Source organism: Micromonospora sp. NBC_00389 (assembly GCF_036059255.1).
Lineage (GTDB): Bacteria > Actinomycetota > Actinomycetes > Mycobacteriales > Micromonosporaceae > Micromonospora.
On sequence record NZ_CP107947.1, the window covers coordinates 6,038,291 to 6,152,400 of the forward strand.

The window sequence follows — 114,110 nt, forward strand, 5'->3', positions numbered from 1 at the left end:
GCCGTAGGAGTGCGCGAGCGCGAAGTGCGCGCCGGTGTCGACGCCGTCCAGCAGGACGTCCAGCGAGACGCCCTGCCAGGTGGTGCCGAGCTTGGACCAGTGGGTGACGCAGTGGATGTCGACCATCGGCGTCTCCTGCGGCAGCGCCATCAGCTCCTGCCACGACCACCGGTACTCGGTGCCGTTCTCCGCGGCGATGACGAACTCCCAGGTGTCCAGCGACACCCGGGGCGTCGGGCCGGCCGACAGCACCGGGAAGTCCTCGGTCAGGTACTGCCCAGGAGGCAGGGCCGGCTCCTGTGAGCGGGGCCGGCCCTGGAAGCCCGGTGACACGATTCCCATTGCACAGTCGTACCACCCGCGTCGGCCGGGGCGGGAGCTTTCCCGCGTACCCCCTCATCGCCCCGGCGCGGCGTGGTCAGTGCCGCTCCGAAACCACCTCGCGGTCCTCGGGCTGACCACCCCGAGTGGCCCGCAGGCTGGTCATCGTGACCACCACCAACACGCCGATGATCACAACGAGCGAGGCCAGGGTAGGGATCTGCGGAACGCTGTCCCAGATTCCGTGCGCCCAGTGCAGACCCAGCTTGAGACCGATGAACGCCAGGATGATGGCCAGGCCGTAGCTGAGGTGCACCAGCCGGCTCAGCGCCGCGTGCAGGACGAAGTAGAGGGCACGCAGACCGAGCAGGGCGAACGCGTTGGTGGCGAAGACGAGGTACGGGTCCTCGGTGATGCCGTAGACCGCAGGCACCGAGTCGACGGCGAAGACCACGTCGGTGGCGAGCACCGCGACCACCACCAGGGCGAACGGGGTGAGCGCCCGCTTCGCGCCCTGCCGGACGGTCATCCGGGTGCCGTGGTACTCGTCGACCACCGGCATGAACCTGCGGAGCAGCTTCACGGCACGCATGTTGTTGATGTCGACTTCCTGCTGATGCCCGGAGAGGGCATCGCGGAGCAGCTTCACCGCGGTGGCGATGAGGATGATCGCGAAGAGCAGGAAGGCGAAGTCGAGGGTCTGTAACGCGGCCGCGCCGAGGGCGATGAAGACGGCCCGCAGCACCAGCGCACCGGCGATGCCGTAGAGGAGCACCCGCTGGGCGAGCACAGCCGGCACCGCGAACGCGGCCAGCAGCAGCATGAAGACGAAGAGGTTGTCGACGGAGAGCGACTTCTCCACCAGGTAGCCGGTCAGGTACTGCACGCCCAGCTCGGAGCTGTAGCGGGCCCAGATCCAGCCACCAAATGCCAGCGGCAGGGCTATGTAGAACGCTGACCAGCCGATTGCCTCCCGCATGGAGACCTCGTGCGGGCGGCGGGTCACCAGGAAGTCCAGCACCAGCAGCAGGAGCACGCCGGCGATGGTCACCACCCACAGAGTGGGCGTGCCGATCGTCGTCAGCTCACTCGCGGCAGACAGATACGACACTTCGGTCATGGGGCCTCCTCGAACACCGTGTCATGTTCGAGGTCTCCTTCACCCACCGACAGGTGGACAACCACCCGAGGCGCGCCGGGCGCGCCGTACTGACCGGAATGGTTCGTGGGAAGTACTCCCCTCGCACGACAAGGTTAGGCCAGGCTCAATCGCCATGCCAAACCGGACATAGGTGGTTGCCCTGGCCAACCGCTGTGCACTACCGGAGAGCCACCGTCAGCCGCGACGCAGGGTCGCGCCCGGGGCCATGGCCTGCTCGACCAGGTCCCGGTAGTCGCGCGGCAGTTGGGTCGCCACGTCGTCGAACTCCCCGCCGCTGATCGCCTCGCGCAGGGTCGTGAAGACCGCCCGGACCGCGTCGCGGGCGGCGGGCTCGTCCACACCGGCGCGCAGCGCGACCCGAGCGGCGAACTCGGCCGCCCCGAACCGGTCCGCCTGCTCGGTGCGCGGGCTCGGTTTCAGCACCAACTGCAACGGCTTGGGCAGTTGGACGGCCAGGTCCAACACCTCGCCACCGGTCAACCGCTCCGCGAGCGTCTCCAGCACGGCCCGGGTCAGCTCGACCGACCGCTCGGACGGTGCCCTGGTCCGCTGGGAAACCTGGTCGATGAAGGTGTCGTAGTTCATCCCGTACTCCCTCGGGTCGGGCTCGCGCCGGCGCCTGCGGGTACCCGCGGCGACGAGGCGGAAACGGCACCGATTCCTCCGCCGGAGCGGGCGTGACCCGGCAGCGGGCGGGTAACCGCCGCCGGTCGTGACCACATCAATGCCCCGAGGGAGCTCCTGCCATGGCGAGCTACACCGAGGTCCTGCAGTACCTGTCGAGCCTGGACTACCCGGCCAAGAAGGCCGACGTGGTCCGCGAGGCCGAGCGGGAAGGGGCCCCGCCGGACGTGCTGAAGGCGCTGCGCGCCCTGCCGCCGGTGGACTACGCCAACGGCACCGAGGTGGCCCGGTCGGCAGGCATCGAGGCGGCCCCCGAGGTCGGCCCCGCCCAGCGGGCCGCGCAGGCCCGGGACAACAAGCCCAACCGGGTCTCGCAGCACCTGCGCGGCATCTGACCCGGCGGTGGCGGCCCCAACTCTGCCGCGCGGGCGGCGCGGATGACCAACACGGGTCCGCTGTCCCGACCACCGGACGGGCACACCCCGGCCGCGTTCCAGCTCGTCCTGGTGGGGGTGGTCGGCGCCGTCGCCGGTGGTGTCTTCGCCGTGGTGGTGTCGCCACCGCTCGCCCCGCTGGTCGGCTGGGACGCGGCGGCCCTGAGCTGGCTGGGGCTGGTCTGGCGCAGGCTCTGGCCGCTGGACGCCACCCGGACCTCCCGAGTCGCCTCGTACGCGGACTCCAACCGGGCCACCCGTGACGTGGTGCTCCTGATCGCCTGCACGGCAAGCCTGCTGGCGGTGGGGCTGGTGCTGGCCAGCGCGCACTCCGCGCCGCCCGGGCCGGTCCGCGAACTGTACGGCGGGATGGGCGTGCTCAGCGTGCTGCTCTCCTGGCTGGTGGTGCACACCGTGTTCGCCGCCCGGTACGCCCGGATCTACTACACCGGCCCGGACGGCGGGGTGAACTTCAACCAGTCCGAGCCGCCCCGGTACTCCGACTTCGCGTACATGGCGTTCACCATCGGGACGACGTTCCAGGTCTCCGACACCAACCTGACCAGCAACGAGATGCGCCGCACGGCGCTACGGCACTCGCTGCTGGCGTACCTGTTCGGCGCGTTCATCATCGCCGTGACGGTGAACCTGCTGGCCGGTCTGGCCAAGTGAAAGTGAGTGCCCGCCCGACCTGACCCCGGATGCGACACGGGCGGTGGGCTGGAGCGCCGGGACAGGCGGGCGCCCCGGGGCCACGAACCGCGACCGGGGGCGCCACGCAAACCTGCCCAGGCGGTGAACCGCTCCCGAACCGGGTGCGATCACCAGGCGGTGGATGCCCGCTCGAACCGAGCGGCCAGCACTGCCGGGTCCAACCATACGACAGAACATCCTCCGTACGGTCAGATTTTGGCTAACTGTGGGCCAGCGCACGTCATGGCCGTCCGGTCACCTCCGCGTACCGGTGCTCCAGGTCGACCCGGGCAAGTGCCCCCACCAGCCAGGCCAGCCGCTCCGACTCCCCACCGCCGGCCAACCCGGCCAGGTCGTCCGCGGACCGGCCCAGCCCGAGCCGGCGGGCCGCAGCCAACGCCCGCCGATCGGCCACCGGGGCCACCTCCCGCCACAGCGCCTGCGCCTCGCGCAGGAACAGGTCAACCACCTGGCCGTCCACCCCCGGCAGCTCGGCGAGCAGCGCCCGCTCCCGTGCCGGGTCGTGGTGCGCCATCGCGCGCAACCGCCGCAGGTCGCCCCGGTACCGCTCGACGACCGTGCGAGCCAGGTCGCCCAGCACGTCGGCCAGCGCGTCCACGTCGCCGCGCTGGCCGCTGTCGCGCAGCACCCGCACCCGGTCCTGGTGCAGGGAACGGGCCAGCCGGGCGGCGCTGTCCCACCCCTCGTCGCGCAGTGCCCGCGCACCGTCCAACGCCCGACGGAAGTCGCCTCGGCGGGCCAGCAGCACCGAGAGGTAGAGCACCTGGAACAGGCTCGCCGGGTTGTTGGTGACCCGGAAGCCGTACTGCTCGGCGAAGCCCCGTCCGCTGCCGGCGAGCCGGCGGGCCAAGCGCTTCCGGTCCTCCATGGGAGTGATCAAACTGGTCGCCATGTCGGCGACTACCCGCGCCGCCGTCGGTCACACGCCGGCTGCCCGACCCACCACCTGGCCGCCCACCGGCGGCCGGCGCTTCCGGCCCGGCCGGAACGTGGCGTCAGCCGTGCAGGCCACCCGTGCGGTCGCGGGCCTTCAGCCGGGTGGTGGGCAGGGCGGGCGCCGGCAACGGCGGCGCGGGATCATCGGCGACCACGCCGAAGCGGCGCCCGGCCATCCAGTCCTCCCGGGCAGCCACGACCTCCTCGTGCGAGCGGCCGACGAAGTTCCACCACATCACCAGCGGCTCGTCGAACGGCGTCCCGCCCAGCAACAGCAACCGGGCCCCGGCCCCGCCCCGCACGGTCAACTCGCGGCGACCGGAACCCAGGTAAAGCAACGCCCCCGGTTCGAACCCGACCCCGCCCGCCTCGGCAGAGCCGTTCATCGTCAGCAGGGCGTACTCGAAGTCGGGCCGCAACGGCAGGGTGGTCGGCGCCGGCCCGCTCAGCTCCAGTTGCACACCGACCAGTGGCGTGTGCACCACCGCCGGGGACCGCTCACCGGCGAACTCGCCGACCAGCAGGGTGACGTCCAGTTCGCCCTCACGCCAGCGCGGCAGGTCGGCGTGGTGGGCGAAGTCCGCCGCGCCGGCCCGCGCCGGGTCCGGCAACGCCACCCAGAGCTGTACGCCGTGCATCACCGGCGGATGCGTGGCCGGCGACCGCTCGGAGTGGGCGATCCCGTGCCCGGAGGTCATCACGTTCAGCTGACCGGGCCGGATCGGCTGGACGTTGCCGAGGCTGTCCCGGTGCAGAATCTCGCCGTCCAGCAGCCAGGTCACCGTCTGCAGGCCGGTGTGCGGGTGCGGCGGCACTTCCATGCCGGGCCGCTCCGCCACGTCGTCCGGGCCGAAGTGGTCCACGAAGCACCACGCGCCGACCATCCGCCGCGGGCGCTGCGGCAGCAGCCGCCGGACGGTCGTGTACCGGCCCAGCGGCACGTCGTGGCCGGGAAGCAGCACGCTGCCGGGATCGACGGCGGCCACGCCGGGCGGGCGGGTCTCCGCCAGCATTGATTCAGTACGCTCCACCGCCCGACTGTACGCTCGCGCCCACCCGCGCCAACGGCGCTTCCCACCCGCGGTCGCAGCGCGGTCGGGTGCACCTCACCCACTCACCCACTCACTTCCGGCGCGCGTGGTCGCCGACCAGAGAACGCCGCTGGCCGGCACCCCGGGTTGGGGGTGCCGGCCAGCGGTTCGTTCATGCGGTGCTGGGGTCAGCTGTTCCAGTACTGGCCGACCAGGTCGGTGGCCTGCTTCTCCCACTGGGCGTAGGCGTCCGGGTAGGCCGACACCTGCACGGTCTGCGCGGCGTCGGTCAGCGGCATGTCCTGCCACCCGTCAACCTGCTTCAAACCCTTGAGGAACGCGGTGGTCGAGTACTCAGGATCGGTGATCTGCTCCGGCGTACCCCAACCCGAGCTCGGCCGCTGCTGGAACAGGCCCAGCGAGTCGTGGTCGTTCATGTCGCCGAGGTGGCCGAGGTTCTCCAGCTTCGACTCCTGCAGACTCGTCGCGATCGAGATGACCGCGGCCCGCTCCGGCAGACCAGCCTTCTTCGTCGCGGCGATGATCGCCTTCACGTTGGCGGTCTGCTCACCGTTCAGGTCGATGCGCGACTGCTCACCCTGCGGCTTGGCCGTCTGCACGGCCACGGCGGCGGGCTTGCCGTCGACGGGGGTGGCGGCGTGAGCGGCGATCGGACCGGCGAACACACCACCGGCGAAGGCCAGACCAGCAACGGACAGCACACTCTTACGCATGATCGTGTTCATGGGGGTAGCTCCTTCACGGGGGTAAACACCCAAACCGACCGGGGGATCGGCATCACGGGTGCGAGCACCTCGTCCGGCGCTAACAAACAACAAGGGGGAAAGTCTTTTCGGCGGCCTACAAGCGGGGGGCTCGTGGCGCCGGGTCTGTGTGTAACGACCGCCGGGCCGACATCATTCCGGGCTGGCCCATCCGCCAGCACCCTGTCGAGCGGGGCGCGGGGGCGGTCGTTCAGGGGATCTGCAACGACCGGCAGGCCGAGGTCATTCCGGCATTGGCACCGGGTCGAGCAGGTGCCTGGTGCGGTCGTTCGGGGATCTGAAACGACCGGGCCAGGCCTGGCATTCCAACCCCGGGGGGTCGGGGCGGCGGGCCGTGGTACTGCGATCGTCAGGGTATGTAACGACCCCGGGCCGGCCCCCATTCCACCGCACGGGTGCAGCCAGTCACACACCAGAGAGCCCCGATAACGGACATTCGGTGCCCGGAGCGCCCACCGCTCCCGGCGTCAGCCGACATTCGACGCGCTCGACAACCGCTCCCGTCACAGCCGGACATTCGACGCGCTCGGCCACCACTCCCACCGTCAGCCGGACAATCGACGTGCTCGACAACCGCTCCCGTCACAGCCGGACATTCGGCGCGGTCGGCCACCGCTCCCGGCGTCAGCCGGCCATTCGACGCGCGCTCGACCACCGTCCCGGCGCCAGCCCGGGCCGGCTGGCCATGGTCAACTCCAGATCACCGACATGGGGGCATCACCGCGGCGGGAAACCGCGACATCGCCGACACCGAGTCGATCACCCCGAAACCTCGCGACCCGGCCCGGAGTCGGCAACACCGGTGATACCTCACGGGCATATTCATGCCTCACAGGTATCACGCCAACAACAGCGACCGACCGGGAGACGACGGCTCGGGCTGGGACCGCAGCCGGCGACCAGGACACACCGGTCAGTCCGCGAGTCGGGAGCGGACCTTGGCAGCGCAGGAGTCCAGCGCCGTCCTCGCATCCAGCCCCAGGCTCTCGATCGCCACCAACGCCGTGAAGGCGACATCGGCCAACTCCGCCGCCACGTCCTCGCGGGTATGAGTGACGCCCTTGCGCGGATTCTGCCCGAGCAGACCGATCCAGGCGGCCGACGCCTCCCCCGCCTCCTCGGTCAGCTTGAGGATGCGGCAGGTCAGCTCGGTCTGCCCGGTGCCGTTCGCCGCGTCCAACCAACCCCGCGACGCCCGCGCCGCTTCCCAGATCGACTCGTCCACGGCGACCAGTCAACCCGACCGATCCGCAGGGCCGCACAGCCGGGCCGCGCAGCCGAGCCGCGCAGCCGAGCCGCCCTGACTGGCCGGTCAGCGTAGCCATTGACTCTGGTCGACGGCAGTCCTAGGTTCAGGGCGCTACCGGCCGGTAGGCATCCGTCCCGCCTGGTCGCCCCCGGGGCGACATCCGTCCGATGGGGAGCACGATGCTGTCCTCACCCTTTCGTACCCTCCGCCGCCTCCTAGCCGCCACCGCGACGCTGACCCTGACGGTCGGCCCGACTGCATCGCTGCCGGCCAGCGCCGCCGACCGCGACCCGGGGGGCAACCAGCCGCTGCCCGGCTACACCATCGAGAATCCGCCGCTGGCGCCGCTGGTCGTGGCCGGCAAACCGACGACGGTACGTCAGGGCGTACACCGCCACGCCGGGTACATCATCGAGGTCCCCGCCCGGTGGAACGGTGACCTGGTGCTGTGGGCGCACGGCTACCGTGGCCAGGGCACGGTGCTCTCGCCGGAGCCGCCCGGCTTCGGGCTGCGCCAGCGGCTGCTGGAGCAGGGGTACGCCTGGGCGTCGTCCTCGTACGACCGCAACGGCTTCGACATCCGCTCCGGCGTGCTGGGGACCAAGGAGCTGGCCGACCACTTCGGACGGACAGTCCGCCGGCCACACCACACCTACCTCGCCGGGGTGTCGATGGGCGGGTACGTCATCGGCCGCTCGCTGGAGCAGTACCCCGGCTACTACGACGGGGCACTGCCCATGTGCGGGGTGCTCGGCGACCAGACTCTGCTCGACTTCTACCTCGACTACAACCTGGTCGCGCAGACCCTCGGCGGGGTGCCCGCCTACCCCACGCCGGCCGACTACCTGACCAACGCCGTGCCCCGGATCCAGGTGGCACTCGGCCTGGCCGGGCTCACCCCCACCGGGCCGGACACCACCACCGACCGGGGCAAGCAGTTGCGGGCGATCACGGTGAACCGTTCGGGCGGGCCGAGGCCCGGCGCGGACGCCGCGTTCGCGGTCTGGAAGGACTTCCTCTTCTCGATCAGCGTGACCAGCGGTGGCGACTCCCCCGCCCAACGGCCCGGTCAACTCTCCACCAACCTGCTCACCCGCTACAGCCCGAACAGCCCGGTCAACGTCAACGCCACCGTGCCGCGGATCGCCCCGGAGAACGTTCGGCAGCGGCTCCTGCCGACACTGACCGAGGTGCCGCGGATCGCCGGCCGGCCCACCGCGCCGGTGCTCAGCCTGCACGGCCTCGGTGACCTCTTCGTACCGTTCAGCATGGAGCAGGCCTACGCCACCGACGTTGCCCGGCACGGCCGCAGCAAGCTGGTGGTGCAGCGGGCCATCCGGGCAACGCAGCACTGCGAGTTCAGCCCGGCCGAGGCGGGCGCCGCCTGGGACGACCTGATGTCCTGGGTACGCACCGGCAAACGCCCGGCCGGCGACACGGTGACCGATCCGGCGGTGGTGGCGCATCCCGACTACGGCTGCCGGTTCAGCGACCGGGCCGCGTACGCCGCCGGTGTCGGCACCCGCCGTCTGTACCCGGCGTGCTGACCATGAGGCTGGCCAAACGGAACCGCCGTCAACTGGTCGGCGAACAAGCGTCACCGGGGCAGCGCAGCGGGCACTGTCGACGGTAAACACATAGACCATGACGAACACCCTCGACCGTCGTACCCTCCTGCGCATGGCCGGCGCGTCCGCCGGCACCGCCGTCCTGGCCGGCGCCACCCTCGCCGGCAGCGGCCCCGCCCAAGCAGCCGACGGCGCCTTTCGACACGGGGTCGCCTCCGGCGATCCGCTGCCGGACGGCGTCCTGCTCTGGACCCGGCTGACCCCGACCGCCGGGGCGCAGCCCGGCTCCGGCGTCGGCCCCGAGGTCGACGTGACCTGGCAGGTCGCTGCCGACCCGGACTTCACCGCGGTGGTGGCCGCCGGGACGCAGCACACCGGTCCGAGCCGGGACCACACGGTGAAGGTGGCGGTGACGGGGTTGGCCCCGGCGACCACCTACTGGTACCGGTTCGGTCACGCCGACGGCTGGTCGCCGGCCGGGCGCACGATGACCGCGCCGCCCGTGGATGCCGAGATCGACCGGCTGCGCCTCGGCGTGGTGTCCTGCGCCAACTGGGAGGCCGGGTTCTTCGCCGCGTACCGGCACCTGGCCGAGCGCGGCGATCTCAACCTGGTGGTGCACCTGGGCGACTACCTCTACGAGTACGGCACCGGGGAGTTCGACGCGGGCGGCACCGTGGTCCGCGCGGTGCGGCCGGCGCACGAGGTGCTCACCCTCGCCGACTACCGGATCCGGCACGCGCTCTACAAGACCGACCCGGACCTGCAGGCGTTGCACGCGGCGCTGCCCTGGGTGATCACCTGGGACGACCACGAGGTGGCCAACGACCAGTGGTCCGGCGGCGCGGAGAACCACACGCCGGGCACTGAGGGGACGTACGCCGACCGGCTCGCGGCGGCCCGGCAGGCGTACCTGGAGTGGATGCCGGTGCGGGCCGGCGTGGACGGCGCGATCTACCGGCGGCTGCGGTTCGGGCGGCTCGCTGAACTGTCCATGCTGGACCTGCGCTCGTACCGCTCACAGCAGACGTCCGGCGCGGCGGTGGACGACCCGGGGCGCACCCTCACCGGGGACGCGCAGATGTCCTGGCTCAAGGCGGGGTTGGCCGCGTCGACTACCCGGTGGAAGCTGGTTGGCAACCCGGTGATGATGGCCCGGGTCGACGTCGGGGCGCTGCCCGCCTGGCTGCTCGGCCCGCTGGGCACCCTGCTTGGCATCCCGCAGAACGGGGCGGTGCTCAACGCCGACCAGTGGGACGGCTACAACGCCGACCGCAACGAGCTGGTCGACCACCTGCGGGCCAGTGGCACCACCGACGTCGTGTTCCTGACCGGTGACATCCACACCTCCTGGGCCAACGAGGTGACCACTCGCTCCACGGGCCCGTCCAACCCGGCCGCAGCCGAGTTCGTGGTGCCCTCGGTGACGAGCGACAACGTCAACGACTTCCTCGGTCTGCCGGCCGGCAACGCGCTCAGCGCGCTCGGCGCCGGGCTGCTCCGCTCGACGAACCCGCACGTGCGCTGGACGGAGTTGGACGGGCACGGCTACGGCGTGCTGGAGGTGACCCGGCAGCGGTGCCGGATGGACTGGTACCACCTGGCGGACCGGACCCGCGCGGCCAGCACCAGCCGCTGGGTTGCCGGCTGGTCGGTGGGTACCGGCTCCGCGAAGCTGCGCAAGGAGGTCGCGCCGCTGGCCTGACCCCAGGCACGACGAAGCCGGCCGGTCCCCTCTCGGGAACCGGCCGGCGTGCGTTAGCGCTGTCGTGTCACCAGAGCTGCTGGACGACGTCCGCAGCCTGCTCCTCCCACTGCGCGTACGCGTACGGGAAGGCGGAGACCTGAACGGTCTGCGCGGCGGCGGTCAGCGGCAGCTCCTGCCAGCCGCCCACGTTCTTCAGCGCGCTGAAGAACGCCGTGGCGGAGTACTCCGGGTCGGTGATCTGCTCGGGCGTGCCCCAACCGGACGACGGGCGCTGCTGGAACAGGCCCTGCGAGTCGTGGTCGTTGGACGCGCCGAGGTGGCCGAGGTTGTACAGCTTCGACTCCTGCAGCGAGGTGGCGATGCCGATCACCGCGCCACGGTCGCCGACGCCGGTCTTCTTGGCCGCGTCGACGATCGCCTTGGCGTTGTCGAGCTGCGCGTCGTCGAGCGGGATGCGCGACTGGGCACCTTCGATGCCGTGCGGGATCAGTTCGTCGCGGCTCGGCTTGCCGGCCGGCGGCTTGCCGGTGGCGGAGCCGGTGGTCAGCCCGGACTCGACGGGCTGCTCCTCCTGGCGTGCCGAGGTGGCGGCGTTGCCGGTGGCGAGGTCGATGGCGGCGACAGCGCCCTGGTGCGGCCCGGAGGTGACCGGGGCTGCCGCGGTGGTCGGTGCGAGCGCCAGGCCGCCGAGGGCGGCAACACCCACAACGCTCAGCGCGGTCTTGCGGTACGAATCCTTAGCGATGGCGGGGAGCCATCGAGTGAAGTCGACCTTCACGATGGTTGCCCTTTCGATCGTGCGGAGCGCTCCGGGGTGAACACTCCTCGGGAGATGACCGCGGAAAGGGTTTGGGCTCCGGCGGTACGGGGGACACAACCAGGTTCACGTGTCGGGCATTCCGGAAATGCCATGGCCCGGGCGAGCTGCGGCCCCGGTCACTCCGCGCACCGGACGGTCGTGACGTGGACGACCCGGACGTGGGCAGGCCGGGCGAAACCGGACGCCCGTGACCTGCGGAACAATCGCGGCGTCAGTGGGCGTGCGGTGCGCCGTACCGGACCACGACGTGCCAGAGCTGCTTGAGGTGTTGGAGGGTGACCGCAGCCGGTCCCCGGTCCGCCCAGCGGTCCGGCTCGGCGACCACCGAGGCCGCTGCCCGACCGATCAGCGCGGCCTCCACCGGTTCGCCCGGCCGGGCGAACTCGCGGTGCAGCCGAGCTGCCAGCACCGGGATGGCCGGGCCACGGAACGCCGGATCGACCCGATCGACCGGTAGTGCGAAGCCCGGGTGCCACCGCAGCGGGAAGCCGTACCGCCGGGCGATCAGCTCCAGCGTCGCGCCGACCCGGGTGCCGGCGAAGGACGGGTCCACCACCAGCGCCTCGACGTCCCGAGCGAGGTCGAGGGTGCCGTGAATCTGGGCCTCCACGTAGTCGTCCAGCGCCCGACCGGCCGAAGGCGGCGTGGTGGGCACAATCGGCCCGCCCAGCAGGATCCATACCAGTGTGCCGACGTCCATCCCGGCCCGTCCCAGGCATTCGCCGGTGGCGACGGTGCCGGCCAGGAGCGCGGCGAGCACCGGTTCGAGTACGTCGGCGGTGCCCGTTGTCCGGGGGCCGAGGTGGCTGTCGCCAAGGCAGAAGGTGGCGCGGGCCAGCACGGCCGGGCGCAGCCGCAGGTGACAGGAGCCGAAGCGGGGACAGGCGCCGTCCGGATGGTCGAGCAGGTTCAGGCCGCCGTACGTGGGTCGATGCGCCGGCGCCGCCCCGGGGCGCTGGTACGCGCCGCCGAACATCCGTCGCTCCCAGCTGTCCCGGTCACCGCCGGGAAACGCGCTGAGGCCACCGTTGGAGATCCCGGTGACGAACTGACTGCGGTAGACCCCGTCGGCGGCCAGCGCGGCGGCAACCATCCGCCCGTCGGCGCACACCCGGTCGGGGTGGAAGTTGACGGTCAGCCGGCCGTACCTGACGACCGCGGCGAACAGCTCGTCCGGCTGGTGGCCGACGTCGGCCGCGGCCAGCTCGCGAGCGACGGCCGCGAGCGCTGCGGGACGCTCGGCAAACGCCAGCGACCGCACGTACGCCAGCGCCGCCGCCTGCGCTGCAGTGAGAGCAACGGCGGGAGGCCCACCGGGCTCAGTCGTCGCTGTCACGTCCGGTGCCGAAGCCGTCCGCCCCGGTCCGCTCCTCCGGCGTACGCAGCTCCTGGAAGACGGTGATCTGGAGGTCAGCCGGGGCGTCGAGGCGGGAGTTGAGCGACTGCCAGGGCGTACGCGTGGGCGGCGCGATCTCGTTCGCCCCGGCGGCAACCAGACGGGCGGTGGTCGCGCGGGCGTCGTCCACCTCGAAGGCCACCCGGATGCGGGGCGCGACCTGTCGGCCCACCTCGACCTCGTCGATCATGCGCTTCTGCGCCGGGTTGGCGATCTCCAGGGTGGCGCGGCCGGCGTCCAGGATCACCACCCGGGCGTCACCCTCGCCGCTGAACGCCGCCTGCTCAGGCAGGCCGAGCGCGTCGCGGAAGAACGCGACGGCGGCCTCGTAGTCCGCTGCCTCCACCACAAGGCGCAGCTGACGGACGGCGGGCGCGGGCTGCTCGGTCATGCGCGCGATCCTAACGCCGCGCTCACGAGCGCGATGATCAGCCGACCGGCCTCAGTGGCCCCGCGCCAGCCACTCCTGGAGGTGTGGAGCCTCCGCGCCGATCGTGGTGTCCTCGCCGTGCCCGGTGTGCACGACCGTCTCCGTCGGCAGGGTGAGCAGGCGGGTGCGGATCGACCGGACGATGGTGTCGAAGTCGCTGTACGAGCGGCCGGTGGCGCCCGGCCCGCCGGCGAAGAGCGTGTCGCCGGTGAACACCACGCCCAGCTCCGGCGCGTAGAAGCTGCACGCGCCGGGGCTGTGCCCGGGGGTGTGCAACACCTGCAGCGTGGTGCCGGCCACCTCGATGCTCTGCCCGTCGTGCACCTCGCCGTGCGGCGGCAGGTGGGGGTGGACCATGTCCCAGAGCACCCGGTCGGCGGCGTGCAGCAGCACCGGAGCGCCGGTGGCCTGGGCCAGCTCGGGCGCCACCCGGACATGGTCGTCGTGCGCGTGGGTGGCCAGGATCGCCCGGACCTTGCGGTCACCCACCAGAGCGAGGATCGCGTCCACGTCATGCGGCGCGTCCAGGATGACGCACTCACGGTCGTCGCCGAGCACCCAGACGTTGTTGTCCACCTCGAACGTCTGCCCGTCGAGGGAGAACGTGCCGGAGGTGACCGCGTGGTCGACCCGGGCGGTCACGGGAACACCACCACCGAACGGAGTACGTCGCCGTGGTGCATCCGGTCGAACGCGTTTTCGACCTGGTCCAACGCGATCTCCTCGGTGACGAACGCGTCGAGGTCGAGCCGGCCCTGCAGGTACAGCTCGGTGAGCAGGGGGAAGTCCCGACTGGGCAGGCAGTCGCCGTACCAGCTGGACTTGAGGGCGCCGCCCCGGCCGAAGACGTCCAGCAGTGGCAGCTCGACCGTCATCTGCGGGGTCGGCACGCCCACCAGGACCACCGTGCCGGCCAGGTCCCGGGCGTAGAACGCCTGCTTCCACGTCTCCGGTCGGCCCACCGCGTCGATCACGACGTCGGCGCCGAAGCCGCCGGTGGCGGCGCGGATCGCCTCGACCGGGTCGGTCTCGGAGGCGTTCACCGTGTGCGTGGCGCCGAACCGGCGGGCCCAGTCCAGCTTGCGGCTGTCGGTGTCCACCGCGACGATCGTCGTGGCGCCGGCCAGCGCCGCCCCGGCGACCGCCGCGTCCCCGACGCCGCCGCAGCCGATCACCGCGACCGAGTCGCCGCGGGTGACGTTGCCGGTGTTCATCGCCGCGCCCAGCCCGGCCATCACCCCGCAGCCGAGCAGGCCCACCGCGGCGGGTCGGGCGGCCGGGTCCACCTTGGTGCACTGTCCGGCATGCACCAGGGTCTTCTCGGCGAACGCGCCGATGCCCAGCGCCGGGGTGAGCTCGGTGCCGTCGGTGAGGGTCATCCGCTGGCGGGCGTTGTGGGTGTTGAAGCAGTACCAGGGGCGGCCCCGGCGGCAGGCGCGGCACACCCCGCAGACCGCCCGCCAGTTCAGCACCACGAAGTCGCCGGGGGCGAGGTCGGTGACACCCTCCCCCACCTGCTCGACGATGCCCGCCGCCTCGTGGCCGAGCAGGAACGGGTAGTCGTCGTTGATGCCACCCTCGCGGTAGTGCAGGTCGGTGTGGCAGACCCCGCAGGACTGGATCCGGACGATCGCCTCGCCGGGGCCAGGATCGGGCACCACGATGGTGGTGATCTCGACCGGCGCGCCCTTGCTGCGGGAGATGACTCCCCGGACTTCCTGGCTCACTTCGCCTCCTGCTGGTGGTGTGCGGCGGGGGCCGGATGCCGGGCAGGCGGTTCGCGCCGGGCTCGACGGTGGGCCCCTGGCGAACCTACCGCGACCGCCACTGCCGGCCCAGTCGGCTGGTCGGCGGGTTATCGCGGGTCCCGGCGGGTACGCGGGCCGCAGTCGAGCCACGGCCACCGGGAGTGATCATGAAATTGGCGCATCTGCCGCTGCGGGTCAGCATCGGCGCGTTCGTCCTCAACTCGGGTCTGGGCAAACGGAACCTGGAGGGCGGTGCCGCCGAGGGCCTGCACGGGATGGCGGTCGGGGCCGTGCCGCAGCTCGCCCAGTTGGAGCCGGCGCGCTTCGCCAAGCTGCTGTCGTACGCCGAGATCTCCCTGGGGGCCGCGCTGCTCGCGCCGTTCGTCCCGGCCACCCTGGCCGGGCTCGGCCTGACCGCGCTCGGCGCGGGCCTGGTGCAGCTGTACCTGAAGACGCCGGGGTTGCGCGAGCCGGGCAGCCTACGCCCAACCCAGCAGGGCACCGGGCTGGCCAAGGACTCCTGGCTGCTCGGTGCCGGGTTGACCCTGGTGCTGGAGGGGTTGACCCACGGTCGGAAGCGCCATTGACCCGACCGTGCCGTGGGCCGGCGCGCGCAACGCCCACCCCCGAGGTCGTTATGGTGTGGGCGACCCGGCGGCCGGCCTGAGGAGTTGCGTTGACCCAACCCCGTTCCGCGCGGCCGTTCTACCAGCCCATGAGGCCCCGTCGCCGGGACGAACCGCACCGCTCCTCGACCCCGCTGGAGCTGTTCTTCGACCTGTGTTTCGTGGTGGCCGTGGCGCAGGCGGCCAGCAACCTGCACCACGACGTCTCCGAGGGCCACCTCGGCCACGCGGTGACCAGCTACCTGATGGTGTTCTTCGCGATCTGGTGGTCGTGGATGAACTTCACCTGGTTCGCCTCGGCCTACGACACCGACGACGACGTCTACCGGATCACCACACTTGTGCAGATCACCGGAGCGTTGATCCTGGCGGCCGGGGTGCCGCGCGCCTTCACCGACGGTGACTTCAGCATCATCACCTACGGGTACGTGGTGATGCGGCTGGCAGCCGTCGTGCAGTGGAGCCGGGCGGCCGCCGGCGACCCGGCGCACCGTGCGGCGGCCCGCCGCTACGCGATCGGCGTCACCGTGGTGCAGCTCGGGTGGTTGCTGCGGCTCGCCCTGCCCGAGGAGTGGGGCATCGCGTCGTTCGTGCTGCTGGCGTTGGCCGACCTGCTGGTGCCGGCGGTGGCCGAGCGCCCCGGAATGACCCCGTGGCACCCCCGGCACATCACCGAGCGGTACGGGCTGTTCACCCTGATCGTGCTCGGTGAGGCGGTGCTGGCCATCTCGGTGGCGATCCAGACCGGGATCGACGCCGGCAACCACGGCCTCTGGTCGCTCGCGGCGGCCGGCGCGGTGATCGTGTTCGCACTCTGGTGGCTCTACTTCGACCGGTCGGTCGAAGCGCCCGACCAACTGCCGTACTCCCTGATCTGGGGCTACGGCCACTACCTGATCTTCGCTGCGATCGCCGCGGTCGGCGCGGGCCTGGCCGTGGCGGTGGACCACGAGCGGCACATCGGGCACCTCTCCGGGGTGGCGGCCGGCTACGCGGTGGCCGTCCCGGTCGCCGTCTACCTGATCACCGTCTGGATGCTGCACATCCGCCGCCAGCAGCACGGCGCGGTGGTCGTGGCCTTCCCGGTTGTCGCGCTGCTGGCGCTCCTCGCACCGCTGGGTCCGGTGCCGGTGCATCTGATCGCCCTGTTGCTCTTCGCCCTGGTGACGCTCACCGTGCTGCTACGCCAGCGGGACACCCTGCCGACCCGGGCGCCGGCCGGCACCGACCCGGCCTGACCCGCCGCCACACGATCGGACCGTCACCCGCCGGCCACGTCGCCAGCCGGCGTCGGGGCGGCGGTGGTCGGCGCGGCGGCGGTCGCCGGGCGGTCGACGCCCCGGTTCAGACCGGTGACCAGCAGCCGGTTGTACGAGGCCGGCAACAGCCGGGCCAACAGGTCGGGCACCTTCGCCGACCAGCCGATCAGCACCCGCCCCCGGCGGCGCTCCACGCCGCGCAGGATCACCTCGGCGGCGCGTTCCGGCGCGATGGTGAGCAGCTTCTCGAACTGCGCCCGGCCGGCCGCGTACTCCTCCAGCAGGACGCCGCTGCCGACCCGGGCGTTCTCGGTGATCCGGGTGCGGATCCCGCCGGGGTGCACCGAGGTCACACCGATGCCGTCGTCGACCAACTCGTGTCGCAGCGCCTCGGTGAAGCCGCGCACCGCGAACTTGCTCGCCGAGTAGGCGGTCTGCCCGGCCGGGGCGATCAGCCCGAACAGGCTCGACACGTTGACCAGGTGCGCACCGGGCTCCGCCTTCAGGTTGGGCAGCAGCGCGTGGGTCAGCTGCACCACGGCCCGGAAGTTGATGTCGATCACCCAGCTGAACTCGTCGTAGGTCACCTGGTCGAACCGGCCACCCAGGCCGACCCCGGCGTTGTTGACGAGCAGCCGGACCCGTGGGTGCCGCTGGCCGATCTCCGCCGCCACCCGGGCGGTGGCCGCCGCGTCGGCGAGGTCCACCAGGTAGGTGTGCAGCTCGCGGTCCGGGTGCTCGGCGCGGATCGCGGCGGTGACCGCATCCAGCCGTTCGGCGTCGCGGTCCAGCAGGACCAGGTCGCTACCCCGATCGGCCAGCGCGTGCGCCAGCGCGGCACCGATGCCGCTGGCCGCACCGGTGACCACAGCCGTTGCGCCAACGAAGGCGAATCTCCGCACGATCGGTGCTCCTATCCTGGTTGGTCCTGGATACATGGCCGGTAGGGGACGGGGTGGCGCCGGGACGGACGGGCTCAGCCGGCCCGGGGACGGACGGGCTCGGCCGGCTCGGCGACGGGGCGGGCGTGGGAGAACCGCACGCCCTCGTCGGTGAGCCGGCCGTGCCGCATCAGCAGCACGTCGCGAGCGTAGTTCTGGTACAGCCGCCACGGCGCGGTCGCACCCTGCTTGGGCAGCGCGTCGACGCTGCGCAGCACGTAGCCCGACCGGAGGTCGATGAGCGGCACCCGCTCGTCGTCGGGCGGCGGGAGCGGGGTGACGACCTGCTGGCCGGTGCGGTCCAGGTGGCGCAGCAGCCGGCAGACGTATCCGGCGACCAGGTCGGCCTTGAGCGTCCACGAGGCGTTGGTGTAGCCGATGGTCAGCGCGAAGTTCGGTACACCGGAGAGCATCATGCCCTTGTAGGCGACGGTGCTGGCCAGGTCGACCCCGGTGCCGTCCACGCTGAGCGTCAGGCCACCGAGGGCGAGCACGTTGAGCCCGGTGGCGGTGACCACGATGTCGGCGGGCAACTCGTCGCCGGATGCGAGTCGGACGCCGCGCGTGGTGAAGGTGTCGATGGTGTCGGTGACCACCGACGCCCTGCCCTGCTGCAGGACGGTGAACAGGTCGCCGTCGGGCGCCACGCAGAGCCGCTGGTCCCACGGGTCGTAGCGGGGTGCGAAGTGCCGGTCGACGTCGTACCCGATCGGCAGCCGGCCCTTGGCGGCCCGGCGCAGCAGCCGCTTCACCAGCCCGGGCGCACGCCGGCTGAGCTGGAAGTTGGCGGTGGACAGCAGCACGTTCTTCCAGCGCACCACCGGATACGCGGCCTTCGCCGGGAGCCAGCGCCGCAGGGCGTCGGCCAGCACGTCGCGCGACGGCATTGCGATGACGTACGTGGGTGAGCGCTGGAGCATGGTCACGTGGGCGGCCCGCTCGGCCATGGCCGGCACCAGGGTGACCGCCGTGGCGCCGCTGCCAATCACCACCACCCGTTTGCCGGTGTGGTCGAGGTCGTCCGGCCAGTGCTGCGGGTGCACCAGCCGGCCGGCGTACGCCTCGACGCCAGGCAGGGGTGGGGTGTAGCCCTCGTCGTAGCGGTAGTAGCCGGCACAGGCGAAGAGGAACGAGCAGGTCAGCACGGTGGTTTCGGCGGTGTCGGTGCGCTGGGCGTGCACCGTCCAGCGGGCGGTGGCGCTGTCCCACTCGGCGCGCACCGCCCGGTGCTGGAAGCGGATGTGCCGCTGCACGTCGTACTCCCGGGCGGTCTCCCGGACGTACTCGCGGATGGCCGCGCCGTCGGCGATGGCCTTGGGATCGGTCCACGGCTTGAAGGAGTAGCCGAGCGTGAACATGTCCGAGTCGGACCGGATACCCGGGTAGCGGAACAGGTCCCAGGTGCCGCCGACGGCGTCGCGTGCCTCCAGCACCGCGTACGTCTTGTCGGGGCAGTCGCGGCGCAGGTGGCAGGCGGCGCCGATGCCGGACAGGCCGGCGCCGATGATGAGCACGTCGACGTGGTCGGAGGGCATCGCGTTCCTCCATCCGGGGCGGTGGACGGACCATATCCACCGTCATCGACAGCCGTCAACACCCTGTCGAGTGTCCTCGACAGGGTGTTGAGTACGGGTAGCATCAGCGGCCATGACGACCGCCCGTACCGGCGCCGGGAGGGCGACCCCGCGCGGTCGCCGCGCCGCCCGCTCCACCGGCGACGACCGGGAGATGGCGATCCTGGCCACCGCCGAGCAGCTGCTGGAACAGCGGGCGTTCGGTGACATCTCGATCGACGATCTGGCCCGGGGCGCGGGCATCTCCCGGCCGACGTTCTACTTCTACTTCCCGTCCAAGGACGCGGTGCTGCTGACCCTGCTGGACCGGGTCACCGAAGAGGCCGACGCGGCCGCCGGAGACGTGCTGGTCCGGCTCGCCGAGGACCCCCGGGCCCGGTGGCGCGAGCTGATCCACCGGTTCCACGAGACGTTCGGCGCGCACCGCGCGCTGGTGCTCGCCTGCGCGCAGGTCCGTGGCACGAACGCCGAGGTACGCCGGCTCTGGGCGGCGGTGCTGGAGCGCTGGGTGCAGGCGATCGAGGCGGCCATCGTGGCGGAACGACGACGTGGCGCGGCCCCGGACGGGTTGCCCGCCCGGGACCTCGCCATCGCGCTCAACTCGATGAACGAGCGCGTCTGGTACGCCACCTTCGCCGGCGACGGACCGGCGGTCGCCGAGCAGGACGTGGTGGACGTACTGCTCGACCTGTGGCTGGCCGGCATCTACCGGGACACCACTCCCCCACCGTCGACCTGATCTACTCCGCCGACTTGGCGAACGTCATGATCCAGTTGGTTTCCCAGGTGCGCTCGCCGTCGGTGGAGAACGCCTGCTCCCAGCGGGCGGTGGTCGCGGTGATCTCCGACCAGATGAACCGGCACCGGACCGGAAGCCCCTCATGCTGGTCGTCGGCGTAGAAGCGGCCGACCCCGTCGACGAAGCGGCCCACCATCGGCGGCTGCTCCAACTCGCCGCGATCGCTGTTCATCCAGTAGATCGACCATTCCTGGCGCGCCGGGTCGAAGATCCTTATCGTGGCGCCGGCCGTGCCCTTGGTCGGGAAGGTGATCTCGTCGAAGTGGCCGCCGCCGCCGAAGAAGCCGTGGGCGACCGACAACCCCGGAAACTCCTCCCACTCGTCGGAGCCGACCAGCCGCTTGCGCAGCCGTCGGTTGACCACGTTCCAGGTGCCCACAAAGAAGTCGAAGTCGCCCATCAGCGGCCCACCGGCCCTTCCGCTCGCGTGTCCTGCAGATAACCGGTCAGATCGGGGCTCTCCGGCACCAGCATGTGCCGGACCCAGGCGGCCCGCTCGTGCTCCAGCACCGCCAACTCCCAGACGCAGCCCACCGCGGGGCGGCGCAGTTCGACGAAGTGTGCCGGATCCTGGTCGGGGCAGTCCAGTGCCGGCTGCCCCGCCGCCGCGGTGCGGACCTCCACCACGTTGTCCCACACCCAGGTGTACGCCAGCAGGTACGCGCCGGTGTCCCCGCCCCGGTGCAGCACCACCCACCCGGCGGCCGGGGTGCCGTCGTCCGCCAGGTCGGCCAGCAGCGCGGGCAGCAGGTCGTACGCGGCCTTCTCCACCTCCGGCTCGATCGGCTGCTCCGGCTGGTCGATGTGGTACCGCTTGAACTGCCGACCGTTCACCATGACCGGTCCCGGCGTTCGAAGTTCCTTGTCGCGAAATGCCATGCCGGGACGGTAGAACGACTCCCCTGACAGCTAGTGTCAGTGAAGTGCGAGCCAGTCGACTTCTCTCCGTCCTGCTGCTGCTCCAGTCGCACGGCCGGCTGACCGCCGCGCAGCTCGCCGAGCGGCTGGCCGTCTCCCCGCGCACGATCTACCGGGACGTGGAGTCGCTGCACGCCGCCGGCATCCCGCTGTACGGGGAAGCCGGGCACGCCGGCGGCTACCAGCTGGTCGACGGCTGGCGGACCCGGTTGACCGGGCTGACCGCCGAGGAGGCCGACCGGCTCTTCCTGGCCGGGCTGCCCGGGCCGGCCGACGAGCTGGGCTACGGCGACGTGGTGGCCGCGCTGCAACTCAAGCTGCACGCCGCGTTGCCGGCGCCGCTGCGCGACCGGGCCACCCAGCTCCAGCAACGCTTCCACCTGGACACGCCCGGCTGGTACGCCGACGGCGACGCCTCCCCCGAGCTGGCCCGCACGGCCGAGGCGGTCTGGCGGCAGCACCGCATCGAGGTGCGCTACCGCAGCTGGAGCGGCGAGGTGACCCGGGTGTTGGAGCCGTACGGCCTGGTGCTCAAGGGCGGCCGGTGGTACGTGGTGGCCGACCGGCCCGGCCGTGGCGCACCTGCGACCTACCGGGTCAACCAGATCCTCGCGCTGACCCCGCTGGCGGAGGAGTTCGACCGGCCCGACGACTTCGACCTGCCGGCCTGGTGGCGGGCGCACGTGGTGCAGTTCCGCGCCCGGCTGCACCGCGACGAGGCCACCGTGCGGCTCTCCCCGGCCGGCCGGGCGCGACTACGCGAGATCGGCAGCGACCCGGTGGTGGCCGCGGTGGACGCCAGCGCCGGGCCGCCCGACGCGCAGGGCTGGGTGACCGCCGCGCTGCCGATCGAGTCGCTCACCCACGCCCACGGTGACCTGCTGCGCCTCGGCGCAGACGTGGAGGTGTTGACCCCGGTCGCGCTGCGCGAGCAGCTGGCCGCCACGGCGGCCGGACTGGCCGCCCTGTACGCCCCCGCCGAGCAGCCGGTCCGCTGACCGCACGCCCGACCCGGCCAATCTTCTCCACAGTGGAAGATCCGAGGGGCATCGACTCTCGGCATGGTGTGCCACCCTGGGACGGGTCACCAGCGGTCACCGGAGGTGAGGGTCACGCTACGGCTACGCGCACTGGTCGCCGTCCCCGGCACCGGGCCGGTGACTCTCGACGTCCCGGCCGGCACGACGGCCGCCCTGGTGGCGCCACCCCGGGTCGGCACGGCCGTGGCCCGGGTGCTGGCCGGGCTCGCCGCCCCGGTCACCGGGCGGATCATGGTCGGCGACAGGGACGTCACCGCCCTACCGCCGCCGCGCCGGCAGATCGGGTACGTGCCCGCCGGCGGCGCGCTGCTGCCACAGCTCACCGTGCGCCGCAACATCGAGTACGGCCAACGCAAGCGCGAACGGGTGCACGAGGTGGCCGACGACTGGACGGCCATCGTGGTGGACCGGCTCGAGTTGGCGCCGACGCTGGCCCTGCTGCCGCACCTGCTCTCCGACGCCCAACGGTTCCGGGTGGCCCTGGCCCGGGCGGCGGTCTGCCTGCCCGAGGTGCTCGTCATCGATCTCCCGGCCGATCCGGCCGGTGGCAGCCGCCTCGGTGACCTGCTGCCCCGACTGTCCCCACCGGACGCACCGGGGGTGGCCGTGCTGGTGTGCACCGCCGATGCGGCCACCCTGGCCGAGATCCCGCGCCGGCACGAGCTGGTCACCGAGCCCGAGGGGATGCTCCGGTGACGCCGGCCGGCCGTGCCACCCGGCGTACGCTGCTGCGCGCCGCCGCGGCCGGCGCCGCGGCGACCGCGGCCGGCTGCACCGGCGGCACCAGGTCGGTGCAGGTGGCGGTGGTGTGGAGCGGCAGCGAGCTGGACCGGTTCCGCCAGGTCGTCGCGGGCTACCCCGATCCGGTGCACGTGGTCAGCGCCGGCAACGACATCGACGCGTTCCTGCGCGCCCGGCACCTCGCCGGCACCAGCCCGGATGTGGCGATCCTGTCCCGTCCCGGCCTGGTCACCGAGTACGCCCTGCGGGACTGGCTGAGCCCGGTGCGCGCGTCGCCCGAGTACGCGGTGCCCACCGGGCTGAGCGACCTGCTGGTGACCGAGGAGCAGCGCTACGGCGTCTGGGTGAAGGCGGCGCACAAGTCGCTGATCTGGCACCTGCCGTCGCAGCTGCGCACGCCGCCACGCACCTGGGACGAGCTCGTCGCGCTGACCCGCCAGCTCGGCGCGATCGCCCGACGCGGGTCCGGTCCGGCGCCACTGGCGATCGGCGCGGCGGACGGTTGGGTGCTCACCGACTGGTTCGAGAACGTGCTGGCCGACCTGGCACCCAACAGCTACGACGCCCTCACCCGGCGGGACGCCGACTGGCAGGGCCGACCGGTGCGCGACGCCCTGGACCGGCTCGCCGAGCTCTGGAGCATCGATGGCGCGTTTCCCGGTGGCGGGCGCCGCGCCCTGCTCACCCAGTACGAGGAGTCGGTGATTCAGGTGGTGCGCTCCCACCGGGCGGTGATGGTCTTCGAGGCCGACTTCACCGCCGAGGTGGTCGGCACGTTCCGGCGCGGCTCGGAGGAGCCGGCGACCATCCGGTTCCCGAGCGCCCGGCCGAGCGGCACCGGCCCACTGATCGTCGGCGGGGACGTGGCGGTGGCGTTCGCCGGCGGCCAGGGCGGGGTGGAGCTGGTCGAGTGGCTCACCCGGGCCGACTCGTTCCGCCCCTGGCTACGCGCCGGCGGCTACCTGTCACCCAACACCAGGATCCCCCTGGACGACTACGCCGACCCGGTCCGCCGCAGGCTCGCCGAGGAGATGCGCGCCCCCGGCACCCTGCGCTTCGACCTCTCCGACCAACTGCCCGGCCCGTTCACCGGCTCCGACGGGGTGGGCATCTGGCGGATCATGCAGGACTTCTTCGCCGACGTCACCGACGGCGTGGCCGCCGCCGAGGCGGTCCGTCGGGCCACCGGGCAACTCGCCGCGGCGGCGCGCAGCGCGGGCGGCGGCCGATGACCCAGGTCCGGGTACTCGGCGAGTTGGCGGTGCTCGACGACGTCGGGCCGCCCCGCCGTGGCCGGGCCTACCCGGCGGCCGGGGCGACCTCAGCGCTGCTGCTGCCCGCCATGGTGCTGCTCGGCGGGCTGGTGGTGTGGCCGGTGCTGCGAACCCTGCACGCCAGCGTCACCACCAACGGTCACTGGGTCGGCGCGGCACATTTCCGCACCGCGCTCGCCGCGCCGGGTACCGGCGCGGTGGTCGGCCGTACGGTGCTCTGGGCGGTGCTGGTGCCGGCGGTCGTGACGGCGCTGGGCTACCTGCTCGCCGCCGCGTCCCGCCGCTCCCAGGAGGGCGGGCTGGTCCGCCTGATCCTGCTGGTGCCGGTGGCGCTGCCGCTGGTCGTCACCGGGGTGACCTTCCGCCTGATGTACGACCCCGACCCGACCCGGGGCCTGGCCACGCTGGTCGCGGCGCGGGTGACCGGCCGGTCCGCCGAGGACGCCCCGCAGTTGCTCGGGCCGGGCCTGGTCACGGTGGCGCTGATGTCGGCGTTCGTCTGGGCCTGGGTCGGCCTGGCCGTGCTGGTCTTCCGGGCCGCGCTGGACGCGGTGCCGCCGAGCCTGGCCGACGCGGTCCGCGCCTACGGCGGCGGTCGACGCCATGTGCTGTGGGACGCGCAGTGGCGACCGCTGCTGCTGCGTACCGTCGCGGTGGTCTTCGCGCTGGTGGCGGTGGGGACCAGCCGCACCTTCGACCTGATCCTGGTGATGACCCCCGGCTCGGTGCGCGACGAGGCCGCCGTGCTCGCACTGCGGGTCTGGCAGACCTCGGGCGGCACCACCACCGGCGAGGGCGCCGCACTCGGTGTGGTGTGGCTGGTGGCGGTCGTCGGCGGGATCCTCGTGGCGGCGCTGTTCGTCCGACAGGCGTGGCCACCGCCGCGCGCCGAGACGCCGCCGGAACCGGACCGGGCGCCCCCGCCCCGGCGGGTGTTCCGGCTGCTGGCGGCGGGTGCCGCGGTGGCCTGGCTGGTGCCGCTGGCGGTGCTGGTCGCCACCTCGATGCACGGGCGGGTGGACGCCGCGGCCCGCGGCTGGTGGGCGGCCGCGCCGGGGGTTGCCTCCTACCGTGACCTGGTCGCCAACACCGAGCTGTGGCGGACGCTGGCCTTCACGCTGCTGCTGGCCACCGTGGTGACCGCCACGGTGCTGGTGGTCGCGCTGCTGGCCGCGTACCCGCTGGCCTGGCTGACCGGGCCGGCCGCGCAGGCCACCGGGCTGCTGCTGCTGGCGGCCAGTGTCGTGCCGATCCAGGTCATCGCCGGGCCGGTCAACGAGGTGCTGGGCCTGGTGCTCTCCTCCGGCACCGCCCGCGGGCTGGCCCTGGTGCACGTGGCGCTGGGCGTGCCGTTCGCGGTGCTGGTCCTGCGCAACGCGTTCGCCGACCTGCCGTCCGAGCAGGTGCGCGGCGCCCGGCTGGGTGGGCGGCGCTGGTGGGGCACCCTGCGCCGGCTCGCCCGGCACAACCTGCCCGCGATGGTGGCGGTCTCCGTGCTGGAGTTCGTCCAGGTCTGGAACGACCTGGTGGTGGGCCTGCTGTTCAGCGGGCCGGAGGCGGCGCCGCTGGGGCTCTTCCTGGCCGGGCAGACCCGCGGCTTCGTGAGCAACAGCGGGTTGCTGGCCGCCAGCTCGGTGCTCGCCTCGGTGCTGCCGGTGATGCTGGTGGTGCTCGCCCGGCGGAAGCTCGTCGCCGGGCTGGTCTCCGGGGGCGTCCGGTGACCGGCCCCACGGGCGCCGGCCGGGGGCCGCGCTGGCCGGTGCTGATCGCGGTCGGCACGCTGGTCAGTGGGGTGCTCGGCAACCTGGCCAGCAACCTGCTCTCCGAGCTGGCGGCCAGCGTGCTCGGGCCGGCCAGCATCGTGCTGGTGGTCAGCGGCGGGGTCGGCTTCGTGGTGTTCGAGATGCGCCGGCGCCGAGCCGGTCGGGAGGTGAGCCAGGAGCCCACCGACGTCGTCGACGCACCGGCCACCGGCGCGTCGACGCTGCCCTATCCGGCCGGCTTCACCGGCCGCGCCGAGCACGTCGAGACGGTGCTCGGGCTGCTCAGCCGGGAGCACGCGGTGGCCGTGCTGGGCCGGCGGGGGGTGGGCGCCTCCGCCTGCGCCGTGCAGGCGGCGAACCTGTGCCGGGCGGACTTCCCGGACGGGCAGTACTACCTCGACCTGCGCCGCGGCGGTCGGCTCCGCTCCGCCCGGCAGGTGCTCACCGCGCTGGCCGGCGTCCTGGGCACCACACCGCCGACCTCGGGCCGGCCGGACGCCCTCACGCTCGCCGCCGACGCGCTGCGCCGCCAGCTCGACGACCGCAAGATCCTGCTCGTGCTGGACAACGTCGACCGTCCCGAGCAGGTCCGACCGCTGCTGCCGCCCACCTCGCGGACCTGCCGGCTGCTGCTCGCCGGCGGCCCGGCGCTGAGCGGGCTGGAGGGCGTGGTCGCCCACTGGATCGCCGAGCCGGGCCCGGCCGAGGCGGTGGAGCTGTTCGCCGCCGCCGGTGGGGCGGCACCGGCCGCCCGGGCCCGCCGCGCCGACCCGCGTACCGACCCGGCGGTCCGCGAGATCGTCGAGCTGTGCGGGCAGCAGCCGCGCACGGTCCGGGCGCTCGGCTACCGCACCGCGCAGCACGGCTGGCGGCACGCCGACGTGCTGGACGTGCTCCGCCGCGCGGTGCAGACGCCGCCGCACCAACGGGTCAGCATCTCGCCGGCGGCCCGGCTGGTCACCGAGCGGGACACCGCGTACCGGGCGTTGACCCGCGAGGCACGTCGCCTGTACCGGCTGATGTCGCTGGCACCCGCGCCGGTGGACCGGCCGGCCATCGCCGCGTTGGCCGGTCGGCATCCGGAGCGGGTGACCGCGCTGCTCGACCAGCTGGCCGCCGCGGCGTTCGTGGTCGGCGCTCCCGGCGACCGGTACGAGATCCGCCCGCTGCTCGCCGGCAACGCCCGGCTGCACCTGCGGGACGCCGATCCGGCCGGGGCTCGGGTCGCCGCGCAGGCCCGGCTGACCCGGCACCTGGCGCGCCGGGCCGAGCGGCACGCGGCCAACCTGGCCGTGCTGGGCTCCCCACCGGACCGGGAGTGGTCACTGCCGCTGGACGACGACCCGTACGGCTGGTTCGACCTGCATCAGGAGCTGCTGCTGGCGGTGGTCCGGGTGCCGGCCGGCGCCGCCGAGACGCTGCCCCGCCGGGTACGCCGGTGGTGGTTCCGGCTGGCCGTGGCGCTGTGCGGGTGGCTGGCGCACGTCGAGCGGCTGGACGAGTGGGAGCAGGTGTGCCGCACCGTGCTGGCCACCCCGACCGCCGACGACCGACCGGAGATCGCTGGGTGGGCGCACAACGAGCTGGGGGTGCTGCGCCGGCGCCGACACGACCCGCAGGGCGCCGCCGCGGCGCTCACCCTCGCGGTGGCCGAGCGGGGCCGGCGGGGCACCGCCCAGGCCCGGATGAACCTCGGCCTGGCGCTGCTCGACCTGGGGCAGCTCGACGACGCGGTGGAACACCTGGAACTGTCGCGCCGGCACCGCTCGGGAGCGGACCGGGCCGGGCTCGCGCTCACCGACCTGGGCCTCGGCGCGGCGCAGCTGGCCCGGGGGGACCTGGACAGCGCTCACCACCACCTCGTGCGGGCGGCGAACACCTTCCGGTCGGTGGGTGACGCTCGCGGCTACGCCGCGGCGCTGACCAACCTGGTGCTGGTGCACGCCGCCCTTGGCGAGCACCTGGACGCCGCGCAGGCGTGGCGCGCCGCGCTGCGCGAGTACGAGTCGGTCAGCGACCCGACCAGCCGGGCGGCGGCGCTGCTCAACGCCGGGGCGACGCTGCTGACCGCCGCGCCCGGGCAGGCCCGGGCGGCGTACGAGCTGCTGGCCGAGGGCCGGCGGCTACGCGAGGAGAGCCGGCCCACCCTGGGGCTGGCCCGGACCCTGCTGTACCTGGGAGACGCCGCCGCCGAGCTGGGCGACCGGGCCGAGGCGCGGCAGCACTGGGCGGACGCGGCGGCGGTGGCCGAGGAGGTCGACGACGCCGAAGGGCTGGCCGCCGCCGACAGCCGGCTGGAGGACGGCACGGACCTGTCGCCGGCTGACCCGTGACCACCTGGCCGGCGTGATGTCGATCGCTCGCGTTGGGCGGTTGAACGGGTCTGCGAGAGTGTGTGATCGTGGATACGCTCTCGGTGCGGGGACTCAGCCGCAACTTCGGCAACCTGGTCGTGCTCGACGACGTGAGTTTCACGCTCCAGGCCGGCCGGATCGCGGTGGTGCTGGGCCCCAACGGCAGCGGCAAGACCACCCTGCTGCGCTGCGTGGTCGGCGCCGACCGGCCGGACGCGGGCGAGGTGCTGGTGCAGGGTCGCCGGGCCGACGAGACCGATCCCCAGGTGCGGGCGCTGGTGGCGGCCGCCCTGGACGACATCGACTTCTTTCCCGACCTGTCCGTGGTCGAGCACCTGGAGCTGGTCGCGTACGCCCACGGGGGTAACGCCGACCCGGTCGACGAGGTCCTGGCCGAGCTGGGTTTGGAGCCGGCCCGCGACCAACTGCCGGTGACGCTGTCCAGTGGGCAGCGCCGCCGGCTGGCGCTGGCGTCCTGCTTCGTGCGGCCCCGTCGGGTGCTGATCCTCGACGAGCCGGAGCAGCGGCTGGACGTGCGCGGCCGGCAGTGGCTGGCCGACCGGTTGCGCCGGGAGCGGGAGGCGGGCACCGCCGTGCTGCTGGCCTCGCACGATCCGGAGCTGATCGACGCGGTCGTCGACGAGCGGATCGAGATCGGCCGGTGACGGCCCCGCCGGCCACGGTCGCCGACGCGCCGGCCGGGGTGCCCACCGCCCGGCAGGTGCGCTCGCACCTGCGCCGGGCCCGCCGCCGGCACCACGACCACTCCCTCGGCGACGTGCTGGGCGACGCGTACGTCATGGTCCTCTTCGTGGGCATGTACGGCTGGTTCGCGATCAGCGCCAGCCGCGACATGCTGGATTCGCCCACGGTGGGGCGGGCCGACCCGGGGGTGCGCTGGTGGCTGGCGGTCGCCGCGCTGCTGGCCGCTGCCGGGCTCGCCTGGCGCGGCCTGCGCGCGCTCGGCCCGCTGCTGGTCACCCCGGCGACGCAGAGCTGGGTGACCAGCGCGCCGGTCGACCGGCGGGCCTGGCTGGCGCCGCGCCTGGTCATCCTGCTGACGGGCGCGACGGCCGGCACCGCGCTGATCGGGGTGGCCGTGGCGGCGCTCGGCGGCGTCACCGACCTGGCCGTCCTGGGCTGGGCGGCGGCGGCCGGTGCGGGGTGGGGGGCGACAGCGCTGGCGTTCAGCGTGGTCGCCCAGGGCGGCCGACCGGGCCGGCGGTGGCCGACCCTCGCCGGGGTGGTGCCGCTGCTGGCGGCCGCCGCCGTCACGGCTCTGGTGGTCCTCGCCGGTCGTCTCGGCGACGGGCTGCCCCGGCCGACGGCGTCGCCGACCGCCGCGCTGGTCGTCGTCGGGGTGCCCCTCGCGGTCGCCGCCACCGTCCTCGCGTTACGCGCGCTGCCCCGGGTGGACCGGGCCACGCTGACCACCGGCGCGCAGTTCGCCAACGCCGCGGCGACGGCCACCATCCTGCTCGACCCGAGCATGCTCGCCGGCCTGGTGGAGAGCCGGCGCTGGCGCCAGATCGGCCGGGTCCGCAGTCGCCGATTCCTGCCCGGCCCCGGCTGGTGGGCGCTGCTCCAGGCCGACGTGCGCCGGCTCCGCCGCCACCCCAGCGCCCTGCTGATCTGGACGGCGCTGATCCTCGTCCAGTACGCCGCCGCGCTCGCCCTGCCCGGCCTGGCCGGTGCCGCGCAGGTGGTGTTCGGCTACTTCGCCGCCGACCGGCTGACCGGCGGCCTCCGATCGATCAGCCGGTCCCCCGGGTTGCGTCGGGCGCTCGGCGGCAGTGACGCCGCGCTGCGCGGGATCCACGTGATCGTGCCCGCGATCGGCACGGGGCTGTGGTGGCTGCTGACCATGCCGACGGTCGACGGTGGGCCTCCCTGGCTGGGGCCGGCGCTGGCGCTCGGGGTGGTGGCCGCCGCCTGGCGGGCCGGCACCCGACCACCGATCGACTACGGCGGGGCGACGGTGAACACGCCGTTCGGGATGATCCCGGTCGACCTGCTCCGCCAGGGCTCGCGGGGGCCGGCGCTGCTCGCCGTGCTGGTCCTGGTCCGCCTGTTCCTGGGCTGACCGGGCGGATCCGCCCGGTCAGCCCGGCGGCCCAGCCGAATGCCGACCTGGCGGATGCACCGCCGACCACACGGACCCACCTGGCGCGGCGGCTTCAGCCGTCGCGCCCGGCACCGCGATCGGGTGCGCTCATGTCCCCCGTCCCGGGCGTCCCATCGGCGAGCCCGTAGCGCAGGTACACGGTGCCCGTCGGACTGGCTACCGGCGGTTCGAGGAGTCTGACGTTCGTGGGCACCGCGCCACCGTCGAACACCTTCTTCCCGACGCCGAGCACGATCGGGTGCACCCAGAGGTCGAGACGGTCGAAGAGCTTCTCGCGCAGGAGGGTCTGCACCAGGTTCAGGCTCCCGACGACCTTCACGTGCTCGTGCCGGTCACGGATCTCGCGCACCGCGCCAGCCAGATCCGGGCCGAGCTGGGTGGACCCGGCCCACGAGAGGTCGGGCCTGCCGCGGGAGGCCACGTACTTCGGGACGCTGTTGAAGAGCGCGGCGATCTCGTTGTCCTCGCCGCCCTCCTGGTGCGGCCAGTAGGCGGCGAAGATGTCGTACGTCCGCCGGCCGAGCAGAAGGGCGTCCGTGCCCTCGTACGCGGCACCGACCTGGGCCCCGGCGACCTCGTCCAGCAGAGGCGCCTGCCAGCCGCCGTACGGGAACCCCACCGGGTCCTCCTCGGGGCCGCCGGGCGACTGCCCGACGAGGTCGAGGGTTGCGAACAGCTCGATGTGGATGAGGCCCATGCCCTACTCCCGATGCCGACGGATCTTGAAGCGCGCAGCACGGTGCCCTGCCTACGCCACCCGGCCGGGACGCCGACCGGCACTCCCCGCTCACGATAGGTCACCGGCCGCGGCGGAGGACGGAAGCGATCGTCGCGACGCCGTCCTCGATCTCGGTCGCCGTACGGGCCGCGTAGCCGAGCACCAGCCCCGGCCGGTACGGCCGCTGGCAGTGCCAGGACAGTGGTTGCACCTTCACCCCGCGCGCCAGCACGGCCGCCGCCAGCTCCGTGTCCACCACGGCGTCGTCCAAGGTGATCATCAGGTGCAGCCCGGCCGCCGCGCCGTGCACCGTGGCGGTCGGCAGGTGCCGGGCCAGCGCGGCGATCATCGCGTCCCGGCGGTGGATGTGCCGGCGGCGTAGCAGCCGCAGGTGCCGCTCCAGCGCGCCGGAGGTCATCAGCTCCGCCAGCACCAGCTGCGGCAGCACCGCGTTGCCCAGGTCGGCGTTGCGCTTGGCGGCCACCACCGCCTCCCGGTGGCGGGTCGGCACGAGCAGCCAGCCGACCCGCAGCGCCGGGGCGAGCAGCTTGGACACGCTGCCGGCGTAGCAGACCTGCTCGGGCAGCAGGCCGCGCAGCGCCGGCACCGGCGGCCGGTCGTAGCGGTGTTCGGCGTCGTAGTCGTCCTCGATGATCAGGCCGCCGGTCCGTGCCCAGTCGACGAGCTGGCGGCGGCGGTCGCCGTCGAGCACCACGCCGGTCGGGAACTGGTGCGCGGGGGTGAGCATCACCGCGGGCACGCCGCTGGCGGCCAGCTCGTCGACCCGCAGCCCGGCGTCGTCCACAGCGATGGGCGGGGTGTCCACCCGCCAGTTGTTGAGGTGCTGCCGTACGCCGAGTGAGCCGGGGTCCTCGACCGCGATCCGGTCGATGCCGGCCGAGCCGAGCGCCTGGGCGAGCAGCCCGAGCGCCTGGGACACCCCGGCCACGATGATCACCTCGACGGGGTCGACGGCGATGCCCCGGCTGCGGGCCAGCCAGGCGGCGACGGCCTGGCGCAGCGCGGGGGCGCCACACGGGTCGCCGTAGCCGAAATCGGCCGCCGCGAGGTGGCGCAGCACGGTCCGTTCGGCGCGCAGCCAGTCCGCGCGGGGAAAGGCGGCCAGGTCGGGTACGCCGGGCGTCAGGTCGATGGTCGCGGTCGCCGCGCGTACCGCGTCGAAGATGTCACTGCCCGGAGCCGGTGGGAAGAGCGCGGCTGGAGCCGGCGCGGCGGCCGGGGCGGGTGCCGGCGCGGCCGGTGCGGGCGGCGCGGCGACGACCACCGTCCCGGCCCGGCCCCGACCGGTGACGTGCCCCTCCTCGGTCAGCCGCTGGTACGCCTCGGTGACCACGCCCCGGGAGACGCCGAGGTCGGCGGCGAGCAACCGGGTGGCGGGCAGGCGGCCCCCGACCGGCACCCGTCCGTCGGCGATGGCCTGGCGCAGCCGGGCGGCCAGCCAGTCGGCGCGCCCGCCGGGCGGTGCGTCGGCGATGGTCAGGTGCAGAAAATCCGACCCGGCCGATATGGACCTCTCGGATGCCCTTGGTTTGGCCCTGCTCACCGGACCATCTTGGCAGCAGAGTGGTGATCAGGCAGCCCCGCCGAGCCCACCGGAGGACGACCGTGACAATCCCGTTCCTGGTCACCACGCTGATCGTGGTGGTCACCCCGGGCACCGGGGTGTTCTTCACCCTGTCCGCCGGCCTGTCCCGGGGCGCCCGGGCCGGCGTGCTGGCCGCGTTCGCCTGCACGCTGGGCGTGGTGCCGCACCTGCTGGCGGCGATGACCGGTCTCGCCGCGCTGTTGCAGACGAGCGCGGTGGCGTTCGAGGTGGTCAGGTACCTCGGCGTCGGGTACCTGCTCTACCTGGCCTGGTCGACCGTGCGGGACCGCAGCGCCTTCGCGGCGACCACCGCGACGCCGCCCCGCTCGGCGGCCCGGGTGATCCTCTCCGGGGTGCTGGTCAACCTGCTCAACCCGAAGCCGACGCTGTTCTTCGTCGCGTTCCTGCCGCAGTTCGTGGACACCACCGCGCCGGGCTCGACCCGGTCGATGCTCGCGTGCGGGGCGGTGTTCATGCTGCTGACCTTCGTGGTGTTCAGCGGCTACGGCATTTTCGCGGCCCGGCTGCGTGACCGGGTGCTGACCCGGCCGAGGGTCACCGACTGGCTGCGCCGGTCCGTCGCCGGCACGTTCGTCGCGCTCGGCGTGACGCTCGCTCTCACCGAACGATAGGAGTCCCGTGCAGTTCCAGCATTCCGCGCAGCTCCGCGCGGCGTACCCGGACCTGGTGGCCGGAGTGGTCCTGGCCACCGGCATCACCCCCACGGCGGACGTGGCGCAGCAGACCGCCGCGTACACCGCGGTCGCTCGCGATCGGCTGGCCGGCGGCGCCGAGAGCGGGTTCCCGGAGATCCAGGCGTGGCGGCGGGCGTACGCCGCGATGGGGCTGCGACCCACCCGATACCGGTGCGCCGCGGAGGCGCTGCTGCGTCGGCTCCGGCTGGACGACGAGCTGCCCCGGCTGCACCCGCTGGTGGACCTCTGCAACGCCGTGTCGGCCGCGTACGCGATCCCGGTCGCGGTGCTCGACCTGGACCGGGTCGACGGCGACCTGGTGGTCCGGCCGGCCCACGGCGACGAGGAGTACCTGAGCTTCGCCGGCGAGACCGAGCACCCCGACCCGGGCGAGGTGACCTTCGCGGACGCCGCCGGTCGCGCCCACGCCCGACGCTGGACGAACCGGCAGAGCGGCTGGTCGGCCGTGCGGGCGGGCACCTCGTCGGTGCTGATCGTCGCCGAGGCGCTGCACTCCGACGCCGAGGCGGACGTGACCCGGCTGGTCGCCGCGCTGGTGGCGGAGCTGAGCGAGGGATGGTCGGCACCGACGCGGGCCGCCGTGCTCACCGCCGCCGCACCCCGTTTCGACGTTCCGGCGGCCGGTGGCACGGCCGGTCAGGCGGTGTCGCCCGGGACGAGGTGGCGGTAGCCGGGGATCGTCTCGCCGAACCAGCCGGCGACGCTGGCCAGGCCACGCTCGTTGATCTGCGCGTCGTGGATCGGGTACGCCCGATCGGCGCCCACCTCGCGGGCGAACCGGATCGCCTCGTCGAGGCGCAGCCAGGACCCCTGGGCCGGGACCAGCAGGGTGTGCACCGGCTCGTCCGGCACGTGCAGCGCGTCTCCCGGGTGGTAGAGCCCGTCGCCGATCAGGTAGCCGAGGTTGGGACAGTCGGGCTGGCCCTCGTGGATGGCGGCGTGCCGGCCGCCGTGCGCGCTGACCGCGATGCCGGCCGCGGTGAAGCGCTGCCCGGGGGCGACCCGGGTCACCGGCAGCGGGGCGAGTTCGGGCAGCCGGGCGCCCTCGGGGGCGTACACCGGGACGCCCAGGCCGGCCAGCCGCAGGACGTCCACGTGGTCGGTGTGCTCGTGGGTGACCAGCACCGCGTCCGCGCCGACCAGGGCACGCGGCTCGCTCCACGTGCCCGGGTCGACGACCAGCACCCCGCCGTCGTGCTCGACGCGGACGCAGGAGTGGGTGAATCGGGTGATCCGCATCCGGCGACCGTACGCCGTCGGCCGGTCAGTCATGCTCCCCGTGGCCGCCATGTGCCGGCGGGCGGCCCGGCGCCTGGCCCGGGTCGACCACCACGAACTGGCCCATCATCCCGCTGTCCTCGTGCCAGAGCAGGTGGCAGTGGAACATGTAGGGCAGGTTCGGGTCACTGTGGTCGGTGAACCGCAGCACGATCCGCATCGGCTGGTGCGGTGGCAGGTAGATGGTGTCCTTCCAGCCGCCCATTTCGGGCGGTGGCGCGGCGCCGTCCACCGAGAGCAGTTGGAACTGCACGTCGTGGACGTGGAAGTTGTGCGGGGTGCCGTCGGAGTTGACCACCTCCCAGACCTCGGTGGTGTCCCGGGTGGCGGCGAAGTCGATCCGGTCCATCCGCATCGACCGGCCGTTGATGTCCCGCCCCTGGAACTCCAGCCGCCGGGTGGTGGCTGCGGCGGCGGGGTCCAACCGGTCCACCGGCACCAGCGCGTCCGGCACCGGCGGTGACGGGGTCAGGGTGCCGGCCGCGCGCAGTTGCAGCACGTCGAACCGGTCGGCTCCGCCCGCCGAGCGCCGGGCCAGCCCGCCGATGCCCAGATCGGGTGGGGTGCTGCGCAGTGTCACCCGCTCCCCCGGTCGGACGTCCACCACGATCTCGGCCCGCTCCCCCGGGGAGAGCCGCACCCGGGTGAGCCGGGCGGTCCGGGCCAGCAACCCGCCGTCGGTGCCGATCAGCGCGAACGACCGGTCGTCGGAGAGCCCGAAGTCGTAGGTACGCGCGGTGGAGGCGTTGAGCACCCGCAGCCGGACCCGCTCGGTGCGCACGTCCAGGTAGGGGCCGACGGTGCCGTTGACCAGCACGGTGTCGCCGAGCGCGCCGATGCTGGCGATTGCGTTGCGGCTCTTGGTGAACTGACCGCTGCGGGAGAAGCTGCGGTCCTGCACGATCACCGGCACGTCGTCGACCCCGTAGCTGCGGGGCAGTGGCAGCGCCGCCTCCCGGTCGTCGTCGAGGATGAACATGCCGGCCAGGCCCCGGTAGACCTGCTCCTCGGTGGCGCCGTGCGGGTGCGGGTGGTACCAGAGGGTGGCCGCCGGCTGCTCCACCCGCCAGGTCGGCGACCAGGTGGCGCCGGGGCGGACCAGTTGGTGCGGGCCACCGTCCATCCGGGCCGGCAGATGCATGCCGTGCCAGTGCACGTTGGTCTCCTCGCCCAGCTTGTTGACCACGTTCACCCGCACCTGCTCCCCACGCTTGGCGCGCAGTGTCGGGCCGAGGAAGTCGCCGTCGAAGCCGGCGGTGCGGGTCAGCCGCCCATCGCCACGGAAGTCCCGCCGGCCGTCGCGGGCGAGCAGGTCGAAGACCCGGCGCCCCTGGTCGTCGAGCCGGGACTGCGCCAGCGGGGGTACGGCCAGCGGGCGGACGAAGTCCACCTCGCCGGCGGTGTCGGTGGTGCGGACCAGCGTCCAGGTGACCACGGCGACGCCGCCGCCGCAGAGCACCAGCACGCCGGCGAGCACGCCGATGAGCACCCGGACCAGGGGTCGTCGTAGGGTTGACACGGATCCACCTCCAGAAGATTGGCTACATGTAGCCTCTCTTCTTATGGACCCGACGGCCAGCCGGACGGGCCTCTTTCCGGGACCGGTCCGGGTTGTCCCCGAGGCGAATTCAGGCGGCGGGTCGGGTGCCGCGCCGCGGACGGGCATGATCGGGGCATGCAGCGCTCGACGCAACGGGGGCACCGGAGCGTGCCGCACACCGCCGACGTGCGGATCGAGGCGTGGGCGCCGGACCGCGAGGGGTGCCTGGCCGAAGCCGTCACCGCGCTGGTCGAGACGTTCGCCGACACCGCCGGCGCCCGGCCGCAGACCGACACCGAGTTCCGGCTGCCGCCCGGCGACGACGAGGACCTGCTGGTCGGCCTCCTGGACGAGGTGATCTTCCGGCTGGACACCGAGGGCACCCTGCCGCTGGACTGCGACGTGCGACCAGCCGAGGACGGCGGCCTGGGGGTGCGCTGGCACTCGACCGGCACCGACGCGGTGGAGCTGGTCGGCGCGGTGCCGAAGGCGGTGTCGCTGCACGCGCTGAGTGTCGGCCCGGACGCCGCTGGCTGGGCCTGCGCGGTGACCCTGGACGTCTGAGCGCCGACGATCGGCGGTCCCGGGTCCCGCCCCGCGCGGTCAGCCCTTGACCACGCCGAGCGGCGTGAGCCGGGCGACCAGCCGGCACAACCCGGCCCCCCGGGAAGCCTCGACCACCGCCGAGACGTCCTTGTACGCCTCCGGCATCTCCTCGGCCAACCCCTTCCTGGACGCGCCGCGTACGGCCACGCCCCGCCCCTCCAGGTCACGCCGCACGTCCTGCCCCCGGGCGGCCCGGGTGGCCTCCCCCCGGCTGCGGACGCGGCCGGCGCCGTGACAGGTGGACGCGAAGGCCGGATTGCCGGCGACGCCGGTCAGCACGTACGACGAGGTGCCCATCGAGCCGGGGATGAGCACCGGCTGCCCGGCGTCGCGCAGGTCGCCCGGGAGATCCGGGTGCCCGGGCGGCAGCGCGCGGGTCGCGCCCTTGCGGTGCACGCAGAGCCGCCGGGTACCGCCGTCCCGCTCGTGTTCCTCGATCTTGGCGAGGTTGTGCGACACGTCGTAGACCAGATCCAGGCCGGTCCCGGCGACCCGGGCGAAGACCCGGCGGGCCGCCTCGGCGAGGAGCTGCCGGTTGGCCCGGGCGTAGTTCGCCGCAGCGGCCATCGCACCCAGGTAGGCCCGCCCCTCCGGCGATTCGACCGGCGCACAGGCCAACTGCCGGTCCGGCACCTCGATGCCGTGCCGGGGCATCACCCGTTCCATGATCCGCACATGGTCGGTGCAGATCTGGTGGCCCAGCCCCCGGGATCCAGAGTGGATCATCACGCAGACCTGCCCGAGCCGCAGCCCGAACGCCGCCGCGACCGGCTCGTCGTAAACCTCCTCGACGACCTGCACCTCCAGGAAGTGGTTGCCGGAGCCGAGGCTGCCCACCTGACCCTGCCCACGCTGCACGGCCCGGTCGCTGACCTGCTCCGGATCTGCGTCGGACACCACACCGCCGTCCTCGCAGCGGGCCAGGTCCCGGGGCACCCCGTGCCCCTGCTCGACCGCGTACCGGGAGCCGCCGCGCAGCACCGCGTCCAGCTCGGCCCGATCGGCGAGCTGCCAGACCGCGCCCCGACCCATGCCGCGCGGGACCGCCGGGTCCAGGCCGTCCATCAGCGCGTCGAGCACCCGGGAAAGCTCCGCCCGATCCAGCTCGGCGGTGAGCAGTCGTACCCCGCAGGAGATGTCGAAGCCCACCCCGCCGGGCGAGACCACCCCGCCGTCGGCGACGTCGGTGGCGGCGACGCCACCGATCGGGAAGCCGTAACCCCAGTGCACGTCGGGCATGGCGTACGACGCGTCGACGATGCCGGGCAGCGTGGCCACGTTCGCCACCTGGTCCAGCGCGCGGTCCGTGCCGACCTCGGGCAGCAGCTCCGGCACGGCGAAGACCACCCCGGGCACCCGCATCGGTGCCGCCCGGTCGATCCGGAACCGGTACGGCGACTCCTGGACCAGTTCCATGCCCGGCGGCTACCCACCGGGTCCACTCGTACACCCGGTTGGGCCGGTCCGGTCGGGGTAGTGCGGGAGGATGCCCCAGCGATACCAGAACTACCCGAGGGCCGCCGTCGTCACCGGTGCGGACTCCGGCATCGGCAAGGCCTGCGCGGTCGCCCTGGCCGAGGCCGGCTTCGAGATCGGCATCACCTGGTACGGCGACCCCGACGGCGCCGATCGCACCGCCACCGAGGTCCGCGCCACCGGGCGGCGCTGCGAGGTCAGCGAGGTGGACCTGACCCGGCTGCCGGAGGCCGCGACGGTGGTGGACGAGCTGGCCGATCGGCTCGGTGGCATCGGGGTGCTGGTCAACAACGCCGGCACCGGCGCCTCGACGCCGTTCGTCGACACCGGGTGGGAGCAGTGGCGGGAGGTGCTGGCCGTCGACCTGGACGCGCCGTTCCTGTGCGCGCAGCGAGCCGCGCGGCGGATGCGGGCCGCCGGTGCCGGCGGACGGATCATCAACATCACCAGCGTGCACGAGCACGCGCCCCGGGTCGGCTCGGCCGCGTACTGCGCGGCGAAGGGCGGGCTGGGACTGCTCACCAGAGTGATGGCGCAGGAGTTGGCCGCCGACGGCATCACCGTCAACGCGGTCGCCCCCGGCGAGATCGCCACGCCGATGACCGGTCAGGAGGACGTCGACCCGTACACCCAGGAGCGGCCCGGCGTACCGGTGGGACGGCCGGGCGACGCCCGGGAGGTCGCCGCCGTGGTGGCGCTGCTCGCCTCCCCCGCCGCCAGCTACGTCACCGGGGCGTCCTGGCCGGTCGACGGCGGCATGCTGCTGATGGGCCCGCAGGCCGCCGCGTTGACCACCGACGACTGGTGGTCGATCTGAGCACTGCCCGTTCACCGCGGACCTGCTCCGTGGATGAAACCGGCGGTCGCGAACGGGACAGCGCCCGGCAAAGCGGGCACGTATCCTCCGCATTCCGGTGATCAGCGGGCGGCCACGTGGGGCCGGCCGACGACGGAGGGGGACCGGATGCCCGAGTGGGCTGGTCGGGGCGGCCGGCAACGACGCGCCTTCGGCGTCGGTGGGACGCTGCTCGGGGTCGCCGCCCTGATGCTGCTGGCTGCCTGGCTCAGCACCGGCTTCCTCAGCGACCTGTTGCTCAACCTCGGCGCCAGCGTGGTGCTCGCGGCCATCTCGTACGTCATCTTCGACCCACTGTTCGAGGAGGCCCGCAAGGCGCGGGTGCAGGAGCACCTGAGCTTCGACCAACAGGCGTTCGTGACCCGGCTGCAGCGCGCCGGCCGCCGGGTGCGGATCCTCGACACCTGGACGATCCTGCTGGAGCAGCGGCATCGCGAGGAGACACTGGCAGCGGTACGCGCGGCACTCACCAACGGCTCGCAGGTGCAGTTGCTCCTGCTCGACCCGGACTGCACCGCCGCCCAGCAGCGCTCTGAGGAGCTGGAACGGCAGCGGGTGAATGTGCCGCGGCAGATTCGCACCAACCTGCGCCACCTGGCCGCCTTCTCCGACGCCCTCGACCCCCGGCTGCGACACCGGTTGCAGGTCCGGCTCTACGACGCCTCCCCGTCGATCCAGCTCTACCAGTGGGACGGCCGGGCGCTGATCTCGTTCTTCCCGATCGGGAAGCTGTCGTTCAACGTGCCCCAACTTGAGGTGGACATGGACAGCCCGTGGGGTGGGTTCGTGCACGCCCGGTTCGAGGAGCTGTGGGAGCACGAGCAGGCGACCGTGAACCTGGAACAGTACTGGTCGGTGACCGTCACGCTGCGCCACGACGACTCCGACGTGGTCGAGGTGCAGGTGCCCTACGTGACGGTCGACGGCCAGCACTACATCGACTGCCGCGCGTTCCGCCTGACCCGGCCGCTGACCGTGCGGGCCGTGCTGCCACCCCGGGCACCCGGGGCCGCGCCGACGGTGTTCGCGCTGGCCGAGCTGGCCGACGGAGACCGTACGCCGGCGGCCACCGTGGCCCGGACCTTCGACCAGAAGTACGGGCCTGGCGACGGGGAGCGGGCGGTACGCCGGCTGGTGTCCCAGCCGTCGGGCGGCGGCCCCCGTACCCCGGCACCCCGCTCGACTGCGGCCGGCGACCCACACGGACGGTGACCCCGACCCTTCGGTCGCGGGGGTACGCGGGACAATGGTGGCCACGGCTCACCGCCGCGCCGATCGCCAGGAGGACCGTCCGCGTGTCGCACAGCCCCGCTCCCCCGCCCGGGCCGGCGCAGCTGAGCGCCGACTGTGAGCGCTGCTTCGGGTTGTGCTGCGTGGTGCCCGCCTTCGCCGCGTCGGCGGATTTCGCCATCGACAAGCCGGCCGGGCAGGTCTGCCCGAACCTGCGCCCGGACCACCGCTGCGGCATCCACACCGAGCTGCGGGAGCGAGGGTTCCCGGGCTGCACGGTCTTCGACTGCTTCGGCGCCGGCCAGCAGGTCGCCCAGGTGACCTTCGGTGGGCGGGACTGGCGGGACGCGCCCGAGACGCTGCCGGCGATGGCTGCGGCGTTCACCGTGCTTCGTCCGCTGCACGAGCTGCTCTGGTACCTCACCGAGGCGTTGGCGCTGCGCCCACCGGCCGAGCTGCGCGCCGAGCTGGACCGCGCCCGCGCCGAGACGGCGGCGCTCACCGGTGGCGACCCGGCGCAGTTGCGCGCCGTGGACGTGGCGGCGCACCGGGAGCGGGTCAACCCGCTGCTGTCCCGGGCCGGCGACGCGGCCCGCGCCCGAGGCGGCGTGGCCGGCCCGGACCGCCGGGGCGCCCAGTTGCTCGGGGCGGACCTGCGCGGGGTCGACCTGCGCCGGGCCAACCTGCGCGGTGCGCTGTTGATCGGCGCCGACCTGCGCGGGGTCGACCTGGGGCTGGCCGACGTCACCGGCGCCGACCTGCGCGGGGCGGATCTACGCGGCGCGGACCTGCGGGCCACTCTCTTCCTGCACCAGGCCCAGCTGGACGCGGCGCGGGGTGACGCGCGCACCGCGCTGCCGGCGACGCTCACCCGGCCGGCGCACTGGTCGGCGCTGGCGCTCACCCCGGTCCGCCGGCCATCCCGGGCCGCGGCCCCCGCCCGGCGCGGCCGGCGCCGCTAACGATCGGTACGCGTCGCGCCCGGGGGTACGCCTCAGTCGCCGCTCCGCTCGCGGAAGCCGGCGTCGACCGGGCACTGCGGGCATCGGGTGCGGTCGCAGAGTCGGCAGAGGTGAGCCAGGCTGCGGGCGTCGGTCACCTCGTCGCGCATCAGGGCACGGGCGATGTCGGCGAGTTGGTGGCGTTGTTCGGCGGGCAAGGGGGCGAGCAGCGCGTTCAGCGCCTGGTCCCGGGCCTGCAGGACGCGGTCGGCCGCCCTCGCACCCTCCGGTGTGAGGTGCAGCGCCCGGCTGCGCGCGTCGGCGCCGGCCCGCCGCTCCACCCAACCCTGCTCACGCAGTCGACGGACCAGGTGCGCGGCACCGGGCTGGCTGAGCCGCAGTACCTGACCCAGCCACTCGGCGGTCGCACCCGGCTGGTCCTTGAGGACGACGAGCGCCTCCGCGAAAGCGCCTCCGGCCCCGACCGACGAACTGACCGACGCGCGCATTCGGGAGCCGACGAGCAGGGCGAGTGCGCCGAGCAGGTTGGCCGAGCCATCCTCGGCTAGATTCATAAGTCATGAATTTACCCCGGCGGGCGTCGCTGCTCATCGTGTTGATGACCGTGGCGCAGCTACCGGTCGCGATGCGGCAACTGCTTGTCGTGCTGCTCGGTCACGAGAACACCGGCAGCTTCGCCACCGCCGGTGTGGCCAGCGCCGGCTGCGGCATCGGGCTGGCGGTCACCGCGCCACTGGTCGGCCGGCTGCTGGGCCGGCTCGGCAACCGGCCGGTGCTGCTGACCACCGGTGCCGTCCACCTGGTCACCCTGCTCGGGTTGGCGGTGGCCACGAACCCGGTGGCGTTCGTGGCGCTGGCCACCGCTGCCGGGCTGAGCACGCCGCCGGTCCTCGGCAGCGGGCGCGCACAGCTCGCCCGGATAGTCCCCTCCTCCGCGCTGAGCCGTGCGTACGCCGTCAACGCGGTCGGGCAGGAGGTGCTCTACGTGGGCGGCCCGCTTGCGGTGACGCTGAGCCTGCTGGTCAGCGGTCCGGCCGGGGCGCTGCTGACCTTCGCCGCGATCGGCACCGCCGGGCTGGTCGGCACCGCCGCCGTGGTGCCCTACCGCGCCGTCGACGACCGGTCCGCCGAAAGCCGGCCCACGACCTCCGGCCGGGCAACCCGTCGCACCATGCTGAGCACGCACGTCGGCTACATGGCCGCCATCGGTGGCATGTGGGTGCTGGTCCCCGCCTTCGCCACCACGGTTGGGCACCCGGACCAGGCCGGACTGCTGGTCACCGTCTGGTCGGTGGGCAGCCTGGCCGGCGGCCTGCTGCTGGCCCGCAGGGGTCGACCCGGCAGCCCAGGCGGCGCGTACCTGGCGCTGGTGGGCACGTTGGCCGTGACCTCGCTGGCGCTGCTGCTACCCCGGACCGTGCCGCAGATGGCCGTCGCGCTGGCGGTCTTCGGGCTGGCGCTGGCACCCTTCCTCGCCGTCACCGACGAGCTCCTGGCCCGGTCCACCCCGGCACCCCAGCTCGCCGAGGCGTACGGCTGGTTGCAGACGGCCGGGCAAATCGGTCTCGCCGTCGGCTCAGCCACCAGCGGGGCGATCACCGACCACTTCGGCAACACCCCGGGCTTCCTGGTGGTGTCCGCAGCGCTGGTGCTCGCCTCGGCCATCGCGCTGACCCGCCGACGGACCCTGCGCCTGCCGGAAGCCACGCCGGAAGCCACCGCGGCCACGGAACCGGTGGCTGCGGCGGGGCGAGGTTTCGTCCGCGACGACGCCGGGTAGCCACCGCCGACGCGGAACGGCACCGACGGGGGGCACGGCGTGGGCTACCGAAAGCGCGACGGTGAGCTGCCGGCGGACCCGGCACACGCCGAGGACGAGGCCGGCCAGGTGCCGTTGGTGCAGGTCGAGGCGGACACCAAGGTCCCGCCGCCGGACGACACCGACGTGCCACCGGACATCGTCACCGAGGACAACAACTCGGGCATGACCGGCGGCTCCTCCGGCAGCAGCGGCGGCGGGTCGAGCATGCCCGGACATCCGGACGCGACCCGCTGAGGCGGTCTCGGCGCGGGATCAGCGACTGGCCAGCGCGGCCGCGCGCGCCTCGGTCATACCCTTGTTGGCCAGCCCGTCGGCCCGCTCGTTCTCCGGGTGCCCGTTGTGCCCCTTGACCCAGAGCCAGGTGACCTGGTGCCGCTCGCAGGCCGCCTCCAGGCGCTGCCACAGGTCGGCGTTCTTCACCGGCTGCTTCGCGGCGGTCAGCCAACCGTTGCGCTTCCAGGAAGCCAGCCAGCTGGTGATGCCGTTGCGGACGTACGTGCTGTCGGTGTGCAGCTCCACAACGACCGGCCGGTTCAGGCTTTCCAGCGCCTGGATGGCCGCCATCAGCTCCATCCGGTTGTTGGTGGTCGGGGTGGCCTCCCCGCCGCACAGCTCCCGCTCATGGTCGCCGTAGCGCAGCAGCGCGCCCCAGCCGCCCGGCCCGGGGTTGCCGCTGCACGCCCCGTCGGTCCAGATCTGCACGCCCCTGCCGGCCACCGCGTCCACCATGCCCGGCAACCTACCGGGCGGCGACGCCGTACCCCGCGCTCGGGTGACCGCCGCGCCGGCCTGGGACCGCTGATTCCCGGCGGGTCAGCCGGGCAGGGGGCCGGCGTCCGGTGCGGCGCCGGACGGCGGGGTGCCGACGACGGCGGCCGGGATGCTCGGCGCGGGTCGGGTCGGGCGCAGCCGGTCGCGGACCCGGTGCGCCGCGTCGCCGGCGGTGGCGGCGATCATCGGCAGTAGCCGCGTGGAGTTCATGATCGCGATCTCCTCGGCAGGGCTGGTGACGCCGTCGAGGAAGCGCAGCACCCGCTCGGCCGGGTTGCGGTCGAAGAGCCGGTCGAAGAACTCGGGACCACCGACCCCGCCCCGGTCGAGCGCGCGCAGCGCGACCGAGTCCATCCAGCGGTGCCGGCGCGGGTAGGCCGGCGCGGGCACCGGCGGCTGGCCGGCGGCGAGGGCGCGGGCCACCTGGTCGGCCTGGCGGTACATGGCGGAGAAGGTGAAGCCGGTGGACGGGCGGGTCGCGCCGCCGGCCGTGCCGAGGCGGACGACCCGGGTCGAGGGTCGGGCCGGGAAGGGCGCGTCGGTCATCGGGATCACCCCGTTCTCCACCTCGCGCACCCGCAGCCCGCTCGGATCCAGCCCGAGCAGGTCGCGGTAGCTGGCCAGCGCCGCGTCGTACCCGGCGTCGGTGAGCAGGCCCGGCGAGAACTCGGTGTACTCGACCAGCGCGTAACGGTCGCTCACCGGCAACACGTAGCCGAAGGAGACGCCCCGGGCCGGCTGCGGGGTGCGGAAGTCCATCAGCACCGCCCGCGCCGGATCGAACGTCGGCCGGTCCGCCTCCAACCACCACCCCCGGAAGTGCTGCAACCAGGTGGTCCGCCCGGGTCGTGCCGGTGGGCGGGGGCGGGAGTCCAACACCCAACCGGCGCGCACCGTGGGCCCACCGCCGGTGCGCACCACCACCCGGGCGCCGTCGTCGGCCACGCTCTCGGCGGGGGCGACGATCCGGGTCGCGCCGAGCCGGCGCTCGGCCTCGGCCGCCCGGTCGTAGACCGGGCCGGAGCGGAGCATGGCGTACCGCAGCGGGGTCAGGTCCAGCACCCGACGCCGCGTCGGCGTGGCCACCTCGACCTGCTGCCAGCTCGCGCTGAGCAGCGGGTCCAGGTCGCTGTCCGGGTGGCCCCAGAACGCCCAGGTGCGGTCCTGGCCGCGTCGGCGCACCGGGTCGACGACCGCGATCCGCAGGTCGCGGACGCCGTGCCGGTCCAGCGCGGCGAGCAGCAGCGACGCGGCGCCGCCGCCGCCGAGCAGCGCGAGGTCGACGTCGAGCGGCGCGGATTCGGTCACCGCATCACGCTGCCACACCACCCGCCGGTTTCACGCGCCACCACCCGACGCGACGCGTGGTCAGGCCGCCCGGGCGGGCTCGGGGGCGGTCGGGGGCGGATCGGCGTAGGCGCGGGCCACCGCCGCGCGGTTGAAGACCCGCCAGGTGGCGGCGGAGACGCCGATCGCCACCACGAGCCCGACCCAGTACGGCGCGGTGATTCCGAACCGGGCGGCGAGCAGGCCGCCGAGCAGCGCGCCCACGCAGTTGCCACCCGCCGCCACGAAGAGCGTGGTGCTCGCCACCCGACCCTGCAACTCCGGTGGGGTGAGCCGTTGGCGCAACGAGTTCGCCACGATGTTCCACAGTGCGCTGTGCACGCCGAAGGCGAAGAGCGCGAACCCGACCACGATCGTGCTGCGCGACGCGGCCAGCGCCAGGTGCAGCCCCGCCTCGATCACCAGACCGATCCGGATCGTCCAGGTGGCGCTGGTCCAGGCGATGAGCCGGTCGCCGAGGAGCGCGCCGAGCACCCCGCCGCAGGCCATGCAGGTGAACAGCAGCCCGTAGCCGACCGACCCGAGCCGCAGCCGCTCGTCGGCGAGCAACACCAGCACCGCCAGCGCGGCGGTCAGGGTCACGTTGAGCAGGCCGATCAGCACGGCCATCGTCCGCAGCAAGCGCTGGTGGGCCAGCCAGCGCAGCCCTTCCACGATCTCCCGGCGCATCGAACGGGTCCGCCGGGTGTTCGCGTCGGTGACGGCGGCCCGGAAGTCGCCCCCGATCAGCGCCACCAGGACCGCGCTGAGGGCGTACGTGACGGCGTTGACCAGGAACGGGCTGCCCGCCGAGACGGCGAACAGGAAACCACCCAGCGGTCCGGCGAGCATGCCGTGCATGAGGGTGGTGCCGCCGCCGAGCCAGCCGTTGGCGCGCTCCAGCCGGTGCCGGGGCACCACGGTCGGCAGCATGGCCTGGCTGGCCGAACGGAACACGATCTCACCGGTGTTGACCACGAACAGCACCACGTACAGCAGCGCCACCCCGGCCCGGTCGGTCATGATCGCCGCGGCCAGCACGGCCAGCGCCACCACCCGGACCAGGTCGATGATGATCATCAGGCGGCGCCGGTCCATCCGGTCCACCAGCACGCCGCCGGGCAGGGCGAAGAGCAACCAGGGCAGCCAGGCCACCGCGGATGCCGCGGCCACCACGAGCGGGTCGTCGGTACGCGACGCGACGAACAGCGGCGCGGCGACGGTGGCCAAGCCGCTGCCCAGGGCGGAGAGCGTGCTCGCCGCCCAGAGCCGCGCGAACCGTGTCCCCAGTCCGGCAACCCTGTCCTGTGTCACGGGCACGGAACCTACCAGCGGCTCTCCCGTTCTCCTCCCCGATTTGTCCGTCGGCAGAACGGCGGCTGACGCGCAACGCCGCTGGCCGGGTGGGGGCAATCCCGTCGGCGCCGGCAATACCTCGCCATCGACCCAGCCGTGACAGCCCGGCCGGACGGACATCGACCGGGTCACCGGTGCCGGTCGGCCCGTCGAGGCGTTTCCGCAGCTCTCCCCGTCTTCGGGTGGACACGTGACGGCAACGAGGATTTCTCATTTTCACCGGATCGAGGACCCAACGCACCTAGTGTTGGTCACACCGGTGCTAGTCACGGAGATGGCCACCCGAACGACGTCCCACGCAGTCAGCGGACGAAATGTGAGGGAAGACGCGTATGAAGGTCTCAACAGCACTCTGTTCGGCGGCGCTCGGCGTAGGCCTCGGCACGCTCCTGCTGCCGGGCGCCGCACTGGCCGACACCACGGTGTCACCAGCCACCACGCCGGTCGGCGGGACCGTCGTGCTCACCGCGACGACCTGCAACCCGAAGTCGGGTGACGCCCTCTTCCGTGTCACCGGCCCCAACCGCGACCAGAACGTCCGGTCGACCACGGCCGCGGCCGGTGGCGGGCTGAGCGCCGAACTCTTCACCGCCGGCTTCACCCTGGGCACGTACACGGTGGCGGCCACCTGCGGCGACGGCAGCTCAGCCGGCAGCGCCACGTTCACCGTCACCCCGATCGGCGGTGCCCCGGCCGGCTCCGGCGGAGACAGCCGCGACAACGGCACTCTCGCCGCCGGTGGCACGCTGCTCGGCACCGCCGTCGCGGGCGCGGTCATCCTGCTTCGCCGACGCCGTCCGGTGTCCGCCGTCGCCTGACCGGCGACCCGCTCCATCCCTGAGGACGGGTGCCCGTGCCGGTGACACCGGCGCGGGCACCCCGACGATCCCGTCCGGAGGTGCGCACGGTGTGGAGGCGGCGGACCCTTCCGGCGGTGGTCGCGCTGCTCGGCGTGACCGGGCTGGGGCTGATCACCGTCGGCCTCAGCGCCGACCCGGCACGACCACCACGACCACCGGCCGACGCGCCGACGCGCACCCACCCCGCACCGGACCTGGCGCCACTGCCCCGCGCCGCGCCGGTCCGGGTGCAGATCCCGGCCATCGACGTACGCGCCGAGGTCGTCCCGGTCGGCGCGGACGCCGCCGGGGTGCTGGAGGTGCCACCACTGGACCGGCCCACCGTCGCCGGCTGGTACCGACACGGGGTCAGCCCCGGTGAGACCGGCAACGCCGTCCTGGTCGGGCACGTCGACTCCCCGGCCGGTCCGGCGGTCTTCTTCGACCTCGGTCGGCTACGCGCCGGCCAGCAGATCCAGGTCACCCGCGCCGACGCCCGGGTGACCACGTTCACTGTGGACGACGTCCGCGCGTACCCCAAGGACCGCTTCCCCAGCGGCCTGGTCTACGGTCCGGCGGACACCGCCGGGCTGCGACTGATCACCTGCGGCGGCCGGTTCGACGCCGGGACCGGCAACTACGTGGACAACGTCGTCGTCTTCGCCACCCGCACGGCCTGAGACCGCCGGCCCGCCTGTCGGGAGCCGGACCCCGCTCGGCAGAATGCGGTGGCACCATCCCCTCCGGGCACCTCGATCGGGGCGGTGCGCCGGCGGCGGGGAGGCACGCGGTGGATCAGCGACCGGTACGGGACCGAGCCGGCCTTGGCGTACGCGCCCTGGCCCGTCGACTGCTCGGTCGGGTCGAGACCGACTCCCCCACGGCACGCCGGTCCAACCCGGACGCCGTGGTCGACTGCGCCGTCTACGTCAACGGCCGGCGCGAACCCGGCCGTCCGCACTACGCCGACGCGTACGCCCGCGCCCGACACGGCCGCGACGCCTTCGTCTGGCTGGGGCTGCACGAGCCGGGCCCGGCGGTGCTCGCCGCGGTGGGCCGGACCTTCGGCCTCGACGAACTGACCGTCGAGCAGGCGCTCGCCGACGGGCACCGGCCCACCGTGCAGCGGCACGGGCCGGTCACCCTGCTGGTGCTCCGCACCGCCGGGTACGTGGAGCACGCCGAGCTGACCGACACCTCAGAGGTGATCGACACCGGGGACGTGATGGTGCTGCTCGGTGACCGGTTCGCCCTCACCGTGCGGCACGGCGCCGCCGGGGCGCTGCGCAGCGTCCGCGCCGACATCGAGCGCCGCCCCGCGCTGCTGGCCGCAGGGCCGTGGGCGGTGGCGTACGCGGTCTGCGCCCGGATGGTCGACTCCTACCTCGAAGTGGCCGGGCACGTGGAGCGGGACCTGGAACGGGTCGAGGAGTCGGTGTTCGCCCGCGACCGCTCCGTCGACATCCAGCACATCTACCAGCTCAAGCGGGAGGTGGTGGAGTTCAAGCGGGCGGTGCTGCCGTTGCAGGCGCCGATGCGCACGCTGCTCGACCCGGGCAACGACGGGCCGCCGCGCGCCCTGCACCGCTGGTTCGTCGACGTGGACGGCCGGCTGAGCCGGGCGGTGGATCGGGTGGCCGCGTACGACGACCTGCTCACCTCGATCGTCCAGTCCCGCCTGGCGCAGCTCGCCGTGGAGCAGAACAACGACATGCGCAAGATCGCCGCGTGGGCGGCCATCGCGGCCGCCCAGACCGGCATCGCCGGCGTCTACGGCATGAACTTCTCGCACATGCCGGAGCTGACCTGGCGCTACGGCTACGCCGGCGCACTCGCCCTGATGGCGTTGGCCGCCCTCGGCCTGTACCGCCTGTTCCGCCGCTCCGGCTGGCTCTGACCCGCCGGGGGCGCGGGACGGATCAGTGGGGCTGGGAGAGGAGGAAGCTGCGGATCCGGTCGCGGGGACTGTCGGTCAGTTCGGGGCCGTGGGTGAAGGCGGCGATGTCGTAATCCAGCTCGCCGAGGACGTGCGCGGTCTGCTGGGTCAGCCGGAAGTCGTTGCACAGCCACTTCACCGGCCAGCGGACCCCGAGCACGTTGAACAGCGCGTCCCCGGTTATCAGCAGCCGGGTCGGCTCGTGCAGCAGCGACACGTGCCCCGGGGAGTGCCCGGGAGTGTGCACCACCCGCAGTCCGCCACCGACGTCGATCAGATCGCCGTCGACCAGCGGCTGCGCCACCTCGACGGCGGGGAACCGGCCCCCGTCGACCCGGGCGAAGAACCGGCCGCCGGTCACCGCCGGGTCGTTGACCGGTTTGCGGCCCGCCTCGGCGTACGGCACGTCGGCCGCGTGCGCGGCGACCGGGGCACCGGTGCGGCGGGCCAACTCCGCCGCCCCGCCTGCGTGATCGGGATGCGCGTGGGTCAGCACAATCCGGGTGACGTCCGCCGGCACCTTGCCGATCGCCGCCAGCCCACGCACGATCCGGGCGGGCGCCCGGGTCAGCCCGCAGTCGATCAGCGTGACGCTGCCGTCGTCGTTCACGAAGGCGTACGAGTTGACAGCCGCGCGGCCCAGGGTGGGGATGCGCCAGACGTTCGGGGCGAGCGGCACGGCCGGAGATCGCGACATGTCGCGAGTCTAGGATCGACCGTCAACCATCCCTGCCCCAGCGGTACACCGGTGCGGGGCGGGCGGCTAACGTCGCCCGGGTGATGTGGCAGCGGTACGTGGCGATCGGCGACAGCACCACCGAAGGGCTCGACGATCCGGACGGCGCCGGCGGCTACCGGGGCTGGGCCGATCGGTTCGCCCTGGCGGTGGCCCGCGCGCAGGGCGGCCTGGAGTACGCGAACCTGGCCATCCGTGGCCGGACCACCGCCCGGATCCGCGCCGAGCAGCTCCAGCCCGCCCTTGACCTGGCCCCCGACCTGGCCACCGTGGTCGCCGGCATGAACGACGTGCTGCGCCCCTCCTTCGACGCGGAGCAGGTCGCCGAGCACGTCGCGGAGATGCAGCGGGCGCTGGTGGGGCAGGGCGCCACCGTGCTGACCTTCACCATGCCGGACCCGGCACCGGTGATGCCGCTGGCCCGGCCGCTGCGGGGCCGGATGCTGGCGCTCAACGCGGCACTGCGGGTGGTCACCACGCAGACCGGTGCCACCCTGCTCGACCTGGGCGCGCACCCGGTCTCCTCCGATCCCCGGCTGTGGAGCGACGACCGGCTGCACGCCAACAGCGCCGGCCACGCGCGGATCGCCGCCGCGCTGGCGTACACGGCGGGTCTGCCCGGGTTCGACGACTCCTGGACGCAGCCGTTGCCGCCGGTGTCCCGGCGGCGCCGCGGTGAGGTGCTCGGCGCCGAGCTGGCCTGGACCCGCCGGCACCTGCTGCCCTGGCTGGTTCGGCACCTCCGCGGACGGTCGTCCGGCGACGACCGGGTCGCGAAGCGGCCGGTGCCGCTGCCCGTGCCGCTGGAGTAGCGACGGTCGGCGTCCGGGGCCGGTTGGCGGTGCGGCAGGATGGCGGCGTGGGTAAGGGTGCGGGGCGTCGGCGGGCGGACGCGACGACGGGACGGGCCTGCCCGTGCGGCGCCGGCCGGGTGTACGCCGACTGCTGTGCCGAGGTGCACGGCGGCGTGGCGCACGCGCCGACCGCCGAGGCGCTGATGCGCTCCCGGTTCGGCGCCTTCGCCCTCGGCGACGCCGACTACCTGCTGCGTAGCTGGCACTCCTCGACCCGCCCGGCGCGGCTGGAGCTGGAGCCCGGGCAGCGGTGGACCCGGCTGGAGATCGTCGGGACCGAGCGGGGCGGCCTGCTCGACACCGCCGGCACCGTGACGTTCCACGCGCACTACCGGGACGCGGGTCGGCCGGGCACGCTGACCGAACGCAGCCGGTTCGTCCGCGAGGACGGCCGGTGGGTCTACCTCGACGGCGAACAGCCCTGACGGCTGCGCCGACGACCGGTTCGCGCGTAGGATGACGTCGGCGTAGTCCTGCGCCGCACCTCCCTCCCGGCGCTCACGCCGCCGGCCATGCGGAGGCAAAGGGGGCCTGAGCCCTCGGGACGTGGTGCCACATGCCCCACTCCGGCGGGGTCGACGGGAGCGTGAGTCCCGGTGACCGTGCCGTTGACCGGGAGCATGTGATGACCAACCAGAGATCGTTCAAGACCCGGGTCCGAGCCCGGATGGAGAAGACCGGCGAGAGCTACACCACCGCCCGCCGGCACCTGATCAATCGGACCGCCGCACCCACCGTCGCGCCGGCACCGGACGTGTCGCCGTCTCCGGCACCCGCCGCGGCGCAGACCGAGCGGATCGCCGACGACCTGATCCACGCGCGGACCGGCCGCGGCTGGGCGGAGTGGTTCGCCCTGCTCGACGCCGCGGGCGCCACCGAGCGGACGCACACCGAGATCGCCCGCCAACTGGTCGTCGAGCACGAGGTACCGGGCTGGTGGGCACAGAGCATCACCGTCGGGTACGAGCAGGAACGCGGCCTGCGCGCGCCCGGTCAGCAACGCGGGGGTGGCTTCTCGGCCAGCGCCAGCCGGACGGTGGCGGTGCCGGTACTGCGGCTGTTCGGGGCGTTCGCCGACGAGACGGCACGCGCCCGTTGGTTGCCCGACGTCGAGGTGCGCCTCCGCACCGCCACCGCGCCCCGCAGCTTCCGGGCCGACTGGGCCGGTGGTCCCACCCGGATCGTGGTCGGCTTCGAGGCGGTCGGCGAGTCGAAGGCCCGGGTCAGCGTCTCGCACGAGAAGCTGACGGGGGCCGAGCAGGCCGCGGAGCTGAAGGTGTACTGGCGGGAGCGGCTCGCCGCGTTGAAGGTACTGCTGGAGTCGGACGGAGACCACCGATGACCATGACGTTCATCAACCTGCCGGTGCGCGACCTGACCACCGCCGCCGAGTTCTACCGGGCGATCGGCTTCACCAGCGACCAGGCCAACCTGGACGGGGGCAACGTGCAGATCACCGTCTCCGACAGCACCCGGCTGATGCTGCACCTCCGCTCGGCCTTCGAGGGGTACACCGGGGTCGCCGCCACGGAGACGGCGACCAGCCGGGAGGTCATCGTGGGGCTGTCGGCGCATAGCCGGGAACGGGTCGACGAACTGGTCGACCGGGCGGTGGTGGCCGGCGGGGAGTCGGTCGGGCCGGGAGTGGACAACGGGTCGATGTACATGCGCGGCTTCCGGGATCTCGACGGCCACCAGTGGTCGTTCCTGCACCTGGCCGGCTGAGCGAAGGCCCGGCGGCGGCCCCTCCGGCCGCCGCCGGGGAGGCCGCCGGTCAGGCGGTCGTGGCGTTGTCGCTCGGAGGTTTGGTCGTGAACGAGCCCCGCCCGGCGGTGGGCCGGGCGTGCGACCGTCGGTGGCGGGCCACCAGCACCAGCGCCACGATGAGGTACGGCCCAGCCGTGACCGCGAACGCCACCGCGTTGCCGGCCGCTGTGGCGACCAGGCCGTAGCAGACGTAGGTCACGATGATCAGCACATCGGTGGCCATCCCGGCCAGCGAGGTGACCGTGGCGCGGCTGCTCCCGATGATATGGGCCTGGAGTCGCGCGTCGGCCAGCACGGTGGCCAGTTGCGCGGCCCCGAACGCCACGGCGAGCAGCACGAAGCCGGCCGGGTGCACGATGAGGGCACCCCCGGCCAGCGTGACGGCGACCACGCCCAGCAGGGCGGCGTAGCCCCGGCCGCTCAGCCGCTCACCCGCCGGGGCGAGCAACCCTCCGGCGGTGACACCGGCCCAGAGCAGCAGGAGCAGCAGCGGCACGACCTCCGCCCCGACGCCGGTGTCCAGGGCCAGCAGCGGGGTGTACTCGTCCAGCGCGCCCCAGTCGGCGGCCACCACCGCGACCAGCAGCACGGCGGCACGCACCGGCGGATGTGTACGGACCTGCGCCAACCCGGCCCGCAGCGCGTCCCGCCAACCCAGGTCGGCATCGTCGCCGTCCGCACCGACCAGCGGGACCGCCGGTGCCGCCACGGTCGACACCGGGTCGCGGTCCCGGGCCGCGGCGGCGGCCACCGGCGCCGCGACCCAGGCAGGGTCGTGCGGCGCGGCCGGGAGGTTGCGGTGCTCCGGGAATCGGGTGGCGACGGCGGCGGCGAGCAGGCAGGCGAGCACGCTGGCCAGACCGACCGCCGGGTACCCGCCGGCGGCGAGCACCGGGCCGGCGAGCACTCCGGTGACCAGTACGCCCAGCACACCCGCCGTCCGGGCCCGGCCGAGCACCCGGGCGTACCGGCCGACCGCGCCGAGCCGGTCCAACTCGGTCCACACCAGCGCCTCCAGTGCGCCGGAGGCCAACGCCCCGCCCGCGCCCCAGAGCAGGAACCCGACCGCGAACGCCGGGTACGACGGAACCAGCACCCAGAGCGCGAAGCCGGCGGCCGTCACCAGCGGAGCGAGGCACAGCAGGAGCCGGCGGGACACCGCGTCGGCCCAGGCGCCGGAGGGCACCTCGAACAGGATGCCGGCAGCCGACCAGATGACGAAGAGCGAGGAGACCTGTCCCACCGACAGCCCGGTGTCGGCGAAGAGCAGCGCGTACAGCGGGTAGAGCAGGACGAGGTCACTGAGGAACGCGTACCCGTAGAGGGTGACCGCGAGCCGGCGGACCGCCGGGTCGGGCACGCGCGAGGCGAGGTGGGTCATGAGGCCTTCCCGTGGGAGCGGAGACGGACACCGGACGTGCGGTGCCCGCGGTGGCCCACGGGATCGGCCTACGGCGTTGGATCAATGTCGCCAGGTCATGTCGGCGATGCTAGACCCGGTTCGCGGCGCCGGCCAGCGTTTTCGGGGTGCCCGACGACGCGAAGCGGGGCGGGCTCCCGAGGGAGCCCGCCCCGCTGTCCCGCACGGTGTCAGCGACGGTCCGGGTCCAGCGGCGGGATGACCGTGGTGGCCTCGATGTCGTCGCTGGTGCGCTGGCTGGGCGCCACGCGGTCGCCGCCGCTCACCACCTGGGTCGCGTCGGCGTCGACGCCGGGGCTCACCACCTGGGTGGCGTCGGGGTCGGCGGGCGGACGCACCACCTGGGTGGCCTCCGGGTCGGCGGACGGACGCACCACCTGGGTGGCCTCCGGGTCGGTGTCGACGGCCGACGGCCGGGCCAGCTTGGCCTCGGCGTCCCGACGGCCGGCCCGGTAGGCCCGGGCGTGCGTGGCGATCAGCTGCGACTCCTGCTCGGCGCGGGTCAGCCACGCCTCCCAGCGGCTCTGCATCGGACGGATCAGGCCGCCGCCGACCCCGACGACGAGGATGCCGCCGACGGTGGCCAGCACGGCGATCAGCACGGGGGTGGTGACCGCGGTGGCCACGCCGATCTGGTTCAGCGCGGCGATGACGCCGAGGCCGAGGATGAACACCGAGGCGATGCCGGCCAGCACCCGACCGTAGGAGAGCCCGCCGAGCGCTCCGCTGATGATGTCCTTGACGGCGTTGGCGATGGCGGCGGCGACCACGACGATGACGATCGCGACGAAGGCGCGGGGCAACCACGAGATCACCGCGGCGATCAGGTCGGAGATCGGGTTCGGTCCCCAGATGCCGAAGGCGAGCTGCAGGGTGAGCAGCAGCACCGCGTAGTAGACGAGCTTCGCCACGATGTCGCTGGCGTCGTACCGGGAGCGGCTCAGTGCCCGGCGGATGCCGCCGCGTTCGACGGCGCGGTCGAAGCCCACCCGCTCCAGGACCTTCTCCACGATCTTCAGTACGGCCTTGGCGATCAGCCATCCCGCCACCAGGATCGCCAGGAAGGCGACGGCCTTGGGCAGAAAGAGCATCACCGAGCGGAGGGCGTCGCCCACCGCATCGCTGACGTTGTCACTCATCGGGTTTCCTCCACGCGGGGCAGCCGGGACGGTCGGTCCCGACCTACCCCAGCTGCCGCGCGCGGAAACGCCGGCCGCTCAGCGCTGCGGCGCTCCGGGGTGGTCGTCGCCCTGTTCGGCGGCGGCGGCAACGCCCTCCGTCACCGGCCCCAGATCCGGCGTCGGGGGTGTCACCGGCTGGCCCGGCCCAACCGCGTGTGGTGCCATCTGGTCGAAGAAGCGCAGCAGCTCGACCGGGAACGGCATGACCAGGGTGCTGTTCTTCTCGGCTGCCACGTCCACCACGGTCTGCAACAGGCGGAGCTGGTACGCGCCGGGTGTGGCCTCCATCGCCCGGGACGCGTCGGCCAGGCGCCGCGACGCCTGGAACTCGCCGTCCGCGGCGATCACCCGGGCCCGGCGTTCCCGTTCCGCCTCGGCCTGCCGGGACATCGACCGTTTCATCCCTTCGGGCAGCGAGACGTCCTTGACCTCCACCCGCTCGATGAGCAGCCCCCACGGCTTCTCGGTGGGCGCGTCGATGACGGACTTCAGCTCGGCGTTGACCCGTTCCCGGTCGCCCAGCACGGTGTCCAGGTCGGCCCGGCCGATCACCGAACGCAGCGCGGTCTGCGCGACCTGGAGCACCGCCGAGGGATAGTCGTGCACGTTCACCAGCGCCTTCACCGGGTCCACCACCCGGTAGTAGACGACGGCGTCGACGGTGAGCGTGACGTTGTCCCGGGTTATCGCGCCCTGTGCCGGTACGCCGATCACGGTGGTCTGCAGGCTGACCCGCGCCATCCGGTCGGCGATCGGGACGATCAGTTGCAGGCCCGGCTGGCGGACCCGCTCCAGCACCCGACCGAACCGGAACACGATGCCGCGTTGGTACTGCTGCACCTGCCGGACGCTGAGTGCCAACGCCAGCAGCACGACCACGACGACGATGACCAGGCCAACGACGGCGGCTCCCATGACATCCCGCTCCCCCGGAGGCGCCCACCTCCCCGGAGCGCCGGGTACCCGTTCCGTCCCCGGCCATGCCGCCGTTCGGGATCTGCCAGGATGGCCCAGGCACTGGGCCTCATCTGGTCGTGTGCGACTGGCCGTCCCGCGGTGTGGAGTGCCCCGAGCCCACCCTCGCCGTCGTGGATCTGTACGTGGTGATGTGTCGTGCGTGCTGCACTGTCACCTGTCCTCGGTGCTGGGCTGCGTCGTGATCAGGGAGTCGAACCCCGCGCTGCCCTCCGCGCGCCAGGAGAGGGTGCCGGTTTGCAGCCGGCCCTGTGTGTACACGCCTCCACGACGGCTACCTGCTCCACATCGTCTCCGCCGGTCAGTCCAGCAGGTCCGCCTCCCAGTTCGTACGCTGGATCTGCACCTCGAGTTCGCGCAGTTCCCGGTCCAGTTGGTCGGCGCGACCCCGCAGCTCCGCGACCGGCAGCGCGGCGAGCATCTTCAACTCTGAGCGCAACTGCCGGGCGTACTGGCCCCGCCCACCGCCGGCGGCGGCGTCGGCGGAGCTCGTGATCGCGGCGTGCCGCAGGCGCAGGACGTCCCGCCGCGCCAACGCGTCGGTGAGCGTGCCGAGGTCGCCGACCGGGACCGTGGCGTTGGTCCGGTTGATCCGCCGGATCAGCGTCTCCAGCCCGTCGAGCACCTCGTCCAGCTCGGTCAGGAGCGCCCCGGCATCCTCGGACGGCAGCTCACCCTCCTGGTACCGGGCGCTGCCGGTGATCCGGGTTCGCAGCTGTTCCACCCGTCGTACCGCATCGGCGCGATCTGCCAACGCCTCACCAAGCTTCATCTTCCACCCCCGAGTCAGCGCGGCTAGATTAGCCGATCTTTGATCTCCCGGCCGACCGGTTATCCCGCCGTCGACTCCGGTTCGGCAAGGTCTAGCGCCCGGGTGAGATTTGGCAATATCCTCCGGAGCACGTGCGGCCACTGGAGTTACTTTTCATCCCCCGCCGTCGGCCGCAGGAGGAGATGTCATGCACGTCGACCATTCCGAAGTGGATCGCCGGACGCTGCTGCGCGCCGGTCTCGGCGCCGCCACAGTTGCTGTGGTCGGGAGTCAGCTCGCCCTCCCGGGCGCGGCGCAGGCCGCCCCCGGCACCGACCTGGACTGGATCATCAGCTGCGACGAGTGGGACGCCCGCCCGCCGAAGGATCCGCTGGCGGTCAGCGCCATCGCCACCAACAAGATCATCGTGCATCACATGGCCTTCCCGAACGTCACCGACTACTCCCGCGAGCAGGCGGTCAAGCTGGCCCACGACTGCCAGGACCTGCACATGGACGGCAACGGCTGGTCGGACACCGGCCAGCACTTCACCGTCAGCCGGGGCGGCTACGTGCTGGAGGGCCGTCGGGGCAGCCTGGAGCGGCTGGAGGTCGGCGACCGGCAGATGATCTCGGCGCACTGCCCGGGCGAGAACGGGCGGGCCATCGGGATCGAGAACGAGGGCACCTACGTCACGGAGACCCCGCCGACGGCGCTGACCGACTCGCTGGTGAAGCTCTGCGTCTCCATCTGCCGGCAGTACGGGCTGCACGCGCACGACATCTTCGGCCACTGGGACTTCCGTACCACGCAGTGCCCGGGCGCGGCCTTCTACCGGCAGTTCCCCGCACTGCGCCAGCGGGTGTTCGCCGCCCTCGGCACCGACCTGGGCGACGTGCCGGCGCGCCGCTGGCCGGACCTGTGGCGCTTCGTCAACTCCCCGTCGGTCCGGGTGGTGCAGTACCTGCTCGCGTTCCGCGGCTACCCGGTGACGGTCAGCGGCACGTTCGACGCCGCCACCGTGACGGCTGTGCAGGACTGGCAGGCCCGGAACGGGATCCCGGTGGACGTGGACGCCACCCTCACCACGCCGACCTGGGAAACCCTGGTGCCCGAGTTGAACCAGCACGCCACCGGCCTGCCGGTCACCGCGGTGCAGGAAATCCTCGCCACCAAGGGGTTCGCCGTCACCGTCACCGGGACGTACGACCACGCCACCCGAGCGGCGGTGAAGGACCTGCAGGCGCTGCACGGGCTGCCTCGCAACGGCAAGCTCAGCACGAGCACCTGGTGCACCGTCGTCGGCGGGACGGTCCGGCAGTCGTTCCGGCGCCGCTGATCCTCGGCCTGGTGGCGGCGTGGACCGCGTCCACGCCGCCACCAGGCCCGACACCAGCGCAAACGTGGGCGCGCCTCGTTGTCCACCCCCCACCGGTCTGCGACGATGACGCCGACCAGGACCAAGGAGGGTGCTGTGCAGACGCGACTCAACCCGTACCTCAACTTTCCCGGCACCGCCCGCGGCGCGATGGAGTTCTACCACCGCGTGTTCGGCGGCGAGCTGACGATCAACACCTTCGGCGAGTTCGGCAGCGCCGAGCCGGGCCTGTCCGACCAGATCATGCACGCGCGGTTGGAGTCCCCCAGCGGCTTCACGCTGATGGCCTCGGACACGGCGCCCGGGATGAACCACGTGCCCGGCAGGAACATCGCGATCAGCCTCAGCGGTGACAACGCCGACGAGCTGCGCGGCTACTGGGACCAACTCTCCGCGAACGGGTCGGTGCTCGTGCCGATGGAGAAGCAGATGTGGGGCGACGAGTACGGCCAGTGTGTCGACCCGTACGGCATCGATTGGATGGTCAACATCGTCCAGCCGCAGGCCTGACCTGCGCGGCCTCGCCGGTGGACCGGTTTGGCCGACGACCCGGGCGGAAAGAGTGCGGGGCATGAGATGGGCCCGCCGAGCCGTACCTGCCGTCGCCGCCGCTGTCGCCGCGCTCGCCGCGCGGGACCTGATCCAGCGCGACCACGCGCTGCTGCGCAATTTTCCGGTGCTCGGGCGCGCCCGGTACCTGCTGGAAGCGATCGGGCCGGAGCTTCGGCAGTACATCGTGGCCGGCAACAACGAGGAACGGCCGTTCACCCGGGACCAACGCCGCTGGGTGTACGCGTCGGCGAAGCAGCAGAACAACTACTTCGGCTTCGGCACGGACAACGACATCGAGTACACCCCCGGCTACCCGATCATCAAACACCGCACGTTCGGCCGCGCTGTGCCGCCGTCGACACCGACCGCCGGGCACGACGTGCGGCTGCCCTGCGCCAAGGTGCTCGGCGCGGCCCGGGGACGGGCCCGCGCGTTCCGACCGGAGTCGGTGGTCAACATTTCCGGGATGAGCTTCGGCTCGCTCTCCGGCAACGCCGTCACGGCACTCAACCGGGGCGCGGCGCTCGCCGGGTGCCTGCAGAACACCGGCGAGGGTGGCCTGTCGCCGTACCACCGCAACGGCGGTGAGCTGGTCTTCCAGCTCGGCACGGCGTACTTCGGCTGCCGGGACGAGCACGGTCGGTTCAGCCTGGACCGGCTGAAGGACCTGGTCGCCAGCGCGCCGGTGCGGGCGCTGGAGATCAAACTGAGTCAGGGCGCCAAGCCCAGCCTCGGCGGGCTGCTGCCCGGGGTGAAGGTGTCTGCCGAGATCGCCGCCACCCGGGGCATCCCGGTCGGGCAGGACTGCGTCAGCCCGTCCCGGCACGCCGAGTTCTCCGACTGCGACAGCCTTCTCGACTGGGTGGAGCTGCTGGCCGCCGAGACCGGCCTGCCGGTCGGCATCAAGTCGGCGGTCGGCGACCTGGGCTTCTGGCAGGACCTGGCGACCCTGATGCGGGACACCGGCCGGGGCGTCGACTTCGTGACGATCGACGGCGGCGAGGGCGGCACCGGCGCCGCGCCCCTGATCTTCACCGACTCGGTGTCGCTCCCGTTCCAGCAGGGCTTCTCCCGGGTCTACAAGGTCTTCGCCGAGCACGACCTGCACGAACAGGTGGTCTTCGTCGGCAGCGGCAAGCTCGGCCTGCCGGACAACGCCATCGTCGCGTTCGCGCTCGGCTGCGACCTGGTCAACGTGGGCCGGGAGGCGATGCTGTCGATCGGCTGCATCCAGGCGCAGAAGTGCCACACCGACACCTGCCCCACCGGGGTGGCGACGCAGAACGCGTGGCTGAGCCGGGGCCTGGATCCCACGCTCAAGTCGGTTCGGGCGGCTAACTACCTGCGGACGCTGCGCCGGGACCTGACCAAGGTGGCCGAGGCGTGCGGCGTGGAGCACCCCGGCCTGATCGACACCGACGCGGTGGAGATCCTGGACGGCCGCACCGGCTCCACCCCCCTGCACAAGGTGTACGGCTACCGGCCGCAGTGGGGGCTGCCCTCGCCGGCCGACCGGGCGGAGATCGTCCGGCTGATGACCCCGGAGGCGCCGCAGGGCGGCAGCGCCCCGCCCTCCCCCACCGCCGTCGGTTGACCGGCGCCCGCCGATAACGCCTGGAACCGGCGCCCGGGTGCACCGTATCGTGGCGCGGTGCTGATCAGACGTGAGACGCCCGCCGATGTCGAGGCCATCCGCGCGGTGCACGCCGCCGCCTTCGCCGCGCCGGACGCCGGCGGTGGCGTACCGGTCGAGGCGACGCTGGTCGACGCGCTCCGCGCCGACGAGGGCTGGCTGCCCGCGTACTCCCTGGTGGCGACCGACCCCGACGGGCAGGTGGTGGGGCACGTGGTGGCCACCCGCGGCCGGGTGGCCGGTCAGCCGGTGGCGCTCGGCCTGGGGCCGCTCGGTGTGCTCCCCGGCTGGCAGCGGCGTGGGGTCGGCACGGCGCTGATGCACGCGGTGCTCGGTGCGGCCGACGCCCGGGACGAGCCGCTGGTGGTGCTGCTCGGGCACCCCGACTACTACCCCCGGTTCGGGTTCCGGCCCGCCGTCGAGTTGGGCGTCACCCCGCCGCAGCCGTGGGGTCCGCAGTACTTCCAGGCCCGCCCGCTGAGCGCCTGGCGGGAGTCGATCCGCGGCGAGTTCCGCTACGCCGCCCCGTTCGACGACCTGTGAGCCGTCCGCTCATCCGGCGGCGGCGCGCCACCGACCTCGACGGATGCGTCGCGGCGCTGGCTCTGGTTCACCAGGCCGACCGGTACCCGCTGAACTGGCCCGCCGACCCGCACCGCTGGCTGCGCGAGCCTCGCCCGGCGCGCGCCTGGGTCGCCATCGACGACGACGGGACCGTCGTCGGGCACGTGGCGGTGCAGCGGATGCCCGACCGGGCGGACGTGCCGCTCGCTCGGCCGACGGCCGAGGTGGCTCGCCTCTTCGTGCTGCCGGCCGCCCGAGGTCGGGCGCTCGGCAGCGCACTGCTGGCCCGGACCCGGCAGTGGGCGGGCGAGCGCGGGACGGACCTGGTGCTCGAGGTGGCCGACGGCGACGCGGCGGCCGCCGCCCTCTACGAGCGCACCGGGTGGCGGCGCACCGGCACCAGCACGGCATCGTGGACCGCCCCCGACGGCAGCGCGGTGTCGATGCACCACTACACGTTGTCACGCGACGCGACGCCGGAGCGTTAGGGCACCGCGACACCGCCTGGCCGCGCCGTCGCGTTCGCCCAGCTCACTGTGGTGATCATCCGCGCCATGCGAACATATGTACGTGTCGTCCGGGGCCAGCATCCTGCACGCCGACCTGGACGCCTTCTACGCGTCGGTCGAGCAGCGCGACGACCCGCGCCTGCGGGGGCGGCCGGTGATCGTCGGTGGCGGCGTGGTGCTCGCCGCCAGCTACGAGGCGAAGGCGCGAGGCGTACGCAGCGCGATGGGCGGCCAGCAGGCGCGCCGGCTGTGCCCGGACGCGATCGTGGTGCCGCCCCGGATGTCGGCGTACACGGCGGCCAGCCGGGCCGTGTTCGAGATCTTCCGAGAGACCACCCCACTGGTCGAGGGGCTCTCCATCGACGAGGCGTTCCTGGACGTCGGCGGCCTGCGCCGGCTGGCCGGGCCGCCGGCCGACATCGCCGAGCGGCTGCGCCGGGAGGTCCGCGAGCGGATCCACCTGCCGATCACGGTGGGCGTGGCCCGGACGAAGTTCCTGGCGAAGGTGGCCAGCGGGGTGGCGAAGCCGGACGGGCTGCTGGTCGTCGCGCCCGACGCCGAGCTGGCGTTCCTGCACCCGCTGCCGGTGGAACGGCTCTGGGGCGTCGGCCCGATCACCGCCGCGAAGCTGCGGGAACGACGGATCCGTACCGTCGGGGAGGTGGCCCGGCTCGGCGAGGCGGCGCTGGTGTCACTGCTCGGCGCCGGTGCCGGTCGACACCTGCACGCCCTCGCGCACAACCGCGACCCCCGGGCGGTCCAGGTCGGCCGTCGGCGCGGCTCGATGGGCGCGCAGCACGCGCTGAGCCGTACGCCGCACGCGCCGGCAGAGCTGGACGCCATCCTGGCCGGCCTGGTCGACCGGGTCACCCGGCGAATGCGGGCGGCCGGACGGTCCGGGCGCACGGTGGTGCTGCGGCTGCGCTTCGGCGACTACACGCGGGCCACCCGTTCGCACACCGTAGGCAAGGCGACGGCGGACACCACCCCGCTGCTCGCCGCCGCGCGGGCGCTGCTGCGAGCCGCACTGCCCGAGATCGACCGGCGGGGCGTCACACTGATCGGCGTCTCGGTGGGCAACCTGGACGACAACCCGGTCCAGCCCGAGCTGCCGTTCCACCGCGACCCGGGGGCGGAGTTGGACGCTGCGGTGGACGCTGTCCGCGACCGGTTCGGGTCGACGGCGCTGACCCGAGCGGTGCTGCTCGGCCGGGAGCCGGGCGTCGAGATGCCCCTGCTGCCGGACTGACCGAAGGGCGGTCGGCCTGCGATCAGAGACACATCGCAGCAGGTCGGCGGTTTAGCGGCCGGCTGATGGGGTGACTCTTGAGAGGAACAGCCTGACAGGGGGGACCACCATGCCCGACGACACCAGCAACCGTCCGAGCCGCCACGAGCAGCGTCCCGGCGACGTGACCGACCCGCTGCTCTGGCAGCTCGCGGTCGACGTGCTCAGCGCACACGAGCCGGACGAGGACGGCGCCTGCGGCAACCTGCTCTGCGCCGGCCAGCCGTGGCCGTGCGCCGCTCGCAGGAACGCTGAACAGTCGCTCCAGCTGTCCCGTGGTGCGACAGACGCACCGGCCACAGCCTCTGCCGAGCGGGGCGAGGATGGCACCGCAGACGCTGACTGGTCGGCGACGGACGCTCCGGCCCCGCGCCGCGCCTGGTCGGCCGGCTCGCGTCCAGGGGCGTCCGCCTCGGCCGCCTGACGACCACCTGCCGGGGCGCCCCTCCTCGACACACGCCTGCGGGCGCTCAACCGAACTCCGGTCGAGCGCCCGCAGGCTCGTGCGTCAGAGGCTGAGCCGTTGACCCGGGAAGATCAGACCCGCGTCGGCGCCGATCAGCTGTCGGTTGCCCTCGTACAGGGCCTGCCAGCCGCCGGCCACCCGGTGGGTCTGGGCGATCTCCGACAGCGTGTCGCCCGGCTTGACCAGGTACGTCTCGCCGCCCGTCGTCGGCGCGGTGCGCTGGTGGTTGCGGGTCGCCGGCTGCTCGCCGCGCGACGACCGCTCCTGCGGCTTGGTGGTCTTCGTCGACGACTTGCCGGTGGACTTCGTCGACGACTTCCCGGTCGACTTCGTGGCGGAGCCGCCCGACGAGCCGCCCTTCTTGCCGCAGGTCGGCCAGGCACCGATGCCCTGCCCGTCGAGCACCTTCTCGGCGACGGCGATCTGCTCACCACGGCTGGCCAGGTCGGCGCGGGCGGCGTACTTCTTGCCGCCGTAACCGGCCCAGGTGCTCTGCGAGAACTGCAACCCGCCGTAGTAGCCGTTGCCGGTGTTGATGTGCCAGTTGCCGCTGGACTCGCACTGGGCGATCGCGTCCCAGTTGACCGCGGCCTGGGCCGGGGCTGCCGGCCCGAAGAGGGCGACGGCCCCGGTGACCGCGCCGACGGCCAGCGTGCCGACGGCGACGCGGCGGGTGGTGACCCGTCGGTGACGGGGCGTGTATTCAGATGTCATGTGAGCTTCCTCCACGCCGACGAGGTGAGCTGTCGGGTTCGGGCCGAGGAGCCCGGCCGCGCGGTGGCGGCTTCACCCCGAGGTGACGTGCACCGAGGAACCTGGGTCCCCCGCTCCTGCCTGGATGACTGGCCGGCCGACCGGCGGCAGGATTTGGCGTACCGGTGGCGGTGTCCGCATCGGCGAACCTGACCGACGTTAGGCACCGTCGGTGACGATCGCCCACCCCCTGTGAACTTCTTCACCGGGGCACGCGGGGCGGTCCACGCAGCGGTTGCGGGCGACCGGAGACTGTGCAGTGACCATCATGGACCGTTTCCGACCAGGTCGTTGTCTCAGGCGACGTGGCGGAGCGCGGGAGTGTTCGCCCGCTGGGAGCGCGGGTAGCGGGCCACCGTGCGGCCCGGCCGGCGGAGCCCGTTGATCGGGCGGCCCGCCGGCCGGACGGGTCAACCGGTCAGAGGGTGCGGGCCAGCCGGTCGGCGAGCGCCCGGGTGAACCGGGCCGGGTCGGCCAGCTCGCCGCCCTCGGCGAGCACCGCCAGGCCGTACAGCAACTCGGCGGTCTCGGTGAGAGCAGCGGAGTCGCCGCCCTGCTCGTGCGCCTTGCGCAGCCCAGCGACCAGGGCGTGACCGGGATTGATCTCCAAGATCCGCTTCGTGGACGGGATCTCGTGTCCCATGGCCCGGTACATCTTCTCCAGGGTCGGGGTGAGATCGTGCGCGTCGCCGACGACGCAGGCCGGTGAGGTGGTCAGCCGGGACGACAGGCGGACCTCCCGGACGCTCTCGGCCAGCGTGGTGCCCAGCCAGTCGAGCAGTGCGGCGAACTCCTGTCGCTGCTGCTCACGCTCGGCCTCGGCCTGCTGCTTCTCCTCGTCGGTGTCCAGGTCGACCTCGCCCTTGGCGATCGAGCGCAGCGGGCGGCCGTCGTACTCGCCGACCCGCTCGACCCACACCTCGTCGACCTGGTCGGTGAGCAGCAGCACCTCGTGGCCCTTGGCCCGGAACGCCTCCAGGTGCGGGGAGTTCTCGATGGTGGCCCGGGAGTCGCCGGTGGCGTACCAGATGTCGTTCTGGCCGTCCTTCATCCGTGCGACGTAGCCGGCCAGGTCGGTGGGCTCGGCCGGGTCGTGAGTGGAGGCCACCGACAGGATCTCCAGCAGGGTGTCGCGGTTGTCGGTGTCGTCGATCAGCCCTTCCTTGACCACCGCGCCGAACTCGGTCCAGAAGGTGCGGTAGCGCTCGGGGTGGTTGACCTTGAGGTCCCGGACGGTGGCGAGGACCTTGCGGACCAGCCGGCGGCGGACGATCTGGATCTGCCGGTCCTGCTGGAGGATCTCCCGGGAGATGTTCAGCGACAGGTCGTGCGCGTCGACCACACCCTTGACGAAGCGCAGGTAGGTGGGGACCAGCGCCTCGCAGTCGTCCATGATGAACACGCGCTTGACGTAGAGCTGGACACCGCGGCGGCCCTGCGGGGCGAACAGGTCCAGCGGGGCGTGGCTGGGCAGGAACAGCAGCGCCTCGTACTCGAAGGTGCCCTCGCCCTTCATGTGCACGACCTCGAGCGGGTCGGCCCAGTCGTGGCTGACGTGCTTGTAGAACTCGTGGTACTCGGCAGCGTCGACCTCGTCGCGGGACCGCGCCCAGAGCGCCTTCATCGAGTTGAGGGTCTGCACCTCGCTGGTGGCGTCCGCGCCGTCGGCGCCGGGCCGCTCGACACTCATCCGGATCGGCCACGCGATGAAGTCGGAGTACCGCTTCACGATCTCCCGGATGGTCCACTCGGCGGTGTAGTCGTGCAGGTTGTCCTCGGTGTCGGCCGGCTTGAGGTGCAGCGTCACCGTGGTGCCCTGCGGCGCCTCGTCGACCGTCTCGATCGAGTACGTGCCCTCGCCGGCGGACTCCCACCGGGTGCCGCCGGTCTCGCCGGCCTTGCGGGTCAGCAGGGTGACCCTGTCGGCGACCATGAACGCGGCGTAGAAGCCGACGCCGAACTGGCCGATCAGGTCCTGCGAGGCGCGGGCGTCGGCGGACTCGCGCAGCTGGCGCAGCAGCTCGGCGGTGCCGGACTTGGCGATCGTGCCGATCAGCCCGACCACCTCGTCGCGGGTCATCCCGATGCCGTTGTCGCGCACCGTCAGGGTGCGGGCGTCCCGGTCGACCTCGATTGCCACGTGCAGGTCGTCGGTGTCGGCGGTGAGGTCCTTGTCGACCATCGTCGTCAGCCGCAGCTTGTCCAGCGCGTCGGACGCGTTCGAGATGAGTTCCCGCAGGAAGACGTCCTTGTTCGAATAGATCGAGTGGACCACCAGTTGGAGGAGCTGACGCGCCTCGGCCTGGAACTCCAACGTCTCGGCCTGGTTGCTCACACCGTCTCCCCTTTTCGGCTCATGCGGAGGTTCGCGGAAAGGATACGAGCCGTCACCGGCGGGGCCGTGCCCGCGTCCGGGTCGTATTCCCGATCCGGGCCGCGCCGGCCCGTGACATAGCTGACTTTGCTTAACCGAAGTCAGCTAGATACCGTCGGGTCGACCACAAGGCGGCCGAGCCTGACCACCCACCGTTCCGCCAGAACAGCGGGGCGCGACCCCTGGAGCAGTCCCATGAAGATCGCTGGAAGCACCGCCCTCGTCACCGGCGCCAACCGCGGCTTCGGCCGGCACCTGGCCGCCGAGCTCCTCTCCCGCGGCGCGACCGTCTACGCCGGCGCCCGCAACCCGGACAGCGTCGACCTGCCCGGCGTGACGCCGGTCCGGCTGGACATCACCGACCCCGCCTCGGTGGCCGCCGCCGCCGCGCTGGCCGGAGACGTGAACCTGCTGATCAACAACGCCGGCATCGAGACCGGAACGGACCTGCTGGAAGGCGACCTGGACCTCGTCCGGCTGGAGCTGGAGACCCACTACTTCGGCAACCTGTCGATGGTCCGGGCGTTCGCCCCGATCATCGCGGGCAACGGCGGCGGCACGATCCTCAACGTGCTCTCCGCACTGTCCTGGGTGAGCTTCCCGAGCGTCGGGGCGTACAGCGCCGCGAAGTCGGCCGAGTGGTCGATGACCAACGCGCTGCGCGTCCAGCTCGCCGAGCGGGGGGTTCGGGTCGCCGGCCTGCACGTCGGCTACATGGACACCGACATGGCCGCCGCGGTCACCGCCCCGAAGTCCGACCCGGCGCTGATCGCGCGGATCGGGGTGGACGGCATCGAGGCCGACGCGTACGAGATCGTGACCGACGAGACCAGCCGGCAGGTGCAGGCCGGGCTCGCCGGCGGGGTGGCCGCGCTCTACCCGCAGCTCCCCTGAGTACGACACCACGGCCGTGATCGGGCCGCCGCCGGCTTCCCGGCGGCGGCCCGTCTTCGGGTACGCGGAGCGTCAGCTCGCCTGCAACGTCACGTCGTCGATCACGAAGCTGGTCTGCAACGAGGAGTCCTCGGTGCCGGTGAACGTCAGCGTCACCGTCTGCCCGGCGTACGCGGCCACGTTGAACGTGCGCTGGACGTACCCGGTGGCGGCGTTGAGGTTCGAGTACGTCGCCAGCGTGGTCGAGCCCACCCGCACGGTGAGCCTGTCGTACGCCGTGGAGCCGGTGGTCTCGGCGGTGTCGATGTGCAGCCAGAACGACAGCGTGTAGCTGGCACAGCCGGCCGGGACGGTCACCGACTGGGACAGGGTTTCGGTACGGGTGCTGCCGTACCCGTTGAGCCACGCCTTGTACGACCCGGTCCGGGCCGGCTGGCTGCTGGAGTTGGTGATCACGCCGGAGGACGCGGTCCACGGCGTGGTGCCGCTCTCGAAGCCGCCGTTGCCGATCACCTGGCCGCCGGCGCAGCCACCGGTGCCGGTCACCGTCAGCGCGAGGCTGGCGCTGCGGGTGACCGAGCCGGTGCCGGTGACCGTGATGGTGAAGGTGCCGGTCGCCGCGCTGGCCGAGGCGGTCAGGGTCATCGTGGCCGAGCCGCCGGAGGTCACCGAGGACGGGCTGAAGGAGACGCTCACCCCGCTGGGCGCGCCGGAGGCCGAGAGGCTGACCGACTGCGCGGAGCCAGCAGTGGTGGCGGTGATCACCGTGGCGGTGGTGCTGGCGCCCCGGGCCACGGTGCGCGTGGTGGGGTTGACCGCGACGGAGAAGTCGTTGGTCGGCGTGCCCCCGCCCACGGCGAGCTGCCACAGCGCGTACGCGACGCCGTCCGCGGACCGGTTCAGCACGGTGGCGCTGACGTTGGCGGTGGTGTCGCAGGCCCGGTGGTAGCACGGGTCGTAGGCGGAGTTGGCGGTGCCGCCCCACTTGGCCGCCTGGGCGCTGGTCTTGCGGGCGCTGGCGCCCGCGGCGTAGCCCGAGGTGGGGATGCCGGCCTGCTGGAAGTAGTAGTCGTCGGAGCGGCCCTGACCCTCGACGTTCTCCTCCGGTTGCAGCCCCAGCGAGTCCCAGTACGCCTTCAGCGGCGCCGCCGTGGTGGAGGTGACCCGGTTGATGAAGTAGCCACCGTTGGTCGAGCCGACCATGTCGAAGTTGTAGTAGCCCTTGATGTAGCCCCGCTGGGTGGCGTTGAGCGAGTTGACGTAGAACCGGGATCCGTTGAGCCCCTGCTCCTCGTCGGTCCACCAGGCGAACCGGACCTTCTTCGTCATGGTCGGGTTCTGCGCGGCCAGGACCAGCGCGTTCTCCAGCAGGCTGGCCGAGCCGGTGGCGTTGTCGTTGATGCCCGGGCCGGCCGAGACGCCGTCCAGGTGGGCGCCGAACATGACCACCTGGTCGGCCGGGCCGCCGGGCCACTCCGCGATCAGGTTGTTCGAGGGGTACGTGCAGCTGGAGCAGTACTGCTCGCTGACGGTGTAGCCGGCTGCCTGGAGTTTGGTCTTCACGTAGTTGACCGAGGCGGTGTAGCCGGCCGAGCCGGCCCGCCGGTTGCCGCCGTTACTGCTGGCGATGGAGCCGAACTGGGTCAGGTGCGCCTGGACGTTGGTGATGGAGATGTCCGGCGCCGCCAGGACGGCGGTGGGCGCGGCGATCGGCCGGGCCGCTGCCGTACCGGCGATGGGTGACGCGGTCGCCGGCTGGGCGGCCAGCGTCACCGCCATCCCGGTGAACACGGCGAGCGCGATTCCCGCGCTCAGCGTTCTGCCTCTCATGGGGGCTCCTCGGGGGTTGGAGAGATAACGGAGACACTTACAGATATCGATGTCTTCGGCATCGGTCGTTCGTCCGGAACCCCCACCGGTTCGGCGACATCCGGCGCACTGCCCAGCGGGCCGTCGGATGACACCGCGGGACCGGAACATCCCGTTTGACCGCCACCGCTCCGTACGCTGAGCGCACGCCGGCCCGGCGGCCGGTACGGCGGGGTGCCGGCGTCGGCACAGGTGAGGCGAGGTGCCAGGATGGGTGGATAACAGCAGCAGGGGTCGTCGGGCCCGGAACGGGGGCTGGCGATGGGACCTGGTCGAGCGTGACACGACCCACCACGGACCTGTTCGGCGGCGGCAGCGAAACCGGCCGATTGATGGCGGAGCTGGACTGGTCCCGCACCCCACTCGGCCCGGTGACCGGCTGGCCGCAGAGCCTGCGGGCCGCGGTGCGGTTGGTGCTCTCCTCCCGCTACCCGATGCTGCTGCTCTGGGGTGACCGCTTCTCCCAGCTCTACAACGACGCGTACTCCGCCTTGATCGGCGACAAGCACCCGGCCGCCCTCGGCGACGACGTACGGGTGACCCTGGCCGAGGGCTGGGACGTGCTCGCCCCGCTGATCCAGCAGGCCATGGCGACCGGGGTGGCCAGCTGGGTCCCCGCCCTGCAGCTGCTGCTGGATCGCTCCGGCTACCGCGAGGAGGCGTACTTCAGCGTCTCGCACGCCCCGGCCCGCGACGACGAGGGCCGCACGGTCGGCGTGCTGACCGTCTGCAGCGAGGTCACCGAGCAGGTGGTCGGCGAACGGCGACTGCGACTGCTGCGCGACCTCTCCGTACGCGGCGACGGGCGCACCGTCGACGTGGACGCCACCTGCGCCCGGCTGATCGACGCGATCGACGGCCACCCGCTGGACGTGCCGTTCGCCGCGATCTACCTGCGCGACGGCGCGGTGCTACGGCGGACCGCCTGCGCCGGCGGCGGCCCGGGCCACGCCGCCGTGGCGGGCGCCCTACCGGCCGCCGTCGAGCTGAGCGACCCGGCCCCGACCACCCACGCCTGGGGGCTGCCGGCTGCAGCCGCGGGCCGCTCCACCGAGGTGACCGCCGTCGCCGACCGGCTGGCGCTGCCGGCCGGCCCGTGGGACGACCCGGTCCGCACCGCGCTGGCGCTCCCGCTGCCCTCGGCCGACGAGGCCCAGCCGCTCGGCGTCCTCCTGGTCGGCGTCAGCCCCAGCCGCCGGTTGGATGAGGCGTACCGCTCCTTCTACCAACTGCTGGCCCAGCAGGTCTCGGTGGCGCTGCGCAACGCGCGGGCGTACGAGGAGGAGCGGCGCCGCGCCGAGACGCTGGCCGAGCTGGACCGGGTGAAGACCGACTTCTTCACCAACGTCAGTCACGAGTTCCGGACCCCGCTGACCCTCATGCTCGGGCCGCTGGCCGACGCGCTCGCCGACGGCGCCGCGCCACTGGCACCGGTGCAGCGGGAGCGGGTGGAGACCGCCTGGCGTAACGCCACCCGACTGTTGACCCTGGTCAACAGCCTGCTCACCTTCTCGGCCCTGGAGGCCGGGCGGGCCGGCAGCGACGCCCGGGTCATCGATCTCGCCGCCCTCACCACCGAGCTGGCCGGCGTCTTCCGGGCCGCTGTCGAACGGGCCGGTCTGACCCTGGAGGTCGACTGCCCGCCGCTGCGCCAACCGGTCACGGTGGACCCGGTCAACTGGGAACGCATCGTCACCAACCTGATGTCCAACGCCCTGAAGTACACGTTCATCGGTCGCATCCGGGTAAGCCTGGAGGCCGACGACGAGGAGGTGCGGCTCAGCGTCACGGACACCGGCATCGGCATCGCCGAGCCGGAGCTGCCGAGGCTCTTCGAGCGCTTCCACCGGGTGCGGGGCACCCTCTCGCGCAGCCACGAGGGCACCGGCATCGGCCTGGCCCTGGTGCACGAGCTGGCCCGACTGGAGGGTGGCGAGGTCCGGGTGACCAGCCGGGTGGGCTTCGGCAGCACCTTCACCGTTGCGCTGCCCTGGTCGGCAGCACGCCGCACGGCAGTTCCCGGACCAGCTCCCGACGGTCGGGGCGACGCGGCCCGAGCCGCCGTCCACGAGGCGATGACCTGGCTGGCCGACCCGGCGGGCAGCGATGCGGAGCCCGCTCCGGCGCCCAGGCCGGCCGGGGACGAGCTGACCGGTGCGCGGATCCTGGTCGCCGACGACAACAGCGACATGCGGGCGTACCTGAGCCGGCTGCTCACCGGCCAGGGCTGGCGGGTCCGGGCCGTCACCGACGGCCGGCAAGCCCTCGACGCGATCCACCGCGAGCCGCCGGACCTGGTCCTGACCGACGTGATGATGCCGATACTGGACGGCTTCGACCTGATCCGCCGGCTACGCGCGGACCCGACGACCCAGGCGCTGCCGGTGCTGTTGCTCTCCGCGCGGGCCGGCGGGGAGGCCAGCGTGACAGGCCTGAACCTGGGCGCCGACGACTACCTGGTGAAGCCCTTCGCCGCGGCCGAGCTGATCGCCCGGATCCGGGCCGCCATCCGCGGCGCCCGCGCTCGCACGGCAGCACCAACCGACGCGGGCCGGGCGGACGCCGACGACACCCCGCCGGCAGTCGACACCACACCGACGCCGACGCGATCGACCGCCGTCGTGTCGGCTCCGGCGGCCCTCGGGCCGGCCGAACCCGCGCCAACTCAGCTGGGCGTCGGGCTGGCGGGCGACCCGGCCGACACCCACGCCCGGAGCGCCGCCATGGAACCGCTCGGCGACGCCTCCCTGGGGATGGCTCCGGTCCACCGGGACGGGCCGGACGGCGATGCCGTGGACGTCAGATGGACGTACCCCTCCACGGCCACCTCGGCCGCGGCGATGCGCCGCGACGTCCGGCTGGCGCTGGCCGACCTGGACGTCGACCCGGACGTGCTGGAGGATCTGCTGGTCGCCGCCTCCGAGGCGGTGAACAACGCCGTCGAGCACGCGCAGCGGCCCAGTCGGCCGGAGGTGCGGGTCGGGGTCGAGGTGGGCGCCGGCCTGGTCCGGATCTCGGTGCGCGACTTCGGCACCTGGCGGGATCGCCGGCCGGCGATGGACCGGGGACGGGGCGCGCTGCTGATGAACGCCTACGGCGACGTGCGGCTGGTCTCCACCGGCGAGGGGACGACGGTCACCATCGAACGCAGGCTGAACGACCCGGCCTGAGCCGCCCGCCACCCGCGCCCGCCGAGCAGCGGGGTCACAACAGGCGGTTGTTGACGTCTCGGGCCGCGATGCCGTCCAGCCGCTCCCCCGGAGTCAGATCGGACGGGTCGAACCAGAAGATCACCACCTTCTGGTCTCTGCTCCATCTGGCCAGCCGGGCCGCGACCTCCCGGCCGTCCACGGTGCCGATGATCCGCTGGGCCGGGCCGACGAAGTAACCGAAGGTGGGCACCGGCTCGGTCGAGCCTCGCTCGCCGTAGCCGATCTGATGGAACCCGGGGCTGCGGTCGGCCCCCTCCACGTCGTTGACCAGCAGGTCCGTGGTCAGCCTGCCGTCCGGGGCACGACGGCCGGCGGCCAGCCCGATGTCCACCCCGGGCTGGCGGGGCACCGACACCTGGACGACGTAGTACACCCGCTGGTCGGCGCCGTGCCGGATCCCGCTGTCAACGACCTGGCCCAGCGGCGACACCGTGCGGTCCGCATGGGTCGGCGGCGTGGGCCAGGGCGGGGTCGGCGTCGGCGAGGAGCCGTGGGCCGACGGCGCGGGGACGGCGGCGACCGGCGGCGGACGCTCGACCGTCGGCGGATCGCCCGGTCGGACGCCGACCACCAGCACGACGACGGCGGCCAACCCGACCGCCAGTGTCGCCGCCCCGGCCCCGGCGACCCGACGACGGATCCGCAACCGCCGCCCCTCGCGCATGACGGACGCCAGGTCGAGGGTCGCTCCGGGTCGCTCGGTCGCCCGCATGGCGTGACGGAGCCGCTCCAGCTCGCTCATCGGCACACCTCCTGACTGTCGGCCACCCGCGGCCCGGTGGCGCGCAGTTTCTCCAGCGCCCGCGAGCTGGTGCTCTTGACCGTGCCGACCGAGATGGCGAGTTCCCGGGCCACCTGCGCCTCGGGAAGGTCGAAGTAGTAGCGCAACACGACGATGGCCCGCTCACGAGGGCTGAGCGCGCCGAGGATGGCGGTCAACCAGCGCCGGGTGGCGACCTCGTCGGCCACGTCGCCCCGCCGCTGCTCCGGGATCTCCTCGGTCGGGTACTCCCGGATCGGGCGCCGCCACCCGTCCACCAGGTGGTTGACCAGGATGCGGCGGGCGTACCCGTAGGCGTCGTCGTCGCGTACCCGGGACCACGACGCGTAGGTGCGGACCAGGGCGGTCTGCGCGGCGTCCTCGGCCTGGTGGTGGTCGCCGGTCATCAGGAACGCGGCGTGCACCAGCCGCGCGGACGCCGCCCGCGCGAACTCGACGAACTCCGCGTCACCCCGCGCCACGCCGAACCCTCCCCCATGCCACACCGTTACGGACGGGCGAGGGCCACGAAAGGTTGAGTCTCCGAGAGATCAACTTTTCGGCCAGGTCACCCGTCTCCTCTCCCGCAGCGCCACAGACCGGCGCGCGAGGGGAGAGAAATGTCGACGAAGGCTACCCGCCGGAGGCACACGGCCTGCGCGGCGTCGCTGCTGGTGGCGCTGCTCACCGGCTGCGGCCTGCCGGCGTCCGGGCGGCCCGCGGCCGGCCCTGCCACGCCCGACCCGACCCACCGTGGGCAACCGCCCGCGGCGGGACCGGCCACGACCGGGCGACCGCCGGGAGCCGCCGGGAGCGCCGGTGTCGCGCCCGCGCCGGCCGTCGCGATCAGTTATCCCGCTACCGGCGGCAACCGCTGGTCGGTGGCACCCGCGGAGACGACGCCGGGGGGCGGCGACAGCGGCCGGCTGTTGCGGTACCGGGTCGTCGTGGAGCGCGACATCCGTGGCCTACCGGTCACCGACGTAGCCGCGTCGGTCTCCGCGACGCTGAACGACCCACGCGGGTGGACTGCCGGCGGGGCCTGGCGCCTGCGCCGGGTGGGCGCCGGCGCACCGGTCGACTTCACCATCTACCTGGCGACCCCCGGGACCCGCGACGCGTTGTGCCAGGACGTTCCGGACGGCTACACCTCCTGCCGCAACGCCGACCGGGTGGTGCTCAACGTGGCACGCTGGGTCGACGCGGTGCCGGGCTACGGCGCCGGCCTGGCCAGCTACCGGCAGTACATGGTCAACCACGAGGTCGGGCACCGGCTCGGCCGGGGTCACGAGCGGTGCCCCGAGCGGGGCCGGCCGGCGCCGGTGATGCAGCAGCAGACGCTGGGGTTACACGGATGCGTGGCCAACGCCTGGCCGTACCCGCGCGGGGTTCACTACAGCGGGCCGATCGGGGCGTACCACGACGAGATCCCGCCGCGCGAGGGCGCCCGGCCGGCTCGCTGAGCCCCCACCACCCTCAGGGTCGGCGGCCGCGATCCTGATCGAGCCGCTCGTCCAGCCGACCCAGTTCGTAGATGGCGTTGAGGTTGGTCGGCAGCCGGCTGATGTTGTCCGGCACCGGGCCGGGATCCGGCGCGGAAGCCGGCGTCGGGGCCGGTGCCGGAGCGCCGGCGACGCCCGGGGTGCCAGCGGTGCGCCGGCGAAGCAGGAGCATCAACGCCAGCACCGCGAGGACACCCGCGACCAGGAAGTAGTACGCGGGCACCAGCGGCCAGCCGCCCCTGGTCGGGGAGGCGAGCGTCGGCGGGGCGGCGCCCTCACCGTTCGGCAGTGGCACCGCGGCCGCACGGTCGCCCCGACCGCCGGAGGTGCGGTCGGGCGCGGCGGACGCCCCGGGTGGCCGGGAACCGGCCGACGACCCGGCGGGCGTGAGGGCCGGGGCGGGCACCGCCGGGACCGACGGGTCGGCGGCCGGCGGCGGGCTCGGCGTGGGTCTGGGCGTCGGCGACGTACTCGGGGTGCTGCTGCCGCCGCCGAGCAGGTCGTCGACGATCTTCCCGACGCCACCGAGGAGTTCACTGACCGGGCCGGGGGTGGCCGAGGGCGACGGCGACGGCGTGGGCGTCAGGGCGAGGGTCAGCATTAGCGCGACGACGGCAGGCATGGGTCCACCTCGGATGGGTCGATGTGCCCAGGCACGGTACCGCAGCGCGTGACGCGCGGGTGACCCGACGTCGCAGGGCGGAGGACGTGTGTCGCGCGTCCTCCGCCCGAAGTGTCCGAACTGGTCAGACGAGCAGCCCCCCGACCTGAGTGTTGATCCAGGACCGGATGGACGGCAGGTCCACGTAGATGGACGGGCCGGTCGCGCAGGTGGAGTTGTTGTTGCCGGCGCGGCTGGTCGCGCCGATCAGATTCCACACCCCGTTGACCCGGCGCACCTGCGGACCACCGGAGTCGCCGTAGCAGGCGCCGGAGGTGCCGTTGGTGTTGTTGGTGCAGATCTCGTACGGGCCGTTGATGCCGGAGCACCGACTGTCGGCCACGATGGACGTGTCCAGCTCGTTGGCCACCGCCGGGGCAGACCCGCAGCCCGGGCGAGCGCAGGTCTGGCCCCAGCCGATGATCCGGGTGGCGGTGCCGACCGCGCCGGAGGTGGTGGGGATCGGAGCCGGCGCGTAGCTGACCGAGCTGGCCAGTTGCAGCAGCTTGACGTCGACGCTCGGGTGGTTGACCGCGCGGGTCACCCGGACCACGGTCCCGCCGCTGGTGCGGTTGACGCTGCCCACCCGGACCGAGGACGGCGTCGAGCAGTGCTTGGCGGTCACCGCCCAGTTGGCCTTGATCAGCGTTCCGGTGCAGCCGGAGACGTACACCATGAACGGGTAGTTCTCGGTGGCCGGCCGGCCGCCGACCACAGTCGGCCCGATGTCCGAGGCGCCACTCCAGGTGTACGTCGTGCTGGCCGGCGGGGCCAGGGTGCCGGCGAACAGCGAGTTCACCCGGGACGCCTTAGCCGTGCTGGGGTTCGCGTTGCGGCAGGAGACCGGGGCGCTGCTGCCGGACATCAGGTCGGAGCAGAGGCCGGTGCGCCGGTCGGGCAGGCCCAGGATGTGGCCGAGCTCGTGGGCGGCGATCCGGTTGCGGTCGTAGCCCTGGTTGACGGCCGTGCGGCCCATCCAGATCCGTCCCGAGCCGAGGCCGGTCGGTTGCGCCCGGGGCCAGCCGTCGTCGACGTAGATGGTGATGCTGGCCGGGGTGCCGGGCTGGAGCCGGACGGTGCTGACCCGGCTGTTCCAGATCTGCGCCGCCTGGTCGAAGTTGGTGCGGAACTCGCCGGTCCGGCTCGCGTCGTAGTAGACGGTCCGTACGGCGGCAGCCGGTGCGCCGGTGGTGAGCTGCACCCCGGCTGCCGCCAGGGTCGCCACCAGCACGGCCAGCGCCGTACGCAGCAGTTGTCGTCGGAACATCACGCACTCCCCTGCGGTCGTCCGGCGACCACCGGCCGCCGGTCATCGATGCAGGTCGATGTTAAAGCGATGGCGGTCGATGTACGGCATAGCGGAAGCGTCATACCGCTTCCGCGCGAGCGCCGTGACTGAGGGCGGGCCGGTCACCGTCAGCTGCTGTTACGTGGCTGTTACGCCGCAGCGAAGTGGCCGTGCCGGTACCGGAGCACGGTCGCATCGGAGGGTCACCGGCATCGCCGCCGCGACGTGGCCCCCGACCATCGGACGGAGGCACCACGATGAGGATCAGGAGCGCACTGACGGCGCTGGCGGTCGTGCTCGCCGGGCTGGTCGCCGGCGCGGGCAGCGGCGCCACGGCGAGCACCACCATGGCGGCGACCGGATCGCCGTACTGCGGGATCACCTGGGGCAGCGCGGACAAGACGGCCGGCGCGCTGAGCAGCTCCCCGCTGATCGAGGTACGGACCGGCCGGCACGACTGCTACGACCGGGTGGTGTTCGAGTTCGCCGGCCCGGTGAACGGCTACTCGGTCGGCTACGGCGAGACGTGGACCGAGGGCGAGGGGCTGGCACTGTCGCCGTACACGGCTGGAGGCGCCCTGCTGCGGGTCTCGCTGCGGGCACCGGCGTACGACGAGGCCCACCTGGGCACCGTGCCGTACCGGGTCGGTGAGCACGCCGCGAACCTGCTGCGTTACCCGACGCTGCGCGACGTCGTCTTCGGCGGCAGCTTCGAGGGCTACACCACCTTCGCCGTCGGCGTGCGGGCCCGACTGCCGTTCCGCACGTTCGTGCTGGCCGGCCCCGGCGGGCACAGCCGGATCGTGCTCGACGTGGCGCACCAGTGGCAGGAGTGACCGGCACGGTGTCGGGGGTCCGGCCGGGCCCCCGACACCGACCGTTCCGCCAGGGCTGCGCACCGTCGCGGCGGGTCTACCCTCAGGTGGTGGAGGGCCGCGTGCTGGTGGTCGAGGACGATGCCTCCATCCGGGAGGTCACCGCCCTCGGTCTGCGCCGCGCCGGCTTCCGGGTCGACACCGCCGTCGACGGGCGGCAGGCCCTGGCGGCGTGGCGGGCCCACCCGGTCGACCTGATCGTCCTCGACGTCATGCTGCCCGGCCTGGACGGCCTGGAGGTCTGCCGGGAGATCCGGCGCACCAGCCAGGTGCCGATCCTGATGCTGACCGCGCGCACCGACACGCTCGACGTGGTGGTCGGGTTGGAGTGCGGTGCGGACGACTACCTGCGCAAACCGTTCGACCTGCCCGAGCTGGTGGCCCGGGTCCGCTCGGTGCTGCGTCGGGCCAGCGCGCCGGTCGCCTCCAGCACCATCGAGGTCGGCAGCCTCCAGATCGACCCGGGCAGCTTCGTGGTGCGACGGGACGGCCGGGAGGTGACGCTGACCGCCACCGAGTTCCGCCTGCTGCTGGAGCTGGCCCGCCGGCCAGGCCAGGTCTTCACCCGGGAGCTGTTGCTGGACCTGGTCTGGAACCACAGCTTCCTGGGCGACTCGCGGCTGGTCGACGTGGCGGTGCAGCGGCTGCGCGCCAAGGTCGAGGACGATCCGGCGCACCCACGGCTGGTCCGCACCGTGCGCGGTGCCGGCTACAAGCTGTCCACGGGCTGACGGGAGGTCGGCGATGGCCGGACGCGCGGTGCCCCCGGGCCGCCTGCGGCGCCGGCTGACGATCGCGTTCGTGCTGGTCGCCGGGGTCTCCGCCGGGCTGCTGGCCGGTGGGGCGGGTCTGCTGCTGCGGCAGTCCTGGTTGGACGCCTCGCTGCACCAGGCCGCCGCCGACGCCCGCTACCAACTCGTCCTCGCCGGGCAGTTCCTGCCGCTGACCGACCAGCGCAGCACCGAGCTGCTCACCAGCTTCGAAGGCAGCGGCCGGCATGTGGTGCTCGTCGACGGCCCGGCCCGACCCTCGCACTCGGCGTACGCCCCGACCCTGGGCACCCGGCTGCGAGCCACCGTCGCGGACGGACAGCTCGGCTACCAACGGTCCGCCCCGGCGGAGCGGCCCCGGCTGCTGGTGGTCGGCGGACGCATCCCCGGCTCGACCGCCGAGCTGTACGTGATCACGGTCGAGGACGACATCGCCGCCGACCTGGGTCAGCTGCGCAACGCGTTGCTGGCCGGCTGGGTGCTCGTGGTGCTGCTTGCCGCCGGGGTGGGGCACGCCCTGGCCCGTCGAACGCTGGAGCCGGTGAGCCGGGCCAGTCGGGCAGCCCGTGCACTCACCGAGGGTCTGCTCGCCACCCGCCTGCCGGTGCGCGGGCGGGACGAGTTCAGCGACTGGGCGGCGTCGTTCAACGAGATGGCCGAGGCACTGGAGTCGAAGATCGCCGCGCTGTCGGCGGCGCAGGCCCGGGAGCTGCGGTTCACCGCCGACGTCGCGCACGAGCTGCGCACCCCGGTGACCGCACTGGTGGCCGCGGCCTCGCTGCTGCGGGAGCACCTCGACCAACTGCCGGACGACGCCCGGCCGGCCGCACGGCTGTTGGTCGGCGACGTGGTCCGGCTGCGCCGGCTGGTCGAGGACCTGATGGAGATCTCCCGGCTGGACGCCGGGCGGGAGCGGCCAAGCGTCGAGCCGGTCGACGCGCCGGCGCTGCTGCGCGCGATCATCGGGGCGCGCGGCTGGTCGGAGCGGGTGGTGGTCACGGCCGACCCGGTCGCGCTACACACCGACCCGCGCCGGCTGGAGCGGGTGCTGGCCAACCTGGTCGCCAACGCGGTCGAGCACGGCGACGGCGAGATCCGGGCCACCGTGGCCGGGGCGGGCCCACTGGTCATCTTCGAGGTCACCGACCAGGGGCCGGGCATCCCGGCCGAGCACCTGCCACGCCTGTTCGACCGGTTCCACAAGGTCGACCCGTCCCGCTCGGCTCCGGGCAGTGGGCTGGGGCTGGCCATCGCCCGGGAACACGCGGCCCTGCTCGACGGGGTGCTGAGTGTGCGCAGCGAACCGGGCGCCGGCACCCGGTTCCGGCTGGAGCTGCCGGCCCGCGGGCCCCACCTCGGCGACTCCGGGAGGCGGCCCGCCGTCGCGCAGGCCGACGAGCGGTCCAGAGGCCACGCCGACGAGCACGCCGAGGGCGGGCGCACGGCGGGCACAGCTGCGGGCGGTGCGGGATGAGCCGGCGCCGTGCGGCCGCGGTGACCGCACCGGTGCTCATCGCCGCGCTGCTCCTCGGCGCGTGCGGCACCCCCCGCTCCGGTGATCTCGGCCCGGCGCCCACTGCGGCACCGTCGAGTGCGGCACCCACCGGGTCCCCGGGGGACCCGACGCCCACCCCACCGGCGGAACCGCCACCGTCACCCACCAGCGGTCCATCCCGCCCGCCGCCACCGGCCAGCACCGGCACGCGCCAGCCGGCCACGGTGACCATCGAGCTGTGGTACGTCCGGTCCGGGCAGCTCGTCCCGACCCGGCGGACCCGACCGGCCACCGTCGCGACGTCCCGACTGGCGCTGACCGAGCTGGCCGCCGGGCCCACGCCGGCGGAGGCCGCCACCGGGCTGACCACCCTGCTCCCGGCCGGCGTCGAGGTCACCCGGATCACCGACGGCGTGGCGACGCTGCGGCCCGTCCCGTCCGCCGACGACCCGGCGGGGCGCCGGCGGCTGCGCGAGGCGCAGGTGGTGTGGACGCTCACCCAGTTCCCCACCGTGCGGCAGGTCCGCTTCGGCGACGGGCCCCTGGTGGACCGTTCCGACTACTCGGGCCTGCTGCCGCCGATCGTGGTCACCGGACCGAGCGTCGGCGAACGGGTCGGCGCCCCACTCACCGTCACCGGCACCGCCGACGTGTTCGAGGCCACGGTCAGCGTCCGGGTCCTGGACGCCGCCGGCCGGGAGGTTGCCGCCGGCTTCGGCACCGCCAGCTGCGGCAGCGGCTGCCGGGGCGCGTACCGCGTGGTGGTCGGCTGGCACACGGCCCGTGAGCAGCGCGGCACCATCGAGGTGTACGAGGTGTCCGCGCGCGACGGCTCACGGATCAACACGGTGGCCGTGCCGGTGATCCTCGCGCCCGCCGGGACCTGAGCCCGCACCGCCACGACCCCTCGCCCACGAACCGGTGAAGTACCGTCGCGTTCATGATCAAACGGGTGAGGGTCGCGGTGGCGGGTGTTGGTAACAACACGTCAGCGTTGGTGCAGGGAATTTCCTTCTATCGACAGACCGGCAGTCTGGTTGGTATCCGCCGGCCGGTCATCGATGGCCTCGGCGTGGACGACATCGACTTCGTCGCCGCTTTCGCCATGTCCGAGGACAAGGTTGGCAAAGATCTGACCGAGGCGATCTTCCTGCCACCGAACAACTTTCCCCGTCTCGCGGCCGACCTGCCGCCGTCGGGTGTCCCGGTGACCAGGGGCCTGGTCGACGCCAGCGAGGTCGATCGTGTGGCGGCGGCGTTGACCGGCGCTGAGGTGCTGCTGTACTCGGCACCCAGCGGCCGCCCGGATACGGCCAGGGCCTACGCCGAGGCCGCCTGCCGGGCAGGCGTCGCCTTCATCAACACCACATCCGACGCGATCGGCCGCGATCCACTCTGGATCGATCGTTTCGAGGCGGCGGGCCTGCCGTTGCTCGGTGACGATCTGGCCAGCCAGTTCGGCACGTCGGTGGTGCACAACGCGCTGCTGCGGTTGCTGGAGGAGCGGGGTCTCACCCTGGCCAGTTCCTATCAGGTCAACCTGGGCGGTACCGAGGACTTCCGCAACCTGGCCGAGAACTCCAACACCAAGAAGCAGTCCAAGCTCAACGCCCTGTCGGCGGCGAACAAGGTGGAGATGGCCCCATTCGGGTATCTTTCGCAGCTGAAGTCGGAGAAGGTGGCACACCTCAGCATTGAGGCGCAGGGGTGGGGTGAGACTGCGGTGAGCCTTGACGTGAAGCTGAAGGTGCACGACCCGAGTGGCGCTGCCGGCGTCAACATCGATCTGATTCGCATCGCGGCGAGCGCGCTTCGCGATGGGCGTGGTGGTTATGCCGCCGAGGCGTCGCCCCTACTCAAGTCCCCGCCGGGCACGGCGATCTGACACGGACACCTGCCGGACACCGGGCGGAAACGTAATCGTTTCGTCAGCCCGGTGCGACGCAGCTCATAAAACGCTGCACGATCACCCAACCGCGAACTAGGGTCAGTACGACATCGTTTCGCGGGGGGTCGGAATGCTTGGCGGTCAGCAGGTGGGCGCGGGTGCCGGGGTGCCGGCTGCCCGGGGCGCCCGATGCTCCGACAGCGACCTGTTCGCCGTGGTCATCGAGGTGCTGCGCCAGGTCGGCTTCGACCGGTTGACCATCGACGCCATCGCCGCCCGCGCCCACGTCAGCAAGGCCACCATCTACCGGCGCTGGGACGGCAAGACCGAACTGGTCGTCGCCGCCCTGCGCCACCGGCAGGTGGGCGTACACAACCCGCCCGACACCGGCTCACTGCGCGGCGACCTGATCGAGTTGCTGCGCGCCACGGCAGCTGTCTGCGCGGCCGACTGCGACCTGATGCAGGCGTTGGCCTTCGCCATGCGGACCAATCCCGAGCTGGAACGCCTGGTGCGCCACCAGGTGCTGCCCGCCGGGCGGGTGGCCAGCACGGCCATCCTGGTCCGCGCCGCCGCCCGGGGCGAAATCCCGCCCGAGGCCGGTGAACGGGAGCTGTTCCACGAGCTGGCGCCCGCGCTCTCCATGTCCCGCATCGTCGCGTCCGGCCTACCCGCCGATGACGCGTTCCTCACCCAGGTCGTCGACCAGGTGCTGATTCCGGTGCTCCGCTACCAGCCCGACCGCCCGTCTCAGGCCTGATCCACACCAGCAACATGCACACGGAAGGCTTCACCATGCCCGGAACCACCTCGACCGCCCCCGGTGCGCCCGGTGCCGGGACGTCGACAGGCGCGCCGCACCCGAAGCGCTGGATCGCGCTGGCGATCATCGCGATCTCGCAGCTGATGGTGGTCCTGGACGCCACCATCGTGAACATCGCGCTCCCGCAGGCCCAGGCCGACCTCGGCATCAGCGACGCGAACCGGCAGTGGGTGGTCACGGCCTACACGCTGGCGTTCGGCGGCCTGCTACTGCTCGGCGGCCGGATCGCCGACTACTGGGGCCGCAAGCGGACCTTCCTGGTCGGCATGACCGGCTTCGCGCTGGCCTCCGCGCTGGGCGGTCTGGCCACCACCGGCGGGATGCTCTTCGCCGCCCGCGCGTTGCAGGGCGCCTTCGGCGCGCTGCTCGCCCCGGCCGCGCTGGCTCTGCTCACCGTCCTGTTCACCGAGGCCACGGAGCGCGCCAAGGCGTTCGCGGTGTACGGCGCGATCGCCGGCGGTGGGTCCGCGGTCGGCCTGCTGCTCGGTGGGGTGCTCACCGAGTACGCCGACTGGCGCTGGTGCCTGCTGGTCAACATCCCGGTCGCCGCGGTCGCCATCGCCTTCGCCCTACCTCTGGTGCCGGAGAGCCGGGCGCACGGCAACACCCGCTATGACGTGCCCGGCGCGGTCGTCGTCACCGCCGGCCTGGTCTCCCTGGTGTACGGCTTCACCAAGGCCGCCGAGGACGGCTGGGACGCCGCCGCGACGCTCGGTTTCATCGCCGCCGGTGTGGCGCTGCTCGCCGCCTTCGTGGTGATCGAACTGCGCTCCAACCACCCGCTGCTGCCGATGCGGATCATCCTGGACCGCAACCGGGGCGGTGCGTACCTCGCCTCGACGCTTATCGGTGCCGGCCTGTTCGGCGCGTTCCTCTTCCTGACCTTCTACTTCCAGGTGGTGCTCCAGTACAAGCCGCTGGAGGCCGGGCTCGCCTCGCTGCCGGTCACCGCCGGCGTGCTGATCGCGGCGGGTGGGGCCAGCCAGTTGATGCCACGGGTGGGTGCCAAGCCGCTGATGGTCGGCGGTGCCGTGCTCGCCGCCGCGGCCATGCTGCTGCTGACCCAGATCGACGTGGACACCTCGTTCCTCACCCACCTGCTGCCCGCCCAGGTCATCCTCGGCATGGGCCTCGGGTTCACGTTCGTGCCGCTGTCCAGCCTCGCCCTGGTCGGGGTGCCGGAGCACGACGCCGGCGCGGCCAGCGCGACGCTCAACGCCACCCAGCAGATCGGCGGCTCGCTGGGCACCGCACTGCTGAACACCATGTACACCAGCGCGGTCACCGCGTACCTGGCCTCCCGGGTACCGGATCCAGCCAACCAGATCAAGGCGCTGGTACACGGCTACAGCGTGGCGTTCGCCTGGGGCGCGGCGCTGATCGTGCTCGCCGGACTGGCCACCGTGATCCTGGTCAAGGTGCGCAAGGAGGACGTCCCGACCGGTACCACCGTGCACATGGGCTGAGCCGACCGCCGCCGCCGGCCGGCCCGCTCCGACCCGGAGTGGGACCGGCCGGCGGCGGCGTCCGGTAGCGTCCCGACCATCACCGAAAATCCGTTGAGGAGACAAATGTCCACGGCTGCCGACCAGATCATCAACGCTCTGCGCGCGGGCCACGAGGAGCTCGCCACGCTCGTCCGGGACCTCAAGGAAGACGACCTGCTGCTGCCGTCGGGAGCCAGCGAGTGGCAGGTGTCCCAGGTGCTCAGCCACCTGGGCAGCGGCGCGGAGATCAACCTCGCGACGCTGACCGCGGCTCGCACCGGCGCACCCGGCCCGGACGGCGACTTCAACCGCGGCGTCTGGCAGCGCTGGGACGCGATGGCCCCGGCCGAACACGCCGCCGGGTTCCTCGCCGCCAACGAACGCCTCGTCGGGGCGTACGAGGCGCTGGACGCCGAGAGCCGAGCCTCGCTGCGGATCGACCTCGGCTTCCTGCCGGACCCGGTCGACGTCGCCACCGCGGGCCGGTTCCGGCTCAGCGAGTTCGCCCTGCACCAGTGGGACGTCGAGGTGGCGTTCAACCCGTTCGCGGCGGTGACGCCGGAGGCGGTGCCGCTGCTGCTCGACCAGGTCGGCGGCATGCTGGCGTGGACCAGCCGGCCACAGGAGCTGGCCGGCCGGGAGGCCACGCTGCTGGTACGACTGCAGGAGCCCGAGCAGACGTACGGGCTGCGGCTGGGCGAGCGGATCGAGCTGACCGACGCGCCGCGGCAGCCGGACGGCGAGCTGACCGCCCCGGCCGAAGCGTGGCTGCGGTTGGCCACCGGGCGGCTGGGTTCCCAGCACACCCCGGACGGGGTGCGGGTGGCCGGCCCGGTGAGCCTGGACGACCTGCGCCGGGTCTTCGCCGGCTTCTGAGGAGTTGCCGCGCGGGCCGGTCATCCCGGCCCGCGCGGCCCGTCGGCACGGTCAGCCCTTCACGCAGACCACCTGCTTGAGGTGCGCCACCACCTGCACCAGGTCCTCCTGCTGGGCCATCACCTCAGTGATGTCCTTGTACGCGCCGGGGATCTCGTCGACCACCCCGGCGTCCTTCCGGCACTCCACGCCAGCGGTCTGCGTGGCCAGATCCGTGGTGCTGAAGGTGCGCTTGGCCTGCGCCCGTGACATCCGCCGCCCAGCCCCGTGCGAGGCCGAGCAGTACGCGTCCGGGTTCCCCCGACCCCGCACGATGTACGACCCGGTGCCCATCGACCCGGGGATGATGCCCAGGTCGCCCCGGCCGGCCCGGATCGCGCCCTTGCGGGTGACCAGCACGTCCACGCCGTCGTAGCTCTCCTCCGAGACGTAGTTGTGGTGACATGAGATGGGCTCGTCGTAACCGACCTGCGGGAAGTGCTCGCGCACCACGCCGCAGAGCAGGGCCAGCATGACCGCCCGGTTGCGCCGCGCGTACTCCTGCGCCCACCACAGGTCGCGCCGGTAGGCGTCCATCTCCGGCGTACCGGTGAGGAACACCGCAAGGTCCCGGTCGGGCAGGTCGACGTTGTGCGGCAGCCGTCGCGCCACCCCGATGTGCCGCTCGGCCAGCTCCTTGCCGATGTTGCGCGATCCGGAGTGCAGCATCAGCCACACCCGTCCCTCGTCGGCACCACCCTGCTCCAGGCAGACCTCGATGAAGTGGTTACCCCCGCCGAGGGTGCCGAGCTGCCGCTGGGCCCGGGTCTCCAGCTGCGCCACCCGCCGGTCCAGCCCGGCGAACCGGCCCCAGAAGTCGTCCCAGCCGGCCTGCTCCAGACCACGCACCCGGCGCGGGTCGACCGCCTTGTCCCGCTGGGCGAAGCCGACCGGGATGGTGGCCTCGATCGCGGAGCGCAGCCCGGCCAGGTCGTCCGGCAGGTCGGCGGCGGTCAGCGAGGTACGGACCGCCGACATGCCGCAGCCGATGTCCACGCCGACGGCGGCCGGCGAGACGGCCTGCCGCATGGCGATGACCGAGCCGACGGTGGCGCCCTTGCCGAAGTGCACGTCCGGCATCACCGCGACGCCCTGCACCCAGGGCAGCGCGCCGATGTTGCGCAGCTGCCGGGCGGCCTGCGGCTCGATGGCGTACGGGTCGGTCCAGACCCGGACCGGTGCCCGGGTGCCGGCGAGGGGGGTGAATCCCATGGCGGTCTCCTTGTGTCGTGCCGGCACCAGCATCGCGCGGGGTGACCGGAAATGATTGCGCGCCAGGCGGCCGGGCGCGGAAGCTCGTCGGATATGAAAAGGCCGCCCGACCCTCAATGGGTGGGCGGCGGCGTCTGACGCGCTGGCGTCAGGGGTGACGCCGCCCCAACTGCCGGCCCTGACCGGGCTGGCCGAGACACCGGTACCGCGCGCCCGAGGGCAACCCGGCACCGGCACCTGGCGTGCGCCAGGTGGCTTTGGTGCGGATGCGCTGCGACACGGCGTACTCCCCGGGCTCTGATCGGTTGACCTTGCGCCGATGACGCTAGGCGGGCCGGGACCGGTCCGCAATGGATATTGCGGCAGGCCCGGCCGCGCCCGCTACCGGCCGCCGACGACCCGGCGGGCGACCGCCAGCAGGTACTCCTTGCGGTCCAGCGGGTTGTGATCCCAGCGGAGCCGGGTGGGAGCCGGGCCGCGCACCGGCCGGTACCGATCGAACGCGGTCTCCAACACGCCCTCGCCCCGGGTCAGCGCCGGAAGCCGGCGCTCCAGCGCGTGTACCCGGCCCGCCGGGATCTCCCCCTCCACCAGGTACGACGTGCCCTGGCCGGTGGTGTTGGTCGGCACCGCGTCCAGCCGGGCCAGCGCGGGAAGCAGGGTGCCGAGGATGTCGCCCGGCGCCTCCAGCCGGAATCGGTGCACCGGCTCGTGGACCCGGGTGCCGGCCCGGGTGAGCGCGGCCATCAACACCAGCGGGGTGAGGTTGCGGAAGTCCCCCGCCGTGCTGGACATGCTCTTGTCGAAGGTGCCGTGGGAGTGGCTCTGCCGGGCCCAGTAGCCGGCGTGGGTCATCGTCACCTCGCAGTCGGGGACCTGCCAGCCGTGCGGCCCCTGACGCAGCGTCCGGTGCACGGTCTCCTCGACGGCGGCGAAGAAGGCCGGCGGCATCGATCCCAGCTCGACGCTGAGCCGGAAGCTCACCCCGGCCCCGGCCGGTGCGGGGGCCACCCGCAACCCGACGGTGGCCAGGAACGGGTTGGGCGCCACGGCGATCACCTCGACCGCCGCGCCGACGCCGCACACCCGCTCCACGTGCACCGTGCTGCTCTCCCGGAAGGTCACCGCCACTCCGAAGTCGTCGGCCAGGGTGGCCTGGATGACCTCCTTCTGCACCTCGCCGTAGAGCGAGAGGGTCATCTCGTGCTGCCGGTCGTCCTGCCGCAGGTTGATCAGTGGATCCTGCTCGGCGAGCTGGCTCAGCGCGGCGTGTGCCGCGACCCGGTCGGCGGGCCGGGCCGGGACCACGACGGTCTCCAGAGTCGGCGGCGCGAAGTGCCGGTCCCCGTCGGCGCGTTCGTGGAGTACGCCGACCGGGTCGCCGATCCGCGCTTCGGTCAGGCCCCACAGCCGGGCGATGTGGCCCGCGCCGACCGACGACGCCGCGACGTCGGCGCCGTCGGCGACGACGCGTACGGCGGTGACCAGGGCCGCACCGGCCGCGCCGACGCGGATCCGATCACGCACCCGGATCGTGCCGGCGAAGAGCCGGACCAGGGCGATCTTCTCCCCCGCCGGGCCGCGCTCGATGGCGAAGACGGTGCCGGAGACCGGGGCGTCGGCGTCGCCCCGAACCGTGGGCAACAGCTCGGTGATGCCGGCTATCAGCGCGTCCACCCCGGCGCCGGTGATCGCCGAGCCGGCGAACACCGGATGGACCAGCGCCCGGCCGGTCCAGACCGCCAGCGCCCGGCGCAGCCGGGGGTACGGCAGTGCCGAGGTGTCCGCCACCCAGTCGGCGAGCAGCGCGTCGTCCTGCCCGGCGAGCAGGTCGAGCAGCCGGTCGGTGAACGTGTCGTCGGCCGGGCCGTACGGCGTGCAGTGGGCGTCCCGGGTGCCGGGCGCCGCCACCGAAGCCATCGCCACCACGGACGGGGTCAGCCTCTCCGCGACGGCCCGCAGCACCCGATCGGGGTCGGCCCCGGCCCGGTCGACCTTGTTCACGAAGATCAGCGTCGGGATGCGCAGCCGGCGCAGGGTGCGCATCAGCACGCGGGTCTGCGGCTGGACCCCCTCCACCGCGGAGATCACCAGTACCGCGCCGTCGAGCACGCCGAGCACCCGTTCGACCTCGGCGATGAAGTCCGGGTGCCCGGGGGTGTCGATCAGGTTGACGGTCACGTCGTCCACCACGAAGGAGACGACGGCGGAGCGGATGGTGATGCCGCGTTGTCGTTCCAACGCCAGGGAGTCGGTGCGGGTGCTGCCCGCGTCGACGCTGCCGATCTCGTCGAGCACACCGACGTCGTGCAGCAGTCGCTCGGTCAGGCTGGTCTTACCGGCATCGACGTGCGCCAGGATGCCGAGGTTGAGGGTTTTCACGCAGCGTCATGTCCTTCGGGTCGGTGACAGGTCCCTTCTGGTCGGACATCGGCGCAGCACGCATTACTACCTCCTGAAGGTTGGTGGCGGTTTCGGGTAGTTCAGCAGGCGGTCGCGGCGCCGGGCAACCGATTAACCGCGCGCCTGCGGGCGACATTGCGGAACATGGGCTTCCGCAATAACTGGCAGACTCGCGGACATGGTGGAGACCTCCGTGCGGCTGCTGCGCCTGCTCGCCCTGTTGCAGGGCCACCGCGACTGGTCGGGCACGGAGCTGGCCGACCGGCTGGCGGTCAGCACCCGCACCGTACGCACCGACGTCGAACGACTGCGGGTGCTCGGCTACCGGATCGAGTCACGCCCCGGGGTCGCTGGCGGCTACCGCCTCGGCGCCGGGTCCGCCCTGCCGCCACTGCTGCTCGACGACGACGAGGCGGTGGCGGTGGCCGTCGGCCTGCGGGCGGCCGCGTCCGGCTCGGTGCGCGGTATCGAGGAGACCTCGCTGCGCGCGCTGGCCAAGCTGGAGCAGGCGCTGCCGTCGCGGTTGCGGCACCGGGTGGACGCCCTGCGCGCGGCGACGGTCTCCGCCGCCGCCGGCGGCCCGACCGTGGACGCCGAGACGCTCACCGCCGTCTCCACGGCCGTGCACCGCCAGGAGCGGCTGCGCTTCGACTACGCCGGGCACGACGGCACGGCCACCGTCCGGGACGTCGAGCCGTACCGGCTGGTCTACACCGGGCGACGCTGGTACCTGCTGGGCTGGGACACCGACCGGGCCGACTGGCGGACCTTCCGCGCCGACCGGATCCAGCCCCGGGTGCCGGGCGGTCCGCGCTTCACGCCCCGGGAGCCGCCGGGTGGCGACGCAGTCGCGCACGTGCTGCGCGGCGTCGGCTCCACGGCGTGGCCGCACCCGGCGCGGGTACGCCTGCACGCGCCGGCCGATCGGATGGCGCAGCGGATCCCCAGCACGGCGGGCCTGCTGGAGGCGATCGACGAGCACAGCTGCCTGCTGCACACCGGCGGGGAGTCGCTGAGCAACCTGGCCGCCTTCCTCGGCACCCTTGAGGTGGACCTCGACGTGCTCGACCCACCGGAGCTGCGCGACGTGCTGCGCGGCGTGGCCGCCCGGCTCGGCCGCGCCGCTCAGGTGTCGTAGCAGCCGTCCCAGGGCGGGTCGAAACCGAGGTCGTCGGGGACGAACTCGGCGTGGTCCTTGCCGTCGTAGTCCGCGGTTCCGTCGACCAGCCCGAAGACGTGCCCGTCGACCTCGACCTGGAAGAGCTTGATGGCGATGTCGTCGAAGACCCGGCCGGGCAGCGCGTCGAGCCACTCGACGAGCCGGGCCTCGGCCCGGTCGACGGAGGCCTGCTCGTCCTCGCTGGTGCCGGCGAACCAGATGTCCGAGTCGGTGTGCGCGCCGTCGGGGTCGAACCGGTGCAGCACGGCATACCACCGCTTGTGGCGGTACCAGTCGTCCTCGGCGCCGCTGCCGTCCTCCAGGGTGGCCGTGACGGAGCCGAAGAACTGACCCTTGTCGTACCGACCGATGAAGCGGGTGCGGTAGTCGGGCTCGTACGCGATCGGTACGCGGTCGGGAATCGCCATGGCGGGCACGTTACTGCGCCGGGTCTATGGCTGCGGCACCAGCCGGAAGGACTGCGCGGCGGTGCCGTTGCAGGCGTACTGGATGAGCTGGACGCTGTCCGCGGTGGACGCGCCCGGCACGTCGAGGCACTTGCCGCTGTTGCGGTTGACCAGGCGGTAGTAGCCGCCACCCTCCGACTCCGCCCGCCACTGCTGGTTGTTGCCACCGCTGTAGGACCAGAGCTGGATGGGTGCCGAGTCGGCGGTCGACACGTTGGTCACGTCGAGCACCTGAGCGCTGTTGTTGCGGTTGTTGACCCGCAGGTAGCCGCCGCTGGTCGGAGCGAACTGGTACTGCTGGGCGGTGCTGTTGTTGCAGGCGTACTGCTGGATGGCGGTGCCGTTGGTGCTGGCGGCGGCCCGCGCGTCCACGCACTTGCCGCTGGCCCGGTTGACCACGGTGTGCCAGGCCGTCGGCGAGATGGGGCCGGTCGGCGTGGGCGTCGGGGTGGGCCCGGTGCCGGCACCGGCGAGCCAGTGCAGACCGTCGATCAGCAGCCGGTTCTGTGGCTCACTGTCGAAGGTGGACGACAGCCCGGTGTTGGTGTTGTAGTCCATGGCGTTGTGGCCGAAGTTGGCGTAGAGCATCTTGTACCGCTTGTTGCTCCACACCAGCGGGTAGTAGCCGCTGTACCAGGACTGGTTGGGGTCGGTGCCGACCGGAAAGCTGGACGGGTCGATCGACGCGAGGATGTCGATGTCCGGGTTCTGCCGCAGGTCGTTGCTCCAGGAGTACCACTCGCTGATCGACGACGGGAAGGTCGCGGGGAGCTGCCGGGTGGCCGGGTGGGTGCGGTTGTCGGCGCGCAGGGTGACCCGGGTGGGTCCCCACGTGTTCGACTGGAACGCGCCGGTGCCGAGGAAGGTGTTGTAGTACCAGCTCCAGCTCGACGGGTTGGTGTTGAAGGCGGTGACGTGGAAGCCCAGCCACGCGCCGCCGTTCTGCATGTACTGCTGGAACGCGGCACGTTGCGCGGTGGGTGGCGCGTCGTCCAGGAACATGATGACCTTGTACTGCGCCAGGTTGGCGGTGTTCAGCAGGCCCCAGTTGGTGGTCGCCTCCCAGGAGAAGCCGTACTGGGCGGCCGCCTGCGGGAACCAGGCCCGGGCATCCCGGACGAAGTCGATGTGCGCGGCGTCCCAGGTGCCGTTGTAGAAGGCCAGGACCTTGAACGTCGGAGCGGCCTGCGCGGTACGCGAGGCGTTGACGGCGAGGCCGACGCTGAGCGCGACGACGAAGGCGACCAGCAGCGAGATGATCCGCCTGGTACGGGAGGAGAGTTCTGCGATCACCTGATCGTCCCTTCGGTGGTGGCCTGGGGACGCGCGCCGACGCGTCGACGTGAACCATCTGTATACAAGGTTTACAGATCGATGAAAGGTTATGCGTTCCGCTGCTCGACGTCAAACACCCCTGCGACTGTTGGTAGGCGTCGTTGGCCTGGTGTTGTTGCCATTCGCGGTGAATGCCGCGAATGACAGCCCGCGCGCCGTGGACGGGGGGTCAGACGCCGACGGTGCCGTCGATGCCCTCGCGCAGGAAGTCGGCGTGCCCGTTGTGCCGGGCGTACTCGTGGATCAGGTGCAGCATCACCAGCCGCAGCGACACGTCCTCGCCGGAGCGGGCGTTGTGGCCGGTCACGTCGAGCGACGGCGCGGCCCGCTCGATGCGGCGGGCGTGCTCGACCTCGCGCTGCCAGGCGTCGAACGCCTCGGCGCGGGTGGCGGAGCTGGCGTCGTACGCCTGCTGGTAGTCGCCGGTCGCCGACCAGACCAGCCCGACGTCCTCGCCGTCGATCACCCGCCGGAACCAGGCGCGTTCCACCTCGGCCAGGTGCCGGACCAGGCCGAGCAGGGACAGCGAGGAGGGCGGCATCGACTGCCGGCGCAGTTCCTCGTCGGAGAGGCCGTCGCACTTCAGGGCGAGCGTCGCGCGGTGGAAGTCGAGGAAGGCGCGCAGCGTCTCCCGCTCCCCACCGGTCACCGGGGGGCCGATCCGTTCGGTGGTCACGGCGTCGATCATGCCGGACGGCGTCGGCGGCGTCGGTGCCGGCCGGGTTGTCAGCCGACCGAGGAGCGGGCCACCGGCGCGGTGAAGTAGGTGTCCGGGTACGGCTCGTCGCGGAAGCTGTAGTGCCACCACTCGCGGTCGTAGTTCACGAACCCGCCGTCGGTCATCAACCGCTGCAACAACCGCCGGTTGTCCCGGGCCGTGCCGGTGATCCCGGGGTCGGCCGTGTGCGCCCGGGGGTCGAAGCAGTCGAAGCCGGTGCCCATGTCGATGCTGATGTCGGCGAAGCGCTGCCCGCGCGGCGCGGTACAGGCCACCAGCGGCTGACCCGACGCGTACGGGGGCTGGCTGGCGGCCGGCTCGTCGACCAGGGTCAGGTCAAGGGTGCTGCCCCTGCTGTGCGCCGTGGGCGCCCCGATGTAACCGTCGGCGAAGAGTCGGCCCTTCGCCACGTCCGGATAGAACTCGGCTTTCGTCTGTTGCTCGCCGGGGCGCTTCGCCCAGGCGACGAAGTCGTCCACCGCCGGCTGCGGGCGGTAGCAGTCGTACACCTTGAGGCTGTGCCCGCCGGCCAGCGCGGCATCCTGCACCCGGCGCAGCGCCTCGGCCGCCTGCCGGGTGAGCAGACACAGCGGCTCCTGGTAGGCGGTGATCGGCCGGCCGACGAAGTTGTGCGCGGTGGCGTACCGGATGTCGGCGTGGATGCGCGGGTCGAGGTCGGTCAGCACCACGAACCCCGGCAGGCGGGCCGCGGCGGACGGGCCCGGGCTCACCGACGTCGACCCCGCACCCGTCGGCGCCGGGCGGGGCTCCGGCCGCGAGCAGCCGCCGAGCAGCACGACCAGCGCGAGCACGGCGCCGCCGCCCACTCGCCCTGACCTGCGCACCCGTCCTGTCTATCAGCCCGACCGGAGCTCCGCTCCGGATCGCCGTCCGACCGCCGGCCGAATCGGCTCGGCACCCTCGGCCAGGTGCTCGCCGAGGAAGCGCAGCGCCGCCTCGTCGTCGTCGATCCCGCCGGCCTCGTGGCCGTTGTACCGCCACACCGACAGCTCGGTCGGCCCGGCGTGGGCGTTGACGGCCGCGTAGACCGTCGACGGGGGCACGATGTCGTCCATCAACGCCACCGAGTACCGCGTCGGCCGGCGGCAGCGCCGGGCGAAGTTCACCCCGTCGACGTACGCCAGGGTGGCCAGCACCCGCTCCTCGGCGTCCCGGTGGATCGCCAGGTAGTCCCGGATCTCCCGGTACGGGCGGGCGTCGGTGGCGACGATCGCGCGCGGGATGTCGCAGAGGAACGGCACGAGGGCGACCACCGCCCGTACGCCGGGTGCCAGTGCGCCGGCCGCGAGCGCCAGCCCGCCGCCCTGGCTGTGACCGAGCACCGCCACCCGGGTCGGATCGACCACCGGCAGGGTCCGGACGGCGTCCACCGCCCGGACCGCATCGGTGATCAGTCGGCGGTAGTAGTAGGTGCGCGGGTCGGCGATACCCCGGGTGGTCACCCCGGGCGCCTCCGGGCCGGCGGCACCGGGATCCGGGGTGGCTCCCCGGCTCCAGCCCGAACCCTGCCCCCGGGTGTCCATCTGCAGGTGCACGAACCCGGCCGCCGCCCAGAGCAGGTTCTCCAGCGGGTGCCCACGACCGCCGCCGTAGCCGGCGTACTGGACCACGGTCGGCAGCGCCATGCCGGCTCCGTGGGGCACCCGCAGCCAGCCCCGCACGGGTTGGCCGGCGAAGCCCGGGAACGTCACGTCGAACACGTCGATGCTGACCAGCCCGGTCGTCACCGGCTCGACCCGGACCGGCCAGCGGGCGTCCCGGGCCTCCGCCAGGGTGCCGGCCCAGAACTGGTCGAAGTCCGCCGGTTCCCGGACCGCGCTGCGGTAGCCGTGCAGCTGCTCCTCGGGCAGGTCGGTGTACACGTCGCGCTCAGTCGGTCGGGTGGGCCGTGAACACGGGGTGCATCCGCCGGGTGTGGTCCACCTGCCGTACCGGCCCGGTCAGCTCGACGGTCGCCACCAGCCGCGGTTGCGTGCTGGACGAGGCGAGCCGCAACTCCAGCTCCCCCGGCTCGACCACCCGCCGCCCGTCCCGCCCGGTGAACGAGAGCAGGTCGGCCGGCACGGTCACCTCGATCCGGCGACTGGCGCCGGCCTCCAGCGGCACCCGTAGGTAGCCGATCAACCGCTGCACCGGCTGCACCACCGAGGCCACCGGGTCGTGCGCGTAGAGCTGCACCACCTCGCTGCCCCACCGGGTGCCGCTGTTACGCAGCGTGAAGGCCAGCAGCAGCTCCCCGTCGGTCTCCGCCGTCGCCTGTTCGACCGTCAGCTCCGACCAGTCGAATCGGGTGTAGCTGAGCCCGTGCCCGAAGCCGTACGCGGGCGTGGGGTCGATGTTGGAGACGTCGCTGGCCTGGCCCAGCCGGGCGGCGAGGTAGGTGGTCGGCTGGCCACCCGGGCTGCGCGGCACACTGACCGGCAGCCGACCCTGCGGCTCGACCCGCCCGCTGAGCAGACCGGCGATCGCCGACGGCCCCTCCTCGCCCGGGAAGAACGACTGCACGATGGCCGCCGCCTCGTCGACCGCCCGGCCGAGCGCGTACGGCCGGCCGGCGATCAGCGTGACCACCACCGGGACGCCGACCTCCAGCAGCGCGTCCAGCAGCTGCTGCTGCACCCCGGGCAGGGCCAGCGACTCCGCGTCGCAGCCCTCACCGCTGGTGCCCCGGCCGAACAACCCGGCCCGGTCACCCAGGGCCGCGATGACGACGTCCGCGCCCCGGGCCGCCTCGACCGCCGGGGCGAACCCACCGGTCTCCGGGCCGTCGACGCTCGCGCCGGGCACGACCACGACCTCGCTTCCTGGAAACTCGGCGCGCAGCGCCTGCACGAGGGTGGGCAGCTCGATCCCGAGCGGCAGCTCCGGGTGGTGGGATCCGACGTGAACCGGGAACGAGTAGCAGCCCAGCACCGCCGTCGGGTTCTCGGCCTGCGGGCCGACCACCGCGATCCGCGCCGGCCTGGCCAGCGGCAGGACACCGTCGTTGCGCAGCAGGACGACGGCCTGTTCGGCCACCTCGCGGGCGAGTTCCCGGTTGGCGGGTGGGTCCAGGTCGATGGTGCCCCGCACCGCCTCCGGGTCGGTGAGGTCGACGCCGGCGAGCGCCACCGGCACCGGGTCCCACCCGTCGTCGAGGAGCCCGAGCTGGGCCTTCTGCAGCAGCACCCGCCGCACCGCCCGGTCGATCAGCGCCTCGGCCACCTGCCCGGCGGCGAGGGCCTCGTGCAGCGGCTCACCGAAGGTCTTCACGGTGGGCAACTCCACGTCCACCCCGGCGGCGAGGGCCACCCCGGCCGCCTCGCCCCAGCTTCCGGCGACCCCGTGCAAGGTGCGCAGGAAGGCGATGCCGAAGTAGTCGGCCACCACCGTGCCGGTGAACCCCCAGGTCTCCCGGAGCAGGCCCGTGAGCAGTTCCTCGTCGGCCGCCGACGGCATCCCGTCGGTGTCGGTGTAGGCGTGCATCACCGACCGCGCGCCGCTCTCCCGGACCGCCATCTCGAACGGCGGCAGCATCACGTCCGCCCGCTCCCGCGGGCCCATGCCGACCGGTGCCAGGTTGCGCCCGGCGCGAGAGGCGGAGTAACCGACGAAGTGCTTGAGCGTGGCCACCACACCCGTCGACTCCAACCCCTGGATGTACGCGGTGGCGAGCGTCCCCACCAGGTACGGGTCCTCGCCCATGGTCTCCTCGACCCGCCCCCAGCGGGCGTCGCGGACCACGTCGAGCACCGGTGCGAGCCCCTGGTGCACGCCGAGGCGGCGCAGGTCCGCGCCGATCAGGCCGGCCATCCGCCGGATCAGTGCCGGGTCGAAGGTGGCGCCCCAGGACAACGGCACCGGGTACGCGGTCGCACCCCAGGTGGCGAAGCCGGCCAGGCACTCCTCGTGGGCGAGGGCCGGGATGCCGAAACGGTTCGCGGCGGTGATCCGCTGCTGGGTCCGCAGCAGGGAGAGCGCGCCGAGCGCCGGGTCGACCGGAGCGGTGCCGAACGGCCGGGTCAGCTGCCCGAGCCCGGTGTGCAGCAGCTCGTCGAGGTCGACCGGCTCCTCCATTTCGTGCTGGTGGGGCGCGACCTCACCGCCGTCGGCGGAGGCGCCCACCCAGACGCCGTACAGCTGGGCGATCTTCTCCGGCAGGGTCATCGCGGCGACGAGGGCGTCGACGCGGGTAGGCGGGTCGTAGGAGGGATCGTTCCAGATGGTGGTGCTCGGTTCGGTGTCCACGGTCACGTTGTCGGTCACTTTCCTCCGACGCCCATCGACCCCCGTAGGAGGGACCGCTGGGCGAACAGGTAGACGGTTATGCGGTGTTTCGCGTCTCTGCGCGTACCGGTGCTGCTCAGCCCTTCACCGCACCCTGCAGGCCACCGACGATCTGCTTCTCGGCGAAGGTGAAGAAGAGAAGTGCCGGCAGCATCGCCAGCGAGGTGAACGCGAGGATTCCCGCGGTGTCGGAGGTGTACTGGCTGGAGAAGTTCTGCACGCCCAGCGGCAGGGTGTGCAGGTCGGCGTCGCCGAGCACGAGCAGCGGCAGGAGGAAGGCGTTCCAGCTCGCCACGAACGCGAGGACCCCGACGGTGACCAGCGCGGGCCGGGACAGCGGCAGCATGACCCGCCAGAGGAAACCGAGCCGGCCGGCGCCGTCGATCGCCGCTGCGTCCTCCAACTCGCGGGGTACGGCGGCCAGGAACGGACGCAGGATCACGATCGTGAGCGGCAGCGAGAAGGCGACCTGCGGGAGGATCACCGCGTAGTAGGAGTTGATCAGGTTGAGGTCACGCAGCATCAGGTAGAGCGGCAGGATCGCCGCCCCGGCCGGGAAGAGCAGACCGAGGGTGAAGAAGGTGTAGAGCGTCTCCCGACCGCGGAAGCTGTAGCGGGCGAGCACGAACGCGGCGCAGACGCCGAGCAGCACGACGGCGAGCGTCGTGCCCAGGGCGATCACCGCGCTGTTGAGCGCCTGCTGCCAGAAGTCGACCCGCGTCAAGACCCTGGCGTAGTTGTCCCACACCCACGGGTCGGGCAGCCCGGCCGGGTCCGCGATGATCTGCGGGGTGGTTCGGAAGCCGCCGACGATCACGTAGACCACCGGGGCGATGGAGACGGCGGCGATCGCGAGGGCCAGCCCGTAGGTCAGCGGACTGCCCCACGAGAACGGACGGCGGTGCGGCGACGAGGGGGACGTCAGCGCGTTCTCGACCACGGTCAGTTCCTCCTTCCGGTGACGGCGCCGGCGATGTCGCGACGGAGGAGAAAGCGCTGGAACAGCAGCGCCGCGATGAAGGAGATGACGAACAGGATCACGGCCACCGCGTTGCCGTAGCCCCAGAGCCGGGCGAAGAAGCCGTTGTCCACCATGTACGTCGCCATGGTGGCCGAGGCGCCGAGCGACCGGACCGCGGGCACCGAGGTCACCCAGATCACGTCGAAGACCTGCAACGAGCCGATCATCGACAGGAACATCCAGATCCGGATCGTCGGGCCCAGCAGCGGGAGCGTGACGTGGCGCTGGGTCTGCCACCAGCTCGCGCCGTCGATCGCGGCGGCCTCGGTCAGCTCGGGCGGCACGTTCGACAGTCCGGCGAGCAGGAGAATGATCGCGAAGCCGACGTACTTCCAGGTGAGGACAACCAGCAGCGTCCAGATGACGATGTCGAGGTCGGCGAGCCACGCCTGCACCAGGCTGCCCAGGCCGATCTGCCGCAGCAGCACGTCGATGGTCCCGCCGCCGGTGAGGATCAACTTCCACATGATGCCGACGGTGACTTCGGCGAGGACGTACGGCACGAACACCAGGAGCCGGAACACGGTGCGGCCGCGGAAGCGACGGTTGAGCAGCAGGGCCACGGCCAGGGCGATGGGGCCCTGGAGCAGCAGCGACCCGAACACGATGATGGCGTTGTTGCGAAGAGCGTCCAGGAAGATCGGGTCCTGGAAGGCGAGGATGTAGTTGTTGAATCCGACGAACTCGGTGGGCGGCCCGACTCCGCGCCAGCGGAAGAGGCTGTAGTAGACCGCGAAGCCCATCGGCACCAGCACGAACATCACGTAGACGGCGACCGCCGGCGTGGTGAGCCCGATGATCTCGTACCACTTGCGTCTGGTCTCGGCAGCGCGGGACGACGGGCGTCGGGTGGCCGGGGGGCCCGCCGGCGGCACGGACGCGCCGCCGGCGGGGCTCAGGGTCGGGTTGGTGGAGGTCACTTCTTCGCGGCCGCCTTCATCGCCTCGACGACCTTCTCCGGGGTGCCGTTGCCCGCGAAAATGGCGATGACCGCGTCATTCATCGCGTTGCCGACGGTGCTGCCGAAGGCCGTGTCCAGCCAGAGCTGCACATACGTCGCACCCGAGGTGGCCTCCAGGATGGACTTCAGGGCGGGGTCGGCCACGCCGGCCTCCGCACCCTTGGCTACGGGCAGGCCGGTGCCGGTCCCGGCGAAGCCCTTCTGCACCTCGGGGCTCACGATGTACTTGAGGAACTCGACGCACTCGGCCGGGGCGTTCTTGGCGCAGGCGAACCCGTCGCCGCCGCCGAGGGCCGCCTTCGGGTCACCGGCGGAGCCGGCGATCGCCGGCACGGGGAACCAGCCGAGGAACTTCGTGAGCGCTTCGGGATCCTCGGCGACGGTCTCCAGGGTGCCCCTGTTCCAGTCGCCCATCAGCTCCATCGCGGCCTTGCCGTTGGCGACCAGCCCGTTGGCGCTGGTCGGGTCGTTCTGGCCCGGCGTCGCAATGAAGTTCGGCTGGAACGGGTTGGTGCCGATGAAGGTCTTCAGGTCCTGGCCCGCCTTGACGAAGCACGGGTCGTCGAAGACCAGGTCGACGGACGCCTTCTTGAGCGTGTCGACCGAGCAGGCACGCAGCGCGAAGTTGTACCACCAGTGCGCGGCGGGCCACTTGTCACCGGCCCCCAGCGCGATCGGGATGACGTTGATGGCCTTGAGCTTCGTGACCGCCTGGTTGAGCTCATCGAAAGTGGTCGGAGGAGCGGTGATGCCCGCTTTCGCGAACATGTCCTTGTTGTACCAGATGCCCTCAATCCCCATCCGGTACGGCAGGCCGTACTGCTTGCCGTTCACCTGCCAGATCTCGGTCGCGCTGCCGATGTTGGCGACCTCGTCCTTGACCTGATCGGTGAGGTCCTTGAGGTAGTCGGCCTCCACCTGCTCACGCATCTCGCCGCCGCCCCACGCCTGGAAGATGTCCGGCGGGTCGCTGGACAGCAGCGCGGCGGGGAGCCGGGTGCGCTGGAGTTGGTTGGTCTCGATCGCCTCGATCTGGACCGTGACGGTCGGGTGCAGTGCGGAGAAGTCCTTCGCGACCTTCTCCCAGTAGGTCTTGCCAGGCCCGTCCTGGGAGGCGTTGTGCCACCAGGTCAGGGTCACCGGGTTCTTGTAGAGCTCGTTCTCGGCGGGTGCCTCGCTGTCGCTGCCGTTACACCCGGCGACGAGCAGTGCGGTCGTCATTAACAGCGCCAGGGTGGCGCCCGCGCGGTGCTTCATCGCCATCGACACGTCTCCTCGACTAAGGCGTGTTTCATAAGCCGGTCAGAGCCACTCGGTGATGATCGTGATGGTGAGAACGGCTTGGAAGCGGACTGCCAGCTTGTCGTAGCGGGTGGCGACGCCGCGGTGGCGTTTGAGCCGGTTGATGCCGTTCTCCACGGCGTGGCGTAGCCGGTAGAGGTCCTTGTCGAACGCGGGTGGGCGGCCACCCTTGGAGCCTTTGGCCTTGCGATGGGCGTCCTGGTCGGTCTTGCTGGGGATGCAGGCCTGGATCCCGCGTGAGCGCAGATGACTGCGGTTGCCGCGGCTGGTGTAGGCCTTGTCGGCCAAGACCAGGTCGGGGCAGGTGCGGGGTCGACCCACGCCGAGGCGGGTCACATGGATGCGGCGCAGGACGGGGATGAACTGCGGGCTGTCACCACGGTGCCCGGCGGTCACGATCAGGGAGAGGACCTTCTGTCCCTGCTCGCAGGCCAGATGAGTCTTGGTGGTCAGCCCGCCGCGCGATCGGCCCAACGCGTGATCGGCCGGCTCGTCGTGCACCCCGCCGGGCGGCTCCTTCTGCAGATGCCCGTCGGTGCGGGCTCCGGCGGCGTGCTGGTGGGCGCGGCTGGTCATCGAGTCCACGCTCACCGTCCAACCGATCCGGCCGGTCGCGTCGCCAGCGGCTTGCAGCGCGGACAGGATCTTGTCCCAGGTTCCGTCACGCTGCCAGCGGCGGAACAGGCCGTAGACGGTGGGCCAGGGCGCGTACTCGGACGGGACGTCACGCCACGGGGCACCGATCCGGATCCGCCACCGGATCCCGTCAATGAGCTGTCGTTTCTTCCACTTCGGCGGACGACCCGTCCTCGGCACGGCAGGCAGCAACGGAGCCAGAACAGCCCACTGCCCGTCGGTCAGGTCATGCCGCCTCGTCACCGCTACGCTGGGCACGAGGTCTCCGGTATGAAGTTCTTGCTTGGTCGCAGAACCAGTTACCGGAGACCTCTTCAGCTGTCGATCACCGCCACGCGGTGACTTCGATCAGACTCCACTTTTGAAACACGCCTTAGCAGTGGCGGTACTTAGGTGCGGCGAGTTTTACAGTCACGCAACGGGGTGTCAACCGTTGTCGATAACGTTTTCTACCCCTCGCGACGAGTCCCAGGTGGCCCACTATCATCGTCGGCGTGACCTTCCCTGAGCGTGTCAAGATGTCGGACGTGGCCCGTACGGCCGGCGTCTCGGTGGCGACCGTGTCGAAGGTCGTCAACGGTCGCTACGGCGTGGCGCAGGCGACCGTGGAGCGCGTCCGGGAGGTCATCCACCAGCTCGGCTACGAGGCCAGCCTGGGAGCGCAGAGCCTGCGCAGCCACCGGACGAACGTCCTGGGCATCCTGGTCGCCGAGTTCGAGCCGTTCTCGACCGAGCTGCTCAAGGGCGCGTCGAAGGAGGTCGCCGGCACCGGCTACCAACTGCTGGCCTACTCCGGCGGCGACGGCGACGGCACGGCCGTCGGCTGGGAGCGGCGCTCGCTGGCCCGCCTGTCCGGGACGCTCATCGACGGGGCGGTGATCGTCACGCCGACGGTGGTCGAGACCAAGCAGGGCTTCCATGTCGTGGCCGTCGACCCCCACACCGGCCCGTCGGGGCTGCCCACCGTCGACTCGGACAACTTCGCCGGCGCGGTGCTCGCGACCAACTACCTGCTGTCGCTCGGCCACCGCCGCATCGGCCACATCAGCGGTCGCCCCGACCTCGAGTCGGCGCGCCTTCGCGAGGCCGGCTTCCGCCGAGCCATGGCCGACGCGGGCGTCGCGGTCGACGAACGACTCGTCCGCGTCGGCGGTTTCCGGGTCGAGAGCGCCGCCGCCACGGCCGCGGAACTGCTGGCACTGCCCGACCGGCCGACCGCCGTCTTCGCCAGCAACGACCTCTCCGCGATCTCCACGATGGACGTCGCCCGGACCATGGGCCTCACGGTGCCCGACGACCTGTCCGTGATCGGCTTCGACAACATCCCTGAGTCGGCGCTGGTCACCCCGCAGCTCACCACGATCTCGCAACCCCTGCAGCGCATGGGCGCCGTGGCGATGCGGCTGCTCATCGACCTCGTCGGCGGCGTCGAACGCGACCCGCACGTCCGGCTGCCGACCGAACTGGTCGTCCGGTCTTCCTGCGGCCCGTACACGCCCTCCCCCGGGCCCGATCGGCCGCCGTCGGCAGCCGGTGCGGCGAGCGACTGAGCGGCGAGGTCACGGGTGCTAGGCCGGGCCCTGCGACGCGCCCGCCCGTGGCGATCAGCCGGACTTCCGGGAATTCTCCGCAACTTCCCGAACACCGGCGGCGATGCGCCCTGTCGCCAGCCCTCGGTCCGTGCGGCAAGATGACCGATGGGACGGACACGCTGCTCCGGGGCATCCCGGTGCCGGCGTCCGGCCCGCCCCCGAAAGATCAAAGGAGACGCGGTGGACGCGGACGACGGACGCAGGGTGACCATCACCGCGATCGCACGGGAGGCCGGAGTGTCGGTGCCGACCGTGTCCCGGGTGCTCAACGGTCGGTCCGATGTGGCACCCGACACCCGGGAACGGGTCGAGGAGCTGCTGCGCCACCACGGCTACCGGCGCCGCAACAGCCGCAGCGTCCGCCGCGCCGGTCTCGTCGACCTGGTCTTCAACGACCTGGACAGCCCCTGGGCCGTGGAGATCATTCGCGGGGTGGAGGACGTCGGGCACGGCGCCGGCGTCGGCACCGTGGTCTCCGCGATCCACCGGCAGCCCACCGCGGCCCGGCAGTGGTTGCAGAATCTGCGTACCCGGGCCACCGACGGCGTCATCTTCGTGACCTCGCACCTGAGCCCGCCGCTGCACGCGCAGCTGCGCCGCCTCAACGTGCCGGTGGTGGTCGTCGACCCGGCCGGCGTGCCGGCCATGGACGTGCCGACGATCGGTGCCACCAACTGGTCCGGCGGACTCGCCGCGACCGAGCACCTGCTCTCGATCGGGCACCGGCGGATCGGGTTCGTCGCCGGGCCCACGCACCTGTTGTGCAGCCGGGCTCGGCTCGACGGTTACCGGGCCGGCTTGGAGGCGGCCGGGGTGCCGGTCGACGACGCCCTGGTCTGCCCGGGCGACTTCTACCACGCCTCCGGGTTCGCCGCCGGCACGGCGCTGCTCGACCTCGCCGATCCGCCGACGGCCATCTTCGCGGCCAGCGACCAGATGGCCTTCGGGGTCTACGAGGCCATCCGGCGTCGGGGGTTGCGAGTCCCGGACGACGTCAGCGTGGTGGGCTTCGACGACCTGCCGGAGGCCCGCTGGGCTTCGCCGCCGCTGACCACCGTGCGTCAACCGCTGGTGGAGATGGGCCGACTGGCGGCGCGGACCGTGCTGCGGCTGGCTCAGGGCGAGGGTATCGACTCGCCCCGGGTGGAGCTCGCCACCGAGTTGGTCGTCCGGGACAGCACCGCCACCGCGCCGACCGGGTCACCCGACCGGTCGTGACGGTCGGAATCGGGTCGGACGCTGGTTCGGCGGTTCCGGTTCGGATCCCGAAAATTCCGGCTTCTTACGGCCCCAACGACGGCTAGTGGCCGGCGCGCGACCGGCGCGCCCTGGTGCGGTGGCGCGGTGAGCGAGCCGGAGCCGCCCACCGCGCCAGCACGGTCAGTGGTGGTGGTGCGAGCGGACGGCCCGGCGGATGTCCACCGGCAGTGCGGGTGCGCCGTCGACCGGTGCCGGGTCCTCGGCGGTCGGCGCCACTCCCCCGGCGGCGATCCGGTCCAGGGTGGCCAGCCCGGCCGCGTCGATCTCCCCGAAGATCGTGTAGTTGGGGCGCAGCGCGGAGTTGGCGTAGACCAGGAAGAACTGGCTGCCGTTGGTGTCCGGCCCGGCGTTGGCCATGGCCAGCACGCCCCGGGCGTACACCTTGCGTTCGCCGGTCGGGTCGGTGGGCGCCGGCGGCAGGTCGGTCGGCAGTTCGTCGCGGTACCGGTATCCCGGGCCGCCCTCGCCCGTGCCGGAGGGGTCACCGCACTGCAACACGCTGAGCGTCGGGTACGCGGTCAGCCGGTGGCACATGGTGCGGTCGTAGAAGCGCTTGCGGACCAGGTGCAGGAAGCTCTGCACCGTGCACGGCGCGGTTGCCCGGTCCAGGGTCAACCCGATCGGCCCGTGGTTGGTGGAGAGGGTCACCCGGACGGTGCCCCGGTCCGGGGTACGCCGCGGGTCGGGCGGCAGTGGCACCGGCCGGGCCGCCGGCTCGTCGGGCGTCTCGGTGTACGCGCATGGGCCGTGCGTGGTGCGCGGCGGGCGGGTGGCGGCGTCGGCGGCTGCTGGCGGCGCGGCGGACGCGGTCACGGCGTCGACGGACGCGCCCGGCGCGGCTACGGCGGTGGCGGACGCGCCGACGACCAGCGCCCCGGCGAGCACCGTCACCCCCGCGAGGCGGGTCAGCGCGCGCACCGACCGGCGGGGTGCCGCCACGCCGGGCCGCGGTTCGAGTTCACTCGACACAGGGATCCTCCTGGACTCGTGGTGCCAGAAAGACCGGAGTCTATGGACGTCAGGGCCGGTTGTCGATCCGTCAGGGCAGCCGACGGCGGTGCCGCCACAACAGCCCGCCCAGCAGCAGCACCCCCGCGCCGCTCAGCGCGGTCACCGACCAGAGCCACCCCGACCCGGCGTGCACCGGACCGCTGGCCGCCGCCGGTCGAGGCGCACGGGGCGCAGCCAGCGCGGACGGCGAGGCCGACGGCGTGGCGGTCAGCTCGCCCGGCTCGACCAGCCGGCCGACCGCGGCATCGCGGGACAGCGTGAAGCCCCAGTCCAACAGGGCCGCGCCCTGCTCCCAACCGCGCTTCGGCGCCGGCTCGGCGCCCAGCAGGGTCACCACCAGCCGCCGCCCGCCGCGTTGCGCCGCGCCGACGTATGTGTGCCGGGCCAGGTCGGTGAAGCCGGTCTTGCCGCCGAGCGCGCCCGGGTACCGGTAGACGAGCTGGTTCTCGTTCTGGATCTGGAAACCCTTGATGCGCTGCGCCGGCTGGGCCGGGATCTGCGCCTGCTCGGTGAGCGCGTACCGGCGGAAGTTCGGGTCGGCGAAGCAGGCCCGGGCGATCAGCGCGAGGTCGTACGCGCTGGTGAACTGCCCCTTGCCGTCCAGCCCGGAGGGGGTGACCGCGTGCGTCTGGAGCGCGCCGAGCCGGTGCGCCTGCTCGTTCATGGCGCGTACTCCGCCGGCCGCGCCGTCCGCCCCGCCGCCCAGCCGGGCCAGCGCGTTGGCCGCCTCGTTGCCCGAGTTGAGTAGCAACCCGAGCCAGATGGTCTCGACGGTGTACCGGCCGCCCTCGACCAGGCCGACGGCGGACGAACCGGGCTCGATGTTCATGTCCGCCGCGGTGACGGTGACTGTCTGCTTCGGATCCAGCCGGGGCAGCATCGTGGCCGCCAGCAGCAGCTTCTGCACGCTGGCCGGGGTGCCGTACTCGTGCGGGCCGCAGCCACCGAGCACCTGGCCGGTGTCCAGGTCGGCGACCAGCCACGAGGTGGCGGTGACCGCCGGTGGCGCGCCGGCGCCGGCCGGCACGACCAGTCCGCTGGTGGCCAGTCCGACTCCGCCGACCACCCGCTGCTCGGGCACGGCGGGCGGGGGCGAGGGCCGTGGCGGCCGGGACACCGCTGGCGCCGGCACCGTCGGGCACCGCACGGTCGTCGCGGCGGCGGAACCCGTGGGGGCAGAACCCGTGGGGGCGGTCGTAGCGGCAGCGGTCGTCGCGGGAGCGGCGGCGGTCGTCGCGGGAGCGAACAGGACGGCGGACGCCGCGACCGTCAGCAGCGCAGCTTTCATGAGCCCGACCCTAGCCAACAAGATCCCCCGCCGGGACCGGATACCCGGCCGACCATCCGGCGGCATCCCGACCGCCCAGGTAGTCGTGCAGCGCGGCACTCCCCCGCAGCCGGCGCAGACTGCGCGCGTGCAGTTCCTGCTCACGGCGGGCCAGCTCGGCGCGGACCCGCTGGGCGCTGCCGGTGGTGCGCAGCTCGCCCAGCACCGCCCCGATGATCTCGAACGGGTAGGCGCCCCGGCGCAGCAGCGCGACGACCTGCGCGGCGCGCAGCTCGGCCTCGTCGTACACCCGGTATCTGGTGCCCGGCGTGCGAACCGGTCGCAGCAGGCCGCGCTCCTCCCACAGCCGCAGTTGCGAGGTCCGGACCCCGACCAGGGCGGCGACCTCGCCGATGCGGGCGCCACGGCGGGGTACCGGCCGGGCCTGCGACGGGCTGGCCAGCACGGTCTCGAAAGCGCCGAGCACCCGGCGGATCTCGGCGCGCTCCCGGTCCAGCTCGGCGTGGCCGCCGTCGAGCGCCGCGAGGGCCGCCGGCAGGTCACCCCGGTGCACCGCCGCCATGATCTCCCGGGTACGGCTCCAGCCATGCCCCTCGGCGAGCCTCCGCGCCACGGTCAGCGCCCGCGCGTGCTCGGTCGTGAAGATCCGATAGCCGCTCGCAGTGCGCCGCACTGGCGGCAGCACGCCCACCTCGACGTAGTTGCGCACCTGCTGCACCGAGATCCCTGCGGTGGCGGCCAGGTCCACCGCCCGCAGGCGGTCCTTGGGTGCGGAGTCCACGGCGGCCACCGTACCGGTTGCCACGTGATTTGAGACTTTGCGGGTCGTTCCGGCGTAGTCACCAGTGGAATCTCGGCAAAAGTCTCTACAAGGGGATGAATGAGACAATGTAATCCGTCAGCCCGGCGGGGTCCTTCCCCGCCACGATCTCGTGAAGGGTTCGCATGTCGCAGCCAGCATGGTCCGTCGCCGACAGCCACGACATGATCGAGGTACGCGGAGCGCGGGAGAACAACCTCGCCAGCGTTTCGGTCGACATCCCCAAGCGCCGGTTGACCGTCTTCACCGGTGTCTCCGGCTCGGGCAAGTCGTCGCTCGTCTTCGGCACCATCGCCGCCGAGTCCCAGCGCCTGATCAACGAGACCTACAGCGCGTTCCTCCAGTCGTTCATGCCGAACCTCAACCGGCCGGACGTCGACTCGCTGCGCAACCTCGGTGCGGCCATCGTGGTCGACCAGGAGCGGATGGGGGTCAACTCGCGCTCCACCGTGGGCACCGCCACCGACGCGTACGCCATGCTCCGGATCGTCTTCAGCCGGCTCGGCCAGCCGTCGGTGGGCGGTGCCGGGGCGTTCAGCTTCAACCTGGCCGAGGGGATGTGCCCGACCTGCGAAGGGCTGGGCCGGGTCTCCGACCTCGACGTGAGCGAGTTGGTGGACGTCGAGCGCTCGCTCAACGACGGCGCGATCACCGTGCCCAACTTCGCGGTCGACTCCTGGTACTGGCAGACGATCGTCGGGTCCGGTCTGTTCGACCCGGACACCAAACTCCAGGACTACACCGAACAGCAGTGGCAGGACCTGTTGTACAAGCCCTCCACGAAGATCAAAATGGGCAGCAACAACTGGACGTACGAGGGTCTGGCGGTCAAGGTCAAGCGGCTCTACCTGGCCAAGGACCGCGACTCGATGCAGGGGCACATCCGCGCCTTCGTCGACCGGGCGGTCACCTTCACCACCTGCGCGGACTGCGGCGGCACCCGACTCAACGCGGCGGCCCTGTCGTCGCGGATCGCCGGGCGCAACTTCGCCGAGTGCTCGGCCATGCAGATCAGCGACTTGGCCGCGTTCGTACGGGGCGTCGACGACCCGGCGGTGGCGCCGCTGATCGCCAACCTGCGCGATCTGCTGGACTCACTGGTCGAGATCGGGTTGGGCTACCTCAGCCTGGACCGCGAGTCGGCGACCCTCTCCGGTGGTGAGGCGCAGCGGGTGAAAATGGTCCGGCACCTCGGCTCCAGCCTCTCCGACGTCACGTACGTCTTCGACGAACCGACCGTCGGGCTGCACCCGCACGACATCGCCCGGATGAACGACCTGCTGCTGCGGCTGCGCGACAAGGGCAACACCGTGCTGGTGGTGGAACACAAGCCGGAGACCATCGCGATCGCCGACCACGTGGTCGACCTCGGGCCGGGCGCCGGCACCGACGGCGGCCGGATCTGCTTCACCGGGGACGTCCCCAGCCTGCGCCGCTCCGACACACTCACCGGTCGGCACCTGGACCACCGGGTGACCCTGCGCGACGAGGTGCGCCAACCGAGCGGGCAGCTCGCCATCCGCAACGCCGACCTGCACAACCTGCGCGACGTGGACGTGGACATCCCGCTCGGGGTACTCACCGTGGTCACCGGAGTCGCCGGCTCCGGCAAGAGCTCGCTGATCCACGGGTCGCTGCGCGGGCGGGCCGGGGTAGTGATCGTGGACCAGTCCCCGATCCGCGGGTCACGACGCAGCAACCCGGCCACCTACAGCGGGCTGCTCGACCCGATCCGCGCCGCCTTCGCCAAGGCCAACGGGGTCAAGGCGGCGCTGTTCAGCGCCAACTCCGAGGGTGCCTGCCCGGCCTGCAAGGGGATCGGGCTGATCTACACGGACCTGGCCATGATGGCCGGCGTGGCGAGCGTCTGCGAGCGGTGCGAGGGACGGCGATTCACCGACGAGGTGCTCACGTACACGCTGCGGGGCAAGAACATCAGCGAGGTGCTGGCCATGCCGGTCACCGAGGCCCACGCGTTCTTCTCCAGCGGGCCGGCGCACCTCATCCTCGGTCGGCTGGTCGACGTCGGGCTGGGCTACCTCAAGCTCGGCCAGCCGCTGACCACCCTCTCCGGCGGGGAGCGGCAACGACTCAAGCTCGCCATCCACCTGGCGGAGAAGACCAGCACGTACGTGCTGGACGAGCCGACCACCGGCCTGCACCTGGCCGACGTGGACCAACTGCTGGCCCTGCTGGACCGGATGGTCGACGCCGGCAACACCGTGATCGTCATCGAGCATCACCAGGCGGTCATGGCCCACGCGGACTGGCTCATCGACCTGGGCCCGGGCGCCGGGCACGACGGCGGGCGAATCGTCTTCACCGGCACGCCGGCCGAACTGGTCGCCCGGGGTGACACGCTCACCGCCGACCACCTGCGCGAATACGTCAAGGAGCCGACGGCGATCACCAAGGGGTAGGGCGGGCGGGCCGCACCCGGCGGCGGGCCGCACCCGACGAGCGGGCCGGATCGGCGGCGGGCCGCAGAGCGGGCGGTGGTGGTCAGGCGACGCGGCGCAGCCAGCGCCGCTGCCAGGGCGTCTCCACCGCTTTCGGGTGGTAGCCCGCCCGGACCCACGGCACCGCCCGCTCGGCCGGCAGGCCGTCGAGGATCGCCAACGCGGCCAACGCCGTACCGGTGCGCCCCACCCCACCCCGGCAGGCCACCTCGACACGCTCACCGTCATGTGCCCGCCGCAGCGCCGCCCGCAGGGCGTCGAGGGCGTCCGCCCGATCGAGCGGTAGCCAGAAGTCGGGCCACCGGATCCGCCGGTACGGCCAGTCCGGCGCCGGACCGGGCGCCAACAGCAGGGCGAAGTCGGCGGGCGAGGCGACCGCACCGATACGGCGCCCGCGCACCGTCGCCCCGCTGGGCAGTACCAGCACACCCGACTGCTCGGACCAGATTTGCGCGACAGTCACCCCAGCATTGTGCCGGCACGGCCACCGAGCATGGGGCCGGCACGCGCACCGATCTTGGTACCGCCGACGCATCGCGCATGGGCTCGGCGCGCGCACCCCGCATGGGCTCGGCGCGCGCACCCCGCATGGGCTCGGCGCGCACACCCCGCATGGGCTCGGCGCGCACACCCCGCATGGGCTCGGCGCGCACCGCGCGTGGTGCCGCCGGACGCGCTGAGCGTGGGGCCAGCACGCGCACCGACGTGCCGCCACTGCGGGTGGGTACAGACAGCGCCGCCCCCGGCTGGTGGGCCGGGGGCGGCGCTGGTGTCGGTGTGCAGGTCGCCTCTCGGCGAGTGGCACGACGCGGCTCCAGCCGAACGGTGTTCCGCGAAGGCAATATAGGTGAGGCCCGGGGACACTGAGTCACACCGACACTGACCACAACCAGCCTCCGGCCGGCGATGTTCCCCGGGCGACACCCGACCAGCCGGGTCGAGATCTTGGACAGTTTCCGTTAGCGGGTAACGGAAACTGTCCAAGATCTCGGCGTGGACATGCCGCTGGCCGGCACCCCGGGTTGGGGGTGCCGGCCAGCGGTCGGTTCATGCGGTGGTGCTGTGGTGTTGTGGGTCAGTTGTTCCAGTACTGGCCGACCAGGTCGGTGGCCTGCTTCTCCCACTGGGCGTAGGCGTCCGGGTAGGCCGACACCTGCACGGTCTGCGCGGCGTCGGTCAGCGGCATGTCCTGCCACCCGTCAACCTGCTTCAGGCCCTTCAGGAACGCGGTGGTCGAGTACTCAGGGTCGGTGATCTGCTCCGGCGTACCCCAACCCGAGCTCGGCCGCTGCTGGAACAGGCCCAGCGAGTCGTGGTCGTTCATGTCGCCGAGGTGGCCGAGGTTCTCCAGCTTCGACTCCTGCAGACTCGTCGCGATCGAGATGACCGCGGCCCGCTCCGGCAGACCGGCCTTCTTCGTGGCGGCGATGATCGCCTTGACGTTGGCGGTCTGCTCACCGTTCAAGTCGATGCGGGACTGCTCACCCTGCGGCGAGACCGACTGCACGGCCACGGCGGCGGGCTTGGTGTCGACGGGGGTGGCGGCGTGGGCGGCGATCGGACCGGCGAACACACCACCGGCGAAGGCCAGACCAGCAACAGACAGCACACTCTTACGCATGATCGTGTTCATGGGGGTAGCTCCTTCACGGGGGTAAACACCCAGCCGACCGGGGGATCGGCGTTACGGGTGCGAGCACCTCGTCCGGCGCTAACAACAAGAAGGGGGGAAGTCTTTTCGGCGGCCAACGGGCAGGGGCTCGTGGCGCCGGGTCTGTGTGTAACGACCGCCGGGCCGACATCATTCCGGGCCTGGCCCATCCGCCGGCACCCTGTCGAGCGGGGCGCGGGGGCGGTCGTTCAGGGGATCTGTAACGACCGGCGGGCCGGGGTCATTCCGGCATTGGCACCGGGTCGAGCAGGTGCCTGGTGCGGTCGTTCGGGGATCTGAAACGACCGGGCCGGGCCTGGCATTCCAACCCCGGGGGGTGGGGCGGCGGGCCGTGGTACTGCGATCGTCAGGGTATGTAACGACCCCGGGCCGGCCCCCATTCCGGCCGACGCGTGCAGCCGGTCACACGCCAGAGACCCCGGATACCGGACATTCGGCACCCGGATCGCCCACCGCTCCCGGCGTCAGCCGGGACATTCGACGCGATCGGCCACCGCTCCCGCCGTCAGCCGGACATTCGACGCGATCGGCCACCGCTCCCGCCGTCAGCCGGACATTCGACGCGCTCGGCCACCGTCAGCCGGACATTCGACGCGCGCCCGACCACCGCCCCCGGCGCCAGACGCGGCCGGCTGGCCATGGTCAACTCCAGATCACCGACATGGGGGCATCGTCGCGCCGGGATACCGCGACATCGCCGACACCGAGTCGATCACCCACGCCGCACCGGTAGGCGGGCGCGTGAGGTGCCCCGGTAACGCAACACGGCGAGGATCCGATGCCGGTAAGCGGACATCCGAGCGCCACAGGGGGATCGTGCGCCATCAGGACGCCGCGAGAACCACACCCCCCGAGACGGGTGCATGGCGGTGATCGACTCCAGATCGCCGACATGGGGACATCACCGCGGCGGGATACCGCGACATCGCCGACACCGAGTCGATCACCCACACCGCAGCGGTAGGCGGACGCGTCAGGTGCCCAAGTAGCGCAACACGGCGAGGATCCGGCGGCTGTAGCCGGTCACGTGTGCGAGGTCGAGTTTGTCGAAGATCGCGTTGACGTGCTTCTCCACCGCGCTCTGCGACACGTGCAGACGCTGGGCGATGGCGGCGTTCGTGTGCCCCTGGGCCATCTCGTGCAGCACGTCCCGTTCGCGCGGGGTCAGCCGACCGAACGGGTCCGGCCGGTCGGAGCCGGCGACCACCTGCCGGACCACCTCGGGGTCGAGCGCGGTGCCCCCGGCGGCGACGCGGTCCAGTGCGTCGAGGAAGTCGTCCACCTGGGCGACCCGGTCCTTGAGCAGGTACCCGACGCCCTCAGGGCGGTCCGCGAGCAGCCGGCCGGCGTACCGCCGCTCCACGTACTGGGAGAGCACCAGGACGGCGGTGCTGGGCCAGCGCCGGCGGATTTCCAGCGCGGCGCGTAGCCCGTCGTCGGTGTGCGTGGGCGGCATCCGGACGTCGGTGACGACCACGTCGGGACAGGACCGTTCGACCGCCTCGACCAGCTCGTCGGCGGTGCCGACCGCCGCGACCACCTCGTGGTCCTCCTCGGCGAGTAGCCGCGCCAGGCCCTCCCTGAGCAGCGTCGAGTCTTCGGCGAGGACTACCCGCACGGCAGCTCCGCGAGCACGGTGGTCGGACCGCCGACCGGGCTGGTCACCCGCAGCCGGCCGTCCAGCGCGGCGACCCGCCGGGCCAGCCCGGACAACCCGCGCCCGGCCGGGTCCGCGCCACCCACGCCATCGTCGTGTACGCGCATCCGGACCATCCCTTCCCGTACCCCGATCTCGACCGTGACCACGGTAGCGGCGGCGTGCTTCGCGGCGTTGGTGAGCGCCTCGCAGGCCACGAAGTACAGCACCGTCTCGGTCTGCCGCTCGGGGCGGACCGGCAGCTCGCAGCGGATTCGCACCGGCACCTCGGAGCGGCGGGCGACCATGGCGAGCACCTCGCCGAGGTCGCTGCCGTCCAGCGCCGACGGGTAGACCCGCCACGCCACCTCGCGCAACTCCTCGACGGCCCGCTGTACGTCCTCGTGTGCCTGGGCGAGTAGCGCGCGGGAGCGGTCGGCGTCCCGGGTGCGTCGGGCCCGGCCGAGCAGCATGCCGAGGGGGACCAGCCGCTGCTGGAGGCCATCGTGCAGGTCGCGCTCGATGCGCTGCCGCTCGGCGTCAACGGCGTCGATAACCCCGGCCCGACTGGTGGTGAGCTCGCGGACCCGCGCCGCCAGCTCCGCCCGGCTTCCCGGGCCGAGCAACCGCTGGGCCAGCCGAATGTCCAGCGCGGCGACGCTGACGATGGCCTGGACGTTGAGCAGCAGCAGCACCCCTCCGACGGCGACCTGCGCCAGCGCGTCGAGGGGGGTCAGCTCGCCGCGCACCGCCGCACGCAGCACGATCGCGGCCAGTACCACGCCGACGCCCAGCACGGCGTACGCCAACAGGCCGAGCACGCCGGGCAGCAGCCGGGCGGCGAGGTAGCCGACCTGCCGCCGGGTCGCCGCGCCGACCGGTGCGGGCAGCTCACCCGCGGCGAGCAGCCCCGTCAGCCGGCGGCGTTCCACGCGCACCAGCAGTGCGGCGTACCGCTTCGTCAGGCCAGCGGCCCGGCGGCCGGCCGGGGGCGCGAGCGCGGACCCCGCGAGCGCGACGGCCGCGACGGCCAGGAAGACCAGCTCGACGGCGGCGGTCGCGGTCCCGGCGGCGACGCCGACCGGCAGCCGAAGGCGGTGCCACCACCGGCCGGTCCGACGCTCGCCCGCCATTACCTGCCGCCCGCCCGACTGCCGGAGCCGACGCCACCACCGGCCGGACCGACGCTCCCCCACGACCACCTGACGCCCGCCCGACTGCCGGTCTAGCGCTCGTCCGAGGCCCACGAGCCGCTGCGGTAGAGAGTGCCGCGACCGCCCGGGTCGGGCACGCCGTGCCCCGCCCCCTGGTGGTCGAGGGGGGCCGGCTCGGGGTTGCGGGCGGCGCGACGGGCCCGCAGCACGCGAGACCCGACGAACCAGGCGACGGCCGCCACGACGGCCACGATCACCACGTTCTGGAACACGCCGACATACCCCTCGACGAGGTGCCAGTTGTCGCCGAGCAGGTAGCCGGCGAGCACGAAGGTGGTGTTCCAGATCAGGCTGCCCAGCGTGGTGTAGAGCAGGAACGTGCCGACGGGCATCCGCTCGACCCCGGCCGGGATGGAGATCAGGCTCCGGAAGATCGGGATCATCCGGCCGAAGAAGACCGCCTTCACGCCGTGCCGGAGGAACCACGCCTCGGTCCGGTCCACGTCGCTGAGCTTCAGCAGCGGCAACCGGGCCGCGATGGCGCGCATCCGGTCCCGGCCCAGCGACGCACCGATCAGATAGAGCGCCAGCGCACCCACCACCGAGCCCAGGGTGGTCCAGAAGATCGCACCGATCAGACTGATCCGGCCCTGCGCGGCGACGAACCCGGCCAGCGGCAGGATCACCTCGCTGGGGATC

At 72.8% G+C, this 114,110-nt stretch carries 108 protein-coding genes, 1 pseudogene and 1 riboswitch (2 of these 110 running past the window's edge); of the genes and pseudogenes, 51 read left to right on the forward strand and 58 right to left on the reverse strand.

Features of this window, described 5'->3' with window-relative positions; all coding sequences use genetic code 11:
* The 3 genes from OG470_RS28650 to OG470_RS28660 all read right to left on the reverse strand — a co-directional run.
* Positions 1-342 carry the 5' portion of a sulfite oxidase-like oxidoreductase gene (locus tag OG470_RS28650; RefSeq protein WP_328417203.1) on the reverse strand. Its footprint begins 258 nt before the window's first position, so 342 of the gene's 600 nt are visible here — the first part of the coding sequence; its start codon is at positions 340-342; its stop codon lies off the left edge, out of view.
* A gap of 76 nt (positions 343-418) precedes the next feature.
* Positions 419-1,441 carry a TerC/Alx family metal homeostasis membrane protein gene (locus OG470_RS28655; protein WP_328417205.1) on the reverse strand — a complete coding sequence of 341 codons (1,023 nt, stop codon included), beginning with the start codon at positions 1,439-1,441 and terminating at the stop codon, positions 419-421.
* Between the two features lie 216 nt (positions 1,442-1,657).
* Positions 1,658-2,068: a DUF2267 domain-containing protein gene (locus tag OG470_RS28660; protein ID WP_328417207.1), complete on the reverse strand. Its 411-nt coding sequence runs from the start codon at positions 2,066-2,068 to the stop codon at positions 1,658-1,660.
* Between the two features lie 161 nt (positions 2,069-2,229).
* Here OG470_RS28660 and OG470_RS28665 point away from each other — a divergent pair, with 161 nt between their 5' ends.
* Together OG470_RS28665 and OG470_RS28670 are read left to right on the forward strand one after the other, a co-directional pair.
* Positions 2,230-2,502, forward strand: coding sequence for a DUF2795 domain-containing protein (locus tag OG470_RS28665; protein ID WP_328417209.1), 273 nt, complete (start codon positions 2,230-2,232; stop codon positions 2,500-2,502).
* A gap of 42 nt (positions 2,503-2,544) precedes the next feature.
* Complete coding sequence (locus OG470_RS28670; protein WP_328417211.1) at positions 2,545-3,213, forward strand: DUF1345 domain-containing protein; 669 nt, start codon at positions 2,545-2,547, stop codon at positions 3,211-3,213.
* Between the two features lie 262 nt (positions 3,214-3,475).
* On the opposite strand, the gene OG470_RS28675 is transcribed toward OG470_RS28670, so the two are convergent.
* From OG470_RS28675 to OG470_RS28690, 4 genes are all read right to left on the reverse strand, one after another.
* Positions 3,476-4,147: a hypothetical protein gene (locus OG470_RS28675; RefSeq protein WP_328417213.1), complete on the reverse strand. Its 672-nt coding sequence runs from the start codon at positions 4,145-4,147 to the stop codon at positions 3,476-3,478.
* A 103-nt stretch (positions 4,148-4,250) separates the two neighbouring features.
* Entirely contained in the window at positions 4,251-5,222 is a 972-nt protein-coding gene (locus OG470_RS28680; protein WP_328417215.1) for a pirin family protein, read from the reverse strand.
* 188 nt (positions 5,223-5,410) lie between these two features.
* On the reverse strand, positions 5,411-5,968 hold the full coding sequence (locus OG470_RS28685) for a hypothetical protein (RefSeq protein ID WP_328417217.1): 558 nt from the start codon (positions 5,966-5,968) through the stop codon (positions 5,411-5,413).
* Positions 5,969-6,920: 952 nt separating this feature from the next.
* Positions 6,921-7,232 (reverse strand): MazG-like family protein, encoded by a 312-nt coding sequence (locus tag OG470_RS28690; RefSeq protein WP_328417219.1) that lies wholly within the window; start codon positions 7,230-7,232, stop codon positions 6,921-6,923.
* Between the two features lie 203 nt (positions 7,233-7,435).
* On the opposite strand from OG470_RS28690, the gene OG470_RS28695 reads away from it, so the two are divergent.
* On the forward strand, positions 7,436-8,803 hold the full coding sequence (locus tag OG470_RS28695) for a hypothetical protein (protein ID WP_328417221.1): 1,368 nt from the start codon (positions 7,436-7,438) through the stop codon (positions 8,801-8,803).
* Positions 8,804-8,900: 97 nt separating this feature from the next.
* Complete coding sequence (locus OG470_RS28700; RefSeq protein WP_328417223.1) at positions 8,901-10,529, forward strand: alkaline phosphatase D family protein; 1,629 nt, start codon at positions 8,901-8,903, stop codon at positions 10,527-10,529.
* Between the two features lie 67 nt (positions 10,530-10,596).
* On the opposite strand, the gene OG470_RS28705 is transcribed toward OG470_RS28700, so the two are convergent.
* The 5 genes from OG470_RS28705 to OG470_RS28725 form a co-directional block, all read right to left on the reverse strand.
* A complete protein-coding gene (locus OG470_RS28705) occupies positions 10,597-11,310 on the reverse strand; it encodes a hypothetical protein (protein WP_328417225.1) in 714 nt (237 codons plus the stop codon).
* A gap of 253 nt (positions 11,311-11,563) precedes the next feature.
* Positions 11,564-12,688 carry a DUF3626 domain-containing protein gene (locus OG470_RS28710; RefSeq protein ID WP_328417227.1) on the reverse strand — a complete coding sequence of 375 codons (1,125 nt, stop codon included), beginning with the start codon at positions 12,686-12,688 and terminating at the stop codon, positions 11,564-11,566.
* Positions 12,672-13,139: a VOC family protein gene (locus OG470_RS28715; RefSeq protein ID WP_328417229.1), complete on the reverse strand. Its 468-nt coding sequence runs from the start codon at positions 13,137-13,139 to the stop codon at positions 12,672-12,674. Before OG470_RS28715 ends, OG470_RS28710 begins: the two co-directional genes overlap by 17 nt.
* 51 nt (positions 13,140-13,190) lie before the next feature.
* Positions 13,191-13,820 (reverse strand): MBL fold metallo-hydrolase, encoded by a 630-nt coding sequence (locus OG470_RS28720; RefSeq protein WP_328417231.1) that lies wholly within the window; start codon positions 13,818-13,820, stop codon positions 13,191-13,193.
* Positions 13,817-14,905, reverse strand: a complete 1,089-nt coding sequence (locus tag OG470_RS28725; RefSeq protein ID WP_328417233.1) for an S-(hydroxymethyl)mycothiol dehydrogenase — start codon at positions 14,903-14,905, stop codon at positions 13,817-13,819. Before OG470_RS28725 ends, OG470_RS28720 begins: the two co-directional genes overlap by 4 nt.
* Positions 14,906-15,093: 188 nt before the next feature.
* On the opposite strand from OG470_RS28725, the gene OG470_RS28730 reads away from it, so the two are divergent.
* Positions 15,094-15,513, forward strand: a complete 420-nt coding sequence (locus tag OG470_RS28730; protein ID WP_328417235.1) for a hypothetical protein — start codon at positions 15,094-15,096, stop codon at positions 15,511-15,513.
* An 89-nt stretch (positions 15,514-15,602) separates the two neighbouring features.
* The gene (locus OG470_RS28735) at positions 15,603-16,790 is read left to right on the forward strand and encodes a low temperature requirement protein A (RefSeq protein ID WP_328417237.1); all 1,188 of its coding nucleotides are present in this window, start codon (positions 15,603-15,605) and stop codon (positions 16,788-16,790) included.
* A gap of 23 nt (positions 16,791-16,813) precedes the next feature.
* On the opposite strand, the gene OG470_RS28740 is transcribed toward OG470_RS28735, so the two are convergent.
* Together OG470_RS28740 and OG470_RS28745 are read right to left on the reverse strand one after the other, a co-directional pair.
* Positions 16,814-17,713 (reverse strand): SDR family NAD(P)-dependent oxidoreductase, encoded by a 900-nt coding sequence (locus tag OG470_RS28740; RefSeq protein WP_328417239.1) that lies wholly within the window; start codon positions 17,711-17,713, stop codon positions 16,814-16,816.
* A 74-nt stretch (positions 17,714-17,787) separates the two neighbouring features.
* On the reverse strand, positions 17,788-19,287 hold the full coding sequence (locus tag OG470_RS28745) for a flavin-containing monooxygenase (protein ID WP_328417241.1): 1,500 nt from the start codon (positions 19,285-19,287) through the stop codon (positions 17,788-17,790).
* 112 nt (positions 19,288-19,399) lie between these two features.
* Here OG470_RS28745 and OG470_RS28750 point away from each other — a divergent pair, with 112 nt between their 5' ends.
* A complete protein-coding gene (locus tag OG470_RS28750) occupies positions 19,400-20,065 on the forward strand; it encodes a TetR/AcrR family transcriptional regulator (protein ID WP_328417243.1) in 666 nt (221 codons plus the stop codon).
* 1 nt (position 20,066) lies between these two features.
* Here the strand turns inward: OG470_RS28750 and OG470_RS28755 are convergent, their stop codons facing one another.
* Both OG470_RS28755 and OG470_RS28760 read right to left on the reverse strand, forming a co-directional pair.
* On the reverse strand, positions 20,067-20,525 hold the full coding sequence (locus tag OG470_RS28755; RefSeq protein WP_328417245.1) for a hypothetical protein: 459 nt from the start codon (positions 20,523-20,525) through the stop codon (positions 20,067-20,069).
* Complete coding sequence (locus tag OG470_RS28760; RefSeq protein ID WP_328417247.1) at positions 20,525-21,004, reverse strand: hypothetical protein; 480 nt, start codon at positions 21,002-21,004, stop codon at positions 20,525-20,527. The genes OG470_RS28755 and OG470_RS28760 overlap by 1 nt, the downstream gene beginning before the upstream one ends.
* Before the next feature lie 44 nt (positions 21,005-21,048).
* Between OG470_RS28760 and OG470_RS28765 the strand changes: the two genes are divergently transcribed.
* The 7 genes from OG470_RS28765 to OG470_RS28795 all read left to right on the forward strand — a co-directional run bounded on the left by OG470_RS28765 (position 21,049) and on the right by OG470_RS28795 (position 30,298).
* Positions 21,049-22,041 carry a helix-turn-helix transcriptional regulator gene (locus OG470_RS28765; RefSeq protein WP_328417249.1) on the forward strand — a complete coding sequence of 331 codons (993 nt, stop codon included), beginning with the start codon at positions 21,049-21,051 and terminating at the stop codon, positions 22,039-22,041.
* Between the two features lie 105 nt (positions 22,042-22,146).
* A complete protein-coding gene (locus OG470_RS28770) occupies positions 22,147-22,779 on the forward strand; it encodes an ATP-binding cassette domain-containing protein (RefSeq protein WP_328417251.1) in 633 nt (210 codons plus the stop codon).
* On the forward strand, positions 22,776-24,056 hold the full coding sequence (locus tag OG470_RS28775) for an extracellular solute-binding protein (protein ID WP_328417253.1): 1,281 nt from the start codon (positions 22,776-22,778) through the stop codon (positions 24,054-24,056). The genes OG470_RS28770 and OG470_RS28775 overlap by 4 nt, the downstream gene beginning before the upstream one ends.
* Positions 24,053-25,819: a hypothetical protein gene (locus tag OG470_RS28780; protein WP_328417255.1), complete on the forward strand. Its 1,767-nt coding sequence runs from the start codon at positions 24,053-24,055 to the stop codon at positions 25,817-25,819. Before OG470_RS28775 ends, OG470_RS28780 begins: the two co-directional genes overlap by 4 nt.
* Positions 25,816-28,194: a tetratricopeptide repeat protein gene (locus OG470_RS28785; protein ID WP_328417257.1), complete on the forward strand. Its 2,379-nt coding sequence runs from the start codon at positions 25,816-25,818 to the stop codon at positions 28,192-28,194. Before OG470_RS28780 ends, OG470_RS28785 begins: the two co-directional genes overlap by 4 nt.
* Before the next feature lie 83 nt (positions 28,195-28,277).
* Positions 28,278-28,880, forward strand: a complete 603-nt coding sequence (locus tag OG470_RS28790) for an ABC transporter ATP-binding protein (protein ID WP_328417259.1) — start codon at positions 28,278-28,280, stop codon at positions 28,878-28,880.
* Complete coding sequence (locus OG470_RS28795; RefSeq protein WP_328417261.1) at positions 28,877-30,298, forward strand: DUF6297 family protein; 1,422 nt, start codon at positions 28,877-28,879, stop codon at positions 30,296-30,298. Before OG470_RS28790 ends, OG470_RS28795 begins: the two co-directional genes overlap by 4 nt.
* 94 nt (positions 30,299-30,392) lie before the next feature.
* Here OG470_RS28795 and OG470_RS28800 read toward each other — a convergent pair whose 3' ends face one another.
* Both OG470_RS28800 and pdxR read right to left on the reverse strand, forming a co-directional pair.
* Positions 30,393-31,037 (reverse strand): dihydrofolate reductase family protein, encoded by a 645-nt coding sequence (locus OG470_RS28800; protein ID WP_328417263.1) that lies wholly within the window; start codon positions 31,035-31,037, stop codon positions 30,393-30,395.
* Between the two features lie 100 nt (positions 31,038-31,137).
* Complete coding sequence (gene pdxR / locus OG470_RS28805; RefSeq protein WP_328417264.1) at positions 31,138-32,622, reverse strand: MocR-like pyridoxine biosynthesis transcription factor PdxR; 1,485 nt, start codon at positions 32,620-32,622, stop codon at positions 31,138-31,140.
* Positions 32,623-32,684: 62 nt separating this feature from the next.
* Here pdxR and OG470_RS28810 point away from each other — a divergent pair, with 62 nt between their 5' ends.
* Both OG470_RS28810 and OG470_RS28815 read left to right on the forward strand, forming a co-directional pair.
* Positions 32,685-33,296: a LysE family translocator gene (locus tag OG470_RS28810; protein ID WP_328417266.1), complete on the forward strand. Its 612-nt coding sequence runs from the start codon at positions 32,685-32,687 to the stop codon at positions 33,294-33,296.
* A 7-nt stretch (positions 33,297-33,303) separates the two neighbouring features.
* Positions 33,304-34,050, forward strand: a complete 747-nt coding sequence (locus OG470_RS28815; RefSeq protein WP_328417268.1) for a B3/B4 domain-containing protein — start codon at positions 33,304-33,306, stop codon at positions 34,048-34,050.
* Here OG470_RS28815 and OG470_RS28820 read toward each other — a convergent pair.
* Together OG470_RS28820 and OG470_RS28825 are read right to left on the reverse strand one after the other, a co-directional pair.
* The gene (locus OG470_RS28820; RefSeq protein ID WP_328417270.1) at positions 34,017-34,619 is read right to left on the reverse strand and encodes an MBL fold metallo-hydrolase; all 603 of its coding nucleotides are present in this window, start codon (positions 34,617-34,619) and stop codon (positions 34,017-34,019) included. The two genes, OG470_RS28815 and OG470_RS28820, sit on opposite strands and share 34 nt — an antisense overlap.
* Before the next feature lie 25 nt (positions 34,620-34,644).
* Entirely contained in the window at positions 34,645-36,177 is a 1,533-nt protein-coding gene (locus tag OG470_RS28825) for a multicopper oxidase family protein (protein ID WP_328417272.1), read from the reverse strand.
* A gap of 156 nt (positions 36,178-36,333) precedes the next feature.
* Here OG470_RS28825 and OG470_RS28830 point away from each other — a divergent pair, with 156 nt between their 5' ends.
* Positions 36,334-36,762: an archease gene (locus tag OG470_RS28830; RefSeq protein ID WP_328417274.1), complete on the forward strand. Its 429-nt coding sequence runs from the start codon at positions 36,334-36,336 to the stop codon at positions 36,760-36,762.
* Between the two features lie 39 nt (positions 36,763-36,801).
* Here OG470_RS28830 and OG470_RS28835 read toward each other — a convergent pair whose 3' ends face one another.
* A complete protein-coding gene (locus OG470_RS28835; RefSeq protein ID WP_328417276.1) occupies positions 36,802-38,220 on the reverse strand; it encodes an RtcB family protein in 1,419 nt (472 codons plus the stop codon).
* Positions 38,221-38,290: 70 nt separating this feature from the next.
* Here OG470_RS28835 and OG470_RS28840 point away from each other — a divergent pair, with 70 nt between their 5' ends.
* From OG470_RS28840 to OG470_RS28850, 3 genes are all read left to right on the forward strand, one after another.
* On the forward strand, positions 38,291-39,097 hold the full coding sequence (locus tag OG470_RS28840) for an SDR family oxidoreductase (RefSeq protein ID WP_328417277.1): 807 nt from the start codon (positions 38,291-38,293) through the stop codon (positions 39,095-39,097).
* A 147-nt stretch (positions 39,098-39,244) separates the two neighbouring features.
* Entirely contained in the window at positions 39,245-40,348 is a 1,104-nt protein-coding gene (locus OG470_RS28845; RefSeq protein WP_328417279.1) for a DUF5919 domain-containing protein, read from the forward strand.
* Between the two features lie 83 nt (positions 40,349-40,431).
* Entirely contained in the window at positions 40,432-41,328 is an 897-nt protein-coding gene (locus tag OG470_RS28850; RefSeq protein WP_328417281.1) for a pentapeptide repeat-containing protein, read from the forward strand.
* A gap of 32 nt (positions 41,329-41,360) precedes the next feature.
* Here the strand turns inward: OG470_RS28850 and OG470_RS28855 are convergent, their stop codons facing one another.
* A complete protein-coding gene (locus OG470_RS28855; RefSeq protein WP_328417282.1) occupies positions 41,361-41,882 on the reverse strand; it encodes a MarR family winged helix-turn-helix transcriptional regulator in 522 nt (173 codons plus the stop codon).
* A gap of 5 nt (positions 41,883-41,887) precedes the next feature.
* Between OG470_RS28855 and OG470_RS28860 the strand changes: the two genes are divergently transcribed.
* Positions 41,888-43,108: an MFS transporter gene (locus tag OG470_RS28860; RefSeq protein WP_328417283.1), complete on the forward strand. Its 1,221-nt coding sequence runs from the start codon at positions 41,888-41,890 to the stop codon at positions 43,106-43,108.
* Between the two features lie 39 nt (positions 43,109-43,147).
* Entirely contained in the window at positions 43,148-43,384 is a 237-nt protein-coding gene (locus OG470_RS28865; RefSeq protein ID WP_328417285.1) for a preprotein translocase YidC, read from the forward strand.
* 18 nt (positions 43,385-43,402) lie between these two features.
* Here OG470_RS28865 and rnhA read toward each other — a convergent pair whose 3' ends face one another.
* From rnhA to OG470_RS28880, 3 genes are all read right to left on the reverse strand, one after another.
* Positions 43,403-43,879, reverse strand: a complete 477-nt coding sequence (rnhA, locus tag OG470_RS28870; RefSeq protein WP_328417287.1) for a ribonuclease HI — start codon at positions 43,877-43,879, stop codon at positions 43,403-43,405.
* A gap of 84 nt (positions 43,880-43,963) precedes the next feature.
* Complete coding sequence (locus tag OG470_RS28875) at positions 43,964-45,247, reverse strand: lycopene cyclase family protein (protein WP_442930999.1); 1,284 nt, start codon at positions 45,245-45,247, stop codon at positions 43,964-43,966.
* A 42-nt stretch (positions 45,248-45,289) separates the two neighbouring features.
* Positions 45,290-46,561, reverse strand: a complete 1,272-nt coding sequence (locus tag OG470_RS28880) for an MFS transporter (RefSeq protein ID WP_328417291.1) — start codon at positions 46,559-46,561, stop codon at positions 45,290-45,292.
* A gap of 374 nt (positions 46,562-46,935) precedes the next feature.
* On the opposite strand from OG470_RS28880, the gene OG470_RS28885 reads away from it, so the two are divergent.
* The 3 genes from OG470_RS28885 to OG470_RS28895 all read left to right on the forward strand — a co-directional run bounded on the left by OG470_RS28885 (position 46,936) and on the right by OG470_RS28895 (position 49,339).
* Positions 46,936-47,421 carry a hypothetical protein gene (locus OG470_RS28885; RefSeq protein WP_328417293.1) on the forward strand — a complete coding sequence of 162 codons (486 nt, stop codon included), beginning with the start codon at positions 46,936-46,938 and terminating at the stop codon, positions 47,419-47,421.
* 89 nt (positions 47,422-47,510) lie between these two features.
* The gene (locus OG470_RS28890; protein WP_328417295.1) at positions 47,511-48,122 is read left to right on the forward strand and encodes a class F sortase; all 612 of its coding nucleotides are present in this window, start codon (positions 47,511-47,513) and stop codon (positions 48,120-48,122) included.
* Between the two features lie 110 nt (positions 48,123-48,232).
* A complete protein-coding gene (locus OG470_RS28895) occupies positions 48,233-49,339 on the forward strand; it encodes a magnesium and cobalt transport protein CorA (RefSeq protein ID WP_328417297.1) in 1,107 nt (368 codons plus the stop codon).
* Positions 49,340-49,361: 22 nt separating this feature from the next.
* On the opposite strand, the gene OG470_RS28900 is transcribed toward OG470_RS28895, so the two are convergent.
* Entirely contained in the window at positions 49,362-50,075 is a 714-nt protein-coding gene (locus tag OG470_RS28900) for an MBL fold metallo-hydrolase (RefSeq protein ID WP_328417299.1), read from the reverse strand.
* A gap of 83 nt (positions 50,076-50,158) precedes the next feature.
* Between OG470_RS28900 and OG470_RS28905 the strand changes: the two genes are divergently transcribed.
* The 4 genes from OG470_RS28905 to OG470_RS28920 all read left to right on the forward strand — a co-directional run bounded on the left by OG470_RS28905 (position 50,159) and on the right by OG470_RS28920 (position 52,693).
* Complete coding sequence (locus OG470_RS28905) at positions 50,159-50,926, forward strand: SGNH/GDSL hydrolase family protein (RefSeq protein WP_328426670.1); 768 nt, start codon at positions 50,159-50,161, stop codon at positions 50,924-50,926.
* Between the two features lie 47 nt (positions 50,927-50,973).
* Positions 50,974-51,393, forward strand: coding sequence for a YchJ family protein (locus OG470_RS28910; protein ID WP_328417301.1), 420 nt, complete (start codon positions 50,974-50,976; stop codon positions 51,391-51,393).
* A gap of 200 nt (positions 51,394-51,593) precedes the next feature.
* The gene (locus OG470_RS28915) at positions 51,594-52,310 is read left to right on the forward strand and encodes a hypothetical protein (RefSeq protein ID WP_328417303.1); all 717 of its coding nucleotides are present in this window, start codon (positions 51,594-51,596) and stop codon (positions 52,308-52,310) included.
* Complete coding sequence (locus OG470_RS28920; protein ID WP_328417304.1) at positions 52,307-52,693, forward strand: VOC family protein; 387 nt, start codon at positions 52,307-52,309, stop codon at positions 52,691-52,693. Before OG470_RS28915 ends, OG470_RS28920 begins: the two co-directional genes overlap by 4 nt.
* A 49-nt stretch (positions 52,694-52,742) precedes the next feature.
* Here the strand turns inward: OG470_RS28920 and OG470_RS28925 are convergent, their stop codons facing one another.
* From OG470_RS28925 to OG470_RS28940, 4 genes are all read right to left on the reverse strand, one after another.
* Positions 52,743-54,116 carry an MFS transporter gene (locus OG470_RS28925; protein WP_328417305.1) on the reverse strand — a complete coding sequence of 458 codons (1,374 nt, stop codon included), beginning with the start codon at positions 54,114-54,116 and terminating at the stop codon, positions 52,743-52,745.
* A gap of 209 nt (positions 54,117-54,325) precedes the next feature.
* On the reverse strand, positions 54,326-55,294 hold the full coding sequence (locus OG470_RS28930) for a mechanosensitive ion channel family protein (RefSeq protein ID WP_328417307.1): 969 nt from the start codon (positions 55,292-55,294) through the stop codon (positions 54,326-54,328).
* Between the two features lie 78 nt (positions 55,295-55,372).
* Positions 55,373-56,251: an SPFH domain-containing protein gene (locus OG470_RS28935; RefSeq protein ID WP_328417308.1), complete on the reverse strand. Its 879-nt coding sequence runs from the start codon at positions 56,249-56,251 to the stop codon at positions 55,373-55,375.
* A gap of 361 nt (positions 56,252-56,612) precedes the next feature.
* A complete protein-coding gene (locus tag OG470_RS28940; RefSeq protein WP_328417310.1) occupies positions 56,613-57,083 on the reverse strand; it encodes a DIP1984 family protein in 471 nt (156 codons plus the stop codon).
* Between the two features lie 187 nt (positions 57,084-57,270).
* On the opposite strand from OG470_RS28940, the gene OG470_RS28945 reads away from it, so the two are divergent.
* The 7 genes from OG470_RS28945 (at position 57,271) to OG470_RS28975 (ending at position 63,410) form a co-directional block, all read left to right on the forward strand.
* Positions 57,271-58,401, forward strand: a complete 1,131-nt coding sequence (locus OG470_RS28945) for a peptidoglycan recognition protein family protein (protein ID WP_328417312.1) — start codon at positions 57,271-57,273, stop codon at positions 58,399-58,401.
* Between the two features lie 135 nt (positions 58,402-58,536).
* On the forward strand, positions 58,537-58,950 hold the full coding sequence (locus tag OG470_RS28950) for a VOC family protein (RefSeq protein WP_328417314.1): 414 nt from the start codon (positions 58,537-58,539) through the stop codon (positions 58,948-58,950).
* A 61-nt stretch (positions 58,951-59,011) separates the two neighbouring features.
* On the forward strand, positions 59,012-60,586 hold the full coding sequence (locus OG470_RS28955; RefSeq protein ID WP_328417316.1) for an FMN-binding glutamate synthase family protein: 1,575 nt from the start codon (positions 59,012-59,014) through the stop codon (positions 60,584-60,586).
* Positions 60,587-60,643: 57 nt separating this feature from the next.
* On the forward strand, positions 60,644-61,168 hold the full coding sequence (locus tag OG470_RS28960; protein WP_328417318.1) for a GNAT family N-acetyltransferase: 525 nt from the start codon (positions 60,644-60,646) through the stop codon (positions 61,166-61,168).
* On the forward strand, positions 61,165-61,677 hold the full coding sequence (locus tag OG470_RS28965) for a GNAT family N-acetyltransferase (protein WP_328417320.1): 513 nt from the start codon (positions 61,165-61,167) through the stop codon (positions 61,675-61,677). The genes OG470_RS28960 and OG470_RS28965 overlap by 4 nt, the downstream gene beginning before the upstream one ends.
* An 82-nt stretch (positions 61,678-61,759) precedes the next feature.
* Entirely contained in the window at positions 61,760-62,947 is a 1,188-nt protein-coding gene (gene dinB / locus OG470_RS28970) for a DNA polymerase IV (protein ID WP_328417321.1), read from the forward strand.
* A 109-nt stretch (positions 62,948-63,056) separates the two neighbouring features.
* The gene (locus OG470_RS28975) at positions 63,057-63,410 is read left to right on the forward strand and encodes a hypothetical protein (RefSeq protein WP_328417322.1); all 354 of its coding nucleotides are present in this window, start codon (positions 63,057-63,059) and stop codon (positions 63,408-63,410) included.
* Between the two features lie 84 nt (positions 63,411-63,494).
* On the opposite strand, the gene OG470_RS28980 is transcribed toward OG470_RS28975, so the two are convergent.
* Both OG470_RS28980 and htpG read right to left on the reverse strand, forming a co-directional pair.
* Positions 63,495-64,166: a LysM peptidoglycan-binding domain-containing protein gene (locus OG470_RS28980; protein ID WP_328417323.1), complete on the reverse strand. Its 672-nt coding sequence runs from the start codon at positions 64,164-64,166 to the stop codon at positions 63,495-63,497.
* Positions 64,167-64,335: riboswitch (cyclic di-AMP (ydaO/yuaA leader) on the reverse strand.
* A gap of 288 nt (positions 64,336-64,623) precedes the next feature.
* Positions 64,624-66,540 (reverse strand): molecular chaperone HtpG, encoded by a 1,917-nt coding sequence (htpG, locus tag OG470_RS28985; protein ID WP_328417325.1) that lies wholly within the window; start codon positions 66,538-66,540, stop codon positions 64,624-64,626.
* A 234-nt stretch (positions 66,541-66,774) separates the two neighbouring features.
* Here htpG and OG470_RS28990 point away from each other — a divergent pair, with 234 nt between their 5' ends.
* Entirely contained in the window at positions 66,775-67,473 is a 699-nt protein-coding gene (locus OG470_RS28990) for an SDR family oxidoreductase (RefSeq protein WP_328417326.1), read from the forward strand.
* Between the two features lie 72 nt (positions 67,474-67,545).
* Here the strand turns inward: OG470_RS28990 and OG470_RS28995 are convergent, their stop codons facing one another.
* Positions 67,546-69,303: a M28 family peptidase gene (locus OG470_RS28995; protein ID WP_328417327.1), complete on the reverse strand. Its 1,758-nt coding sequence runs from the start codon at positions 69,301-69,303 to the stop codon at positions 67,546-67,548.
* Positions 69,304-69,620: 317 nt separating this feature from the next.
* Here OG470_RS28995 and OG470_RS29000 point away from each other — a divergent pair, with 317 nt between their 5' ends.
* Positions 69,621-72,512 carry an ATP-binding protein gene (locus OG470_RS29000; protein ID WP_328417328.1) on the forward strand — a complete coding sequence of 964 codons (2,892 nt, stop codon included), beginning with the start codon at positions 69,621-69,623 and terminating at the stop codon, positions 72,510-72,512.
* A gap of 34 nt (positions 72,513-72,546) precedes the next feature.
* On the opposite strand, the gene OG470_RS29005 is transcribed toward OG470_RS29000, so the two are convergent.
* The gene (locus OG470_RS29005) at positions 72,547-73,296 is read right to left on the reverse strand and encodes a hypothetical protein (RefSeq protein WP_328417330.1); all 750 of its coding nucleotides are present in this window, start codon (positions 73,294-73,296) and stop codon (positions 72,547-72,549) included.
* Positions 73,293-73,796, reverse strand: a complete 504-nt coding sequence (locus OG470_RS29010; protein WP_328417332.1) for a SigE family RNA polymerase sigma factor — start codon at positions 73,794-73,796, stop codon at positions 73,293-73,295. The genes OG470_RS29005 and OG470_RS29010 overlap by 4 nt, the downstream gene beginning before the upstream one ends.
* 138 nt (positions 73,797-73,934) lie before the next feature.
* Between OG470_RS29010 and OG470_RS29015 the strand changes: the two genes are divergently transcribed.
* Positions 73,935-74,777: a DUF3152 domain-containing protein gene (locus tag OG470_RS29015; RefSeq protein ID WP_328417334.1), complete on the forward strand. Its 843-nt coding sequence runs from the start codon at positions 73,935-73,937 to the stop codon at positions 74,775-74,777.
* A 13-nt stretch (positions 74,778-74,790) separates the two neighbouring features.
* Here OG470_RS29015 and OG470_RS29020 read toward each other — a convergent pair whose 3' ends face one another.
* The 3 genes and pseudogenes from OG470_RS29020 to OG470_RS37395 form a co-directional block, all read right to left on the reverse strand.
* Positions 74,791-75,438 (reverse strand): hypothetical protein, encoded by a 648-nt coding sequence (locus OG470_RS29020; RefSeq protein WP_328417336.1) that lies wholly within the window; start codon positions 75,436-75,438, stop codon positions 74,791-74,793.
* A 124-nt stretch (positions 75,439-75,562) separates the two neighbouring features.
* Positions 75,563-76,252 carry a S1 family peptidase gene (locus OG470_RS37390; RefSeq protein ID WP_386991544.1) on the reverse strand — a complete coding sequence of 230 codons (690 nt, stop codon included), beginning with the start codon at positions 76,250-76,252 and terminating at the stop codon, positions 75,563-75,565.
* Positions 76,253-76,270: 18 nt separating this feature from the next.
* Positions 76,271-76,678 (reverse strand): annotated as a pseudogene (locus OG470_RS37395) (snapalysin family zinc-dependent metalloprotease); the annotation flags it as partial.
* Positions 76,679-77,022: 344 nt separating this feature from the next.
* On the opposite strand from OG470_RS37395, the gene OG470_RS29030 reads away from it, so the two are divergent.
* The 8 genes from OG470_RS29030 (at position 77,023) to OG470_RS29065 (ending at position 84,979) form a co-directional block, all read left to right on the forward strand.
* Complete coding sequence (locus OG470_RS29030; protein ID WP_328417340.1) at positions 77,023-77,601, forward strand: AMIN-like domain-containing (lipo)protein; 579 nt, start codon at positions 77,023-77,025, stop codon at positions 77,599-77,601.
* Positions 77,602-77,690: 89 nt separating this feature from the next.
* A complete protein-coding gene (locus tag OG470_RS29035) occupies positions 77,691-78,371 on the forward strand; it encodes a response regulator transcription factor (RefSeq protein WP_328417342.1) in 681 nt (226 codons plus the stop codon).
* A gap of 13 nt (positions 78,372-78,384) precedes the next feature.
* Positions 78,385-79,884, forward strand: coding sequence for a HAMP domain-containing sensor histidine kinase (locus OG470_RS29040; protein WP_328417344.1), 1,500 nt, complete (start codon positions 78,385-78,387; stop codon positions 79,882-79,884).
* A complete protein-coding gene (locus OG470_RS29045) occupies positions 79,881-80,792 on the forward strand; it encodes a Gmad2 immunoglobulin-like domain-containing protein (RefSeq protein ID WP_328417346.1) in 912 nt (303 codons plus the stop codon). The genes OG470_RS29040 and OG470_RS29045 overlap by 4 nt, the downstream gene beginning before the upstream one ends.
* Positions 80,793-80,845: 53 nt before the next feature.
* A complete protein-coding gene (locus tag OG470_RS29050; protein ID WP_328417348.1) occupies positions 80,846-81,790 on the forward strand; it encodes an inositol-3-phosphate synthase in 945 nt (314 codons plus the stop codon).
* A 133-nt stretch (positions 81,791-81,923) separates the two neighbouring features.
* A complete protein-coding gene (locus OG470_RS29055; RefSeq protein WP_328417350.1) occupies positions 81,924-82,553 on the forward strand; it encodes a TetR/AcrR family transcriptional regulator in 630 nt (209 codons plus the stop codon).
* Between the two features lie 35 nt (positions 82,554-82,588).
* Positions 82,589-84,082, forward strand: coding sequence for an MFS transporter (locus OG470_RS29060; RefSeq protein WP_328417352.1), 1,494 nt, complete (start codon positions 82,589-82,591; stop codon positions 84,080-84,082).
* A gap of 105 nt (positions 84,083-84,187) precedes the next feature.
* On the forward strand, positions 84,188-84,979 hold the full coding sequence (locus OG470_RS29065) for a maleylpyruvate isomerase family mycothiol-dependent enzyme (protein ID WP_328417354.1): 792 nt from the start codon (positions 84,188-84,190) through the stop codon (positions 84,977-84,979).
* A 51-nt stretch (positions 84,980-85,030) separates the two neighbouring features.
* Here the strand turns inward: OG470_RS29065 and OG470_RS29070 are convergent, their stop codons facing one another.
* Both OG470_RS29070 and OG470_RS29075 read right to left on the reverse strand, forming a co-directional pair.
* The gene (locus OG470_RS29070) at positions 85,031-86,230 is read right to left on the reverse strand and encodes an RtcB family protein (protein ID WP_328417356.1); all 1,200 of its coding nucleotides are present in this window, start codon (positions 86,228-86,230) and stop codon (positions 85,031-85,033) included.
* A gap of 381 nt (positions 86,231-86,611) precedes the next feature.
* Complete coding sequence (locus tag OG470_RS29075) at positions 86,612-88,612, reverse strand: translation factor GTPase family protein (protein ID WP_328417358.1); 2,001 nt, start codon at positions 88,610-88,612, stop codon at positions 86,612-86,614.
* Between the two features lie 199 nt (positions 88,613-88,811).
* Between OG470_RS29075 and OG470_RS29080 the strand changes: the two genes are divergently transcribed.
* The gene (locus OG470_RS29080) at positions 88,812-89,771 is read left to right on the forward strand and encodes a helix-turn-helix transcriptional regulator (protein WP_328417360.1); all 960 of its coding nucleotides are present in this window, start codon (positions 88,812-88,814) and stop codon (positions 89,769-89,771) included.
* Here OG470_RS29080 and OG470_RS29085 read toward each other — a convergent pair.
* From OG470_RS29085 to OG470_RS29130, 10 genes are all read right to left on the reverse strand, one after another.
* A complete protein-coding gene (locus tag OG470_RS29085) occupies positions 89,759-90,220 on the reverse strand; it encodes a hypothetical protein (protein ID WP_328417362.1) in 462 nt (153 codons plus the stop codon). The genes OG470_RS29080 and OG470_RS29085 overlap by 13 nt on opposite strands.
* 24 nt (positions 90,221-90,244) lie before the next feature.
* Positions 90,245-91,552 (reverse strand): RICIN domain-containing protein, encoded by a 1,308-nt coding sequence (locus tag OG470_RS29090; RefSeq protein WP_328417364.1) that lies wholly within the window; start codon positions 91,550-91,552, stop codon positions 90,245-90,247.
* A gap of 211 nt (positions 91,553-91,763) precedes the next feature.
* Positions 91,764-92,270 carry a DinB family protein gene (locus tag OG470_RS29095; RefSeq protein WP_328417365.1) on the reverse strand — a complete coding sequence of 169 codons (507 nt, stop codon included), beginning with the start codon at positions 92,268-92,270 and terminating at the stop codon, positions 91,764-91,766.
* A 50-nt stretch (positions 92,271-92,320) separates the two neighbouring features.
* Entirely contained in the window at positions 92,321-93,139 is an 819-nt protein-coding gene (locus tag OG470_RS29100) for a M15 family metallopeptidase (RefSeq protein WP_328417366.1), read from the reverse strand.
* A 30-nt stretch (positions 93,140-93,169) separates the two neighbouring features.
* Positions 93,170-94,195, reverse strand: coding sequence for an acetylxylan esterase (locus OG470_RS29105; protein WP_328417368.1), 1,026 nt, complete (start codon positions 94,193-94,195; stop codon positions 93,170-93,172).
* Between the two features lie 7 nt (positions 94,196-94,202).
* Positions 94,203-96,578 (reverse strand): beta-glucosidase, encoded by a 2,376-nt coding sequence (locus tag OG470_RS29110; protein ID WP_328417370.1) that lies wholly within the window; start codon positions 96,576-96,578, stop codon positions 94,203-94,205.
* A 97-nt stretch (positions 96,579-96,675) separates the two neighbouring features.
* Positions 96,676-97,539 carry a carbohydrate ABC transporter permease gene (locus tag OG470_RS29115; protein WP_386990882.1) on the reverse strand — a complete coding sequence of 288 codons (864 nt, stop codon included), beginning with the start codon at positions 97,537-97,539 and terminating at the stop codon, positions 96,676-96,678.
* Positions 97,540-97,541: 2 nt separating this feature from the next.
* The gene (locus OG470_RS29120; RefSeq protein ID WP_328417372.1) at positions 97,542-98,540 is read right to left on the reverse strand and encodes a carbohydrate ABC transporter permease; all 999 of its coding nucleotides are present in this window, start codon (positions 98,538-98,540) and stop codon (positions 97,542-97,544) included.
* Positions 98,537-99,844: an ABC transporter substrate-binding protein gene (locus OG470_RS29125; protein ID WP_328417374.1), complete on the reverse strand. Its 1,308-nt coding sequence runs from the start codon at positions 99,842-99,844 to the stop codon at positions 98,537-98,539. Before OG470_RS29125 ends, OG470_RS29120 begins: the two co-directional genes overlap by 4 nt.
* A 39-nt stretch (positions 99,845-99,883) precedes the next feature.
* On the reverse strand, positions 99,884-100,762 hold the full coding sequence (locus OG470_RS29130) for an IS5 family transposase (protein ID WP_442930925.1): 879 nt from the start codon (positions 100,760-100,762) through the stop codon (positions 99,884-99,886).
* Positions 100,763-101,013: 251 nt separating this feature from the next.
* Here OG470_RS29130 and OG470_RS29135 point away from each other — a divergent pair, with 251 nt between their 5' ends.
* Positions 101,014-102,069, forward strand: coding sequence for a LacI family DNA-binding transcriptional regulator (locus tag OG470_RS29135; RefSeq protein WP_328417376.1), 1,056 nt, complete (start codon positions 101,014-101,016; stop codon positions 102,067-102,069).
* Between the two features lie 222 nt (positions 102,070-102,291).
* Complete coding sequence (locus tag OG470_RS29140) at positions 102,292-103,329, forward strand: LacI family DNA-binding transcriptional regulator (RefSeq protein ID WP_328417378.1); 1,038 nt, start codon at positions 102,292-102,294, stop codon at positions 103,327-103,329.
* A 162-nt stretch (positions 103,330-103,491) separates the two neighbouring features.
* Here OG470_RS29140 and OG470_RS29145 read toward each other — a convergent pair whose 3' ends face one another.
* The 3 genes from OG470_RS29145 to OG470_RS29155 form a co-directional block, all read right to left on the reverse strand.
* Entirely contained in the window at positions 103,492-104,340 is an 849-nt protein-coding gene (locus tag OG470_RS29145; protein WP_328417380.1) for a peptidylprolyl isomerase, read from the reverse strand.
* 70 nt (positions 104,341-104,410) lie between these two features.
* Positions 104,411-105,670 carry a D-alanyl-D-alanine carboxypeptidase family protein gene (locus OG470_RS29150; RefSeq protein WP_328417382.1) on the reverse strand — a complete coding sequence of 420 codons (1,260 nt, stop codon included), beginning with the start codon at positions 105,668-105,670 and terminating at the stop codon, positions 104,411-104,413.
* A gap of 10 nt (positions 105,671-105,680) precedes the next feature.
* The gene (locus tag OG470_RS29155) at positions 105,681-106,451 is read right to left on the reverse strand and encodes a MerR family transcriptional regulator (protein WP_328417384.1); all 771 of its coding nucleotides are present in this window, start codon (positions 106,449-106,451) and stop codon (positions 105,681-105,683) included.
* A 164-nt stretch (positions 106,452-106,615) separates the two neighbouring features.
* Here OG470_RS29155 and OG470_RS29160 point away from each other — a divergent pair, with 164 nt between their 5' ends.
* Complete coding sequence (locus OG470_RS29160) at positions 106,616-108,910, forward strand: excinuclease ABC subunit UvrA (RefSeq protein ID WP_328417386.1); 2,295 nt, start codon at positions 106,616-106,618, stop codon at positions 108,908-108,910.
* Positions 108,911-108,992: 82 nt separating this feature from the next.
* On the opposite strand, the gene OG470_RS29165 is transcribed toward OG470_RS29160, so the two are convergent.
* The 5 genes from OG470_RS29165 to OG470_RS29185 form a co-directional block, all read right to left on the reverse strand.
* The gene (locus OG470_RS29165) at positions 108,993-109,412 is read right to left on the reverse strand and encodes a protein-tyrosine phosphatase family protein (protein ID WP_328417388.1); all 420 of its coding nucleotides are present in this window, start codon (positions 109,410-109,412) and stop codon (positions 108,993-108,995) included.
* A gap of 612 nt (positions 109,413-110,024) precedes the next feature.
* Positions 110,025-110,582, reverse strand: a complete 558-nt coding sequence (locus tag OG470_RS29170) for a hypothetical protein (RefSeq protein WP_328417389.1) — start codon at positions 110,580-110,582, stop codon at positions 110,025-110,027.
* Between the two features lie 1,012 nt (positions 110,583-111,594).
* Complete coding sequence (locus tag OG470_RS29175; protein WP_328417391.1) at positions 111,595-112,239, reverse strand: response regulator transcription factor; 645 nt, start codon at positions 112,237-112,239, stop codon at positions 111,595-111,597.
* Positions 112,230-113,390: a sensor histidine kinase gene (locus OG470_RS29180; RefSeq protein WP_328417392.1), complete on the reverse strand. Its 1,161-nt coding sequence runs from the start codon at positions 113,388-113,390 to the stop codon at positions 112,230-112,232. Before OG470_RS29180 ends, OG470_RS29175 begins: the two co-directional genes overlap by 10 nt.
* 92 nt (positions 113,391-113,482) lie before the next feature.
* Positions 113,483-114,110, reverse strand: partial view of a DedA family protein gene (locus OG470_RS29185; RefSeq protein WP_328417394.1) — the 3' portion only. Its footprint extends 158 nt past the window's final position; the window shows 628 of its 786 coding nt (coding positions 159-786); the start codon falls outside the window, past its right edge; its stop codon occupies positions 113,483-113,485.

Bases quoted from the DNA above. Each gene is read 5' to 3' on its own strand.
- OG470_RS28885 (WP_328417293.1), top strand. From the start codon at position 46,936: ATGAAGGTCTCAACAGCACTCTGTTCGGCGGCGCTCGGCGTAGGCCTC.
- OG470_RS29065 (WP_328417354.1), top strand. From the start codon at position 84,188: ATGTCCACGGCTGCCGACCAGATCATCAACGCTCTGCGCGCGGGCCAC.
- OG470_RS28835 (WP_328417276.1), bottom strand. From the start codon at position 38,220: ATGGAACTGGTCCAGGAGTCGCCGTACCGGTTCCGGATCGACCGGGCG.
- OG470_RS28995 (WP_328417327.1), bottom strand. From the start codon at position 69,303: ATGAGAGGCAGAACGCTGAGCGCGGGAATCGCGCTCGCCGTGTTCACC.
- OG470_RS28660 (WP_328417207.1), bottom strand. From the start codon at position 2,068: ATGAACTACGACACCTTCATCGACCAGGTTTCCCAGCGGACCAGGGCA.
- OG470_RS29150 (WP_328417382.1), bottom strand. From the start codon at position 105,670: ATGAAAGCTGCGCTGCTGACGGTCGCGGCGTCCGCCGTCCTGTTCGCT.
- OG470_RS28800 (WP_328417263.1), bottom strand. From the start codon at position 31,037: ATGGGCCTCATCCACATCGAGCTGTTCGCAACCCTCGACCTCGTCGGG.
- OG470_RS28830 (WP_328417274.1), top strand. From the start codon at position 36,334: ATGCAGCGCTCGACGCAACGGGGGCACCGGAGCGTGCCGCACACCGCC.
- OG470_RS28760 (WP_328417247.1), bottom strand. From the start codon at position 21,004: ATGGCATTTCGCGACAAGGAACTTCGAACGCCGGGACCGGTCATGGTG.
- OG470_RS29030 (WP_328417340.1), top strand. From the start codon at position 77,023: ATGAGGATCAGGAGCGCACTGACGGCGCTGGCGGTCGTGCTCGCCGGG.
- OG470_RS29050 (WP_328417348.1), top strand. From the start codon at position 80,846: ATGATCAAACGGGTGAGGGTCGCGGTGGCGGGTGTTGGTAACAACACG.
- OG470_RS29045 (WP_328417346.1), top strand. From the start codon at position 79,881: ATGAGCCGGCGCCGTGCGGCCGCGGTGACCGCACCGGTGCTCATCGCC.
- OG470_RS28730 (WP_328417235.1), top strand. From the start codon at position 15,094: ATGAAATTGGCGCATCTGCCGCTGCGGGTCAGCATCGGCGCGTTCGTC.
- OG470_RS29060 (WP_328417352.1), top strand. From the start codon at position 82,589: ATGCCCGGAACCACCTCGACCGCCCCCGGTGCGCCCGGTGCCGGGACG.
- OG470_RS28920 (WP_328417304.1), top strand. From the start codon at position 52,307: ATGACCATGACGTTCATCAACCTGCCGGTGCGCGACCTGACCACCGCC.
- OG470_RS29125 (WP_328417374.1), bottom strand. From the start codon at position 99,844: ATGGCGATGAAGCACCGCGCGGGCGCCACCCTGGCGCTGTTAATGACG.
- OG470_RS29180 (WP_328417392.1), bottom strand. From the start codon at position 113,390: ATGGCGGGCGAGCGTCGGACCGGCCGGTGGTGGCACCGCCTTCGGCTG.
- OG470_RS28755 (WP_328417245.1), bottom strand. From the start codon at position 20,525: ATGGGCGACTTCGACTTCTTTGTGGGCACCTGGAACGTGGTCAACCGA.
- OG470_RS28780 (WP_328417255.1), top strand. From the start codon at position 24,053: ATGACCCAGGTCCGGGTACTCGGCGAGTTGGCGGTGCTCGACGACGTC.
- OG470_RS28670 (WP_328417211.1), top strand. From the start codon at position 2,545: ATGACCAACACGGGTCCGCTGTCCCGACCACCGGACGGGCACACCCCG.
- OG470_RS29085 (WP_328417362.1), bottom strand. From the start codon at position 90,220: ATGGCGATTCCCGACCGCGTACCGATCGCGTACGAGCCCGACTACCGC.
- OG470_RS28945 (WP_328417312.1), top strand. From the start codon at position 57,271: ATGCACGTCGACCATTCCGAAGTGGATCGCCGGACGCTGCTGCGCGCC.
- OG470_RS29080 (WP_328417360.1), top strand. From the start codon at position 88,812: ATGGTGGAGACCTCCGTGCGGCTGCTGCGCCTGCTCGCCCTGTTGCAG.
- OG470_RS28975 (WP_328417322.1), top strand. From the start codon at position 63,057: ATGCCCGACGACACCAGCAACCGTCCGAGCCGCCACGAGCAGCGTCCC.
- OG470_RS28955 (WP_328417316.1), top strand. From the start codon at position 59,012: ATGAGATGGGCCCGCCGAGCCGTACCTGCCGTCGCCGCCGCTGTCGCC.
- OG470_RS28860 (WP_328417283.1), top strand. From the start codon at position 41,888: ATGAATTTACCCCGGCGGGCGTCGCTGCTCATCGTGTTGATGACCGTG.
- OG470_RS28685 (WP_328417217.1), bottom strand. From the start codon at position 5,968: ATGAACACGATCATGCGTAAGAGTGTGCTGTCCGTTGCTGGTCTGGCC.
- OG470_RS29055 (WP_328417350.1), top strand. From the start codon at position 81,924: ATGCTTGGCGGTCAGCAGGTGGGCGCGGGTGCCGGGGTGCCGGCTGCC.
- OG470_RS28655 (WP_328417205.1), bottom strand. From the start codon at position 1,441: ATGACCGAAGTGTCGTATCTGTCTGCCGCGAGTGAGCTGACGACGATC.
- OG470_RS28940 (WP_328417310.1), bottom strand. From the start codon at position 57,083: ATGAAGCTTGGTGAGGCGTTGGCAGATCGCGCCGATGCGGTACGACGG.
- OG470_RS28980 (WP_328417323.1), bottom strand. From the start codon at position 64,166: ATGACATCTGAATACACGCCCCGTCACCGACGGGTCACCACCCGCCGC.
- OG470_RS28840 (WP_328417277.1), top strand. From the start codon at position 38,291: ATGCCCCAGCGATACCAGAACTACCCGAGGGCCGCCGTCGTCACCGGT.
- OG470_RS28925 (WP_328417305.1), bottom strand. From the start codon at position 54,116: ATGACCCACCTCGCCTCGCGCGTGCCCGACCCGGCGGTCCGCCGGCTC.
- OG470_RS28750 (WP_328417243.1), top strand. From the start codon at position 19,400: ATGACGACCGCCCGTACCGGCGCCGGGAGGGCGACCCCGCGCGGTCGC.
- OG470_RS28900 (WP_328417299.1), bottom strand. From the start codon at position 50,075: ATGTCGCGATCTCCGGCCGTGCCGCTCGCCCCGAACGTCTGGCGCATC.
- OG470_RS28695 (WP_328417221.1), top strand. From the start codon at position 7,436: ATGCTGTCCTCACCCTTTCGTACCCTCCGCCGCCTCCTAGCCGCCACC.
- OG470_RS28715 (WP_328417229.1), bottom strand. From the start codon at position 13,139: ATGACCGAGCAGCCCGCGCCCGCCGTCCGTCAGCTGCGCCTTGTGGTG.
- OG470_RS29170 (WP_328417389.1), bottom strand. From the start codon at position 110,582: ATGAACACGATCATGCGTAAGAGTGTGCTGTCTGTTGCTGGTCTGGCC.
- OG470_RS28845 (WP_328417279.1), top strand. From the start codon at position 39,245: ATGCCCGAGTGGGCTGGTCGGGGCGGCCGGCAACGACGCGCCTTCGGC.
- OG470_RS29015 (WP_328417334.1), top strand. From the start codon at position 73,935: ATGTCGACGAAGGCTACCCGCCGGAGGCACACGGCCTGCGCGGCGTCG.
- OG470_RS29070 (WP_328417356.1), bottom strand. From the start codon at position 86,230: ATGGGATTCACCCCCCTCGCCGGCACCCGGGCACCGGTCCGGGTCTGG.
- OG470_RS29020 (WP_328417336.1), bottom strand. From the start codon at position 75,438: ATGCCTGCCGTCGTCGCGCTAATGCTGACCCTCGCCCTGACGCCCACG.
- rnhA (WP_328417287.1), bottom strand. From the start codon at position 43,879: ATGGTGGACGCGGTGGCCGGCAGGGGCGTGCAGATCTGGACCGACGGG.
- OG470_RS28905 (WP_328426670.1), top strand. From the start codon at position 50,159: ATGTGGCAGCGGTACGTGGCGATCGGCGACAGCACCACCGAAGGGCTC.
- OG470_RS28935 (WP_328417308.1), bottom strand. From the start codon at position 56,251: ATGGGAGCCGCCGTCGTTGGCCTGGTCATCGTCGTCGTGGTCGTGCTG.
- OG470_RS28855 (WP_328417282.1), bottom strand. From the start codon at position 41,882: ATGAATCTAGCCGAGGATGGCTCGGCCAACCTGCTCGGCGCACTCGCC.
- OG470_RS28675 (WP_328417213.1), bottom strand. From the start codon at position 4,147: ATGGCGACCAGTTTGATCACTCCCATGGAGGACCGGAAGCGCTTGGCC.
- OG470_RS29005 (WP_328417330.1), bottom strand. From the start codon at position 73,296: ATGAGCGAGCTGGAGCGGCTCCGTCACGCCATGCGGGCGACCGAGCGA.
- OG470_RS29040 (WP_328417344.1), top strand. From the start codon at position 78,385: ATGGCCGGACGCGCGGTGCCCCCGGGCCGCCTGCGGCGCCGGCTGACG.
- OG470_RS28700 (WP_328417223.1), top strand. From the start codon at position 8,901: ATGACGAACACCCTCGACCGTCGTACCCTCCTGCGCATGGCCGGCGCG.
- OG470_RS28990 (WP_328417326.1), top strand. From the start codon at position 66,775: ATGAAGATCGCTGGAAGCACCGCCCTCGTCACCGGCGCCAACCGCGGC.
- OG470_RS28665 (WP_328417209.1), top strand. From the start codon at position 2,230: ATGGCGAGCTACACCGAGGTCCTGCAGTACCTGTCGAGCCTGGACTAC.
- OG470_RS28930 (WP_328417307.1), bottom strand. From the start codon at position 55,294: ATGAGTGACAACGTCAGCGATGCGGTGGGCGACGCCCTCCGCTCGGTG.
- OG470_RS28820 (WP_328417270.1), bottom strand. From the start codon at position 34,619: ATGCGGATCACCCGATTCACCCACTCCTGCGTCCGCGTCGAGCACGAC.
- OG470_RS28915 (WP_328417303.1), top strand. From the start codon at position 51,594: ATGACCAACCAGAGATCGTTCAAGACCCGGGTCCGAGCCCGGATGGAG.
- OG470_RS29160 (WP_328417386.1), top strand. From the start codon at position 106,616: ATGTCGCAGCCAGCATGGTCCGTCGCCGACAGCCACGACATGATCGAG.
- OG470_RS28745 (WP_328417241.1), bottom strand. From the start codon at position 19,287: ATGCCCTCCGACCACGTCGACGTGCTCATCATCGGCGCCGGCCTGTCC.